The organism is Martinezella rhizogenes (assembly GCF_007002745.1).
In the GTDB taxonomy this organism is placed as follows: domain Bacteria; phylum Pseudomonadota; class Alphaproteobacteria; order Rhizobiales; family Rhizobiaceae; genus Agrobacterium; species Agrobacterium cucumeris.
Genome location: NZ_SGNY01000001.1, coordinates 1 through 113,435 on the forward strand (window position 1 = coordinate 1; position 113,435 = coordinate 113,435).

The 113,435-nt window shown below is 60.1% G+C and carries 108 protein-coding genes (1 of these 108 running past the window's edge); 58 read left to right on the forward strand and 50 right to left on the reverse strand.

The window, feature by feature from the left end:
- Positions 1–390: 390 nt before the first annotated feature.
- Both EXN68_RS00005 and EXN68_RS00010 read left to right on the forward strand, forming a co-directional pair.
- Positions 391–2,715 (forward strand): Tex family protein, encoded by a 2,325-nt coding sequence (locus EXN68_RS00005; RefSeq protein WP_142839134.1) that lies wholly within the window; start codon positions 391–393, stop codon positions 2,713–2,715.
- Positions 2,716–2,883: 168 nt separating this feature from the next.
- On the forward strand, positions 2,884–4,140 hold the full coding sequence (locus EXN68_RS00010; protein WP_142839135.1) for an SAM-dependent methyltransferase: 1,257 nt from the start codon (positions 2,884–2,886) through the stop codon (positions 4,138–4,140).
- Positions 4,141–4,268: 128 nt separating this feature from the next.
- Here EXN68_RS00010 and EXN68_RS00015 read toward each other — a convergent pair whose 3' ends face one another.
- Positions 4,269–5,015, reverse strand: a complete 747-nt coding sequence (locus EXN68_RS00015) for an IS110 family RNA-guided transposase (protein WP_237681339.1) — start codon at positions 5,013–5,015, stop codon at positions 4,269–4,271.
- 482 nt (positions 5,016–5,497) lie between these two features.
- Between EXN68_RS00015 and EXN68_RS00020 the strand changes: the two genes are divergently transcribed.
- The gene (locus EXN68_RS00020) at positions 5,498–6,298 is read left to right on the forward strand and encodes a MipA/OmpV family protein (protein ID WP_035219028.1); all 801 of its coding nucleotides are present in this window, start codon (positions 5,498–5,500) and stop codon (positions 6,296–6,298) included.
- Between the two features lie 217 nt (positions 6,299–6,515).
- On the forward strand, positions 6,516–7,469 hold the full coding sequence (ubiA, locus tag EXN68_RS00025; RefSeq protein WP_142839136.1) for a 4-hydroxybenzoate octaprenyltransferase: 954 nt from the start codon (positions 6,516–6,518) through the stop codon (positions 7,467–7,469).
- Between the two features lie 77 nt (positions 7,470–7,546).
- Here the strand turns inward: ubiA and EXN68_RS00030 are convergent, their stop codons facing one another.
- The gene (locus EXN68_RS00030) at positions 7,547–8,113 is read right to left on the reverse strand and encodes a DUF6101 family protein (protein ID WP_142839137.1); all 567 of its coding nucleotides are present in this window, start codon (positions 8,111–8,113) and stop codon (positions 7,547–7,549) included.
- Between the two features lie 366 nt (positions 8,114–8,479).
- Here EXN68_RS00030 and EXN68_RS00035 point away from each other — a divergent pair, with 366 nt between their 5' ends.
- Positions 8,480–10,918: a DUF1217 domain-containing protein gene (locus EXN68_RS00035; protein ID WP_142839138.1), complete on the forward strand. Its 2,439-nt coding sequence runs from the start codon at positions 8,480–8,482 to the stop codon at positions 10,916–10,918.
- A gap of 67 nt (positions 10,919–10,985) precedes the next feature.
- Here EXN68_RS00035 and EXN68_RS00040 read toward each other — a convergent pair whose 3' ends face one another.
- Entirely contained in the window at positions 10,986–11,936 is a 951-nt protein-coding gene (locus tag EXN68_RS00040) for a LysR substrate-binding domain-containing protein (RefSeq protein ID WP_142839139.1), read from the reverse strand.
- 202 nt (positions 11,937–12,138) lie between these two features.
- On the opposite strand from EXN68_RS00040, the gene EXN68_RS00045 reads away from it, so the two are divergent.
- Positions 12,139–12,432, forward strand: coding sequence for a YjiS-like domain-containing protein (locus EXN68_RS00045; protein ID WP_142839140.1), 294 nt, complete (start codon positions 12,139–12,141; stop codon positions 12,430–12,432).
- Positions 12,433–12,631: 199 nt separating this feature from the next.
- Here the strand turns inward: EXN68_RS00045 and EXN68_RS00050 are convergent, their stop codons facing one another.
- The 7 genes from EXN68_RS00050 to EXN68_RS00080 form a co-directional block, all read right to left on the reverse strand.
- Entirely contained in the window at positions 12,632–14,005 is a 1,374-nt protein-coding gene (locus tag EXN68_RS00050) for a glutamate--cysteine ligase (protein WP_142839141.1), read from the reverse strand.
- 118 nt (positions 14,006–14,123) lie between these two features.
- Entirely contained in the window at positions 14,124–14,861 is a 738-nt protein-coding gene (locus EXN68_RS00055) for a 16S rRNA (uracil(1498)-N(3))-methyltransferase (RefSeq protein ID WP_161991132.1), read from the reverse strand.
- Between the two features lie 17 nt (positions 14,862–14,878).
- Positions 14,879–16,384, reverse strand: a complete 1,506-nt coding sequence (locus EXN68_RS00060; protein WP_142839143.1) for an inorganic phosphate transporter — start codon at positions 16,382–16,384, stop codon at positions 14,879–14,881.
- Between the two features lie 163 nt (positions 16,385–16,547).
- Positions 16,548–16,988, reverse strand: coding sequence for an NUDIX hydrolase (locus tag EXN68_RS00065; protein WP_161991133.1), 441 nt, complete (start codon positions 16,986–16,988; stop codon positions 16,548–16,550).
- 260 nt (positions 16,989–17,248) lie between these two features.
- Positions 17,249–18,019, reverse strand: a complete 771-nt coding sequence (locus EXN68_RS00070; protein WP_142839145.1) for an HAD-IIB family hydrolase — start codon at positions 18,017–18,019, stop codon at positions 17,249–17,251.
- Complete coding sequence (locus EXN68_RS00075) at positions 18,016–19,362, reverse strand: glycosyltransferase family 4 protein (RefSeq protein WP_161991134.1); 1,347 nt, start codon at positions 19,360–19,362, stop codon at positions 18,016–18,018. Before EXN68_RS00075 ends, EXN68_RS00070 begins: the two co-directional genes overlap by 4 nt.
- A gap of 103 nt (positions 19,363–19,465) precedes the next feature.
- Positions 19,466–20,239, reverse strand: a complete 774-nt coding sequence (locus EXN68_RS00080; protein ID WP_142839147.1) for a FadR/GntR family transcriptional regulator — start codon at positions 20,237–20,239, stop codon at positions 19,466–19,468.
- A gap of 297 nt (positions 20,240–20,536) precedes the next feature.
- On the opposite strand from EXN68_RS00080, the gene EXN68_RS00085 reads away from it, so the two are divergent.
- Entirely contained in the window at positions 20,537–21,811 is a 1,275-nt protein-coding gene (locus tag EXN68_RS00085; protein ID WP_080817722.1) for a DUF3422 family protein, read from the forward strand.
- Between the two features lie 179 nt (positions 21,812–21,990).
- Here the strand turns inward: EXN68_RS00085 and EXN68_RS00095 are convergent, their stop codons facing one another.
- Entirely contained in the window at positions 21,991–22,890 is a 900-nt protein-coding gene (locus EXN68_RS00095) for a LysR family transcriptional regulator (RefSeq protein WP_142839148.1), read from the reverse strand.
- Between the two features lie 110 nt (positions 22,891–23,000).
- Here EXN68_RS00095 and EXN68_RS00100 point away from each other — a divergent pair, with 110 nt between their 5' ends.
- From EXN68_RS00100 to glcF, 3 genes are all read left to right on the forward strand, one after another.
- Positions 23,001–24,434: an FAD-linked oxidase C-terminal domain-containing protein gene (locus tag EXN68_RS00100; RefSeq protein ID WP_142839149.1), complete on the forward strand. Its 1,434-nt coding sequence runs from the start codon at positions 23,001–23,003 to the stop codon at positions 24,432–24,434.
- 238 nt (positions 24,435–24,672) lie between these two features.
- The gene (locus EXN68_RS00110; RefSeq protein ID WP_142839151.1) at positions 24,673–25,887 is read left to right on the forward strand and encodes an FAD-binding protein; all 1,215 of its coding nucleotides are present in this window, start codon (positions 24,673–24,675) and stop codon (positions 25,885–25,887) included.
- A 3-nt stretch (positions 25,888–25,890) separates the two neighbouring features.
- Positions 25,891–27,192 (forward strand): glycolate oxidase subunit GlcF, encoded by a 1,302-nt coding sequence (gene glcF / locus EXN68_RS00115; protein WP_142839152.1) that lies wholly within the window; start codon positions 25,891–25,893, stop codon positions 27,190–27,192.
- Positions 27,193–27,398: 206 nt separating this feature from the next.
- Here glcF and EXN68_RS00125 read toward each other — a convergent pair whose 3' ends face one another.
- Together EXN68_RS00125 and EXN68_RS00130 are read right to left on the reverse strand one after the other, a co-directional pair.
- The gene (locus EXN68_RS00125; RefSeq protein ID WP_142839153.1) at positions 27,399–28,058 is read right to left on the reverse strand and encodes an outer membrane beta-barrel protein; all 660 of its coding nucleotides are present in this window, start codon (positions 28,056–28,058) and stop codon (positions 27,399–27,401) included.
- A 264-nt stretch (positions 28,059–28,322) separates the two neighbouring features.
- Positions 28,323–29,099 carry a L,D-transpeptidase gene (locus EXN68_RS00130; protein WP_142839154.1) on the reverse strand — a complete coding sequence of 259 codons (777 nt, stop codon included), beginning with the start codon at positions 29,097–29,099 and terminating at the stop codon, positions 28,323–28,325.
- A 238-nt stretch (positions 29,100–29,337) separates the two neighbouring features.
- Here EXN68_RS00130 and EXN68_RS00135 point away from each other — a divergent pair, with 238 nt between their 5' ends.
- Positions 29,338–29,967 carry a DNA-3-methyladenine glycosylase I gene (locus EXN68_RS00135; protein ID WP_142839155.1) on the forward strand — a complete coding sequence of 210 codons (630 nt, stop codon included), beginning with the start codon at positions 29,338–29,340 and terminating at the stop codon, positions 29,965–29,967.
- Positions 29,964–30,407, forward strand: coding sequence for a hypothetical protein (locus tag EXN68_RS00140; protein WP_142839156.1), 444 nt, complete (start codon positions 29,964–29,966; stop codon positions 30,405–30,407). The genes EXN68_RS00135 and EXN68_RS00140 overlap by 4 nt, the downstream gene beginning before the upstream one ends.
- A gap of 10 nt (positions 30,408–30,417) precedes the next feature.
- On the opposite strand, the gene EXN68_RS00145 is transcribed toward EXN68_RS00140, so the two are convergent.
- A complete protein-coding gene (locus EXN68_RS00145) occupies positions 30,418–31,461 on the reverse strand; it encodes a YeiH family protein (RefSeq protein ID WP_142839157.1) in 1,044 nt (347 codons plus the stop codon).
- Positions 31,462–31,542: 81 nt separating this feature from the next.
- Between EXN68_RS00145 and EXN68_RS00150 the strand changes: the two genes are divergently transcribed.
- Entirely contained in the window at positions 31,543–32,460 is a 918-nt protein-coding gene (locus EXN68_RS00150; protein WP_142839158.1) for a LysR substrate-binding domain-containing protein, read from the forward strand.
- A 133-nt stretch (positions 32,461–32,593) separates the two neighbouring features.
- On the opposite strand, the gene copM is transcribed toward EXN68_RS00150, so the two are convergent.
- From copM to relB, 5 genes are read right to left on the reverse strand one after another with little or no spacing between them, the layout of a single operon-like run.
- Positions 32,594–32,968 carry a CopM family metallochaperone gene (gene copM, locus EXN68_RS00155; RefSeq protein WP_142839159.1) on the reverse strand — a complete coding sequence of 125 codons (375 nt, stop codon included), beginning with the start codon at positions 32,966–32,968 and terminating at the stop codon, positions 32,594–32,596.
- 58 nt (positions 32,969–33,026) lie between these two features.
- Positions 33,027–33,431, reverse strand: coding sequence for a hypothetical protein (locus EXN68_RS00160; protein WP_237681340.1), 405 nt, complete (start codon positions 33,429–33,431; stop codon positions 33,027–33,029).
- 41 nt (positions 33,432–33,472) lie between these two features.
- Complete coding sequence (locus EXN68_RS00165) at positions 33,473–34,237, reverse strand: hypothetical protein (RefSeq protein WP_142839160.1); 765 nt, start codon at positions 34,235–34,237, stop codon at positions 33,473–33,475.
- A gap of 6 nt (positions 34,238–34,243) precedes the next feature.
- Entirely contained in the window at positions 34,244–34,513 is a 270-nt protein-coding gene (locus EXN68_RS00170) for a type II toxin-antitoxin system RelE family toxin (RefSeq protein WP_142839161.1), read from the reverse strand.
- The gene (relB, locus tag EXN68_RS00175) at positions 34,497–34,730 is read right to left on the reverse strand and encodes a type II toxin-antitoxin system RelB family antitoxin (RefSeq protein ID WP_142839162.1); all 234 of its coding nucleotides are present in this window, start codon (positions 34,728–34,730) and stop codon (positions 34,497–34,499) included. Before relB ends, EXN68_RS00170 begins: the two co-directional genes overlap by 17 nt.
- 156 nt (positions 34,731–34,886) lie before the next feature.
- On the opposite strand from relB, the gene hisS reads away from it, so the two are divergent.
- The 3 genes from hisS to hisG are packed head-to-tail and all read left to right on the forward strand — an operon-like array spanning position 34,887 to position 38,284.
- Positions 34,887–36,458, forward strand: coding sequence for a histidine--tRNA ligase (hisS, locus tag EXN68_RS00180; protein ID WP_142839163.1), 1,572 nt, complete (start codon positions 34,887–34,889; stop codon positions 36,456–36,458).
- Between the two features lie 9 nt (positions 36,459–36,467).
- Positions 36,468–37,595 (forward strand): ATP phosphoribosyltransferase regulatory subunit, encoded by a 1,128-nt coding sequence (locus EXN68_RS00185; protein ID WP_142839164.1) that lies wholly within the window; start codon positions 36,468–36,470, stop codon positions 37,593–37,595.
- Complete coding sequence (gene hisG / locus EXN68_RS00190) at positions 37,592–38,284, forward strand: ATP phosphoribosyltransferase (RefSeq protein ID WP_142839165.1); 693 nt, start codon at positions 37,592–37,594, stop codon at positions 38,282–38,284. Before EXN68_RS00185 ends, hisG begins: the two co-directional genes overlap by 4 nt.
- A 64-nt stretch (positions 38,285–38,348) precedes the next feature.
- On the opposite strand, the gene EXN68_RS00195 is transcribed toward hisG, so the two are convergent.
- From EXN68_RS00195 to EXN68_RS28040, 5 genes are all read right to left on the reverse strand, one after another.
- On the reverse strand, positions 38,349–38,795 hold the full coding sequence (locus EXN68_RS00195) for a DoxX family protein (protein WP_142839166.1): 447 nt from the start codon (positions 38,793–38,795) through the stop codon (positions 38,349–38,351).
- A gap of 155 nt (positions 38,796–38,950) precedes the next feature.
- Positions 38,951–39,385 (reverse strand): hypothetical protein, encoded by a 435-nt coding sequence (locus EXN68_RS00200; RefSeq protein ID WP_142839167.1) that lies wholly within the window; start codon positions 39,383–39,385, stop codon positions 38,951–38,953.
- Positions 39,386–40,019: 634 nt separating this feature from the next.
- Complete coding sequence (gene groL, locus EXN68_RS00210) at positions 40,020–41,654, reverse strand: chaperonin GroEL (RefSeq protein ID WP_046800686.1); 1,635 nt, start codon at positions 41,652–41,654, stop codon at positions 40,020–40,022.
- A gap of 73 nt (positions 41,655–41,727) precedes the next feature.
- Positions 41,728–42,024 (reverse strand): co-chaperone GroES, encoded by a 297-nt coding sequence (gene groES, locus EXN68_RS00215; RefSeq protein ID WP_003522946.1) that lies wholly within the window; start codon positions 42,022–42,024, stop codon positions 41,728–41,730.
- Positions 42,025–42,275: 251 nt separating this feature from the next.
- Positions 42,276–42,404 carry a hypothetical protein gene (locus EXN68_RS28040; protein ID WP_271044298.1) on the reverse strand — a complete coding sequence of 43 codons (129 nt, stop codon included), beginning with the start codon at positions 42,402–42,404 and terminating at the stop codon, positions 42,276–42,278.
- On the opposite strand from EXN68_RS28040, the gene EXN68_RS00220 reads away from it, so the two are divergent.
- From EXN68_RS00220 to EXN68_RS00235, 4 genes are all read left to right on the forward strand, one after another.
- On the forward strand, positions 42,396–43,244 hold the full coding sequence (locus EXN68_RS00220; RefSeq protein ID WP_142839168.1) for a TIGR01459 family HAD-type hydrolase: 849 nt from the start codon (positions 42,396–42,398) through the stop codon (positions 43,242–43,244). The genes EXN68_RS28040 and EXN68_RS00220 overlap by 9 nt on opposite strands.
- A 43-nt stretch (positions 43,245–43,287) precedes the next feature.
- Complete coding sequence (locus tag EXN68_RS00225) at positions 43,288–44,268, forward strand: bifunctional riboflavin kinase/FAD synthetase (protein WP_142839169.1); 981 nt, start codon at positions 43,288–43,290, stop codon at positions 44,266–44,268.
- Between the two features lie 280 nt (positions 44,269–44,548).
- Positions 44,549–47,452 (forward strand): isoleucine--tRNA ligase, encoded by a 2,904-nt coding sequence (ileS, locus tag EXN68_RS00230; RefSeq protein ID WP_142839170.1) that lies wholly within the window; start codon positions 44,549–44,551, stop codon positions 47,450–47,452.
- Positions 47,453–47,650: 198 nt separating this feature from the next.
- Positions 47,651–48,295 carry a hypothetical protein gene (locus EXN68_RS00235; RefSeq protein WP_161991135.1) on the forward strand — a complete coding sequence of 215 codons (645 nt, stop codon included), beginning with the start codon at positions 47,651–47,653 and terminating at the stop codon, positions 48,293–48,295.
- Between the two features lie 62 nt (positions 48,296–48,357).
- Here EXN68_RS00235 and EXN68_RS00240 read toward each other — a convergent pair whose 3' ends face one another.
- Positions 48,358–48,816: a nucleoside deaminase gene (locus tag EXN68_RS00240; RefSeq protein ID WP_142839171.1), complete on the reverse strand. Its 459-nt coding sequence runs from the start codon at positions 48,814–48,816 to the stop codon at positions 48,358–48,360.
- Between the two features lie 71 nt (positions 48,817–48,887).
- Between EXN68_RS00240 and EXN68_RS00245 the strand changes: the two genes are divergently transcribed.
- The 3 genes from EXN68_RS00245 (at position 48,888) to EXN68_RS00255 (ending at position 52,442) form a co-directional block, all read left to right on the forward strand.
- Positions 48,888–50,891, forward strand: coding sequence for a pseudouridine synthase (locus EXN68_RS00245; RefSeq protein WP_142839172.1), 2,004 nt, complete (start codon positions 48,888–48,890; stop codon positions 50,889–50,891).
- On the forward strand, positions 50,872–51,429 hold the full coding sequence (gene rsmD / locus EXN68_RS00250) for a 16S rRNA (guanine(966)-N(2))-methyltransferase RsmD (protein WP_142839173.1): 558 nt from the start codon (positions 50,872–50,874) through the stop codon (positions 51,427–51,429). The genes EXN68_RS00245 and rsmD overlap by 20 nt, the downstream gene beginning before the upstream one ends.
- 86 nt (positions 51,430–51,515) lie before the next feature.
- Complete coding sequence (locus EXN68_RS00255; protein WP_142839174.1) at positions 51,516–52,442, forward strand: patatin-like phospholipase family protein; 927 nt, start codon at positions 51,516–51,518, stop codon at positions 52,440–52,442.
- 203 nt (positions 52,443–52,645) lie between these two features.
- Here the strand turns inward: EXN68_RS00255 and EXN68_RS00260 are convergent, their stop codons facing one another.
- Complete coding sequence (locus EXN68_RS00260; RefSeq protein ID WP_142839175.1) at positions 52,646–54,478, reverse strand: monovalent cation:proton antiporter-2 (CPA2) family protein; 1,833 nt, start codon at positions 54,476–54,478, stop codon at positions 52,646–52,648.
- Between the two features lie 116 nt (positions 54,479–54,594).
- Here EXN68_RS00260 and EXN68_RS00265 point away from each other — a divergent pair, with 116 nt between their 5' ends.
- The 6 genes from EXN68_RS00265 (at position 54,595) to lpxK (ending at position 60,683) form a co-directional block, all read left to right on the forward strand.
- Positions 54,595–55,941 (forward strand): TldD/PmbA family protein, encoded by a 1,347-nt coding sequence (locus EXN68_RS00265; RefSeq protein WP_142839176.1) that lies wholly within the window; start codon positions 54,595–54,597, stop codon positions 55,939–55,941.
- 93 nt (positions 55,942–56,034) lie between these two features.
- Positions 56,035–56,841, forward strand: coding sequence for a 3'(2'),5'-bisphosphate nucleotidase CysQ (locus tag EXN68_RS00270; protein WP_142839177.1), 807 nt, complete (start codon positions 56,035–56,037; stop codon positions 56,839–56,841).
- 61 nt (positions 56,842–56,902) lie between these two features.
- The gene (locus EXN68_RS00275; protein ID WP_046800695.1) at positions 56,903–57,142 is read left to right on the forward strand and encodes a DUF4170 domain-containing protein; all 240 of its coding nucleotides are present in this window, start codon (positions 56,903–56,905) and stop codon (positions 57,140–57,142) included.
- A 213-nt stretch (positions 57,143–57,355) separates the two neighbouring features.
- Positions 57,356–58,678, forward strand: a complete 1,323-nt coding sequence (gene waaA / locus EXN68_RS00280) for a lipid IV(A) 3-deoxy-D-manno-octulosonic acid transferase (protein ID WP_110757256.1) — start codon at positions 57,356–57,358, stop codon at positions 58,676–58,678.
- On the forward strand, positions 58,672–59,409 hold the full coding sequence (locus EXN68_RS00285) for an HAD family hydrolase (protein ID WP_142839178.1): 738 nt from the start codon (positions 58,672–58,674) through the stop codon (positions 59,407–59,409). The genes waaA and EXN68_RS00285 overlap by 7 nt, the downstream gene beginning before the upstream one ends.
- 233 nt (positions 59,410–59,642) lie before the next feature.
- A complete protein-coding gene (gene lpxK, locus EXN68_RS00290) occupies positions 59,643–60,683 on the forward strand; it encodes a tetraacyldisaccharide 4'-kinase (protein ID WP_142839179.1) in 1,041 nt (346 codons plus the stop codon).
- Positions 60,684–60,889: 206 nt separating this feature from the next.
- On the opposite strand, the gene EXN68_RS00295 is transcribed toward lpxK, so the two are convergent.
- Positions 60,890–61,111 (reverse strand): DUF2093 domain-containing protein, encoded by a 222-nt coding sequence (locus tag EXN68_RS00295; protein WP_142839180.1) that lies wholly within the window; start codon positions 61,109–61,111, stop codon positions 60,890–60,892.
- A 151-nt stretch (positions 61,112–61,262) separates the two neighbouring features.
- Positions 61,263–63,095, reverse strand: a complete 1,833-nt coding sequence (mutL, locus tag EXN68_RS00300) for a DNA mismatch repair endonuclease MutL (RefSeq protein ID WP_142839906.1) — start codon at positions 63,093–63,095, stop codon at positions 61,263–61,265.
- Positions 63,096–63,501: 406 nt separating this feature from the next.
- Here mutL and EXN68_RS00305 point away from each other — a divergent pair, with 406 nt between their 5' ends.
- Together EXN68_RS00305 and EXN68_RS00310 are read left to right on the forward strand one after the other, a co-directional pair.
- Positions 63,502–65,121: a response regulator gene (locus tag EXN68_RS00305; protein WP_161991206.1), complete on the forward strand. Its 1,620-nt coding sequence runs from the start codon at positions 63,502–63,504 to the stop codon at positions 65,119–65,121.
- Between the two features lie 140 nt (positions 65,122–65,261).
- Positions 65,262–66,614 carry a putative bifunctional diguanylate cyclase/phosphodiesterase gene (locus EXN68_RS00310; RefSeq protein WP_142839182.1) on the forward strand — a complete coding sequence of 451 codons (1,353 nt, stop codon included), beginning with the start codon at positions 65,262–65,264 and terminating at the stop codon, positions 66,612–66,614.
- A 99-nt stretch (positions 66,615–66,713) separates the two neighbouring features.
- Here the strand turns inward: EXN68_RS00310 and EXN68_RS00315 are convergent, their stop codons facing one another.
- From EXN68_RS00315 to EXN68_RS00330, 4 genes are read right to left on the reverse strand one after another with little or no spacing between them, the layout of a single operon-like run.
- Positions 66,714–67,601 (reverse strand): SMP-30/gluconolactonase/LRE family protein, encoded by an 888-nt coding sequence (locus tag EXN68_RS00315; protein WP_142839183.1) that lies wholly within the window; start codon positions 67,599–67,601, stop codon positions 66,714–66,716.
- 4 nt (positions 67,602–67,605) lie between these two features.
- Positions 67,606–68,235, reverse strand: a complete 630-nt coding sequence (locus tag EXN68_RS00320; protein ID WP_142839184.1) for a 2-dehydro-3-deoxy-6-phosphogalactonate aldolase — start codon at positions 68,233–68,235, stop codon at positions 67,606–67,608.
- Between the two features lie 14 nt (positions 68,236–68,249).
- Entirely contained in the window at positions 68,250–69,164 is a 915-nt protein-coding gene (locus tag EXN68_RS00325) for a 2-dehydro-3-deoxygalactonokinase (RefSeq protein ID WP_142839185.1), read from the reverse strand.
- A complete protein-coding gene (locus EXN68_RS00330; protein ID WP_404944512.1) occupies positions 69,164–69,934 on the reverse strand; it encodes an SDR family NAD(P)-dependent oxidoreductase in 771 nt (256 codons plus the stop codon). The genes EXN68_RS00325 and EXN68_RS00330 overlap by 1 nt, the downstream gene beginning before the upstream one ends.
- 82 nt (positions 69,935–70,016) lie before the next feature.
- Between EXN68_RS00330 and EXN68_RS00335 the strand changes: the two genes are divergently transcribed.
- From EXN68_RS00335 to EXN68_RS00395, 13 genes are all read left to right on the forward strand, one after another.
- Positions 70,017–70,886: an IclR family transcriptional regulator gene (locus EXN68_RS00335; RefSeq protein WP_161991136.1), complete on the forward strand. Its 870-nt coding sequence runs from the start codon at positions 70,017–70,019 to the stop codon at positions 70,884–70,886.
- Between the two features lie 209 nt (positions 70,887–71,095).
- Positions 71,096–71,836: a helix-turn-helix transcriptional regulator gene (locus EXN68_RS00340; protein ID WP_142839188.1), complete on the forward strand. Its 741-nt coding sequence runs from the start codon at positions 71,096–71,098 to the stop codon at positions 71,834–71,836.
- A gap of 78 nt (positions 71,837–71,914) precedes the next feature.
- A complete protein-coding gene (locus tag EXN68_RS00345) occupies positions 71,915–73,138 on the forward strand; it encodes a CmpA/NrtA family ABC transporter substrate-binding protein (RefSeq protein ID WP_142839189.1) in 1,224 nt (407 codons plus the stop codon).
- 129 nt (positions 73,139–73,267) lie between these two features.
- The gene (locus tag EXN68_RS00350) at positions 73,268–74,395 is read left to right on the forward strand and encodes an Mrp/NBP35 family ATP-binding protein (RefSeq protein WP_142839190.1); all 1,128 of its coding nucleotides are present in this window, start codon (positions 73,268–73,270) and stop codon (positions 74,393–74,395) included.
- Between the two features lie 338 nt (positions 74,396–74,733).
- Positions 74,734–75,711, forward strand: a complete 978-nt coding sequence (locus EXN68_RS00355) for a magnesium transporter CorA family protein (protein ID WP_161991137.1) — start codon at positions 74,734–74,736, stop codon at positions 75,709–75,711.
- A gap of 15 nt (positions 75,712–75,726) precedes the next feature.
- The gene (locus tag EXN68_RS00360; RefSeq protein ID WP_046800710.1) at positions 75,727–77,646 is read left to right on the forward strand and encodes a potassium transporter Kup; all 1,920 of its coding nucleotides are present in this window, start codon (positions 75,727–75,729) and stop codon (positions 77,644–77,646) included.
- A gap of 366 nt (positions 77,647–78,012) precedes the next feature.
- Entirely contained in the window at positions 78,013–79,176 is a 1,164-nt protein-coding gene (locus tag EXN68_RS00365; RefSeq protein WP_161991138.1) for a cell wall hydrolase, read from the forward strand.
- Between the two features lie 270 nt (positions 79,177–79,446).
- Positions 79,447–79,812 (forward strand): AtpZ/AtpI family protein, encoded by a 366-nt coding sequence (locus EXN68_RS00370; protein WP_142839193.1) that lies wholly within the window; start codon positions 79,447–79,449, stop codon positions 79,810–79,812.
- A 60-nt stretch (positions 79,813–79,872) separates the two neighbouring features.
- A complete protein-coding gene (locus EXN68_RS00375; protein ID WP_003494138.1) occupies positions 79,873–80,622 on the forward strand; it encodes a F0F1 ATP synthase subunit A in 750 nt (249 codons plus the stop codon).
- A gap of 72 nt (positions 80,623–80,694) precedes the next feature.
- Entirely contained in the window at positions 80,695–80,922 is a 228-nt protein-coding gene (locus tag EXN68_RS00380) for a F0F1 ATP synthase subunit C (protein WP_003494147.1), read from the forward strand.
- Between the two features lie 79 nt (positions 80,923–81,001).
- A complete protein-coding gene (locus tag EXN68_RS00385) occupies positions 81,002–81,643 on the forward strand; it encodes a F0F1 ATP synthase subunit B (RefSeq protein ID WP_142839194.1) in 642 nt (213 codons plus the stop codon).
- Position 81,644: 1 nt separating this feature from the next.
- Complete coding sequence (locus EXN68_RS00390) at positions 81,645–82,130, forward strand: F0F1 ATP synthase subunit B (protein WP_004440269.1); 486 nt, start codon at positions 81,645–81,647, stop codon at positions 82,128–82,130.
- A 342-nt stretch (positions 82,131–82,472) separates the two neighbouring features.
- A complete protein-coding gene (locus tag EXN68_RS00395; protein WP_142839195.1) occupies positions 82,473–83,456 on the forward strand; it encodes a phosphotransferase enzyme family protein in 984 nt (327 codons plus the stop codon).
- 172 nt (positions 83,457–83,628) lie between these two features.
- On the opposite strand, the gene EXN68_RS00400 is transcribed toward EXN68_RS00395, so the two are convergent.
- A complete protein-coding gene (locus EXN68_RS00400) occupies positions 83,629–84,282 on the reverse strand; it encodes a ribonuclease HII (RefSeq protein WP_142839907.1) in 654 nt (217 codons plus the stop codon).
- A 338-nt stretch (positions 84,283–84,620) separates the two neighbouring features.
- Positions 84,621–85,778: a PA0069 family radical SAM protein gene (locus EXN68_RS00405; RefSeq protein WP_161991140.1), complete on the reverse strand. Its 1,158-nt coding sequence runs from the start codon at positions 85,776–85,778 to the stop codon at positions 84,621–84,623.
- Positions 85,779–86,063: 285 nt separating this feature from the next.
- Here EXN68_RS00405 and EXN68_RS00410 point away from each other — a divergent pair, with 285 nt between their 5' ends.
- Positions 86,064–86,582, forward strand: a complete 519-nt coding sequence (locus tag EXN68_RS00410; RefSeq protein WP_142839196.1) for a glycosyltransferase family 2 protein — start codon at positions 86,064–86,066, stop codon at positions 86,580–86,582.
- 25 nt (positions 86,583–86,607) lie between these two features.
- Here EXN68_RS00410 and EXN68_RS00415 read toward each other — a convergent pair whose 3' ends face one another.
- The 3 genes from EXN68_RS00415 to EXN68_RS00425 are packed head-to-tail and all read right to left on the reverse strand — an operon-like array spanning position 86,608 to position 89,742.
- Complete coding sequence (locus EXN68_RS00415) at positions 86,608–88,044, reverse strand: FAD-binding oxidoreductase (protein WP_142839197.1); 1,437 nt, start codon at positions 88,042–88,044, stop codon at positions 86,608–86,610.
- Between the two features lie 51 nt (positions 88,045–88,095).
- Entirely contained in the window at positions 88,096–89,073 is a 978-nt protein-coding gene (locus tag EXN68_RS00420; RefSeq protein WP_142839909.1) for an L-threonylcarbamoyladenylate synthase, read from the reverse strand.
- 60 nt (positions 89,074–89,133) lie between these two features.
- Complete coding sequence (locus tag EXN68_RS00425) at positions 89,134–89,742, reverse strand: DUF6656 family protein (protein ID WP_161991141.1); 609 nt, start codon at positions 89,740–89,742, stop codon at positions 89,134–89,136.
- A 332-nt stretch (positions 89,743–90,074) separates the two neighbouring features.
- On the opposite strand from EXN68_RS00425, the gene EXN68_RS00430 reads away from it, so the two are divergent.
- The 4 genes from EXN68_RS00430 to EXN68_RS00445 all read left to right on the forward strand — a co-directional run bounded on the left by EXN68_RS00430 (position 90,075) and on the right by EXN68_RS00445 (position 93,916).
- Positions 90,075–91,319: an aromatic ring-hydroxylating oxygenase subunit alpha gene (locus tag EXN68_RS00430; protein ID WP_142839199.1), complete on the forward strand. Its 1,245-nt coding sequence runs from the start codon at positions 90,075–90,077 to the stop codon at positions 91,317–91,319.
- A gap of 7 nt (positions 91,320–91,326) precedes the next feature.
- Positions 91,327–92,409 carry an FAD-binding oxidoreductase gene (locus EXN68_RS00435; RefSeq protein WP_142839200.1) on the forward strand — a complete coding sequence of 361 codons (1,083 nt, stop codon included), beginning with the start codon at positions 91,327–91,329 and terminating at the stop codon, positions 92,407–92,409.
- A gap of 285 nt (positions 92,410–92,694) precedes the next feature.
- Complete coding sequence (locus EXN68_RS00440) at positions 92,695–93,171, forward strand: BA14K family protein (RefSeq protein WP_142839201.1); 477 nt, start codon at positions 92,695–92,697, stop codon at positions 93,169–93,171.
- Between the two features lie 223 nt (positions 93,172–93,394).
- Positions 93,395–93,916 (forward strand): BA14K family protein, encoded by a 522-nt coding sequence (locus tag EXN68_RS00445; RefSeq protein ID WP_142839202.1) that lies wholly within the window; start codon positions 93,395–93,397, stop codon positions 93,914–93,916.
- Between the two features lie 57 nt (positions 93,917–93,973).
- On the opposite strand, the gene EXN68_RS00450 is transcribed toward EXN68_RS00445, so the two are convergent.
- Positions 93,974–94,969, reverse strand: a complete 996-nt coding sequence (locus EXN68_RS00450; RefSeq protein ID WP_142839203.1) for a transporter — start codon at positions 94,967–94,969, stop codon at positions 93,974–93,976.
- A gap of 224 nt (positions 94,970–95,193) precedes the next feature.
- Between EXN68_RS00450 and EXN68_RS00455 the strand changes: the two genes are divergently transcribed.
- From EXN68_RS00455 to EXN68_RS00465, 3 genes are all read left to right on the forward strand, one after another.
- The gene (locus tag EXN68_RS00455) at positions 95,194–96,978 is read left to right on the forward strand and encodes an acyl-CoA dehydrogenase family protein (RefSeq protein WP_142839204.1); all 1,785 of its coding nucleotides are present in this window, start codon (positions 95,194–95,196) and stop codon (positions 96,976–96,978) included.
- 10 nt (positions 96,979–96,988) lie between these two features.
- Complete coding sequence (locus EXN68_RS00460) at positions 96,989–97,747, forward strand: crotonase/enoyl-CoA hydratase family protein (protein WP_142839205.1); 759 nt, start codon at positions 96,989–96,991, stop codon at positions 97,745–97,747.
- A gap of 291 nt (positions 97,748–98,038) precedes the next feature.
- Positions 98,039–98,353 (forward strand): hypothetical protein, encoded by a 315-nt coding sequence (locus EXN68_RS00465; protein WP_142839206.1) that lies wholly within the window; start codon positions 98,039–98,041, stop codon positions 98,351–98,353.
- A 10-nt stretch (positions 98,354–98,363) separates the two neighbouring features.
- Here the strand turns inward: EXN68_RS00465 and EXN68_RS00470 are convergent, their stop codons facing one another.
- A complete protein-coding gene (locus tag EXN68_RS00470; protein ID WP_142839207.1) occupies positions 98,364–99,614 on the reverse strand; it encodes a class I SAM-dependent RNA methyltransferase in 1,251 nt (416 codons plus the stop codon).
- Positions 99,611–100,363 (reverse strand): TlyA family RNA methyltransferase, encoded by a 753-nt coding sequence (locus tag EXN68_RS00475; protein ID WP_142839208.1) that lies wholly within the window; start codon positions 100,361–100,363, stop codon positions 99,611–99,613. The genes EXN68_RS00470 and EXN68_RS00475 overlap by 4 nt, the downstream gene beginning before the upstream one ends.
- 270 nt (positions 100,364–100,633) lie before the next feature.
- Between EXN68_RS00475 and EXN68_RS00480 the strand changes: the two genes are divergently transcribed.
- On the forward strand, positions 100,634–102,655 hold the full coding sequence (locus tag EXN68_RS00480) for a methyl-accepting chemotaxis protein (protein ID WP_142839209.1): 2,022 nt from the start codon (positions 100,634–100,636) through the stop codon (positions 102,653–102,655).
- Positions 102,656–102,739: 84 nt separating this feature from the next.
- Here EXN68_RS00480 and EXN68_RS00485 read toward each other — a convergent pair whose 3' ends face one another.
- Complete coding sequence (locus EXN68_RS00485; RefSeq protein WP_142839210.1) at positions 102,740–103,702, reverse strand: nucleoside recognition domain-containing protein; 963 nt, start codon at positions 103,700–103,702, stop codon at positions 102,740–102,742.
- A gap of 119 nt (positions 103,703–103,821) precedes the next feature.
- Here EXN68_RS00485 and EXN68_RS00490 point away from each other — a divergent pair, with 119 nt between their 5' ends.
- Genes EXN68_RS00490 through EXN68_RS00500 form a run of 3 tightly spaced genes read left to right on the forward strand, consistent with a single transcriptional unit; the run spans position 103,822 to position 105,088 of the window.
- Positions 103,822–104,274 carry an Lrp/AsnC family transcriptional regulator gene (locus EXN68_RS00490; RefSeq protein ID WP_065115021.1) on the forward strand — a complete coding sequence of 151 codons (453 nt, stop codon included), beginning with the start codon at positions 103,822–103,824 and terminating at the stop codon, positions 104,272–104,274.
- A 27-nt stretch (positions 104,275–104,301) separates the two neighbouring features.
- Positions 104,302–104,685: an ACT domain-containing protein gene (locus EXN68_RS00495; RefSeq protein ID WP_142839211.1), complete on the forward strand. Its 384-nt coding sequence runs from the start codon at positions 104,302–104,304 to the stop codon at positions 104,683–104,685.
- A complete protein-coding gene (locus EXN68_RS00500; protein WP_237681342.1) occupies positions 104,663–105,088 on the forward strand; it encodes a nuclear transport factor 2 family protein in 426 nt (141 codons plus the stop codon). The genes EXN68_RS00495 and EXN68_RS00500 overlap by 23 nt, the downstream gene beginning before the upstream one ends.
- A gap of 113 nt (positions 105,089–105,201) precedes the next feature.
- Here EXN68_RS00500 and EXN68_RS00505 read toward each other — a convergent pair whose 3' ends face one another.
- Positions 105,202–105,510 carry a putative quinol monooxygenase gene (locus tag EXN68_RS00505; RefSeq protein WP_127756267.1) on the reverse strand — a complete coding sequence of 103 codons (309 nt, stop codon included), beginning with the start codon at positions 105,508–105,510 and terminating at the stop codon, positions 105,202–105,204.
- A 5-nt stretch (positions 105,511–105,515) separates the two neighbouring features.
- Positions 105,516–106,310 carry a helix-turn-helix domain-containing protein gene (locus EXN68_RS00510; RefSeq protein ID WP_142839212.1) on the reverse strand — a complete coding sequence of 265 codons (795 nt, stop codon included), beginning with the start codon at positions 106,308–106,310 and terminating at the stop codon, positions 105,516–105,518.
- Positions 106,311–106,417: 107 nt separating this feature from the next.
- On the opposite strand from EXN68_RS00510, the gene EXN68_RS00515 reads away from it, so the two are divergent.
- Complete coding sequence (locus EXN68_RS00515; RefSeq protein ID WP_127756265.1) at positions 106,418–106,780, forward strand: nuclear transport factor 2 family protein; 363 nt, start codon at positions 106,418–106,420, stop codon at positions 106,778–106,780.
- Between the two features lie 42 nt (positions 106,781–106,822).
- On the opposite strand, the gene dxs is transcribed toward EXN68_RS00515, so the two are convergent.
- From dxs to EXN68_RS00550, 7 genes are all read right to left on the reverse strand, one after another.
- Entirely contained in the window at positions 106,823–108,742 is a 1,920-nt protein-coding gene (dxs, locus tag EXN68_RS00520; RefSeq protein ID WP_080817504.1) for a 1-deoxy-D-xylulose-5-phosphate synthase, read from the reverse strand.
- 99 nt (positions 108,743–108,841) lie between these two features.
- Positions 108,842–109,765, reverse strand: coding sequence for a pirin family protein (locus EXN68_RS00525; protein ID WP_065115028.1), 924 nt, complete (start codon positions 109,763–109,765; stop codon positions 108,842–108,844).
- A 299-nt stretch (positions 109,766–110,064) separates the two neighbouring features.
- The gene (locus EXN68_RS00530; protein WP_003503059.1) at positions 110,065–110,319 is read right to left on the reverse strand and encodes an exodeoxyribonuclease VII small subunit; all 255 of its coding nucleotides are present in this window, start codon (positions 110,317–110,319) and stop codon (positions 110,065–110,067) included.
- Positions 110,320–110,321: 2 nt separating this feature from the next.
- Positions 110,322–111,257 carry a histone deacetylase family protein gene (locus EXN68_RS00535; protein WP_142839213.1) on the reverse strand — a complete coding sequence of 312 codons (936 nt, stop codon included), beginning with the start codon at positions 111,255–111,257 and terminating at the stop codon, positions 110,322–110,324.
- A 25-nt stretch (positions 111,258–111,282) separates the two neighbouring features.
- Positions 111,283–111,846 carry a biotin transporter BioY gene (locus EXN68_RS00540; protein WP_080818797.1) on the reverse strand — a complete coding sequence of 188 codons (564 nt, stop codon included), beginning with the start codon at positions 111,844–111,846 and terminating at the stop codon, positions 111,283–111,285.
- 5 nt (positions 111,847–111,851) lie between these two features.
- Positions 111,852–112,484, reverse strand: coding sequence for a CbiQ family ECF transporter T component (locus EXN68_RS00545; RefSeq protein ID WP_142839214.1), 633 nt, complete (start codon positions 112,482–112,484; stop codon positions 111,852–111,854).
- Complete coding sequence (locus tag EXN68_RS00550) at positions 112,481–113,161, reverse strand: energy-coupling factor ABC transporter ATP-binding protein (protein ID WP_142839215.1); 681 nt, start codon at positions 113,159–113,161, stop codon at positions 112,481–112,483. The genes EXN68_RS00545 and EXN68_RS00550 overlap by 4 nt, the downstream gene beginning before the upstream one ends.
- Before the next feature lie 113 nt (positions 113,162–113,274).
- Between EXN68_RS00550 and EXN68_RS00555 the strand changes: the two genes are divergently transcribed.
- Positions 113,275–113,435, forward strand: the beginning of a protein-coding gene (locus EXN68_RS00555; RefSeq protein ID WP_142839216.1) for a winged helix-turn-helix domain-containing protein. Its footprint extends 1,036 nt past the window's final position; only the first 161 of its 1,197 coding nucleotides appear in the window; its start codon is at positions 113,275–113,277; the stop codon falls past the right edge of the window.

The following is a 113,435-nucleotide window of genomic DNA, read 5'->3' on the forward strand; positions in this document are numbered from 1 at the left end:
AGCCGATCCAGAAAACTATCATGGAAACAAGGCTCTAACCGCAGGATACAGGATATTCCCAGCTAATCCCGGAAAAAGGCTCGTCCTGCCATCTGATATTGCGGGTTACACTTGATCCGGCATCCAGCCACGGCGGGTCTGCGCCGTGAAGGGAGTCTTTTGTGATCAACGACTTGATCGCACTGGACCCCGGATCAAGTCCGGGGTGACGGTGTGCGGATGGTGCCGTTCTGCCTCAGAAATCGCTTTTCGAGACGCCGCAATCACTACGAAGAATCGCCTGTCTTTCCCCTGAAGCCAGCCTTTCCTGTGGAATCGTAGATGCCTCTTGTTGTCACGCCACAATCAGACATTATGTTCGCCGCTCCAGACGCCACATCAGAGAACCTCATGACCGCAGATAATGCCCGCCTCGCCACGCTCATCGCCTCCGAAATCAACGCCCGCCCCGATCAGGTGAAGGCGGCGGTGGGCCTGCTGGACGAGGGCGCGACCGTTCCCTTCATCGCCCGTTACCGCAAGGAGGTGACCGGCGGCCTTGATGACACCCAGCTTCGAACGCTGGCGGAACGCCTTGTCTATCTGCGCGAACTGAATGCGCGCCGCGCCTCCATCGTCGAGACCATCAACGGTCAGGGCAAGATGACCGATGCGCTGATGGTCAAGATCATGCAGGCGGGCACCAAGGCGGAACTGGAAGACCTTTATCTGCCCTATAAGCCGAAGCGCCGCACCCGCGCAGAAATCGCTCGCGAACGGGGTCTCGGTCCGCTGGCGCAAGCCATCTGGGATAACCGCGCCAGCGACCCGGCAAAGCTTGCGGAGGCCTATATCAAGGGCGAGGTAGCCGATGTGAAGGCAGCGCTTGAAGGCGCGCGCGACATCGTCGCGGAAACCATGACGGAAAACGCCGATCTCCTCGGTCGGCTGCGCGACTATATGCGCCAGAACGCCATTTTCCGCGCCAAGGTGGTGGATGGCAAGCAGGCGACCGGCGAGAAGTTCTCCGACTATTTCGATCATTTCGAACGCTGGGCAACCGTGCCGGGCCACCGTGCGCTCGCCATGCTGCGCGGCTGGAACGAAGAAGTGCTGACACTGACGATCGATGTCGATGCTGATGATCCGTCGCCGGTCAAGCCGGCTCAGCGCACCGTCGCTTCCGCCTTCGATATCCGCAATGCCGGCCCTGCCGATCAGTGGCTGATGGAAGTGGCGGGCTGGACCTGGCGCGTGAAGCTCTCCATGTCGCTGTCGCTCGATCTCATGCGTGAAGTGCGTGAGCGGGCCGAAGAAGAGGCGATCAATGTTTTCGCCCGCAATCTGAAAGACCTGCTACTGGCGGCACCGGCGGGTTCCCGCGCCACCATGGGTCTCGATCCCGGCATCCGCACCGGCGTCAAGGTGGCCGTGGTGGATGGCACCGGCAAGCTCCTGGAGACCACGACGGTCTATCCATTCCCGCCGAAGAACGATGTGCGCGGCACGCAGGCGGAACTCGCTATGCTCATCCGCAAGCACAATGTCGAGCTGATTGCCATCGGCAATGGCACCGGCAGCCGCGAAACGGAGAAGCTGGTGGCGGATCTTCTGGCGCAGATGCCCGCTTCGGCTTCCGGCACAAAACCCACCAAGGTCATCGTTTCGGAAGCGGGTGCATCGGTCTACTCCGCTTCGGAACGGGCGGCTGCGGAATTCCCCAATCTCGACGTTTCGCTGCGCGGGGCCGTCTCCATTGCCCGCCGCCTTCAGGATCCATTGGCGGAACTGGTGAAGATCGAACCGAAATCCATCGGCGTTGGTCAATATCAGCACGATGTCGATCAGGGCCGCCTCAGCCGCTCGCTTGATGCCGTCGTGGAAGATGCGGTGAATGCCGTCGGCGTCGATCTCAATACGGCCTCGTCGCCGCTTTTGGCGCGGGTGTCCGGCCTTGGCAGTTCGATTGCCGACGCCATCGTCGCCCATCGCGATCAGACAGGCCCCTTTTCAAGCCGTAAGGATTTGCTGAAGGTGCCACGGCTTGGCCAGCGCACCTTCGAACAATGCGCCGGCTTCCTGCGTATTCCGAACGGCAAGGAGCCGTTGGATGCGTCTTCGGTTCACCCGGAAGCCTATGGTGTGGCGAAGAAGATCGTTGCCGCCTGCGGCCGCGATCTGCGCACGTTGATGGGCGACAGCGCCACGCTGAAGGGTCTCGACCCGAAGCGCTTCATCGATGAACAGTTCGGCCTGCCGACCGTCAAGGACATCATCGCCGAGCTGGAAAAACCCGGCCGCGACCCGCGCCCGAGCTTCAAGACCGCGACCTTCGCCGAAGGTGTGGACGAGATCACCGATCTGAAGCCGGGTATGTTGCTGGAAGGCACCGTCACCAACGTTGCTGCGTTCGGTGCTTTCGTGGATATCGGCGTGCATCAGGATGGGCTGGTGCATGTCTCGCAGCTTGCCGACCGTTTCGTGAAAGACCCGCATGAGGTCGTCAAGGCGGGTGATGTCGTTAAGGTGCGAGTCGTTGAAGTGGATGTGAAACGCAAGCGCATCGGTCTCACCATGCGCAAGGATGGCGGTGAGGCAGCGCCTCAGCCGATGCGTGAGAAGGGCAATGCCAGCGCCATGCGCCACGCGACATCCAAGCCGAAAGATCGCAACGAGGGGTCGCAATCCGGTGGTGCTCTTGCCGCCGCCCTGGCTGAGGCAATGAAGCGACGCTGACCTGGGGTTGAAATGATTTTTTACCGAAAAGCCCTGCCGGGTACCCCGGCAGGGCTTTTTATTTGATGAAATCGTTCAATTTTTTTGAAATAAGACTATCTTGAAACTTGTGCCGAAAGGAATACGGTCAGCAAAATTGATAAGTGAGACTTAGCAATTGGGGGTGCCATGGCGTCGTCTCTGCATGTTCTTCTCGAAAAGATAATCAAGATCGGTGATCTTGCCGTCCACAGCCCGCAGGGTAGCCGCACATTTGGCGACGGCACTGGAAACCGGGTTGTTCTGAATTTCACCGACGAAGCCGCCATGCAGGAGATCGCTGCCGATCCTGCATTGAAACTCGCCGAAATTTATATGGAAGGCCGTATGACCATCGCCGAGGGCGATATTTACGACTTTCTGGCACTGGTCAAAGGCAATACGCTGAGCGAAGCCTTGTCCTTCGGCATGGTCTGGCGCGGCATGGCGCGCATCATCGCCGCCCGCATCAAGATGCATCTGCCGGTCAATCACAACAAGAGCAACGTCGCCCATCATTATGATCTGAGCGCCAAGCTGTTTGACCTCTTCCTTGATGAGGACTGGCAATATTCCTGCGCTTATTTCAATCCGCCCGGTATCAGCCTCTATGAAGCGCAGGTTGCCAAAAAACGGCATATCGCTGCCAAGCTGATGACCGAACCGGGCCAGAGCGTGCTGGAGATCGGTTCCGGCTGGGGCGGCATGGCGATGTATGTCGCCGAAAGCGCCGGTGCCGATGTGACGGGCATCACGCTCAGCGAAGAGCAGCTGCGTGTTTCCCGCGACCGGGCGGCAAAACGTGGTATCGCCGGCAATGTCCGCTTCGAATTGCAGGATTACCGTTATCTGCCCGCCTCGAAGAAATATGACCGCATCGTCTCCGTCGGCATGTTCGAACATGTCGGGCCGACGCATTATCGCGATTATTTCGACAAGGTGGCGGAGGTGCTCGATGACAAGGGCGTGATGGTACTGCACTCCATCGGCCAGCCCTATCCGGCACTGGCGACCAACCCCTTCATCGAAAAATATATTTTCCCCGGCGGCTATATCCCTTCGCTTGCCGAGGTGCTGCCGGCGATCCAGAAGTCGGGGCTGCTGGTGAAGGATATCGAAATTCTGCCCATGCATTACGCCCATACGCTGCGGCACTGGCGAGAACGTTTCGTGGCGCGCAAGGCCGAGGCGATCGCACTTTACGACGAGCGTTTCTTTCGCATGTGGGAATTTTATCTGGCGGGGTCGGAAATGGCCTTCACCCATGAAAATTTCCATATTTTCCAGATCCAGCTCGCCAAGGATCGCGATGCCGTGCCGCATAATCGCGATTACATCGCCCGCAACGAGGCGAAGCTGCTGGAGTTTGAAAAGACCCGTCCACCGTTGGAGAAGGTGACGTTCTAGGGCTTGGGCATTCTCCACCGTCATGCCGGACCTGATCCGGCATCCAGCCAGGGGAAGTCCTGGGCTGAAAAGCGTCTTCCCGCCGCGCCGACGCGCGTCGGCTGGCAACTGTATTAATGCATGTTGTTTTAAGCTGCTTCGAATGTGGTTTTATCCCTGAGAATGGCATTTGCAATGACGAGCAGTTTGCGGGCGATGGCGATGATCATGACCTTGAACGGTTTGCCTTTGGCCTGCATGGCTTGAACCATGCGGGCGAAGGGCGACTTTAGCCGGTAGGCCACCAGCGCCGCCATATAGAGGGCATCGCGCACGCGCTTTCGTCCGGCGCGGATATGGCGCTGGCCGCGATGAATGCCGCTATCGGCATTGAAGGGGGCAAGGCCTGCAAGCGCCGCCATGCTGCCTGGCGAACTGTCGCCCAGTTCCGGCATGTGGGCCATCAGGGTGAACGCCGTGATCTGGCCGATGCCGGGGATCGAGCGAAGTCTGGTGCTTTGCTCGTTCAGCGTCACATTTGTCCGTACAAGCAACTGGCACTGTTGTTCGATCGCGGCGATTTCCGTATCGAGCCAGCCGAGGTGGCGCGCGATGCTGTCGCGCTCCGACGGATCGGCCGTATGAAGGCGCGCACGTTCCTGCTGGCGCATGGCAACAAGCTGATCACGCCTTGTATGCAGGCTTTCCAGCTGCTGACGGACCGGGTCGGGTGGTGTCGTAACGGGTGGTGAAAGTGTTTCGCCCATGCGCGCCAAAAGTCGCGCATCGATGGTATCGGTTTTGGCAAGCTGGCCGGTGGCTCTTGCAAAGTCGCGGGCCCTGGCCGGATTGACCCGACAATAGGGCCGCCGCCACCTTTCGAGCGCCGAGCACAACAGCCGGTCATAACGTCCGGTCGCCTCCAGAACGACCTGCGCCTCGCGTCCTCAAGGGTGGCAAGCCATTCATCGATGGCGGTGCCGGTATTGGCGATGCGGACGGCTTTTTGTGTTGCGGCATCGAAAAGATCCAGATGTGCCTTTGAGACGTCGCATCCGATGTAAACAGGGTGTACCATGGCAAGCCTCATCCTGTGCTACGAGGTCCGCGCTCACGGCCTCCATCAACTGTTCAGGTTGGGATTATCAGAGCGGGCGGAGGTCCAAAAGCCAGCAGGCGGTCTCTAACGACCAGGATTCCGACGGCCTTCCGCCCGCACTCTACATAGCACAAATCCAATACACAGGATTCCGGCTCAGGGTCGGAATAACGGAAGAGGTGGTCGCCAGTTTTCTTCCTGCGCTGGTTAATGGAATGGAAAGACAATCCCTCTAATTCTACGGGCACCTGTCTGTATTGCGTTTCTGGGGTTCTTTTCATGTTCAAGCCATCAGCGGCAGTCGCCGCCTGTGTCCTGTCGCTTTTTGCCGTGGGCAACGCCCATGCCGAAGGCTGGTTTTCCGGCGACTGGTATCTGAAGCTCGGCGGTGCGGGTTTCACTGCGCCGAAATATCAGGGCGACAACAAGAACGAATTCGGCTTCTCGCCGATCATTTCGCTCGGACGTCAGGGGCAGGGCGCGCGCTTCACCTCCCGCAACGACAGCGCCTCGATCTCGCTTCTGGACAATGGTCCGATCAGCATGGGTCTTGCCGGCAAGCTGGTTTCTCCGCGTGACGAAGGCGACTCTTCCGATCTGAAAGGCATGACCCGCATCAAGCGCGGTGGCGAGCTTGGCGGTTTCGCCGAAGCCTATCCGACCGACTGGCTGCGCGTTCGTGGTGAAGTCCGTCAGGGCATCCGCAGCCATAGCGGCGTGGTCGGTGATGTTGCCGTTGATGCCTTCACCGATATCGCCCCCGGCATCCAGATTTCCGCCGGCCCGCGCGCCACATGGGTGAGTAGCAAATATAACGAGCGCTATTACGGCGTTAGCGCAGCGCAGACAGCTGCCGGCGCGCCTTCGCCCTATAGCCCGGGCGGTGGCCTTCATTCCGCCGGCATCGGCGCCGCCATCACCTGGAAGGTTACCGAGAACGCCGAAGTCGGTTCGTTTGCGGAATATCGCCGCCTGACGGGCGACGCCGCCGACAGCTCGCTGGTGCGCGAGCGCGGTTCGAAAAACCAGTTCATCATCGGCGTTCAGGCAAGCTACAAATTCAATTTCTCGCTGCCCTGAGGTAGATGAACGCGTTGTTTGGAGATTGAAAACCCGCAGCATTCTGCTGCGGGTTTTTCTATCCAGATAATCGGTGTTATCCTCGGGTCAAGCCCGAGGATGACAGTGGAGAGGTGAGGTGCTTTGCCGGTCGCCTGCGGACAAATCACCAAAAACCGCGCATCTTTGCACTTTGAAAACCGTTCCGATTTTCCCGCCAATGCTGTAGAACCATCCCATGGTTCACCACAGCGATTTATCAGACCGCGTTTCCGACGCGCCATCCAACAACTGGGTCTATCGGATTTTGCCGAGGTCCCTCTGGCCCTATGCGCAGCTCGCAAGATGGGATCGCCCCATCGGCTGGCAATTGTTGATGTGGCCGTGTTTCTGGTCCGCCGCCCTTGCGGCCAATGCTGCGACAGTGAGCGGCGGCTTTTCCTGGGGCACGCTGATCTGGCACCTGGTACTGTTCTTTATCGGATCGGTGGCGATGCGCGGTGCCGGTTGCACCTATAATGATCTGGCCGACCACAAGATCGACATGGCCGTGGCGCGCACCCGTTCCCGGCCGCTGCCATCGGGCCGCGTGACCAGGCTGCAGGCCAAGGTCTTCATCGTGTTGCAGGCGCTTGCCGGCTTTGTGGTGCTCTTGCAGTTCAACAGCTTTGCAATCGCGACAGGCATCTTCTCGCTGATCTTCGTGGCGATCTATCCTTTTGCCAAGCGCTTCACCAACTGGCCGCAATTTTTCCTCGGCCTTGCCTTTTCGTGGGGCGCGCTGATGGGCTGGGCCGGGCAGTTCGGATCGATCGCCTGGCCGGCTGTCCTGCTTTATGTCGGCTCCATCGCCTGGACGATCGGTTATGATACAATCTACGCCCATCAGGACAAGGAAGACGACACGGCAGTCGGCATCGGTTCGACCGCCCTGCTGTTTGGAGAAAACACACATCGCTGGCTGGTTTTTCTTTATGGCACAGCCCTTGCCATGATTGCCCTGTCCTTCTGGGGCGCGGGTGTTAACGTCATTGCCTATAGCGGCCTTGCCGCTGCGGCCATCATGTTGTTCCGCCAGGTCTGGGTGCTGGATATCGACGACGTCGAGCAATGCCTCGTATTGTTCAAATCCAACAACCGTGTCGGCGTGATGATTTTTGCTGGCCTCATCCTGCCGCTTCTGCTGGTGTGAACCACCGGAATAAAGATACGAAAAAAGCCCGGCCGCATTGTTGCGCGCCGGGCTTTTGATTGTCTTGCTGAAGGTTATCAGCTGCGGGCGATGATTTCCTTGCCCTCGATCTTCATGCTCATGCCGAGCGAGCCGGTGGAGCGACGAACGAGGAAGCGCGGGCGGCGATCGGCGAAATAGGAATGGCGGCGGCGCGGGCGGGTATTCTGGGTGCGCACCTTGCCGAGATGTTCTTCCAGCGGGCGGGCAACGCCATCGGCTTCCACCATCAGCATGGGAATGCGGTAGGCTTCAGACCAGCTGCGCCAGTCGGCGGCGATATCACAGAGATCATGGGCGACCAGCAGCGGAACGCAGAGATCCGGATCATCATGGTGAAGTTCCAGCGTCACGGTTACCTGGCCGTCGCCATGGTCGATGGCGCGGGCGGCAACGCCCTTGAAGGCGCGGGCTGGCAGGGCGAAAGACAAAGGCAGGCCGGAAGAGGACAGAACCTTTCTCAGAACGGCGCCCCGTTCATCGAGCGTCACGGCGACGTCGGTCGTGCCGTTACCTTTTCCATAGGTGACCTGTTGCGGAAAACGTGCCGGGTCGAGTCTGAGTGTGGCAACGGCCCAGTCGGGCTTCAGAACGGTCTTGGTCATGTTTAATCTACCCTTGTTTTACCTGAGAGCCGGTTTCCGGTCTTCTCATCGGGACTTTTCGTCCTCTGATGTCAGGAGATTATCCGCCGCATGTTCGAGACTGCTTAAAAATCGCGGTTAAGAAAACTTTGCATTCCCAAATGGTTAGCAAAACCCACTGTGGCATGGTTTCGTTTGCGTAAAGCCGATTGAGACAATGCGGTTTTTATCATCCCTGAAAATGTGCTCTTTCAAGCTCCGGGCAAGCAGCGTCATGCATAGTCCTGCCAAGGCTTGCCGTGCGTCCTGATGGGGCGTGATGGGTGGATTTAAAACCGGAACCTTGATGCTCCCGAAGGGATGCGCGATGTTCCAGAGGACATTCAGATGGTATCGACGTATCTCAGCTACGACCTCATCAACCGCGATATGAAGACGAGCATCTCGCGCGTGGCGCAGCAGGGTCTCATCGAGCGGCAGACGAAATATTACAAGGAAAACATCGGCAATGTGAAAAGCGTTGACGAGTTCCTGAATAATTATCAGCTTTATTCCTACGCCATGGATGCCTTCGGTCTCGGCGAGATGACCTATGCCAAGGCCTTCATGAAGAAGGTTCTGGAAAGCGATCTGAACGACCAGAACAGCTTTGCCAACAAGCTGACCGATGAGCGCTACCGCGAATTTGCCGCAGCCTTCAACTTCACGGCGTCGACGAAGACCGTACAGACGGAGGCCCAGCTCGACAAGATGATCGGGCTTTACGGTACGTCGATATCCGATCTCGATAACAGCCTTTCGGAAGAAACGCGTTATTACAAGGCGATCATCGGCTCGGTCACCAATGTGGATCAGCTGCTGCAGAATGACAGGGCCCGCGCCTATATTTTTCAGGTCTTCAGCATCGATGAGAAGACCTTTACCTATGCCCATATCCGCGGATTGATGACGAGTGACATCGCCGATCCCGATAGCTACCTCAACCAGAAATTCGGTGCCGCCTATAATGACGCGGTCGAGAAGCTGGCGATGAAAGGCAATATCGAACTGCACGGGCAGGTCACTGCCCGCATCACCGCCATCGACACCTCGCTTGCGGGGACAGATCTGACCACCGAGCAGCGCACGGCGCTCGAGGCGGAAAAGGTGACGAGGCAGGATCAACTGACGCAGCTTGAAGCCGTGTTGCCGCCGAAGAGCGAGTGGCAAGCGAAACTCGCCGCAATCACGGCGGAGCAGACGAAGCTGTCGAACACCGTCACGCAATATAACAAGATGGCGCAGCTTGCGGCCGCCTTCGAGTTCAAGAACGACGGCACCGTGGCCGCTGGCGGAGCGCAGAAGGCCGACAACGTCAAAGTGATGACGGATGCCTATATCGCCAGCGCGCCGCGCGTGACGCCGACGGTCGCCACCCTGCACAGGGATTATTTCGAATCAAAGATCGGCTCTATCAAGACGGTCGCCGAACTGACCTCGGATGCCCGCCTTCTCAACTATATAAAGGTTGCTTTCGATCTGAACGACGTGACCATCGTCAAGGCGACGATCGAGAATATTCTGACCAGCGATCTGAGCGACCCGAACAACTACATCGCGACCTTCGGCAAGAACGACAAACGCTACATCGCCATGAGAAATGCGTTCAACTTCCAGGCGGACGGAACGCTTGCCGCCGGCACGACGCCCCAGACGACGTTGCAGACCGCGACCACCACCAACGGCTATATGACCCATTATAACGACAAGGATGACGCGGCCGACGCGAATGCGCTCAAACTGTTCAAGAGCGACATAAAAAGCGTCACATCCGTCAAGGACTTTCTCGACAGCAGCGCGGTCTATAACTACGCGCTGAAGTCGGTCGGTCTCGATCCGGCCAAGGTGAATGTTTCCGATATCCGCAAGGTCCTTACCAGCGACCTGCAGGACAAGAAGAGCTACGTCTATACGCTGAAGGACGAGCGCTACGTCAAGCTGGCGGAGCTTTTCAACTTCAAGTCCGACGGAAGTTTGGGGTCTCCCGTTCTGGCCCAGTCGGAAATCGAAATGCAGACCATGTCGGCTGACTATATCAAGAAGAAGTCGGCTTTCGGCACGGAGAAGGACAAGGAAGCGGCCAAGAAAGAGGCGGCATATTTCACCGCCGAGATGCAGAAGGTCAAGACGCTGAAGGACTTTCTGGCCAATGATCGCCTGACGAAATTTGCGATGGAATCACTGGGCATCGATCCGAAAACCGTGACGAAGGAGCAGTTGGGAAAGATATTCTCGTCCAAGCTGGATGACAGCGAAAGCTACGTCAACAAGGAGATGGATCCGGTCTTCCGCCGTCTCGTCACCGCCTTCAACTTCGATACGGACGGTAATATCCTTCGCGAAGACCGCAGCTTGATCCAGACGCGGCGTGGCCTTTACGAGACGCTGGACAATTACCTGACCCAGACGCTGGAAACGCAGGCGGGTGAAGAGAATGCCGGCGTGCGCCTGGCGCTCTATTTCAAGCGCATGGCGGCAGGAACGACGTCCTATTATTCCATCCTCGCCGACACCGCGATCCAGAATTTCATCAACACCACCTTTGGTATTCCCGATGAACTCGGCAACGCCCCGGTCGATACGCAGGTGTCGATGATGAAGAAATATTTCGACATCGAGGATTTTCAGGATCCGGAAAAGGTCAAGAAACTCGTCGCCCGTTTCACCATCATGTATGACAACGCGCAGAATACCATGGATCCGATCATGATGCTGTTCAATGGCAGCGGCTCGGCGGGTATCAGCGGCGAAACGCTGCTGGCGGTCGCGTCCCTGCGGGCGCGGTAAGGGGAACACGCAAACGCGCAATAGAAAGGCCCGAACTTACCCCGGCCTTCGTATTTGTATTATCCGTTCACCACCCCGGCAGCATATGCCCGGCGCGCAGGCGCGGCATCTTCGGGTAGGTCTTCACGTCACTGTCCATTTCGTCGGCGACGTTCATCGGCGAGATATTGTCGAGGCAGGCGGTGATGTGGTCGGTAATCGCATTCACCAGCGAGGGGGAGAGGCCCGGCCGTTTCATCAGGCCGATCTGCACCGGCGGCAGCGGTGGGAAACCGTCGGCGGCGGTCAGAACCTTCATGCCGGTGCGCAGCGCCGATTCCGGCAGCACCGAGACGGCCATGCCGGCCAGCACGGCGGCGGCCACCACGGTGGAAGACCAGCTGGTGAACAGAACCTGATAATCCCGCCCGTCGGCATCGAGCGCCGAACAGGCAAGCTGCCGCCAGTGGCAGTCGCGCCGCCCGACGGCAAGCGGCACCGGTGCATCATCCTTCAGCGGATGGTTGGCGGAAGCGACCCAGCACAGCGGTTCGGTGCGAACCACATCCGAAGAGCGGGCGCGGGGATTGTGGGTAACCAGCGCAATATCCAGCTCGCCGCGCGCCATTTTTTCGGCAAGGCTGACCGAAGGTTCGCAGACGATGTAAAGCTCGACATTGGGGTGGGTCTTGGCGAAACGGCCGATGATTTCCGGCATGTAACGGTCGGCATAGTCATCGGGCGTGCCGATGCGCAACGTACCTTCGAGCCGGTTGTCGTCAAAGGCGGCGATCGCCTCGTTGTTGAGGCGGATGATACGGCGGGCGTAATTCATCAGCTTTTCGCCCTCCGCCGTCAGGCGGTTGCCACGCCCGTCCTTGGCGAAAAGCTGTTTGCCGATCCGCTCCTCAAGCCGCCGCATCTGCATGGAGACGGCGGATTGTGTCTTGAAAACGCGGTCGGCGGCTTTGGTGAAGCTGCCCGTATCGACGATGGCGATGAAGGTGTGCAGCTGATCTATATCGAGAGGTGCGGACATGGATGGTCATCCATCAGAATGATTGATGTCTTACATTAGAAACATTCGTTGGACTGATCAATAGTCTTGCGACATTTTGACTTCAAGCAAATCAATCTCAACCACGGGCCGGCGAAACGTCAGGCCCCAACCCAAGGCAGCTTCTCGCGCGTGGTGCGTCGGGGGCGGTGCCGCATCGTGCCGTTACGGAAGGATAAGTGTCATGCGCACGGCAGAACGGAGAATGGAACTGGAACTTGCAACCACAAGGCAGAGCGACACCCTGCGTCGCATCGTCTTCGGTGGTGCTTCGGCCGTGAAAACGTTTTTGCAGCGCATTTACAATCGTATCGTCGCCAATGGGCTGACCGAGCTTGACGACCGCCTTCTTGCCGATATCGGGCTGGCGCATTCGGACGTGCGGGACGCGCTTAATACCGGCCTGTTCGAAGATCCGACCGCTCATCTGACCCGCGCCGCACGCAAGCGGGCAGTGACACGGTTCAAGACGCCGTAAATCAAGTTTGCGCAGTTCCAGCGGGCCTCCAGCGGCTGGAACTGCTTCGAACCCAAGAGTTTTCCCCGCAGGGTGATTTGCCAATAGCCCTGCCTTTGCCCGGTGTCAGGCCCCTCGGCCGCGCCGGGCTTTTTTGTGGCTTCGCTTTGCCTGCGTTTACGCGGCTCCCTGACCCTACAATGAGGTTCGCCGGGATATCTTAATACTGATATTCTTCGAACACCGGCAGCACAGAGCCGCCCCAGCGTCCGTTATAGAGCGCCAGCAGGTCTTCGGCGAGCGTGGTCTTCTTGGCCAGCACCTCGTCCAGCGACGAAAGGAACACGGTCTCGTCCTGGCCTTCGCCGTTCAGCCTGTTACGGTTTTTAAGGCCGGTGCGGGAAATATCGACAACCTCGCGGGCGATACCCAGAAGCGGCTTGCCGGCGATCTCGGCGGAAAGGCCCTTGACCGGCACGGCGTCGCGAAGTGCGATCACCTCGTCGAAGCTCCAGCCGGCGGTCAGCGCATCGGCAGCGTCAAGCGCTTCCTGATTATAAAGAAGGCCAACCCAGAAAGCCGGCAGGGCGCAGATGCGCCTCCAAGGGCCGCCATCGGCGCCGCGCATTTCGAGGAAACGCTTCAGGCGCACATCCGGGAAGAGGGTGGAGAGATGGTTTGTCCAGTCACCCATGGTCGGCTGCCAATCGGCGATTTCGCCCTTCAGCGCACCGTTCATGAACTGACGGAAGGTAACATGGGTGCAATCATGATATTTGCTGTCGCGCACGATGAAATACATCGGCACATCAAGCGCCCATTCGACATAGTCCTTGAAGCCGAAATCGTCGTTGAAGGTAAAGGGCAGCACGCCGGAACGCTGATTGTCGGTGTCGCGCCAGATATCGCCGCGCCAGGAGAGAAGGCCGTTCGGCTTGCCTTCGGTAAAGGGCGACGAGGCAAACAGTGCGGTTGCCAGCGATTGCAGCTTCATGGAAACGCGCATCTTCTGGCGCATATCCGCTTCGGAGGAAAAGTCGAGGTTCACCTGGATCGTACAGGTGCGATACATCATGTCGAGACCCTTGGTCCCGACCTTCGGCATATAACGCGTCATGATCGCATAGCGTGATTTGGGCATATGCGGTGTTTCGTCATAGCTCCACAGCGGGCTGCCGCCGATGCCGAGGAAACGGATGCCCATCGGCTCGGCCACTTCGCGAAGGGTCGCCAGATGCTGGTTGGATTCCTTGCAGGTCTGGTGCAGGTTTTCGAGAGGTGCGCCCGATAGTTCGAACTGGCCGCCCGGCTCGATGGAGATGGCCCCCATGCCGTGCTGTTCGCCAAGCCCGATGATGTTCTCACCATCCATGATCGGCTCCCAGCCGAGCTTGGCCTGCATGCCCTTCAGAAGGGCGGAAATGCTGGCCTCGCCGAAATAGGGAACGGGGCTGTTGTCCTCACGGAAGAATGCAAATTTCTCGTGCTCGGTGCCGATGCGGAAATCGGTTTCGGCTTTGTTACCGCCCGCCAGATAGTCTGTAAGCTCCGTGACGGAGGAGAGGGGTGTCTGGTCGGTCGTGTCGCGTGCCATGGCTTACCTTGTTATGACGTCTCTGTTGCGGCGAGGCATATGATTGGCAGATAGAGCCGGATCGCATCCGGAGGCAAATGAATTTCTTTTAAAGATGCATCAAGCGTAATATTCCACCTCAGTTCCAGTCACCGATGGTCGCCTGAATGACCGCCAATGCTGCGACGGCGGCCGTATCGGCCCTCAGGATACGCGGCCCGAGCGGAATGGGGGTAACGAAGGCAAGACTGCGCAGAAGTTCCCGTTCTTCCTCGGAAAAACCGCCTTCCGGGCCAACCAGCAGGGCGATTTTACGTTCCTTGATGGATTGCAGAACCGGCAGCGGGTTTTGCCCCGCATCGCCTTCGTCGCAATAGATGATGCGCCGGTCCTGCGGCCAGCTCTCCAGCATGTCTTTCAGCTTCACCGGCTCGGCGACATCAGGCAGAGACAGAATGCCGCATTGTTCGGCGGCCTCGACGGCGTTGGCGCGCAGTTTCTCGGTATTGTGGATCTTGCCCTGAACATGCTGAGTCATCACCGGCTGCAACAGCCCGGCACCCATCTCAACCGCCTTCTGCACCAGATAATCCATGCGCCCGACCTTCAGCGGCGCAAAGAGATAATGCAGATCCGACGCGTCCGGCTGTGGCCGCGTCTGCTCCAGGGGGACGAGAACGATCTTCTTGCGGCTCGGAAAGGACAGCTTCGCCTTCCACTCGCCGTCGCGGCCGTTGAACAGCAGAATTTCCACGCCATCCGTCATGCGCAGCACATTGGCGAGATAGTTGAACTGTTCGCCCGTCGCCTCCAGTGCCACGTCCGCAGCAAGCGGGGCTTCGATAAACAGACGTTGCATCCGGAAATTTGCGCGCATGGGATTTGGTTTCGGTTTCACAGAAAGAGGAAAGACATCAGCCAGTAGAGCAGCGCCGCAAGGGTGGCGCTTGCGGGAACGGTGACCAGCCAGGCAGCGATGATTGTCATGAAGTGGGAACGACGGACAAGGTAGCGGCGGCGCACCTCGGAAGGATTGTCGGCAAACCGTGCGGTCCGGCGGATATCCCCGGTGCCCGCATTGACGAGTTCCTGCCGCCGGCGCGATGACTGCGTGTACCATTCACGGAAGAAACCGACGCCGAATACCGCGCCGATTGCCGTATGGGTGGTGCTGACCGGCAGGCCGAAGCGTGAGGCGACAAGAACGGTGAGCGCGGTGGCCACGGAAACACAAAAGGCGCGCATCGGGTTAAGCTTGGTGATCTGCTCACCGACAAGGCGGATGAGGCGCGGGCCATAAAGCAGAATACCGAAGGAAAGGCCGAATGCACCGACCAGCATCACCCAGAGCGGTGCGCGGGCGGACGTCTCCACCGCTTCGTTGTGCAATGCCCGCACGATGGCCACCACCGGGCCGATGGCGTTGGACACGTCATTTGCCCCGTGCGCGAAGGACATCAATCCGGCGGCGAGCACGAGCGGCCATTGGAACAGCGTTCGCAGCGACTGGTTGCGGTTCTCCAGCCCTTGCGATTGTTTGCGGATGATCGGCACGCAGAGACGCCAGGCAACGAGGCCGGTCACGAACCCGATGAGGCTGGCATGGCCCAATGACACATGCATGAGCTGCCGCAGCCCGACCCAGATGAGATAGGCGGCAAAAACCCCCGCCATCAGGCCGATAAGAACAGGCACCCACAGCCGCGCGGCTTCGATCTTGTCCTCGCGGTAGATGATGCATTCCTTGATGAAGGCAAGGATGAGGATGGCGATGGCGGCACTGATGAAGGGTGCCAGCACCCATGCGAAGGCAATGCTGCCGAGCGACAGCCAGTCGACTGCACCGATGCCATACGCGGCCATGCCCGCACCCGCAACGCCGCCAACCACCGTATGGGTGGTGGAAATCGGCGCTTTGGTCCAGGTGGAGAGATTGACGAGAAGGCCGGCGGCGAGAAGTGCCGACAGCATCGCCCAGGAAAATGCGGTCCTGTCGGGAATGGTCTGGACGTTGATGATGCCGCTGGAAATGGTTTCGACCACATTGCCGCCGGTGATGAGCGCACCGGCGATCTCGCAGATGGCGGCAATGATGAGTGCTGCGGCGAGCGGCAGGGCCTTGGCGCCAACCGCCGGGCCGACATTGTTCGTTACGTCATTCGCGCCGATATTGATCGCCATATAGGCGCCAATGGCGACCGCCGCGATGATGATGACCGAGCCGTCGGTGCCTGTGACGAAGGCACCGGCAAATATCGCCGCCAGGACAACGAACATGAACCCCGCGCCAAGGCCGGCAAGCTGCTGCGTGACGTGCAGCGTCGCCTCTTCGACACGGGTGATCTTGTCGAGATCCTTGTCGAGCGTCGGTTTCATGTTCGATGGTGGCTTTATTGCCAATTCAGACCTCGTTTGCCAACATTCCCTCTCGTCCGGCAATGTCGCAGGTTGAAGGCAATTTTACAGAAAGACTGTTACATCTCGCACATCTTTCCAAAATGAAAGACGATAAAAGCCATGTTGGAAAAACAAACTGCACATTGCCACGCTTCGGGCGTCGGCGCTATTTCGAATGCGCCATCCGCTTGTCGAAAGCGAGCATCAGCGCCTTCAGTTCCGGCTCATTAACCCGCCTGTTCGCTTCCTGCGGAGTGACCCATTCCAGCTTTCTGGAGTCTCTTTCGGGAAAGCTCTCCTGCATTTCCGAGACTTCGAGCAGATGCACCTGAACCCTGCACGGCACGTTGACGCCGCTGTTCAGTTTTTTCTCATATTCATAAAAGCCGAAGGGGGCCTTCTCCACCGTGCCTTTGACACCGGCTTCCTCATAGGCTTCCTGTTCGGCCACCGCGTGGGCCTTCTTGCCGCCCATCGGCCAGCCTTTGGGAATGACCCATCGTCCGGTATCCCTGCTGGTCAACAGCAGAACTTCCGGCTCCGGATGTTTTTTGGACAATCGATAGCACAGCGCCGCATATTGCTGTCGCGGCGGTCTGCGCAACATCAAGCCAACGTCTGTCGCCAATCGATTCAAAATCTTCAATCCGTATAAATCCTTGTTTGCCGGGCAGTGATAATTGCTAATATAGATACACTGTATGTTCCGCCAATCCCCCTTCATCCATAACCCACTATTGTCTTCATGCTGATGAAGATTAAGGGGCACGGATGGAGGCGAACGGAAGCTTGCCGGGGTTGCCGGTTCAACAGCCGATTGCGGAATTCCGTATCTGTCTGCTTCAGGTCATTCGGAACGCAAACCGCTCAACGGTTGCGGCCGGAATTGCGCTGGCCCGCATCCAGTCCCCAATGCCGGAGACCTTCCATCACACCATCCGCTTCAGTCGCGCCCGAGAGGTAAAACCGGCTATTGCCGTTTGCCAGGGAAACAAGTTCCGGCAAGGCATTGCCAACGATCACACCGCGAACGTCATTTAACTCGAACATCGCTCGATCATTGCCAGTATCGCCCGCAACGACCGATTCGTCGAGACCGATATGCAGTTGTCCACATAACCATGCCAGTGCGGCACCCTTGTCGGCGGCCTTTGGCAATATGTCGAGGTCGCGACCGCTGGAATAAACGATGCGGGCATCGATATCGGCCGCCAGCAGCGCGTTTTCAATATCGGCAAGCGCCTTTTCATCGGCGTCATGCAGGAACCAGCTGGATTTGAGGCCGTGCTGATATTGCTCTTCCTGCATCGTCACATCGGATATGCGGCCCATGACATCGGCAATCCGCTTCGGATCGAAGCCGGTGCCGAGTGAGTGTCTGTAGGCGCTTTCCAGTTCGCTGCGCTGCTTGGCGTGCAGCATCGTTCCAACACCGCCGATGATATAATCGGGCCGCGGCAGCGGTACCTCTTCCAACAGCGCAAGCTGGTCATCGACCAGCCTGCCGCTGTTAAAGACCAGAACCGGACGATGCTCGTCCGGCAATGATTGCCAGAAATCGCGGAACCGGCGCGTGGCATCGTTGTTGCCGACAACGGTTCCGTCGAGATCGGTGGAAAAAAGGCGAAGCGGTCTCAATCGCCGTCATTCCACGGTTCGGCCCAGTCCGCCTCTTCGAGAACCGGCATCATGGTCCTGCCTTCAACAAGCGCCAGCAATTGCTGAGCAATGCCCGTCCAGGTGAACAGGCTGCGCGCCTTGTGCGCGCCCATACGCGAAAGCCGCCCGTAAAGCCGCTCATGCTTGAAGGGTTTCATCATGGTAATGCCGAGGTCTTCCTTGTCGAAAGGATCGGCAAACAATGCATGGCGGCCATAGCTCACAGCGCGGAACAACCCGCCATGGATGGTAACGACGGTCGGCGTGCCGCTGGCCATCGCTTCGATCGCCGTCATGCCGAAAGGTTCGTAACGGCTGGAAAGCACGAAAAGATCGGCGGCGCGGTAGATATCCGGCAGGTCCTCATCCGCGACGTATCCGGAAAACGCCACCTTGTCTTCCAGTCCAAGCGCTTTCACGCGGTCCTTCAGCTGGTTGAGAATGGTGGTTTCCTGTTCGTCCATGTTCTCGCCGCCGACGGCCAGATGCAGGCGGGCTTCCGGTTCGCGCTCGGCAAGGACGGAAAAGCCGTCGATCAAAAGGTCGTAACCCTTGTTGGTGGCCAGCCGCCCCAGCGCCAGCACCACCTTGCCCTCGAAACCGAAACGCTGGCGGATCATCTGCCGCGTCGCATCCGAAACCGGGAAGAAGCGGTTGTCGTCATAACCCGGCGGGATCATGTGGATGTGTTTGCGCTTTTGCCCGTAATCTTCAATCAGCACGTCAAGCTGAACCGGCGTCGTGGCAATCACCATGTCGCAGCTGCGATAGATGATCAGCTCGTGCTGGATGCGCTCCTTGAAATTGAATTCCAGTTCGAACGTATCGGCCTTTTCCGGATAGTCGGTCTCCATCTGGCGTTTCTTCCAGATGCCGAGCGAATGCGGTGTGTGCAGATGCGGGATTTTCAGCGCTTCGGACAGTCGCTGCCCGGCCACGCCCGCATCCCAGTAATGGCTGTTGATGAAGGAGTAATTGAGGTCGTTTTTCTTGATGAAACGCAGTGCGTTTTCGCACCATTCCATCAGGTGGCGATGCAGATATTCCTTGGGAATGAAATCGCGCCCGCCACAGGGAATGCGCACCACACGGACGCGCTCGTCAACCTCGTCGAATTCCGGCTGGTCTTCGAAGCGGCGGGTATAAAGATCGACAGTATAACCGAGCTGGCCGAGTTTGCGTGCAAGCTCAAGCACATAAACCACCTGTCCACCGGTGTCGGCAGCGCCCAGTGGCGGGTGCGCGGCGACATAGCCATGCGTCGATATGAGAGCTATCCGCGGATAGCGTTCAGTTTCGCTCGTGGTTGTCATGGGTCCCATCTTGGTAAATTTTTCCAATTAACCCGATAAAAAGACCAAAGAGCACAAAAGGTTCCATAAAAACCTGAATAAAATAGGTGCCGTATTTCGCCGGATAGCGTTTTCAGACGCTGCGCTGCTGCTGCCTCAAACGGGAAATCCGGTCCCATTCACGCGCCTGATGCGCCCTGGATGTCGTCTCTACGATGAAGTCGATATGAGCCTCTGCCGCAGCCCTTGCCGCCGCCGGATCGCCGCTCGCGATGGCGTCATGGATGGCGATATGCTGTCTCAGCACCTCGTCATGGGCGCCCGCGACGGTGAAGATGAGATGGCGATTGTAAAAGATGTCGTCGCTCAAAAGCCGGTAGCAGGACCGCAACGTGTGCATCAGCACGATATTATGCGCCGCCTCGCCAATGGCGTTGTGAAATTCCACATCGCCGGAAAGCTCGTCATCGAAACGGCCGGCCTCATGGGCTTCCCGCATCCTGTCGACGATGGCGGCGAGGTTGCGCCTGTCCGGCTCTGTCGCCCGTTGCGCTGCAAGTTCGGCGGTCATGCCTTCGATATAACGGCGATATTCGAGAAAATCCCGCGTTGCCCGGCTGTGGCGGGTGATCAGCGCACTCAGGGGGTCGGAAAACACCGGGCCGACAATATCCGCGACGAACGTGCCGCCGCCATGTCTGCTGACGAGAAGGCCACGGGTTTCAAGCTCCTTCAGTGCTTCCCGAAGGATCGGCCGCGAGACGTCCAGCTTTTGCGCCAGTTCACGCTCGCCGGGCAGGCGGTCGCCATCCCGCAATATGCCGTCGAGGATCAGTTCCTCGAAGCGTAGGATCACCTCCTGCGATGTGCGGCTGTGCTCGATGCGCGCAAAAAGCGTTTCATCCATCGCAGAAGTCTCCGGCGAAATCCCGCCCCTGATTTTGATATTGGGCAAATTATCAGCCAAGCATTGCACTGGTCAAATATTCTGTCCAGTTCCGAGCGAGTGGCGTCTTGTGTAGCTGCGGCAACTCGGCATCTGCCTTTCCAAACTGGCTTTTGTTAAAGCAGGCTTGGGGCAGGGTGACGATGGCGGATTTTTGTCGTCAGATGGATCAAAACAATTACATCGGCTTCGATTGCGATGTTTTCATTGTGATCGATGTTTTAGAAATCCGGGATAGGAAGCGGGGACGAAATCGCAATGGCCAAGGGTAGATTTGCTTTCGCAAGCGCGCCGGAAAGATCGCTGGCGCTCGGGGAGGTTCATGCGCGGCCGACGGTGCTTCTCGCACCCTCGCGCATCATCGTCCAGCTCGCCTTCATGATGGATGGCGGTTCGGCCGTGCATCACTCGGTCATCGCGGAAATGTCGCGCAGCCGCGGTGTTGCGCCGCCGGAACGCGATGCCCGCCACCATGCCATGCCCTGGGGGCAGGGGACCTTGCGCTGGGAGCGGCATACCGAATTTTCGACCTGGTTCTGGGATGGCCCCGCGCCGGAAAAATTCGGCGGCGAGATTGCCGGCGATCCCTTCGGCGACGGCTTTTCGCCGCCCGGCTCGCTGATCTCGGGCGTGCGGCTTGAAATCCGTCCGGAAAACGGCGTGGCGTCTCAGGCAGAGACGATCTTCGAGCCGACCAGCCTCTGTCACAGCGACGTGCGCGACGGTCAGGCGGCGATCCTCACCGATTTCCGGCAGGATCGCGACGGGCTGACGCAGATATTGGTGATCGACCGGGGCCTCACCGATTACAGCCGTGGCGCGCTGGTGCAGCGGCTTCTCGATATCGAGACCTATCGCACCCTTGCCATGCTCGGCTTGCCGATGGCGCAGACGCTTTCGCCCGAAATCCGCCGCATCGAGGATGGCCTGACCGGTATCACCCAGCGCATGAAAAACGGCGCGCGCGACGAGGCGGACGCGCTGCTGGCGGAAATGACCCGGCTTGCGGCGGAACTGGAAGCCAATGCCGCGCTCAGCCTCTATCGTTTCGGCGCCAGCCGCGCCTATGACGGCATCGTGCGCGAACGCATCCGGGCGCTTGCGGAAACCCCGGTGCAGGGCCACGAGACCATGGGCAGCTTTCTGGAACGGCGCATGGCGCCGGCCATGCGCACGTGCCAGTCGGTGGAGGAGCGGCAGGCCAATCTGTCGCGCAAGCTCTATCGCGCTACGGCGCTCGTCCGAAGCTGGATCGATGTGGAACTGGAACGGCAGAATACGGTGTTGCTGAACACCATGAACAAGCGCGCCGCTATGCAGCTTCGCCTGCAGCAGACGGTCGAAGGCCTCTCGGTCGCCGCCATTTCCTATTATGTCGTCGGCCTCATCGGTTATCTCACCAAGGCGATCAGCCATGATGTGCTGCCGCTCGACCCCGCCGTGGTCACCGGCATCTCCGTTCCCTTCGCGGTCCTCGGCGTCTGGTGGGTGGTGCGCCGCATCCGCCGCTCCCATGCCGAGGGCGGGCACTGAGGGCCAAGTTTCCCTCATTCCTGTTCCCGGGAACGAGCCCGAGAATGTCACAGGAATCCAGCCGACGCGCGTCCGCGCGGCGGGAAGGACTCCTTTCAGCCCGAGGACTTGGGCTGGCTGGATCCCTGTGACAGGCACAGGGATGAGGGAGGATAGGTGGTGCCGACGCGACGCCTGCCTCAACCCTGCTCCCAATAGGGTGAAGGCCCATAGAGCCCGGCCAGATAGTCGATGAACAGTCGAACCTTCGCAGGCAGGAACTGCCGGCTCGGATAAACCGCCGAGAGAGTGACGTTTCGCGACCCTTCATAGCCAGGGAGAACCTGTACCAGTTTGCCGGCGCGCAATTCATGGCCGATATCCCAGGTGGAACGCAGTGCAATGCCAAGTCCTGAAATCACCGCCTCGCGGATCACCTCGCTGGAATTGGTGACCAGCATGCCTTCCGGGCGAATACTGAGCGCGCCGCCCGGTCCTTCCAGTCGCCATACATCATTATTATGTGCCGGCAGGCAGCGGTGCTTCTTCAGATCCTCGATTGTTGCAGGCATGCCGTGCGCGGCCACATAATTCGCCGAGGCGCAGAGCACCCGGCGCACCGGCGCCAGCCTGCGGGCCACGAGGCTGGAGGAATTCAGATCGGCGATACGGATGGCCAGATCGTAACCACCCTCGATGATGTCGATGAATTCGTCGCTCAGCACTAGATTGACCGAAAGATCAGGATGCCGCTCCATGAAACCCTTCAGATGCGGCGCGATATGCATGCGCCCGAAGGAGGTCGGCGCGGAAACCTTCAGCGTGCCGTTGACCGTATTGGCGCGGCCGGACACGAAATCCTCGGCCTCCTCCAGCCCTTCCAGCACGGCCAGTACACGCTCATAAAAACCCTGCCCCGCTTCGGTCAGCGAGATTTGCCGCGTGGTGCGCTGAAAAAGCCGCGCCCCGAGCTTTTCTTCCAGCCGCTTGATGCGCTTGGAAATGACGGCGGGCGAATAACCAAGCTCCCTTGCGGCCAGCGACATGCTGCCGGAAGCGGCAACGCTTGCGAAGACTTCCAGATCGCCGAGATTCGTCATAGTTGCCCTCGATTGTTTCCAGAATGGAAAAAATCCATAACATTTGATTGCGCCGTTTCAAAGTGGTAAAGAAAGAATACCAGTTGGGAAAATGGCAGGGAGGAGGCGCGGTGACGCAGCCGATCAAGTTTCTGGAGCCGCGCGCGAAAGTCGTCGCCGGCCGCGACCGCATCATAGCGGACCTCAAGGATATTCTGCCGGCGGACTGTCTTGTGCACGAACCGCGCGAACTTGTGCCTTTTGAAACCGACGCCTTCGTCTCCTATCGCCGCCTGCCGCTGGCCGTGGCGTTGCCGAAAACGACGGAGGAGGTGGCGGCGGTGATGAAGTATTGTCACCGCTACGGCATTCCGGTCGTTCCGCGTGGGGCCGGCACCTCGCTCTCCGGCGGCGCGATCCCGCAGGAAGATGCGGTGGTGATCGGCCTTTCGAAGATGGCCTCGATCCTCGAACTGGATTTTTATAACCGTACGGCGCGGGTGCAGGCGGGCGTCACCAATCTTTCCATTTCCGATGCGGCCGGCGCGGAAGGTTTCTTCTATGCGCCGGACCCCAGCTCGCAGCTTGCCTGCACCATCGGCGGCAATATCGGCATGAATTCCGGCGGCGCGCATTGTCTGAAATACGGTGTCACCACCAATAATCTGCTCGGCGTGAAAATGGTGCTGGTGGATGGCACGGTGCTGGAACTGGGCGGCAAGCACCTCGATGCTGCCGGCTACGATCTGCTCGCCCTTGTCTGCGGCTCGGAAGGCCAGCTCGGTATCGTGACGGAAGCGACAGTGCGGCTGATCGCCAGGCCGGCAGGCGCGCGACCGGTGCTGTTCGGCTTCGAGACGTCGGAGGAGGCCGGCTCCTGCGTGGCCGATATTATCGGCGCGGGTATCATCCCGGTCGCCATCGAATTCATGGACAAGCCGGCCATCGAAATCTGCGAGGCCTTCGCCAAAGCGGGTTATCCGCTGGATGTCGGCGCGCTACTGATCGTCGAGGTCGAAGGCTCCGAGGCGGAAATGGACGCCATGCTGGCCGACATCGTGGCGATTGCCCGAAAACATGGCGTGAAGACCGTGAAGGAGTGCCAGTCGGCCATGGAGGCGGCGGCGATCTGGAAAGGCCGCAAATCCGCCTTCGGCGCAACCGGCCGCATCGCGGATTATATCTGCATGGATGGCACCGTGCCGCTCTCCCAGCTTTCTTATGTGCTGAAGAAGACGAGCGAAATCACCGACCGGCTCGGCCTGCGCGTCGCCAATGTCTTCCATGCCGGCGATGGCAACATGCATCCGCTCATCCTGTTCAACGCCAACGATCCGGAGGATGCGGCCCGCGCGGAAGAGGCAGGCAATGAAATATTGAAGCTCTGCGTCGATGCCGGCGGCTGTTTGACCGGCGAACATGGTGTGGGCATCGAAAAACGGGATTTGATGCGCCACCAGTATGGTGAGGCCGATCTTGCCCAGCAGATGGCGGTGCGGGCGGCTTTCGATGAGGGCTGGCTGATGAACCCTTCCAAGGTGTTTCCGCTGGAGGGGAGGGGATGATGGGTGTGAATTTTGTGACGATGGTGGGTGTGGCTTACCCCCCTCTGCCCTCCCGGGCATCTCCCCCTCAAGGGGGGAGATTGGCGAGACGCACCGGCGTCGCTCCATCTCGACCGAAGAAAAACGCGGGACCTTGCCGCGAGTCGATCTCCCCCCTTGAGGGGGAGATGCCCGGCAGGGCAGAGGGGGGTATCCCTCGCGCAAACGTCGCTATCCCATGCCCGGAGCCCGCGACCCCATGCTGACCCCCTACGCAGAAACTCAGGTCGCCGACATCATCCGCGATCACGCCGCGCGTAAAAGCGCGCTGAAAATCATCGGCGGCAACACCCGCTCCGGTTTCGGCAATGCTGTCGCAGCAGATGAAGCACTCTCTTCCCGCGCGATGAACGGCATCGTCTCCTACCTGCCCGCCGAAATGGTCATGACCGTCAAGGCCGGCACCCCGCTCGCCATCGTCGAAGCGGCTCTCGCGGAAAACCGCCAGATGATGGCCTTCGAGCCGATGGATCACCGCCCGATCATGGGCACCGAAGGTGAACCGACCATCGGCGGCGTCTTCGCCGCCAATGTTTCCGGCCCCCGCCGTTATGTAGCCGGTGCGGCCCGCGACAGCCTGCTCGGTATCCGTTTCGTCAACGGCAGCGGGGATGTGATCAAGGCCGGCGGCCGGGTGATGAAGAATGTCACCGGGCTCGATCTGTCGAAATTCCTCGCCGGATCGTTCGGCACGCTCGGTTTCCTCACCGAAGTCACCTTCCGTGTCCTGCCGAAACCGCCTGCGGAAAAAACCGTGGTCGTTTCCGGTCTCGACGATGAAGCGGCGACGCGCATCATGGCGGCGGCAATGGCGATGAGTGTCGAGGTTTCGGGCGCGGCGCATCTGCCGGAAAGCGTTCGTTCCCGTTTCATCGATGGCGGATTGCCGGACGGACCGGCGACCATCCTGCGGCTGGAAGGGCTCTCCGCCTCGGTGGAGGCGCGCACGGCCAAACTCCTCTCCGTCATGGACCGGGTCGGGCCGTGGGTGCTGCTGGAGGGCGAGGAGAGCGGGCTTTTGTGGCGTCAGGTGCGGGATGTCGCGCCATATGTGGGACAGGCAGCGAAGCCCTTGTGGAAAGTATCGGTCGCGCCTTCCGTGGGTCATCAGCTTGTCGCGGCGCTGCGCATGGAAGCGGGCATCGACGCCTTTTACGACTGGCAGGGCGGCCTTGTCTGGATGCAGATGGAGGCGGACCCCGAGGCGAATTTGCTGCGCGGCGCGATCCGGGCGCTCGGCGGCGGCCACGCAACTTTGGTGAGGGCGAGCGATGCGGTGCGCGCCACGGTCGCTGCCTTCGAACCGCGCCCGGCGGCGGAAGCCATCTTGTCGTCGCGTATCAGGGAGAAGCTCGATCCGGCGGGCATCTTCAATCCCGGCAAGATGGCCGTGACGATCGAAAGGGCGGTCTGAACCATGCAAACATCCTTCACGCCCGAACAGCTGGCTGATCCGCATGTGGCGGAATCCGAAAAAATCCTGCGCAAATGTGTGCATTGCGGTTTCTGCACGGCCACCTGTCCCACCTATGTCACGCTCGGCAACGAGCTGGACAGCCCGCGCGGCCGCATCTACCTCATCAAGGACATGCTGGAAAACAGCCGCCCGGCCGACCGCGAGGTCGTCACCCATATCGACCGCTGTCTTTCCTGCCTTGCCTGCACCACCACCTGTCCCTCCGGCGTGGATTACATGCATCTGGTCGATCATGCCCGCGCCCATATCGAACAGACATACAAGCGCCCCTTCATGGATAGGCTGATCCGCAATCTTCTGGTTGCCGTCCTGCCTCATCCAGCCCGTTTCCGGCTGGCCCTGCATCTGGCCCGGCTGGCGCGGCCTTTCTCCGGCCTGCTTGCCAAAGTTCCGGCGCTGAAGCCGCTGCAATCCATGCTCGCTCTCGCTCCCGCCGCCGTGCCCGCGGCCTCCGCGTCAACCCGTCCGGGAGAGCGGCCGGCCGAAGGCGAGAAGCGCGGGCGCGTTGCGATCCTCACCGGCTGCGCCCAGCCGGTGCTCGATCCCGGCATCAACGAGGCGACGTTGCGCCTGCTGGCACGGCTCGGCATCGAGGTCGTGGTGCCGAAAGGGGAGGGCTGTTGCGGTTCGCTGGTGCATCATATGGGCCGGGAGGAAGAGGCGCTCGCCTCGGCAAGGCGCAATGTCGATGTCTGGACGCGTGAGATGGAGAGCGGCGGTCTCGACGCCATCATTATCACCGCTTCCGGCTGCGGCACCACCATCAAGGATTACGGCCACATGCTGCGGCTCGATCCGGCCTATGCCGAAAAAGCCGCGCGGGTCTCGGCCTTGGCGAAGGACATCACCGAATATCTCGCCACGCTCGATCTGCCGCAAGGGCAAAATCAGGGTCTCACGGTCGCTTATCATTCCGCCTGCTCCATGCAGCACGGCCAGAAGATCACGCTCGCCCCGAAACAGCTGCTGAAGGCGGCTGGTTTTACCGTTCGCGATCCGGCGGAAGGGCACCTCTGCTGTGGCTCGGCCGGAACCTACAATATCCTGCAGCCGGAAATTTCCGCCAAGCTCAAGGCGCGCAAGGTGAAGAATATCGAGGCCACGCGCGCGGATGTCATCGCCACCGGCAATATCGGCTGCATCACGCAGATCGGAACCGGTACTGATGTGCCGATCCTGCACACGGTTGAGCTGCTGGACTGGGCCTATGGCGGGCCGAAGCCGGCGAGGCTTTCGGTTTAGATCGTGGTGCGCTCATAGGGCAGTGATCCAGAGCGCCATAACGTGTGCCGCAAAGATTGGATCGTGAGTTTTCTTTGTTCTCCCTCATCCCTGTGCTCGTCACAGGGATCCAGCCAGCCCAAGTCCTTGGGCTGAAAAGGCTTTCCCGCCGCGCAGACGCGCGTCGGCTGGATTCCTGTGACAAGCACAGGAATGAGGGAAGGGAGCTAGAACTTATACGCCACGCCGAAATTCACCGCATTGGTGATGATATCGGTCTTCAGCGACGCGCCATTGTCGATATCGACGTCGATAAAGGAATAGGTGCCCTTATATTCCACGAAGGTCGACCAGTTGTCGGTGATGCGGTAGCTGAGGCCGGCCTGCGCCTGCAGGGTGGCGCCGCCAAACTGGTATTCGAAGGTTTTGCCCGACGGACGGTTCACTTCCACATGCGGCACGTTGATGCCGACGCCAGCGCCCACATAAGGGGTGATCGGCAGGGATTCCAGCGGAAAGCGATAGAGCGCGTTGAGCGTCAAAAGGTTCAGGCCGTCGGTGAATTCGAAATGCGACCAGCCGGAGCGGGCAAGCGTCTGGTCGTCGGCATAAACCTTGTCATGGGTGAAATCGAGCGAGATACCGAAGTTGTTAAGCCGGCCCTCTTCAAACCAGTAGGTGCCGCGCACGCCCCAATAGGGCGGGCTGGAAAACGACTTGCCTTCCCATCCGGCCCGGAAATCCGGTCCGTCGGAAACCGTCACATCGCTGTGCGGGGCGCTTTGCCAGCCGCCATAACCGGAAATTTCGAATTCGCCTGCGAGTGCGGCAGAGAAGGAAACGCCGCTGAGGAGCAGGGCGCAGACAAAAGAAGTGTGGCGCGGCATGGAGAGAATCCAGATTGATATCAGAAATCCACCAAACCGTTTTTTGATAACATTTGAATGACAGAAACGAAAAACGGGCGGTCAGCTGACCACCCGTTTTAAGGCCGTTCCATCATCCCCTGAGAGAGGTCCGGCGCCTGGCGTCCCCCGCCAAGTCTCGTCGAATGCTTCGTTCGATTGAATTGTGCCGCGCAAAGGCGGCAATTCAAGCGGATAGGCGGCCACGCCGGCCATGGAGCGACCGGAATGGCACAACCGTTGCCGTCATATCACAATGACCCGCGTTCCGACGTTTACGCGCTCATAAAGATCGGTGACATCCTCATTGCGCATGCGGATGCAGCCGGACGAATTGTTACTGCCGATCGTCCAGGGCTGGTTGGTGCCGTGAATGCGGTAAAGCGTGGAGCCGAGATACATGGCACGTGCGCCCATCGGATTGGCCGGGCCGCCTTCCATGAAGGCCGGCAGGTAATGTCCCTTGGCCGCCTCGCGGGTGATCATTTCCTTCGGCGGGGTCCAGCTCGGCCATTCTGCCTTGCGGGTCACCTTGTGGGTTCCGGCCCATTCGAAGCCGGGCTTGCCGACGCCTACGCCATAACGCCGCGCCTTGCCGTCGGCTAGCACGAGATAGAGGAAGCGGTTCGGCGTATCGATGACGATGGTGCCGGGTTTTTCATTGGTCTGGTAGGCGACGATCTGCGGCAGGAACTGCGGCGCGATCTGCGTGCGCACCGGTGCGTTGGGTCGCACGGCGGCATTCTGCACCCGCGCCGGGCGCTGCGATGTGACGCCGGAGCTGGGGCGCTGGGGCATGGCGACCTGGCGCTGCTGGAAGAATGGCTGGCGTGCGGCAGGTGCGCGTGGATAAACCACCGGTCGCACATTGCCGCGGCCACCCAGCTGCGTGACCCATGGTGCGGAAAGGTCCGGGCTGACGACGATCGGCGGGCGCTCGCGGTAACGCTCATTGGCCATGGCCGCCGGCACGGCGAGGGTGGAAACGAGGCTCAGTGCCAGAAAAACGGACTTCATCGTCATCGGGTGGACTCTCTCTGCGGTATGCCGCAACAATGGAAATGGCGGGGAATATTGTCCCGCATTGCCGGACACGTTCGCACCTCGACCCCAGCGAATCGTAAATGGCTGTTCATTAAAAAGCCCTTGATTAGGGAAAGCTGGATTTAAGGTTAGCGCCCGGTTTTAAAACATGGTGAATGAGTGGTAAGTGCGCAGCTTCCAACGGTCACGGGCGGGAGCGGAAAAGGGTTGTTGCGGAATGAGCGAAGCGGGACTTGAAACCGGTGCGGATGGCCGCGTGCGGTGTTTCTGGCAGCAGGGGCTGGAGGATTACAGCCGGTATCACGATGAGGAATGGGGTTATCCCGTCACTGACGATCGCCGGCTGTTCGAGAAAATCTGTCTGGAAGGTTTCCAGTCCGGGCTTTCCTGGCTGACGGTTCTGCGCAAACGCGAAGCTTTCCGGCTTGCCTTCGCCAATTTCGAATTCGAAACAGTGGCGGAGTTCGGCGATGCCGATATCGAGCGCTGCGTTGCGGACAAGGCCATCATCCGCCATCGCGGCAAGATCGTTTCGACCATCAACAATGCACGCCGCGCTCTGGAACTGCGGGACGAATTCGGCTCGCTTGCCCGATATTTCTGGGGTTTCGAACCCGCCGCCGCAGAAAGGCCGCAAAGGCTGGACTATGCGACTTTAAGGGCCAACCCCACCAGTGCCGCCTCCATCCGCCTTTCCAGGGATTTGAAGAAGCGGGGCTGGAGTTTCGTCGGCCCGACGACCGTCTATGCATTCATGCAGGCCATGGGTATGGTCAACGACCATATCGAAGGCTGCCATTGCCGCCAGCCGATCGAGGCCCTGCGGCGGGAGTTCATACGTCCATGAAGGCAACGTCCCTTCTTCTGGCTTTCACCATGACTGTGGCCGCCGTGCCGCATCCGTCATTCGCGGAAAGCCGCAATGTCGATGGCATCTGGCTGGATGATGGCGAAAGGCTGAAGGAAGTGGCCATGCCGCCGTCCGGACCACTGACGCTGGATGGCTGGACCCGGCGCGGGCGTGGTGATGTCTACCGCCTGAAGGTGAAGGCCGGGCAGACGGTGAAGATCGAGCTCGCCGCCTCCAGTGAATTCGTCCTGATGGCGGTCTTCGATTTTTCGACGCCGGATGAGGATGCGATCTTCTTCAGCGATTCCGGCGGCAAGATCGCCACGCTGACGCCGAAGGCGGATACCGAATGGTTGATCCGCCCGACACTCATTCTGGGATCGCCGCGCCGTGGCCTCGGCGCGCATTACACGTTGACGGTCAGCACCGGGACATAACGGCGCGCCCTCAGGCCGCCTGTGTCAGTACGATCAGGCCGAAACTGAGAACACCCAGCAGCACCAGCGACAGGCTGGCGGCGAGAATGACCTTGCCACCGGCATGGCGAAGGCTGCGAATATCGACCGAAAGACCCAGCGCCGCCATCGACATGATGGTGAGGATGTTGGAGAGCGAGGCGACGGGGGAAAGCAGAACTTCGGGGATGAGGCCGAAGGAACGGGCCATGATCATCAGCACAAAGCCGATGATGAACCACGGAACCATCTGCTGCAATTTCAGGCGTCCCTTGCCGGACTGGCCATGGATGACGGAAAGCGTGGCGATGACGGGCCCCAGCATCAGCACGCGGATGAGCTTGACGATGGTGCCGGTTTGTACGGCCACGGCTCCAAGCGGCGCGGTGGCGGCCAGAACCTGCGGCACGGCATAAACAGTTAGACCAGCGAAGATGCCATATTGGGTGGCATCGAGGCCGAGGAGCTGCGGCAGGAACGGCATCAAAAGCACGGCGGCGACGCCGAGAACCGCAGTGAAGGCAATCGATGCGGCGACATCTTCCGGCTTCGCACCAATGGCGGGCGCGGCGGCGGCGATGGCGGAATTGCCGCAGATGGAATTACCGCAGGCGATCAGCGTTGCGAGCTTGGGCGGCAGGCCAAGCATTCGCCCGGCGACATAGCTGACGATCAGCGACAGCGCGACGATCAGCGCGATGCCGCCGATCAGCAGCCCGCCGGCACCCTTGAGGATGGCAAGGCTGAGGGACGCACCGAGAAGCGCCACGGCGATTTCGAGCAGGGTCTTGGCACTGAATTTGATGCCGGCAGAAGCGACCGCCGGCAGTGACACCAGCGACCGCAGAAGCGTGCCGATCAGAATTGCCAGCACCAGATCGCCAAGCCATACATGGCCGGCCAGCCGCACCTGAAAACGCTCGGCCAGAATGGCGGCGCAGCTGACGGCGGCGCAGAGCAGGATGCCCGGCAGAAGCGGGGTGAGCCAACGAAGGGAAAACTGGAAAGGATGGGTGAGGGTGCGATGCTGTGCCATGGCCAGACAATGCCGTAGCCGCCTGTTTTATTCTATCAAATAATATGGCATATATTATTCGATAAAATCGAATGAAAAGCCATGACCTTCGAACAACTCCGCATCTTCATCGCCGTCGCCGAACGGGAACATCTGACGAGGGCCGCAGAAGCCATCGGCCTGACAGCTTCCGCCGTCAGTTCCGCCATCAAGAATCTCGAGGCGTTTTATAATGTCGAGCTGTTTCATCGCGTTGGCCGCAACATCGAACTGACCGAAAGCGGCCGGGTGTTTCTGGGCGAAGCAAAGGCGACGCTGGCCCGCGTGCGCAATGCCGAATTGATTCTCTCGGAAATGGGCGGCCTGACGCGCGGCGAAATCACCGTCTGCGCCAGCCAGACCATTGCAAGCTACTGGCTGCCGCCGATCCTGATGCAATTCAAGAAGCTCTATCCTGGCGTGACCGTCCGGCTCGATATCGGCAATACCAAGACTGTCACGCAGGCGGTGCTGGATGGTCTGGCGGAGGTCGGTTTCATCGAAGGCAGGATCGACGAGCCGGCATTGATGGTGCAGCCCGTCGTGTCGGACAAGCTGCTGGTCGTCACCGGTTCGGCCCACCCCTTCGCCGATGGCCGTTATCTCACGTCACTCGATATGCTCTATGGAACCTCATGGGTGTTGCGTGAGCAGGGCTCCGGCACCCGCTCCGCCTTTGAGGCGGCGGTGCGGCAGATGGGCGTCGATCCCGGCGAGCTTTCCGTCATGCTGGAACTGCCGTCCAACGAGGCGGTGGTGATGGCGGCGCGCTCCGGCGGGGCCGCGACGGCAGTTTCCGCCTCGGTCGCGTCACTGTTTTTGCGGCAGGGTTTGCTGGTCCGTTCGGGCATCGATCTGCCCGCCCGCAACTTTGCCCTTTTGCGCCACAAGGAACGCCACACCAGCCGGGCGGCCATGGAGCTGGAGCGCCTCAGCCGGGCGGCATCGGAGGACTACAAGGCCGGTCTTGCGGGGTTGTAATGGAGTGTCGCAGCCGGGCAGGGCGGCGTTCACAGGTTGTCGTTGGATAGGAAGGCTGCCACTTATTTCTCCTCCCCGCCGGGGAGAAGAAAAAGCGGAGCGCCGCAGCCGGCGCTCCGTTCGGTTGCAGCAATCACTTGCCCTTGGATTTCAGCCAGGCCTTCATCATGGCGATTTCGCCTTCCTGCGCCTTGATGACCTCTTCTGCCAGCTTGCGGATTTCCGGGTCCTTGCCATATTCGAGCTGGACCTTGGCCATATCGATTGCGCCCTGATGATGCGGGATCATGCCGCGCACGAAATCGACATCGGCATCGCCGCTGTAATCGATGGCCATATCGCCATGCATCTTCTTGCTGGCTTCCATGAAAGCCTTGGTGGAATCGGTTTCGCTTGCGGCAGCCTTGGACATGGTGTGGCCGGCATGGCCGCCCGCTTCCTGTGCGAAAACGGGCATGGCGAAGACGACCGCGAAAGCGGCAGCGAGGGAGATGGTCTTGATAGACATGGATTATCCTTCCTGTGTCTGACGGATTTTTCGATGGATTGACTGGAAAAATCTGGTGTCAGGCGCGGGGAGGCGGCAGCGGCGGCGCGAAAGCCTTGCCATTAAAGAGAATGCCACGCTGCGGCTTGGGATACGCGAAGGTCATCCGGCCAGCATCGGCAAAGATCGTTTGCGGAACCACGATCAGGCAGGCAGCACAGGATCCGGGATGCGCAGCGTCATCGCCATGTGGGCAGCAATCGCCCATGCCGGATTTATGGGCTTTGGATATGTCCTGCCCATGGGTCTCGGCATTGATGTCCTGATTTCCGGCATGGTTTGAATGGCCATTGTCACGGCTCATCGCGGGTTGCGACGAAACGGCCATGCCGGCGCCCACCGGCATGCTCATCGCCATCTGCGCCGGCATTGCACCGTAAAGCAGGCAGGCAAGAAACATCAAAGTGCGGATCATCAGGCGCATGGGGCCAATTTACCGCGAAAATTGTGGAATAAGCATGACGGTCAGGTGAGTTCACGCGCGATGACGTGATGCATGATGCGGTAATCCCTGCTTTCCTCGCCGAAGGGGGCAAGCGGCCATTCCCACGCGGCAGCGGGTGAGGGAACATCGATGCCATGCAGCAAATCCTCGTGCTGCTGTAGGCTGCCATCCCTGCCGATGACATCGAAGGATGTGTCCGTTACCAGGCAGGCCTTGCAGGGAAGCCCGGCCAGCGCATCGAGATGTGTCTGAATGAGTTTCGCCAGCAAATCATCCGGCGCATTCGTGATCTTCTCCCGCTCCAGCCGGTGGTGCGCGCCGGTGCCGATCTGCGACAGGAGATTGGCTGAAACGACGAGATCGAGATAGGGCACCCGTCGCAGGAAATCGAGCGGTTCCGGCTGTCGGCCGGCGAGAACATCGTCAAAACCGGAAAGATCGCGGTTGGCGATGCGGACGTTCTTTTTGGCATTGAGGCGCAGTTTTGCCTGCACGCTGGCGAGATGCACCAGATCAACCAGAACGACGGTATCGAACATCGCCACCAGCGCGCCATAGGGCACATCGCGCAGCAGGCCCGATCCCAGCACCACTGCCGTCCGCTTTTGCCGCAGCTTTCGGGCGGATTGCAGCACGAATTGCCGGCTGTTGTCCTCATGCTCCGCCCATGCCTTGGCGCAGCGGTTGGCGCGTGCCCACAGGTTGACGGAATAGCGGATATGCGGCCGGAATTCTTTCGGCGTAACCGCGCGGGTGGCGGCATATTGCAGGGCTTCGAGGATCATGGATGCCTAACGGTAGATTTCACGGCGATGACCGATTTCGACCACCAGCACGACGAGCTTGTGATCTTGTATATCGCAGATGATGCGATAATCGCCTACCCGGTAACGCCAATAATTGCCGAGTTCGGAGCCTTGCAGGGCGGTGCCTGTCCTGCGAGGATTTTCATCTTGGACCACTCGATCTGCGAGAAACGAAACGATGCGGTTCGCATCTTGCTTGGACAGCTTTGCAAGCTGCTTGACGGCGCGGTGCTGAAACTCAATTTTCCAGGTCAAGATTGCGCATCACTTCTTCCAGAGTATAGGTGCGCTCATTGTTTGCAATCTGCCGCCGCGTCGCCTCTTCGGCGAGATAAAGATCTTCCATATCCTCGATATGCTTCTCGATCGCCTCGCGGATATAATAGGCGGAGGTGCGGCCGGTGCGCTCCGAAAGCGCTTTCAGCCGCTCATAGGTCTCATCCGGCAGGCGAATAGCCGTCTGTTTGCTCATTGCTCGCGTCCTTTCCGACCAAAATGGGATACATGCATCCCATATAGCATCGCTTGCCCTGCGCTGCCAGTAAAACCAAAGCCTTTGCGGCTTGCCGCACCGGGCTTCATCCTCTAATACACCGGCATAATTTCAGGAAAATATCGGATCGGCATCATGAGCGAAAAAGCAAAAAAGCCTCAGAAACTGAAAGCCCGCCTGCCGCGTGGCTTCGTGGACCGCTCGGCTGCCGATATCCATGCCACCAATGAGATGATCGAGAAGATCCGCAGGGTATACGAGCTTTACGGGTTCGATCCGATCGAAACGCCGCAGTTCGAATATACCGATGCGCTCGGCAAGTTCCTGCCGGACAGCGACCGTCCGAATGAAGGCGTTTTTTCGCTGCAGGATGATGACGACCAGTGGATGAGCCTGCGCTACGATCTGACCGCGCCGCTAGCCCGTCATGTCGCGGAAAACTTCAACGAAATCCAGCTGCCATACCGCACCTATCGCGCCGGTTACGTCTTCCGCAATGAAAAGCCCGGCCCCGGTCGCTTCCGGCAGTTCATGCAGTTCGATGCCGATACGGTGGGCGCCGCCGGCGTGCAGGCGGATGCCGAAATGTGCATGATGATGTCCGATACGCTGGAAGCACTGGGCATTGCGCGGGGTGACTATGTCATTCGCGTCAATAACCGCAAGGTGCTCGATGGCGTCATGGAAGCCATCGGTCTCGGTGGCGAAGACAATGCCGGCCGCCGCCTCAACGTGCTGCGCGCCATAGACAAGCTCGACAAGTTCGGCCCTGAGGGTGTGAAGCTGCTACTCGGCCCCGGCCGCAAGGACGAGTCCGGCGATTTTACCAAGGGTGCAGGTCTTGGCGACGAACAGATCGAAAAAGTGCTGTTTTTCGTCGGCATCAAGGATTACGCGGCAAACGCCGACGATCTGGCGAAACTCGTGGCGGGCACCTCGAAAGGCGAGGAAGGCGTTGATGAGCTGAACGTCATTGGCGCCTTGGTCACCAGTGCCGGTTACGATGCGACGCGCATCAAGATCGACCCCTCCGTCGTGCGTGGTCTCGAATATTACACCGGCCCGGTCTATGAGGCCGAACTGACCTTCGATGTCACCAATGAAAAGGGCGAAAAGGTCGTGTTCGGCTCGGTCGGCGGTGGCGGCCGTTATGATGGCCTCGTTTCGCGCTTCATGGGCCAGCCTGTACCGGCCACGGGCTTCTCCATCGGCGTCTCGCGCCTGATGACGGCGCTGAAGAACCTCGGCAAGCTCGGTCAGGTCAAGCCGCTTGCACCGGTTCTCATCACCGTCATGGATGGCGATGTGGAAAGCATGGGCCGTTACCAGCGCTTCACCCAGGCGCTACGCGCCGAGGGCATTCGCGCCGAAATGTACCAGGGCAACTGGAAGAAATTCGGCAACCAGCTGAAATATGCCGATCGCCTCGGCTCCCCCATCGCCATCATCCAGGGCGGTGACGAGCGTGCCGAAGGTGTGGTCCAGATCAAGGATCTGATCGAAGGCAAGCGTCTGTCCGGCGAAATCGAGGACAATGCCAGCTGGCGCGAGGCGCGTGTGGCGCAGGTCAGCGTACCGGAAGCTGAAGTGGTGGCGAAGGTCCGCGAGATTCTTGAGCATCAGGCAGAGGACGTTCGCCGCGCCGCCGGAAATTTCGAACGCCCCTACGATCCCACGCAAAGCGGCGATCGTGATGATAATATCTGAGGGTTGACGATGCCCCTGATCGACATGCCGGAATTTTCCGGAGAGCTACTGGAAGAATTCGCCGCGCGCCGCACAAGCCGTGTGAACACGCCGGTCATCCAGCCCGCCGAACCGTTTCTGGATATGGCCGGCGAGGATCTGCGCCGCCGTATCTTCATGACGGAGAGCGAAACGGGTGAGAGCCTGTGCCTGCGCCCCGAATTCACCATTCCGGTCTGCCTTCGTCATATCGAGACGGCGACCGGCACGCCGAAGCGTTATTCCTATCTCGGTGAAGTCTTCCGCCAGCGCCGTGAGGGAGCCAACGAGTTTTATCAGGCCGGTATCGAGGATCTCGGCGATACCGATATCGCCGCCGCCGATGCCCGTGCCGTCATCGATGCGACAGGCATTCTGCAGCGCCTGCTGCCGGGCCGGTCGCTGGCCGTCACGCTGGGCGACCAGCAGGTATTCGAGGCGGTGGTTGCTGCCCTCGGTCTGCCGCTCGGCTGGCAAAAGCGGCTGGTGCAGGCCTTTGGTGACATGGCGCAGCTGGACGCGCTGCTGGAAAGCCTCGTGCATCCCAAGCCCATGACGGGGCTTGACGCCCGCGTCGCCGGCCTGCTGGCGACGGGTGACGAGACTGTGCTGGTCGATTATCTCGATACGGTGATGCAGGAGACGGGTTATTCCACCAATGCCAGCCGCTCGCCGCAGGAAATCGCCCGCCGTCTGCGGGAGAAACTGGCGCTCGCGGCCACGCGGCTGCCGGATGAGAGTTTCGAGCTGCTAAAACAGTTCCTGGCCCTTCAGGCACCCTTGCCGCAGGCCTCGCAGGTCCTTGGCGATTTTGCCGCAAAGGCGAAGCTGAAGCTCGACGGTGCGCTCTCCGCTTTCGACAAACGTGTCGCGGCGCTCGCCAATGCCGGCGTTGATCTCCAAACCGTCACCTATGGCGCGGCCTTCGGTCGTCCACTCGATTATTATACCGGCCTTGTCTTCGAGGTGGTGGAAGCGGGCGGCGATAGCGTGCTGGCCGGTGGTGGCCGTTTCGACCGGTTGCTGACCCTGCTCGGCGCGCAGGAAAAAATCCCGGCCGTGGGCTTTTCGCTCTGGCTGGATCGCATCGAAGTGGTGCGCGGGAGCGATAAGCCATGATCACCATCGCATTGCCCTCCAAGGGCCGGATGAAAGAAGATGCCTCTGCCGTTCTGGAACGCGCCGGGTTGAAAGTCGCGCCTGTCGGCAATGACCGCTCCTATCGCGGCCGCATCGAAGGACGCGATGATATCGAGATCGCCTATCTGTCGGCCTCGGAGATCGCCCGCGAAATCGGCGCTGGCACGGTGGATTTCGGTGTCACGGGTGAGGACCTTGTGCGCGAGGGGCTGACCAACGCCGATGCGCAGGTGGAATTCTGCGCCCGCCTCGGTTTCGGCCATGCCGACGTCGTGGTCGCGGTGCCGGAAATCTGGCTGGATGTGGACAGCATGGCCGATCTTGGCGATGTGGCGTCTGAGTTCCGCGCCCGGCATGGCCGGAGACTGGCGATCGCCACCAAATATTGGCGGCTGACGCAGCAGTTCTTTTCGCGCCAGCATGGCATCCAGCTTTACCGCATCGTCGAAAGTCTCGGCGCCACCGAAGGCGCGCCGGCCGCAGGCCAGGCGGATATCATTGTCGATATCACCTCCACCGGCTCGACACTCAAGGCCAACCACCTGAAAATCCTCTCGGACGGCATCATCGTTCGCTCGGAAGCCTGTTTCGTCCGCGCCCGTAAACCGGAGCATGAGAATGATGCGGCGGTTCACGAGATTGCCTCGCGCATAAAAGCGGCGCTCTGAGATTGAAAACAAAAAAAGCCGCCGGATCGCTCCGGCGGCTTTTTTGTTGGTTGTTTTATTCGGCTCAGGCGTGGGCCAAAGCCGCGCCGCGCTTGGCGTCGACGGAATAGGCGCCCGGGCCGAAGGCGGCGAGCAGGATGTAAGCGCCGGCAAGGGTGATGTTCTTCATCAGCATGATGCCGTTCAGTGCATTGATCCAGCCGAGAGCCGGGTCAGGCCAGCCGGGAACGGCAACGGTGCCGCTGTGGAAAACCAGGCCGGTGAAGACGCAGAAGGCGGCAAGCGCCCAGGCGGCGATCTTCGTCTGGAAGCCGGCGAGGATGGCAAGGCCGGCTAGGAGTTCGAAGAGACCTGCGAGATAGGCTAGTATTGCGGCGGCGGGCAGGCCTGCACCGGCAATCATGCCGGCGGTGCTGGAGGCATCGGTAAGCTTGCCGAAGCCGGAATAGATGAAAATGAAGGAAAGCAGAATGCGGGCGATGAGAACGAGAACGTTCTGGCTGCTGGTCATGGATATCTCCGGTAGATGATCGGCGTTTCGCCGGTTAGCTGCAAGGCAATGTCTGGAAATATCAATGGCCGAAATTCATCCGCCCATAAAGATGAACAATAGAAGACAAATTGTCTTCATTTTGTGAACGAAGCTCAGTCGCGTGATGTTACTGTTTAGGCGGCGAAGCGAATATCTTCGAAACGCGGAAACAGGAACAGCCCGGAAATCCGGCCCTGCTGACCCTCTTCGAAACCGGAGGATTCGCCCATGCAGATGACCGGCTGCCGCATTGTGGGCAGGATGGAGACGCCGGTCGAAAAACAGAAACGCGAGGCTGCGGTGGAAGCCTGCTCGAAAAGCTCCAGCACACGGGCATGGTCGCCGCGATCATAACAGCGGATCAGACTGAGCAGACCACATTCGCCCGGCGGCAGGCCGTGCATGAAAGACGCGTGTTCACCAAGCCGGAGGACGCCGCTCGAAAGATCACTGTTCCATTCCTCTGAAATGAAGAAATGCGACAGGGTTCGCGGATCGGGCATGGTCGCCGCGGCCATAGGCAGAGCATCGTTGCGTCTTGATATTTCGAACAAATCGCGCCCCCGCATGAACATCGTGCCGGCGCCGCTGTTTCCAAGCTTCGCCGCCAGGTCGAATTTTCACCGCCATCCGCAGTCGGACGTTTTGCCAGGCATTGAAACCCCTTCAATGCTTGCATCCAGTCGCGGCACCCTTATGGGGGGTGACTTATAGTTTATTTTCTTCCACCTACAACAACCGCTTAGTGAGAAAATCAAAAATATTATGTATTCCTTCATCGTAATCGCGAAATATATGAAAAAAGACAACTAATCGTCGCACTTATAGGCTTGATGAAGCGGAAATTCGGTCTGCCAGCGATGGTGATTCGCCTTTCTTGATGGCCGATTATTGCATGGGTCATCGAAAACAAGTCGGCTAAATTAGCCGCTGTCTCAAAAAGAGACAATATTTTGAGCCAGTGCCGGTCATCCCGCGCGAGAAGATATTATACCATCCCGCATGACAGTCTTTCCTATGAAATTTTAAGGGAAGAGAGCGATCCGAAGGCCGCCCTTTCCTCATTCCGGTGACAGGACTGATTGGAAGTCCATGCCGCCCGTCCGGTGCGTTCGCGACGCCGGACTTTTTAAAAAGGCATGGGCGGCAACGAAAAAGGGCGATCCGAAGACCGCCCTTTCTTAATTTCAGTGACAGGACTGATTAGAAGTCCATGCCGCCCATGCCGCCGCCCGGCATTGCCGGCATCGCAGCTTCCTTCTTCGGAAGTTCAGCGATCATGGCTTCGGTGGTGATCAGCAGGGAAGCAACCGAAGCTGCGTTCTGCAGAGCCGTGCGAACAACCTTGACCGGGTCGACGATGCCGAGCTGGATCAGGTCGCCATATTCGCCGGTCTGGGCGTTGTAGCCGTAGTTGTCTTCGTTCTTGTCAAGGATCTTGCCAACAACGATGGAAGCTTCGTCACCGGCGTTTTCTGCGATCTGGCGAACCAGAGCCTGCAGAGCCTTGCGCACGATGTTGATGCCGGCTTCCTGGTCGTCGTTCTCGCCCTTGGCGGAGATCTTCGTGGAAGAACGCAGCAGAGCTACGCCGCCGCCCGGTACGATGCCTTCCTGAACGGCAGCGCGCGTCGCGTTGAGAGCGTCGTCGATGCGGTCCTTCTTTTCCTTCACTTCGACTTCCGTCGAACCGCCAACGCGGATAACGGCAACGCCACCAGCGAGCTTGGCAAGACGTTCCTGCAGCTTCTCGCGGTCGTAGTCGGAAGTGGTTTCTTCGATCTGTGCCTTGATCTGGGCAACACGACCTTCGATGTCGGACTTCTGGCCGGCGCCGTCAACGATCGTGGTGTTTTCCTTGGAGATCGAAACCTTCTTCGACTTGCCGAGCATGTCGAGGGTAACGTTTTCGAGCTTGATGCCGAGGTCTTCGGAAATGACGGTACCACCGGTCAGGATGGCGATGTCTTCCAGCATGGCCTTGCGGCGGTCGCCGAAGCCCGGAGCCTTGACGGCAGCGATCTTGAGGCCGCCACGCAGCTTGTTGACGACGAGCGTTGCAAGAGCTTCGCCTTCGACGTCTTCAGCGATGATGACGAGCGGCTTGCCGGTCTGAACGACAGCTTCGAGAACCGGCAGCATGGCCTGAAGGTTCGAGAGCTTCTTTTCGTGCAGGAGGATGTAGGCGTCTTCGAGGTCCGCAACCATCTTTTCCGGGTTGGTCACGAAGTAGGGCGACAGGTAGCCGCGGTCGAACTGCATGCCTTCGACGACTTCGAGTTCGGTTTCAGCGGTCTTGGCTTCTTCGACGGTGATGACGCCTTCGTTGCCAACCTTCTGCATTGCTTCAGCAATGTCGAGGCCGATCTGGCGCTCGCCGTTTGCAGAGATCGTGCCGACCTGTGCAACTTCTTCCGAGGTGTTGATCTTCTTGGCCTTGGCCTGAAGGTCCTTGACGACTTCAGCAACGGCGAGATCGATGCCGCGCTTCAGGTCCATCGGGTTCATGCCGGCAGCAACTGCCTTTGCACCTTCGCGAACGATGGCCTGGGCCAGAACCGTTGCGGTGGTGGTGCCGTCACCGGCGATGTCGTTGGTCTTGGAGGCAACTTCGCGAACGAGCTGTGCGCCCATGTTCTCGAACTTGTCTTCCAGTTCGATTTCCTTGGCGACGGAAACGCCATCCTTGGTGATGCGCGGAGCGCCGAAGGACTTGTCGATAACGACGTTACGACCCTTCGGGCCGAGGGTTACCTTCACTGCATCAGCAAGAACGTCGACGCCCTTGAGCATCTTTTCGCGCGCTGTGCGGCCGAATTTTACTTCTTTGGCTGCCATGTTCAAAACTCCTGGTTTCGAATGGCCGGAACGGGTCCGGCTTGAAATTTAAGGAAGGACGGGTTCGGCCAGATCAGCCGATGATGCCCATGATGTCGGCTTCCTTCATGATCAGAAGGTCTTCGCCGTTGAGCTTGACTTCGGTGCCCGACCACTTGCCGAACAGAACGCGGTCGCCAGCCTTGACGTCGAGAGCGACGACCTTGCCAGACTCATCGCGTGCGCCGGAACCGACGGCGACGATTTCGCCTTCCTGCGGCTTTTCCTTGGCGGTATCGGGAATGATGATGCCGCCCTTGGTCTTGGCTTCGGATTCAACGCGACGAACGACGACGCGATCGTGAAGCGGGCGGAAATTGGTGCTTGTCATTGCCTAATCCCTCGATCAAATGACTTCACGAACCTTCAGAGGCTCGCGTGATGGGTGTTAGCACTCTTCTTGTTTGAGTGCCAGCGAAGCCGAGATAAGGAGGCCTTCTGCCTGAGTCAAGAACGGCCTGTCGGAAAAATTTCATGGCTTATGGTTATCAGCGTTCCATGACAGAAATTTCCCAGGCGCTGACCGGCGGGTGAAAACCAACCCTTTTGCCAACGCCTCATCGTTTCGGGCCTAACTGGGTTTTATGTCCGCACGGTGGCGGGTGGATTGCAGGCAGGCTCGACACCGCTTTTTTCCTTGCCATCGGCGTCCTGCTTTGCCATGTCACGCACACCCTTTTCTCGCATCCGGAAAGCATTCTTATGGCCCATCGCATTCTCACCCTCGGCGAAATCACTGATGGGTTCGACGTTATTCTCTCGGATGTCTGGGGCGTGCTGCACAATGGCGTCAACGCGTTCCCGGATGCCGCAGTTGCGCTTCAGGACGCGCGCAAGGCCGGCAAGACGGTGGTGCTCATCACCAATTCCCCGCGCCCGGCTCCCGGTGTCATCGCCCAGCTGCGTGTTCTCGGCGTGCCGGATGAAGCCTATGACCGCATCATCACCTCCGGCGATGTCACCCGCGGACTGATTGCGGAAGGCCCGAAAAAAGTCTTCCTGCTTGGCCCGGAGCGGGACATGCCCTTGCTGGAAGGCCTCGATGTCGAACGGGTTGGCGAGACGGAGGCACAATCCGTTGTCTGCACCGGTTTCTTCGATGACGAGACGGAAACGCCCGAGGATTATACCGAAATGCTGAAGGGCTTCATTGCCCGTAAAGCCCCGATGATCTGCGCCAATCCCGATCTGGTGGTGGAGCGCGGCGAGCGCATCATTCCCTGCGCTGGCGCCATGGCCGCTTATTATGAACAGCTCGGTGGCGAAGTCCGCATTGCCGGCAAGCCGCACACGCCGATCTATGAAGCCTGCCTTGCTGCGGCCAGGGAAGTTCGCGGCACCTTCGCCAAGGATCGCGTGCTCGCTATCGGTGACGGCATGCCGACAGATGTGAAGGGCGCGATTGCGAGCGGTCTCAACCTTCTTTATATCAGCGGCGGCATTCACGCCGCCGAATATACGCTGAACGGCCAGACGGACGAGGCGCTGCTGAATGCCTATCTCAAGGGGCAGGGCGCCGCTCCCGGCTGGTGGATGCCCCGCCTTGCCTGAGAAACATCTGGCCTAAGCTGGCGAAAACAATGGATCGAATGCCATGACCGTCTTTCATCGCAATGAAAAAAAGGAGCCGCTGCCGGACAATCTTCGCGGCGGCGTCATCGCGATCGGCAATTTCGACGGCGTGCATCGCGGCCACCGCGCCGTGTTGGACCGGGCACTGGAACTGGCGGAAGCCCGTGGCGTGCCCGCGCTGGTGCTGACCTTTGAACCACACCCGCGTTCCGTCTTCCGTCCTGACGTGCCGGTCTTCCGCCTCACGCCCGCGCCTTTGAAGGCGCGCATTCTCGAGGCCATCGGCTTCCGCTCCGTCATCGAATATCCGTTCGACCGGGAATTTTCGCAGCGTTCGGCAGAAGAATTCGTTCAATCCATTCTGGTCGACTGGCTGGGCGCCAGCGCTGTCGTCACCGGTTTCGATTTCCATTTCGGCAAGGGCCGCGAAGGTGGTCCGGCATTTCTGATGGCTGCCGGCAAGCGCCACGATTTCGACGTGACGCTGGTGGACGCATTCCGCGACGAGGGGGCCGATGTCGTCTCCTCCAGCCGTATCCGCTCGCTTCTGTGCGAGGGCGATGTGGCGGGCGCTGCCGGACTGCTTGGCTATCGTTTCACCGTGGAAAGTGAAGTCATAGACGGCAAGAAGCTCGGGCGCACGCTGGGTTATCCCACCGCCAACATGGCGCTGGCACCGGAGACGGAACTGAAGGCGGGCATCTATGCCGTGCGGTTTCGCCGTCCCGATGGTTCGATCCGTGATGGCGTCGCAAGCTTCGGTTACCGCCCGACCGTCACGGAAAACGGCGCGGCCCTGCTTGAAACATTCGTCTTCGATTTTTCGGGAGATCTCTACGGCGAAGTCTGTTCGGTATCCTTCTTCGGCCATCTGCGCGACGAGCTGAAATTTGACGGTCTCGAACCGCTGGTGGCGCAGATCAGGCGCGACGAGGAAGAGGCAAGGGCGATGCTGTCGGGCGTGCGGCCGCTGAGCGAACTGGACGCCAAGATCGCCTTTTGAGCTGAAAGGGTCGACAGACCCTTATTCCGGCCCCGATTGCTGTCGCTTTTCTCTTCCTTTTTACTGGAAAACCGCATAAACAATCCGCCATGTCCCAATACCGGTTGATGTTTAAAACTCAGATTGGCCGAATTATTGGCCCGGCTTTCCGCCCGCTCTGACGAGCCGGAAGGTCCGGGATTTTGGCGCTTGTCATGACATTTGTCATGGCGCTTTCCGTATTTGCCCTGTTTTGAATTGAGACGGCGCGACCGACACGGCGCGCAACAACGGTACGATTATGAGCGACACCGCAGAAAAACTCGACTATTCCGCCACCCTCTATCTGCCGCAGACGGATTTTCCGATGCGCGCCGGCCTGCCGCAAAAAGAACCGGAAACGGTGAAGCGCTGGCAGGAGATGGGCCTTTACAAGCGCCTGCGCGCCTCCGCCGCCGGCCGCGAAAAATTCGTGCTGCATGACGGCCCGCCCTATGCCAACGGCAACATCCACATCGGCCACGCGCTGAACAAGATCCTGAAAGACGTCATCACCCGCTCGTTCCAGATGCGCGGTTACGACGCCAATTACGTGCCGGGCTGGGATTGCCACGGCCTGCCGATCGAATGGAAGATCGAGGAAGCCTATCGCGCCAAGGGCAAGAACAAGGACGAGGTTCCGGTCAACGAATTCCGCAAGGAGTGCCGTGAGTTTGCGGCCGGCTGGATCAAGGTGCAGTCGGAAGAGTTCAAGCGTCTCGGCATCGAGGGCGACTTCGAAAACCCCTACACGACGATGAACTTTCACGCCGAAGCGCGCATCGCCGGCGAGTTGCTGAAAATCGCCCGCACCGGCCAGCTCTATCGTGGCTCGAAGCCGATCATGTGGTCGGTGGTTGAACGCACGGCGCTGGCGGAAGCCGAAGTCGAATATGCGGATGTCGAGAGCGACATGATCTGGGTGAAATTCCCGGTCAAGGATGCGGTTCCCGGTCTTTCCGACGTATCCGTCGTCATCTGGACAACGACGCCGTGGACCATCCCCGGCAACCGCGCCATCGCGTTTTCTTCGCGGGTCGAATACGGCCTGTTCGAAGTCGAAAGCGCGCAGAACGATTTTGGCCCGCAGCCGGGTGAAAAGCTGATCTTCGCCAAGAAGCTTGCCGATGAGGCAGCGGCCAAGGCGAAGCTGACCTTCAAGCTTGTTCGCGATGTGAAAACCGAAGAACTGGCCGCCATCACCTGTGCCCATCCTCTGGCGTCGCTCGGCTACGATTTCCCGGTTCCGCTTCTCGATGGCGATCACGTCACCGATGATGCCGGTACGGGTTTCGTTCACACCGCGCCGAGCCATGGCCGTGAGGACTTTGATGTCTGGACCGCGCATCACCGCGAGCTGGAAGCGCGTGGCGTTTCGTCGGCCATCCCGTTCCCGGTTGGCGATGACGGTTTCTACACCGAAGACGCTCCCGGTTTCGGCCCGTCCGCCGAGGGAGGCGCTGCCCGCGTCATGGATGATAACGGCAAGAAGGGCGATGCCAACGACCGCGTCATCAAGGCGCTGATCGCTGCCAATAACCTGTTTGCCCGTGGCCGTCTGAAGCACAGCTATCCGCATAGCTGGCGCTCCAAGAAGCCGGTCATCTTCCGCAACACGCCGCAATGGTTCGTCTATATGGACAAGGAACTGGGCGACGGCACGACGCTGCGTTCGCGTTCGCTTGACGCCATCGACCAGACCCGCTTCGTTCCGGCCTCCGGTCAGAACCGCCTGCGCGCCATGATCGAAGGTCGTCCCGACTGGGTTCTGTCGCGCCAGCGCAGCTGGGGCGTGCCGATCGCCGTTTTCGCCGACGAAAAGGGTGAAGTTCTGGTCGATGAAGCCGTCAATGCCCGCATCCTCGAGGCCTTCGAGGCCGAGGGCGCTGACGCCTGGTTCGCTGAAGGCGCCAAGCAACGGTTCCTCGGTAATGACCACGACCACGACAAGTGGCTGCAGGTCATGGATATCCTCGACGTGTGGTTCGATAGCGGCTGCACCCACACCTTCACGCTGGAAGACCGCCCGGACATGAAGTGGCCGGCGGACGTCTATCTCGAAGGCTCCGACCAGCATCGCGGCTGGTTCCATTCGTCGCTGCTGGAAAGCTGCGCGACACGCGGCCGTGCGCCTTACAACGCCGTTGTCACCCATGGTTTCACCATGGATGAGAAGGGCGAGAAGATGTCGAAGTCCAAGGGCAACGTGGTCTCGCCGCAGGAAGTCATGAAGGACGCCGGCGCCGATATCCTGCGCCTGTGGGTCATGACAACGGACTACTGGGATGACCAGCGCCTCGGCAAGGCCATCATCCAGACAAATGTCGATGCCTATCGCAAGCTGCGCAACACCATCCGCTGGATGCTCGGCACGCTCGCCCATTATGAGGGCGAGGAGGTCGCCTATGACGATCTGCCGGAGTTGGAAAAGCTGGTGCTGCACCGCCTGTCCGATCTGGATAAGGTCGTGCGCGAAGGTTATGACGGTTTCGAATTCAAGAAGATCGCCCGCGCATTGGTCGATTTCTCGAATGTCGAGCTTTCGGCCTTCTATTTCGACATCCGCAAGGACACGCTTTATTGCGACGCGCCGTCGTCGCTGAAGCGCCGGGCCTCGCTGTCCGTCATCGCCAAGCTGTTCGACTGCCTCGTGTCCTGGCTGGCGCCCATGCTGCCCTTCACGACGGAAGAAGCGTGGCTGTCGCGTTATCCGGATGCGGAATCGGTGCATCTCGTCCAGTTCCCGGCAATCCCGGCGGAATGGAAGAACGAAGCTCTTGAAGCCAAGTGGGACAAGATCCGCAAGGTTCGCACGGTCGTGACCGGCGCCCTGGAAGTCGAGCGCCGTGAAAAGCGCATCGGCTCTTCGCTCGAGGCTGCTCCCGTCGTGCACATCGCCGATGCCGATCTTCTGGCGGCGCTGAAGGGGCAGGATTTCGCCGAAATCTGCATCACCTCGGCCATCTCGGTGGTGGGCGATGAAGGCCCGGCCGATGGCTTCCGTCTGCCGGAAGTGGCGAAGGTCGTTGTCGAACAGAAGCTGGCGGAAGGTGCAAAATGCGCCCGCTCCTGGCGCATCACCACCGATGTCGGTTCTGATCCGCAATATCCTGACGTATCGGCCCGCGATGCCGCGGCGCTGCGCGAGCTTGCCGCCCTGGCATGATTTCAAGCTGCGCATCGTTCTTTTCGAAACCGATTTCGGTTTCGGGCCGATGCGCGAGGAAAATAACCGGATGAATTGCGCTTTGCCTCTTCATCCGGTACACCTGCCTGAAAATGGCCGGATTTGCACGGCAATGCGGGCTGCTGCCTGCCGAAAGACGATGTCTGGCAAAGTGGGACGGACGGCTGGAAGGGTTCGATGAATATGATGCAGGGTAATGCGCAGGGTTTGGGCATGTTTCGCACGGTTGTTGGCATCACCGCTATAGGCGTGTTGCTCGGCGCCTGCACCAGCCCGACCTACGGTACAGGTAAGACGGCGGCGGAACAGCTTGTCGACGATCTCGGCAACGCGACCTCGATCACCGGCAACGACCAGGAAAAGCGCAACCTTAAATACAGCCCGCGCCCCGGCCTCGTTGTTCCGGCCCAGTCCCGTGCCGAACAGCTGGCCTCGCCGCAGCAGAACATGGCCAACCGCGAATCCAATCCGCAATGGGTCGAATCGCCGGAAGAAACCCGCGAACGCCTGCGCGACGAAGCGGATGCCAACAAGAACAACCCGCATTACCGCTCGCCACTGCTTGCCGGCAACGGCACGGCCGGTCAGATGACCGAAAGCCAGAAGTGGGAAGCCTTCCGCAAGGCCAAGGCCGACGCTCAGGGTGGCTCTGTCGTCAACGCCCAGCGCCGGTTCCTCACCGATCCGCCGGCTGAATATCGCAGTGTTCCGCAGGATCAGCTGACCGATCTTGGCGAGCCGGAACAGAAGAAGGAAAAGCGCCGCAAGAAAGAAGCGGCCGTGGCAAACACCGGCAAGAGCTGGTGGAACCCTTTCCAGTAAAAACTGGCCAGTAAAAAAACGGCTGATGGCTGGCGGGGAGTTTTGTCTTTCCCGCTCGCCGCTTACTCCTCGAGACGTTTGTCGCGAAAGAACTGCCGCAGAATGTCAGCACTTTCGCTTTCCGCCAGTCCCGAATAAACATCCGGCGCATGGTGGCATGTCGGCTGGCTGAAGAAGCGCACGCCACTCTCCACCGCGCCGCCCTTCGGGTCCTGCGCGCCGTAATAGAGACGGCGAATGCGAGCAAATGAGATCGCCGCCGCGCACATGGTGCAGGGCTCCAGCGTTACGTAAAGATCGGCACCGGGCAGGCGTTCCTGTCCCAGCGCCTCGCATGCCATGCGGATCACGGCGATTTCGGCGTGCGCCGTCACATCGTTCAATTCACGGGTGCGATTGCCGGAACTGGCAATGACCCGGCCGTCCAGAACCAGTACGGCACCGATCGGAACCTCCTGCCGCTCAGCCGCGGCACGGGCTTCCGAAAGCGCCAGTTCCATGAAATGCGTCCTTTCGGCCATTGCGTTTCAATTTCCTCTTAACCCTTGTGCTTGGACCTGATAGGACAGCCCAAACAACAGGCAAACAGCAAATGACTTTTAAAGACAAGCCGAAGCGTGACGGCGGCAAGACATTTAGCCGCGACAACAAGCCGAAAGGCCCCGGCAAACCCGCTGCAGAGCGCGAAAAGAAACCGGCGGAAGCCAAGGCTGCGCCGGCGCAGGAAGCCGTCCTCGGCACCAAGCCCGAGCGTATTTCCAAGATCATGGCGCGCGCTGGCGTTGCTTCGCGCCGCGATGTTGAGCGCATGATCATGGAAGGCCGCGTGTCGCTGAACGGCGTCAAGCTGGATAGCCCGGTGGTCAACGCCACGCTTTCGGACAAGATCGAAGTGGACGGCATGCCGATTCGCGGTGCCGAGCGCACGCGCCTGTGGCTTTACCACAAGCCCGCCGGCCTGGTGACGACCAACTCCGACCCAGAAGGTCGCCCGACCGTTTTCGACAATCTGCCGGGTGAATTGCCGCGCGTGCTCTCCATCGGCCGTCTCGATATCAACACCGAAGGCCTGCTGCTGCTGACCAATGACGGCGGCCTTTCCCGGGTGCTGGAATTGCCGACCACCGGCTGGCTGCGCCGTTACCGCGTGCGCGCCCATGGTGAGGTCGATCAGGCCGCACTCGACAAGCTGAAGGACGGCATCGCCGTCGACGGTGTGCTTTATGGCGCGATCGACGCGACGCTCGACCGTACCCAGGGCCACAATGTCTGGATCACCATGGGTCTGCGCGAAGGCAAGAACCGCGAAATCAAGAACGTGCTCGGCGCGCTTGGTCTCGAGGTCAACCGCCTGATCCGTATCTCCTATGGTCCGTTCCAGCTTGGTGATCTGCCCGAGGGCAAGGTGCTGGAAGTGCGCGGACGCATGCTGCGCGATCAGCTCGGCCCGCGCCTGATCGAAGAGGCCGGTGCCAATTTCGACGCGCCGATCTACAATACATCCGCTGATGACGAGGACGAAGCTCCGGCCAAACGCGCCAAGTCCGAATGGGCAAAGAGCGATGCGCCGGAAGGCAGGCCGCGTTTCGACAAGGCAGCCGGAAAGCCGGAAGACCGCCGCGAAAAGGCGCTCGGACGTCTGGACACCAAACGTGGCGACAAGCCTGCGGGCAAGTTCGGCGCAAAGCCTGCCGGGAAATTCGGTGGCAAGGGCCGCAACGAGGATGATGGCGAAGAGCGCCGCAGCCCCCGCCAGCCGGCGGGCACGAACCGGACGGCCAATGTCTGGATGGCGCCCGGCGCAAGGCCAACGCGTGACGGCAAGGAGCGCAAGTCGTCCGCCCGTGCCGAAGCCGAAAACCTGTTCAAGAAGCCGTCCGCCCAGGAAGAGGCGCGTCGCAGCGTCGTGCGCCATGCCGACGACGAAGGTGAATGGATCCGCTCCGAACCCACCCGTGAGGATGATCGTGGCCACGGCCGCGGCGAACGCCCGGCACGCGGTGAAAAGAGCTTTGGCGATCGCGGTGGACGCGGCGGCAAACCCTTTGGTGGTAAACCATCCGGCGACCGGCCTTTCCGGGATCGCCCCCGCGAAGATGGCGACCGCCCGCGTGGCGAGCGCCCGGCGCGCAGCGGCGCAAAGAGCTTCGGTGATCGTCCCGCGCGCGGCGACAAGCCCTTCGGTGACCGTCCGTTCCGCGACCGGCCCCGCGAAGATGGTGATCGCCCACGCAGCGACCGTCCGCGTGGCGAGAAGAGTTTTGGTGATCGTACGGCGCGTGGTGAAAAGCCATTCAGCGAACGTCCGTTCCGTGACAAGCCGCGCGAAGAGGGGGATCGTTCCGGCAGCGATCGTCCACGCGGCGAGCGACCTTTCGGCGACAAGCCGCGTGGCGGAAAGCCGGGCGGCAGGCCCGCATCGGGCAAGCCGTCCTTCGGCAAATCGGGCGAGCGTGGCGAACGTTCGGGTTTTTCGGGTAAAGGTAAAGGCCCCGGTGGTAATGGCCCCGGCGGCGGCAAGCCGGGTGGCAAAGGCCCGGGTGGCAAACCTTCTGGTGGCAGGGGAATGACACGTAATGCGGATCGTAGGCGGTGAGTTCCGCGGCCGGAATCTGGCCGCGCCGAAAACAAATTCCATTCGTCCGACCATCGACAGGACGCGGGAAAGCCTCTTCAACATTCTGAGCCATGCCTATCCGGAAAGTCTTGACGGTACGCGCGTTCTGGATGTTTTCGCCGGAACCGGGGCGGTTGGGCTGGAAGCCCTGTCGCGCGGCTGTCGTGTGGCGCTCTTCGTCGAAAATGGCGTCGAGGGCAGGGGGCTGCTCTGGGAGAACATCGATGCGCTGGGGCTGCACGGCCGTGCCCGCATCCTGCGGCGTGACGCCACCAAGCTGGGCGGCGTCAACAATATCGAGCCCTTCGATCTGCTCTTCGCCGATCCGCCCTATGGGCAGGGCCATGGCGAAAAGGCTTTTGCCGCAGCCCACGCCGGCGGCTGGCTGACACCCGGCGCGCTCGCCATTCTGGAAGAGCGCGGCGATGTTGCAATAACCGTCGATGCGGCGTTCAAACTGCTCGAAAGCCGTATCTTCGGCGACACGAAAATGCATTTCTACCGCTACGAACCCTGACGGGAAGGCCTTCCCGTCACGCCACGGTCTTGTCTTGTTTGCGCAATAGGCAGGATTTTTTCTGCGAAAAGAATTTGGGTATTCGCATGGAGCAGGGTGTAAACGAAAGCGTCACGATCGTGCGTGCCGGGGAAGATGTCCTAGAAGGCGCCGGCGCGGGTGGCCATGAGCCGACATTCGGACTGGCGCTCGGCGGCGGTGGCGCGCGCGGTATCTGCCACATCAACGTCGTCGAGGCCTTCGACGAACTCGGCATCCAGCCGGTAGCACTCTCCGGCTCCTCCATCGGCTCCATCATCGGCGCGGGCATGGCGGCCGGTATGAGCGGCCGGGAAATCCGCGAATACACCCTCGAACTCATGGGGCGCAAAGGCTCGGTGGCAAACCGTCTCTGGAGCCTCGGCCCGGCATCGATGCGCCATGCGGTCGATGGTTTTCGCCTCGGGCAGTTCAATCTCGAACTCATTCTGCACGCCTTGATGCCGCAGGCCCTGCCGAAGGACTTTTCGGAGCTTGCCATCCCGCTGAAGGTGATAACGACAGATTATTACGCCCAGACCGAAGTGGTGGTGGAAACCGGCGAGATCATTCAGGCGCTGGCGGCTTCCGCCGCTATTCCGGCGTTGTTCATGCCGGTGCGTATCGATGGCCGCATCATGATCGATGGCGGCATCTTCAATCCTGTCCCCTATGAACATCTGCTGGATAAGGCCGATATCGTCATCGGCGTCGATGTGGTTGGCGGCCCGGAAGGAGACGGCACCACCATGCCGAACCGTCTGGACAGCCTGTTCGGCGCCAGCCAGTTGATGATGCAGGCGGCGATTGCCTTGAAACTCAGATTACGCCCACCCCACATCTTCCTGCGTCCGCCCGTCCACCGTTTCGGCGTGCTGGATTTCCTGAAGTCCGAAGAGGTTCTGAATGCCTCCGCCAGCATCAAGGACGATCTGAAACGGCAGATCGAAATGCAGGTGGAGCTGTTTCATCGCGGGCAGGGCGTGGAGGCCTGAGCGCTACGCCGTGAGTATTCGGGAGCGAGCGGGTGCCACGTATTTCTTCTCCCCGCCGGGGAGAAGGTGGCCCGAAGGGTCGGATGAGGGGGGCTAGCTCGCCGAATATCTCGACCCTTGCCCCTCATCCCGCTGCCGCGGTCTTCTCCCCGGCGGGGAGAAGAAACAAGCGGCGCGCTCCCCGTCACTGGCTTGAAGCGGAATCACAGCGACACTTCCGTCTCGCTGTCCTCCAAATCCTCTTCTTCCTCTTCGCGTTTCTCCGCCTTGTTCTTCGGCTTCATCAGCGGCTCCGGTTTCACCTCGCGCACCGGCTTGTTGTGCAGCATCTGCCGGCCGGCAGCGAGGCCCTCCACGGCTTGAAGCTGCAGCCGCTCCTCGTCACGTTCGCGAATATCGTCGGAGATCGCCAGCGCCCGCTCGCCGTCCATATCCAGCCCCTCCAGAATACGCCGCCCGAATAGCAGGCCGGATTCCAGCGTCTCGCGCAGTTCATATTCCACGCCCTTTTTCCTGAGATCGAGGGAGTGCACGCGATCATAAGAGCGGGCATAGATGCGCACGCTTGGAAATTCCGACTGGATCATGTCGATGATGCGGTCGGTCACTTCCTTCTTGTGGGTGCAGACTGCCACCAGATCGGCCCGTTCGATGCCGGCGGCGATCAGCACATCCTTGCGGGTGCCGTCGCCGAAAAAGATGCGGAAACCGAAACGTGCGGCCTGACGCACGCGATCGGCGGAACTGTCGATGACCGTGACGTCGCGCCCGCCGGCGAGAAGGATCTGCGAGGCGATCTGGCCGAAGCGTGAAAAGCCGATCATCAGCACATCCGCGCCAGCCCCGTCGAAATCTTCGTCCAGCGTGTCTTCGGCGGCGTCCTCCGCCGTCAACCGGCGCGATATCACCGCCAGAAGCGGCGTCAGCGCCATGGAAAGCGTGACGACGGCGACGAGGATCGAGGCGGTCGCCTGTGGAAACAGTCCGGAAGCCGCGGCCGTGGTGAAGAGCACGAAACCGAATTCGCCGCCCTGCGCCAAAAGCAGTGCGATACGGCTCGATGCGTAACGCGAAGAGCCGGCAATGCGGCAAAGGCTGTAGATCACCGCCGCCTTGACCGCCATCATTGCCGGCACGGCGATCAGGATGAGGACAATATGCTCATAGACGATGTTGACATGCAGCGACATGCCGACTGCCATGAAGAACAGCGCCAGCAACAGCCCGCGAAACGGCTCGATATCGGCTTCCAGCTCATGCCGGTAGGAGGATTCCGACAGCATCAGTCCCGCCAGCAGCGCCCCCATGCCCATGGAAAGCCCGACAGCTTCCATGATGGCGGCAGCGCCGATGACAACGAAGAGCGCCGCCGCGATCATCACTTCGCGCGCACCCGTGCGGGCGATGATCTGGAACATCGGTGTCAGCAGGAAGCGCCCCGCCAGCACCATGCCGGCCACCGCAACGACCGAGGCGACGAGATCGTAAACCATCGAGTCCGACGCGACATCCGGCCGGTTGGAAAGAATGGTGACGAGGGCGAGAAGCGGCACGATGGCGAGATCCTGAAACAGCAGGATCGAAAACGAGCGGTTGCCGTGCCGCGTGTTCATGTCGCCGTCGTCTTCGAGGATTTGCAGCGCAAAGGCGGTGGAGGAAAGCGCAAGGCCGAAACCGGCGACAAGGCTGCCGCGCGCATCGATCAGCCCCGCCCACCAGGCAATCGCCGCCAGCACGCTGCCCGTCACCAGCACCTGCGCCAGCCCGAGGCCTAAAATATCGCGGCGCATCTGCCAGATACGCGATGGTTTCAGTTCCAGACCGATGATGAACAGCAGGAAAACCACGCCCAGTTCCGAGACATTGAAGATGTCCTTCGCATCCGTGACGAGATGCAGGAACGGTCCGATGATGATGCCGGCCACCAGATAGCCGAGCACGGTGCCAAGGCCGAGCTTGCGGAAAATCGAGGCCGCGATGACCGCTCCGGCCAGAAGCAGCAAGGGTTCGGAAAAGAGAGCGTCGTGCTCGGTCATGCGGGCGGACTTTCGAATATGGTGGCGACAGAGCCTTGCCGATGGAGAAAGCGGCGTTTCGCCCTTGATGCGGGGTTGCTGGCACAATAAATGGAACAGGAATGAAAGGCCAACTCATGTCCTCAGAAATAGATTCTTCCAAACTTCTCGATCGCGCCAGCGAACTTGTCGATCTTGCCCGTGCCGCCGGCGCGGATGAGGCGGATGCCGTTGTCGTGCGCTCCCGCTCGCAATCGGTCGGTGTGCGGCTTGGCAAGGTGGAAAGCACCGAATCGTCCGAAAGCGACGATTTTTCCCTGCGCGTCTTTGTCGGCCGCCGGGTGGCGAGCGTTTCGGCCAATCCGGGCTTTGATCTGAAGACACTGGCCGAGCGGGCGGTGGCGATGGCCAAGGTCTCGCCGGAAGACCCCTTTGCCTGCCTTGCGGACAAGGAACGGCTGGCGACTTCCTATGACGATCTCGAACTTTTTGACGCCACTGAGGTGTCGTCCGATCAGTTGCGCGAGGCGGCACTTGCTTCGGAAGAGGCAGCACTTGCCGTCAAGGGTGTCAGCAATTCCTCCGGCGCCGGCGCATCAAGCGGCATGGGCGGTCTCGTGCTTGCCACATCGCACGGTTTTTCCGGCAGCTATATGGGCAGCCGTTTCAGCCGCTCCGTCAGCGTCATCGCCGGCGAAGGCACGAAGATGGAGCGCGACTACGATTTCGACAGCCGCCTTTATTATGCCGATCTGGATGCAGCCGAAGAAATCGGCCGCCGTGCCGGTGAAAAAGTCGTGCGGCGCATCGGCCCGCGTCAGGTCGATACCGGCAGCAACATCACGGTGGTGTTCGATCCCCGTATCGCCCGCGGTTTCGTCGGCGCCATCGCCGGTGCGATCAACGGCGCCTCGGTTGCCCGCAAGACCAGCTTCCTGCGCGACAAGATGGGCCAGCAGGTTCTGAAAAAGGGTCTTTATCTGACCGACGATCCGCAGATCGTTCGCGGCCCATCCTCGCGTCCCTTCGATGGTGAAGGAGTAAGGGGCGAGAAGATGACGATGATCGAGGACGGCGTGCTGAAGCACTGGTTCCTGTCCACCTCGGCGGCGCGGGAACTTGGCCTTGAAACCAATGGCCGCGGCGTGCGCGGTGGCACCTCCGTCTCGCCGGCCTCCACCAATCTGGCGCTGGAACCGGGCGATATTTCGCCGGAGGATTTGCTGAAACAGGTCGGGTCAGGCTTTTACGTCACCGAACTGATTGGCCACGGCGCCAACATGATAACGGGTGAATATAGCTGCGGCGCGAGCGGTTTCTGGATCGAGAACGGCGAAAAGACCTTTGCGGTTTCCGAGGTGACGATCGCCTCGAACCTGAAGGACATGTTCATGCGGGTCACGCCGGCCAATGATATCGACCGCAAATATGGCGTCGCCGCATCGACGCTGGCGATAGAAGGCATGACGATCGCAGGCAAGTAACCCAGCCTGCGGGTTGTTTTCGCCGGCACTTTATGTGCAAGTGCGAAGAGAAAAACAGGCGCGCCGTTTGAGGCGCGCGGAAAAGACGGCAAAATGAACGATATGGCTGAGGCCCGCTGGGCCTCTGATTTGCGGCTGGTGCTTGAAGCCGCGCGCAAGGCTGGCGAGACGGCTCTCGGTTTCTTCCGCAAGGACCCCGAGGTCTGGTGGAAGAATGGCGGGCTTTCGCCGGTCAGCGCGGCCGACTACGCCGCCAACGAAATTCTCGAAACCATCCTGCGTTCCGCCCGGCCGGATTATGGCTGGCTTTCGGAAGAAACGGATGATGATGCCGACAGGCTGTCCCGCTCCACCGTTTTCGTGGTTGATCCGATCGACGGGACCCGCGCCTTCATTGGCGGCCGGGATACCTGGTGTGTCAGTGTCGCGGTGGTGCATGAGGGGCGTCCGGTCGTCGCGGTCCTTGTTGCCCCGGCGCTTGCCGAGGAATTCACGGCGATTGAAGGCGGCCAGGCGCTGAAGAACGGCCAGGCCATTTCCGTCGCGCGCGGAAATGCCGGCATCTTCCACCTGGCGGCGCCCGAAGATGTGATCGCTTATCTGCCGGAGGAGGTGCGCGCCGGCGTCAAGCGCATTCCGCATGTGCCGTCGCTCGCCTACCGGCTGGCCATGGTGGCGGATGGCCGTATCGACGGGACGCTGGTCAAGGCCAATTCCCACGAGTGGGATTTGGCGGCTGCCGACCTCATTCTGGAAAGGGCAGGCGGGCAGCTTGTCGGCCTCGATGGAAAACCTCTGATGTATAATCGCCGTGAGGTGAACCACCCCGCATTGTGCGCCGCAGCAGATTATGCGCTGCCCGCACTTTTGAAAGCGTTTTCACACGTTTCCGACGGTTGACGTTTGCCCGGAAATCCCGCAGATGAAGGCCTCTCTCAGCGTTTAAGAAAGAGATAAAGACATGACGGAATCCGGCAAACCGAAACAGCTGCTGCACCTCGTCTTCGGCGGCGAACTTGAAAACCTTCAGGATGTTCAGTTCCGGGATTTGAATGCGCTCGATATCGTCGGCATCTATCCGGACTATGCTTCTGCCCTTACGGCATGGAAGTCCAAGGCGCAGATGACGGTCGATAATGCCCATATGCGTTATTTTATCGTGCATATGCACCGTCTTCTCAATCCCGACGACAAAAATTGAGTCCTTTTGCCCTTGCGTTGTAATACTATTGGGTGAAGGCGAGCTTTTCCGTGATTCCTGCCGTTCAACGCAGGCCGGTAGCTCCGGCACGAGAAAATGTGATCGCGCTTTCGTTTCCGATGATAAAAAATGACGCAATTTAAGAAGAAGTAGGCGGCGACAACAACAAGAACAGGGGCAGGCTTTGCGCGGAATGATCAAGGGCAGAATGTCATGAGCAGCCGTATCGCACGTTTCGCTCTTTCGGGTTACCGGATCGCCGGTATCGCCGCCTATCCTTTTGCCCGACCCTATCTTTCCTATCGGGCTGCGAAGGGCAAGGAAGACAAGCGCCGCCGCTTCGAACGTTTCGGTTATGCCAGCGCCGAGCGCCCGCGTGGGCCGCTCGTCTGGTTCCATGCCGCAAGCGTGGGCGAAACACTTGCCCTCATTCCGCTGATCCGCGAAATCCGCAAACGCGATATTTTCGTGCTGCTGACCACCGGCACCGTTACCTCGGCCGAACTGACCCGTACGCGGCTTGGCGACGATGTGATCCACCAATATGTGCCGCTCGACATCAAGATCGCGGTCAACCGCTTCCTCACCTATTGGGCGCCGGATGCTGCCATAACAGCTGAATCGGAAATCTGGCCGGTGACGATGATGGAGCTTGAGCGCCGGCATATTCCGCAGATCCGGGTCAATGCCCGTCTGTCCGACCGTTCCTTCGACCGCTGGAAAAACCGTCACGATATTGCGGAATCGCTGTTTTCCAAGCTGGCGCTGGTGGTTGCGCAATCTGATCTGGATGCCGAACGCTTCCGCGATCTCGGCTCCTGGCCGGTGGTGATATCGGGTAATCTCAAGGGTGATACCGACCCGCCGCCCTGTGACGAGGCGCTGCTGGAGACCTATCGCAAGCAGGTCGGCAATCGCAAGACCTGGGCGGCGATCTCCACCTTCGACGGCGAAGAAAAGGCCGCCGCCACCGTGCATGCGGCGATCAAGTCGCGTAACGGCCAGTTGACCATCATCGTGCCGCGCCATCCCGAGCGTGGCGATGATGTGGAAGCCATGCTGAAGGGCATGGGACTGACGGTGGCGCGCCGTAGCCGCAACGACGTGATCACGCCGGAAACCGATATTTTCCTTGGCGATTCCATCGGCGAAATGGGGCTTTACCTGCGGCTGACCGAGCTTGCCTTTGTCGGCCGGTCGCTCACGGCGGAAGGCGGGCAAAACCCGCTGGAGCCGGCCATGCTCGGCTGCGCCGTATTGTCGGGCGCGCATGTGCAGAATTTCCGCGAGGCCTATCAGAAGCTCATCCGCGCCGGCGGCGGTCGTATCATCCGTGATGTGGAGATGCTGGCCAAGGCGGTGCATTATCTGCTGGTCAACGACAATGAGCGTTACAAGATGATCGATGCCGGCAACCGGGTCATTCAGGATATGCGCGGCGCGCTGTCCTCCACCGTCAAGGCGCTGGAACCCTATATCAACCCGCTTACCGTTTCGGCCAAGCTGCAACCGCGGAGTGCCATCGGTTCATGGTAGCGGATATCGAAGTTGATGCGACGCCGTCGATCGCCGCTGTGCTTTTCGACAAGGACGGAACCCTTTTAGGTTATGACGCCAGCTGGGGACCGGTGAACCGCGAACTTGCGGCGATTGCTGCCAAGGGCGACGCGGCACTTGCCGACCGGCTTCTCATCGCTTGCGGCATGGACCCGATCACCGGCCACGTGGTGCCGGACAGCCTGCTCGCCGCCGGCAACACGGCGGAAATCGCCGCCGGTCTGGTCGCCGCCGGCTCGCCCTGCGATGTTGTCGAACTGACGCAGCGCCTCGACCGGCTCTTCACCGAGGCCGCCGATAAATCCGTGCCCGTCACCGATCTCAAGGCGTTTTTCGCAAGGCTGAAGGCACGCGGCTACAAGCTCGGCATCGCCTCCAGCGACAATGAAAATTCCATCCGCCAGACGGCCATCCGCTTCGGTTTCGAGAGCGATGTCGATTTCGTCGCGGGTTATGACAGCGGTTACGGCACCAAGCCGCAGCCCGGCATGGTTCTCGGTTTCTGCGAGGCGATCGGATTTCCGCCGGAACGTGTGGCTGTTGTCGGCGACAATAACCACGATCTGCATATGGCGAAAAATGCGGGGGCGGGCCTGCGCATCGCCGTTCTGACGGGAACCGGTTCACGCGAAAGCCTCGGTGCGGATGCGCATTATTGCTTTGATGACATTACCGGGCTTGAGGCGCTGCTGCCGGAACGGGTTGTTTAAGAAGGCCCCCCATCTCTTCCGTCATTCCGGCCTCGAGCGGGAATCCAGACAGCCCAAGTCCTTGGGCTGAAAAAAGACTCTTCCCGCCGCGCAGACGCGCGCCGGATGGATTTCGGCTCGAGGCCGGAATGACGGAGAGCTTTTTTGCAATTTACGGTTTTTTCTGGCAAACAACCCCTGACGTATAACATCCGAACGAATGCCGTGGGCGACGCGGCCGGGAGCGGGCATAGATGGTTTCTGAAGCGCCGCCATTCTGGTGGCAGAAAGCGGGCTGGCAGGCATGGCTCCTGTCGCCTTTCTCGCTTCTCTACGGCAAGATCGCCGGACGGCGGATGCGGACGGCAAAGCGGGCAAGCGTGTCCGTTCCAGTGATCTGCATCGGCAATTTCACTGTCGGCGGAGCGGGCAAGACACCGACAGCGATGGCAATCGCCCGGGCTGCTACCGCTAAAGGCCTCAAACCCGGTTTCCTCAGCCGCGGTTATGGCGGCACGCTTGATGTCACAACCCTCGTTGATCCGCAGCACCATCGCTCCGCCGATGTCGGCGATGAGCCGCTGCTTCTGGCGCGCGAGGCGGTGACGGTGATTTCGCGCCGCCGCGTGGAAGGGGCTCACCGGCTGGTGAAAGAGGGTGTCGATCTCATCATCATGGATGACGGTTTTCAGAGCGCCCGCCTGACACTGGACTATGCGCTCGTTGTCATTGATACGATGCGTGGCATCGGCAATGGCCATCTTGTGCCAGGCGGCCCGGTGCGTGCGCCGCTTGTCGAACAGATGCGGCAGATGACCGGCCTTTTGAAGGTAGGCAACGGCCATGCGGCCGATCCACTGATAAGACAGGCGGCAAAGGCTGCCAAACCCGTCTTCGTTGCAGCGATTACACCGCAGGAGCCGCAGGATTTCAGGGGAAAGCGCGTGCTGGCCTATGCCGGCATCGCCGATCCGGCCAAGTTTTATCGCACCGTCGAGGCGCTTGGCGGCGACATCGTGCAGCAGCGCTCCTTCCCGGACCATCACCATTTCAGCGACGACGAGGTGGCGGATCTCCTGCAGGATGCGGGCAAGGAGAACTTGCAACTGGTGACGACGGCCAAGGATGCCGTGCGTCTCAATGGGCATCACGGTCGGGCAGAGGAACTGCTGTGGAACAGCCAGGTTATCGAGATCGACATGGTGTTCGATGACCCTAATGCGGCCTCAACGATCATCGACACCGCGATCCAGCATTGCCGCGCCCGCCTGCTGCGGGAAAATGCGCGGTCGTAATTTAGAGGTTGTCGGCAAGGTCCGGAAACCTCTCCTCCGTCATGCTCGGGCCTGTCCCGGGCATCTGCAACCTATCGACTTATGAGACATCAGCAGATCCTCGGCACAAGGCCGAGGATGACGTCGAGTGAGGGTGTCAGCCGTCTCTGCAACTGCTCCTGAGAAAGCCGCTTAACATGGAAACGCGTCAGCACGCCGTTTCCGGCTCATGCCGGCAGATTGCCGGCCTTCTGCTCAGCCGCGAGCGAAGCGGCCGCGTCCACATAGGCTTCCTGCCGCGCCACGCTCCAGTAGCGCAATTCGTCGAGCGGAATGGTCTGGGCGGTGATGGCGCAGACGACATGCGAGCCGGTTTGCACGATCCGGAAGTCTCCGTCGAGATATTCGATGACGGCGAGGCGGTTGCCGCCTCCTTCAAATCTGTTCATCCGTTTTCGTCTCCTGCTCTGTCCTGTCAGGGCACCCAGTCCGAAACGGCGTAGCGTTTTCCTGAACAATCCGGATGCTCCAATGTCCTAGATTTATATCGTTCGGCGCGGCACAAGGCCAGCCCCGGCCGCTTGCGACTGGGTGAAGATGTCAGCTTCGGCCGAAGAGCCGTTCTATATCGGAAAGTTTCAGTTCGATATAGGTCGGGCGGCCGTGATTGCACTGTCCCGAACCCGGCGTATTTTCCATCTGCCGCAGAAGCGCGTTCATTTCCTCCGGCCGCATGCGCCGGCCGGAGCGCACGGAACCGTGGCAGGCCATGGTGGCCGCGACATATTCCAGCTTGTTGGCAAGCGTGGAGGCGGCGTCCCATTCGGCTATCTCGTCGGCAAGCTGGCGCACCAGCCCCTGCACATTGACCTCGCCCAGCATGGCCGGCGTTTCCCGAACCGCAACAGCGCCCGGCCCGAACCGCTCGATGACAAGCCCCAGCGCGTCGAACCCGGCCGCATGATCCATCAGCCGGTCGCAGTCTTCCTCGGGCAGATCGATGATTTCAGGGATCAGCAGCACCTGCGACGGCGGACGCCGGGAATGCAGGGCATTGCGCATTTCCTCGAATACCAGCCGTTCATGTGCGGCATGCTGATCGACGATGACGAGGCCGTTTTCCGTTTGCGCGATGATGTAGTTCTCGTGTAGCTGCGCCCGCGCGGCTCCGAGCGGATACAGTACCGGCTCCGGTGAAGGGCTTGCGGAAGGCTCATAGGTCTCACGCGGTTCGGCCCGCGCCGTCGGCATGGTGATGTCGGAAAAGCGCGATTGCACTGCTTCTGCAAATTGCATGTCCCCGGAAACGGCGAGCGGCCTCGACGGGGATGTGGCGGCAGACCATGGCGCGGAAGCCGGCATGGAAGGCGAGGGCCGCAGGCCGGACGGGCTGTAGCCGGGACGAAAGGCGTTCATCATCTGGCTCGCGCCGGTCGTCGCTGCCCTGTCACCGTCACGCGTTAGCGCCTGGCGGATCGCGCCGACGATCAGCCCGCGAATGAGGCCGGGATCGCGGAAACGCACGTCGGATTTGGCCGGATGCACATTGACATCCACAAAGGCAGGGTCGAGCGTGATGGACAGCACCGCAACCGGGTATCGTCCATGCGGCACGGTTTCGGCATAGGCACCGCGAATGGCGGATAAAAGCAGCTTGTCCTGCACCGGGCGGCCGTTGACGAAGACATATTGATGCGCCGAGTTGCCGCGGTTGAAGGTCGGCACGCCGGCAAAGCCTGACAGCGTCACGTCCTCGCGCCCGGCATCGATCTCGATGGCGTTGTCCTTGAACTCGGCACCGAGAATCTGCGCCATGCGGGCGAGATGATCATCGCCGGTCGAGGGGATTTCGAGCGTCGAGCGGTCGGTGCCTGACAGCACGAAGCGGATATGCGGAAAGGCGATCGCCATCCGCTTGACGACCTCGGTAATGGCGGCCGCCTCCGCCCGTTCCGTCTTCAGGAATTTCAGCCGCGCGGGTGTGGCGAAGAACAGGTCGCGCACCTCGACGATGGTGCCGGCATTCGAGGCGGCGGGCCGCACCTCCGAAACCTTGCCGCCCGTCACCGAAATCACCGAACCCTGTTCCGCGCCCTGTTGACGGCTGGTGATCGAAAGCTTGGCGACCGAGCCGATGGAGGGCAGCGCCTCGCCGCGAAAACCGAGCGTGCGGATATCATCCAGCGTCGTGGATATTTTCGAGGTGCAATGACGCCTCACCGCAAGCTCCAGATCGGTGGGTGACATGCCGGAGCCGTTGTCGGTAATGCGCACCAGCCCCTTGCCACCGCCCGCCGTGGCGATCTCGATCCGGGTCGCGCCGGCGTCGATGGCATTTTCCACCAGTTCCTTCGTGGCGCTGGACGGTCTTTCGATGACCTCGCCGGCGGCGATCTGGTTGATGAGGGTTTCTGAAAGCTGCTTGATGGCCATGATCGTCATTTTCGCGGATTCGCCATGGCTTCGAAAGCAAAAAACGCCAATTGCGGCAATTTGCACATGTTTTGTGGACTTCCACGCATTTGATCATTTCCGTCAACATCTGGGTAAGCGTTAATCCGCTTTTAATCGGCCTTGATTATGGTGGGGCGGCTTGAAATGACCGCAGGCAAGAGGCCCCCCTTTCCGGGTGGTGTGTGACGTCGACTTTGGGTGAACGTCATCTTCTCCTCAAGACTGCTTCAAGTGGCGAACCCTGATGTCTCTTTATCGGAATTTGTCGTTTCATCCCGGCATCTGCCCAGAACGATTCCAATAGAAACATAAGCCTGACCCATTAACAGGCGGGAGTTTGCAGTTGAGTGATTTGGCGTCCTCTGGCGCGGGCGTTCATACGGTGATGCTTGATGCCCTTTGCGACGCGCTTGGCGCGGCGATCGTCGTTTACGACCGTAACGATCACATTATTTTCGCAAGCCGGAAACTGTTGAATTTTTTCCCGTTGGAAGAGGCCGTTGTCGGTCCCGGTGCGCGGCTGCGCGACTATCTGAGCGCGCTTTACGATTGTTATCTGCTGGAGACGGAAAACCTCGCCGCCAATGCCCGCCAGCTCGGGCGGGACGAATGGATCGGCGAGCGGCTGGCGCTGCACTGGAAGGAAAGGTCGGAAAAGACCGAACGGCTGAAGGGGGAGCGCTTTCTGCGTTTCGTCATGAATCGCCTGCCTTCCGGGCTTGGCATCAGCGTCGTCGCCGATATTTCCGAACAGAAGAAAAGGGAAGAACAGTGGCGCATCGACCTTGAACGGGTGCAGCTGATCGAGGACATCCTCGACAATCTGCCATTCCCCGTTTTGGTCAAGGACCGCAACATGGCCTATGCGGCCGTGAACAAATCCGCCTGCACCATGGTTGAAACCAGTGCGGAGAGCATTCTCGGCAAGACGGTTTTCGATCTGCATTCACGCAAGGTCGCCGCGCAGATCGATGCGGCTGACCGGGCGGTGATGGACAGCGGCACGCCGAGCCTCATTCCCGAAAGAGTGAGACGCATAAACGGCGAGGAAGTGCTGACGATTACCCGCAAGCAACGTGTGGGTCGCCCGGGCCGGCATTTTCTGGTGACGACGATGGAGGATGTCACCGCACTTGCCACCGTCGATGCAAGCGGCAGGCCCATTATCCCCTCGCTCGAACATGTCGCCTTCGTCGCCTCCACTTACGGAAAGGACGAGGAGGACGCGCCGGCCAAAGACCTGCTGAAAAGCAAGGCGGTGCTGGTCGTCTCCGAAAGCGGGCGTTTCGCCGAAGCCGCCGGCCGCCGGTTGACCGCGGGCGGCATGGATCATGCGGCGGTGACGAGCGAGGAAGAACAGCAGGCATTCATCGATATCGCCACCTCCGCCGGCGTGGGCATCGATGTCGTCGTCGTCGATGCCCAGATGAGCGTCACATGTCTCGATATCGCCGCTGCGCATGACCTGCCGTTCGTCACCATCGAGGAAGAGGAAATCGACGCATCGCTGCTGCATTACGTTGCTGTCGGTCTCAGATCGTCTCCCGGCGAGAAATCGACGGAGGAAGACTGGGAAATCATGACCGAAGACCTGCCCAGGGTCCTCAAGACGGGCGGCGTCGGCGAGATACTTCTCGTTGAGGACAACCGGGTCAACCAGATCGTCTTTTCGCAGATACTCGAAGGCCTTGGGCTTTCCTGGCGGCTTGCCACCTCGGGTGAGGAAGCCTTGCAGCTGTTTGCGGAGCAGGCGCCCTCCGTCGTCCTGCTCGACACGACACTCGCCGATATCGACGGTTTCGAGGTTGCCCGCCGCATGCGGCAACTGGCCGGCGACGAGAACATTCCCATCGTCGGGGTCATCACCCACGCCTTCGAGGGCGATCTCGACAAATGCATGGCGTCCGGAATGAACGACATGCTGCTGAAACCCGTCAGCCCTGACATGGTCGAGGCGGTTTTCCTGCGTCTTTTCGGCACGGATGCGGTGCGGCTGCAGGCCTGAAAGCCCAACAAACGGGCCGTTTTTCCCGAACGGCAGGCTTTCCGAAAATGCCGCCGCATTTTTGGTTCGCGGCTCTATGGTTTTTTTAATACTTGCCCTGCATTGTGAGCGCGTTCACACAGGATTAACGAGATGCAGGAATGAAACGGGCAGAACCGCAATCGTTGCAGGTCAGCCAGAACGAGCTGCAGGCCATGGCTTACAGCGACCCTCTGACGGGGCTCGGCAACCGTTACCGTCTGCGGGACAAGATCCGTATGCTGGCAAGCGAACGCTCCAGCGACCCCGCGCCGTTCACCGTCGGCATCGCCAATATAGACGGTTTCAAACCCATCAACGATCTTTTCGGTGTTCAGGCGGGCGATGAAATCCTGTGTCAGGTCGCGCACCGGCTGAAGGCCTGCATTCCCGATGGCGCGGTCGTGACGCGCCATGATGGCGACGAATTCGCCTTCGTGCTGCCGTTGGTGTTTGAGCGCACCGGTGCGGAGCGCATCGGCAACATGATCAAGGACGTGCTCTCGGCCCCTTACGATCTCGGCGATCGTAACGTCCGGCTTTCCTCCTCCTTCGGTTTTGCCATCTATCCCTTTGCCGGCGATGACTTCGAGGATCTGCTGAAGAGCGCCGAGACGGCGCTTTATCGCTCCAAGCGGCGCGGACGTGGTCAGATAACGGTCTATTCGCGCGAGATCGCGCAGGAAATGAAGCGCGCCACCCAGCTGGAACAGGCCTTGCGAAACGCCATCATCACCGATGCGATCGATGTGCATTTCCAGCCCATCGTCCGGTTGGAAGAGGCGAAGGTCATCGGCTTCGAGGCGCTGGCCCGCTGGAACGATCCCGATCTCGGCTTTGTTTCACCCGCCGTCTTCGTGCCGCTCGCCGAAGAACGGGGTTTCATCGACGCGCTGTCGGAAGCCCTGTTGCGAAAGGCGGCGGAAGCCGCCCTGTTCTGGCCGCGTGAGCTGTTTCTGTCCTTCAACCTGTCTTCCGCGCAATTGATGGATCCGAGCACGGCGGACAATATTCTCTCCATTCTGGCCCGTGTCGGCCTCGACCCGCACCGGCTGGAGCTTGAAATCACCGAAACGGCCGTCATGACGTCCGCCGATACCGCGCAGCGCATCATCAGCGAATTGCAGAGTGCCGGTGTTCGCATTTCGCTCGACGATTTCGGCACCGGCCAGTCGAGCCTTGGCCGCCTGCGCGATTTCACCTTCGACAAGGTGAAAATCGACCGCGCCTTCGTCTCGCGCATCAGCAGCGACCGCCCTTCGGAACACATCATCAAGGCCATCGTCGCCATGTGTGACGGACTTGATCTTGAAGTGGTGGCCGAAGGCATCGAGGAGCAGGTGGAAGAGGAAAAGCTGCGCGCGCTTGGCTGCGCCATGGGGCAGGGTTATTTCTACGGCCGTCCCGCCGATGCCGCCGCGACCCAGCGATATCTGCACGAAAATTATCGCGAAATCCTGTCGGATATTCCCTGAAAAGCAGGACGACGGTGAATGTGAAGGGCGCGCGCATCCCACACCCACTCATTCCTGTGACAGGCACAGGAATGAGGAGAGGGCGGCATGCGCCTCGCTTCACAACCGGTAAAGCGGCTCGAACCTGCCTTTGACGTCGATACCGAGATCGAAGGTCAGGCCATGCTGCGGATTGGCGGCAAGGGCGTCCGCGTCCAGATTTTCCCGTGCGGAGGTGACGAGAAGGCGCGATGCGTCGGGGCCGATGAAGGCCGGGCAGGTCGTCTGGCCCGCTGGTACTTCATATCGGGCGAGGTGATTGCCGTCCGTATCGTAGCGATCGACAGCGCCGATGCCCCAGCGGGCATTCCAGATATGCCCCTCGGCATCGCAGACCGACCCGTCAATACCACCTTCGACGCCGGCGGAATCGATGAACACCTCGGCCTTGCCAGTGGGAAGGCCGGTCTCAGCGTCGAGCGGCACCCGCATCAGCTTGTTCACCTTGGTATCGACGTAATATCCCGTCGCGCCATCGGGTGAAAAGCAGATCGAGTTGGGGATGCTGACCTCGGCAAACAGTTTCGTCACGATACCTTTAGCAACGTGATAGATGCTGCCGGCGCCTGTCTCCGCCTTCCGGCCCATGGTGCCGATCCAGAGCGCGCCGCAGGGGTGCATGCGCCCGTCATTGGAACGGTTGCCGGGCAGGTCCTTTTCCAGTTCCGCATGCAATGTCAGCACGCCGGTTGCCGTATCGCGCAGGAAAAGCCCGTCATCGGAGGCGATCAACTGTTTATGTTCGCTGACCTTGGCCAGCGCGCTGCCCATGAAGGGCAGGGCGTACACCGTCTTGCGGCCGGAAGCGAAATGCAGCTCGTGCAACTCGCGCTCGACGATGTTGAACCACCAGGCGGTGCCGGTCGCAGGGTCGAAGGTCGGGCCTTCGCCAAGCATCATCGGCGTTTCGTCAAGCACATGTCCGGCAAAGGGAAAAACAGTTGCCAAGCTCTTATCCTCCGATGGCTGCATCATAGGCCGATAGCGTGACGGTAGCGCGCTCGCGCACCTCGGCCGCCGTCATGCCCGGCTTGTAGAGGCTGGTTCCAAGCCCGAAGGCGGTAATGCCGGCCGAGGTATATTCGGCGAAATTTTTGTCGGAAACGCCACCGACGGCGGCAATGATGAGGTCCTTCGGCAGGATCGTCCTGATAGCATTGATGCCGGCCGGGCCGATGATGCTGGCGGGAAAGAATTTCAGCCCCGTCGCCCCGGCCTTTGCGGCCACCAGCGCTTCGGTGGGCGTGAGAACGCCGGGCATCGTCACCATGCCCTTGACGCGTGCGGCGATGATCACTTCGGCATCGGCATTGGGGCTGACCATCAGCTTGCCGCCGGCGGCATCCAGTGCCTCCACGTCTTCTACGCTCAGCACCGTGCCCGCGCCGATCAGGCAATCGGCAGGCGCCATCTTCGCGGCGATTTCGATCGAGCGGAACGGATCGGGCGAATTGAGCGGGATTTCGATGGCGCGGAAGCCGGTCTCGATCAGTGCGCCGACGACGCCTTCGGTTTCCTCGGGTTTCAGACCGCGCAGAATGGCGATCAGCGGATATTTCATGGCAGGGAAGGGGATACGCATGGTGGGTCTTTCTTTTATGACCAGATGGTATTGGCGGCGGCCAGCAATCCGCGCCGCACGGCCTCGTCTGCATCGATGACCGTATATTGGATATCAAGGGCCGTGAAGGCGCCTTCGTAAAGCGCACCGAGCGCGCCGGAGCCGATCAGCACGACAGGCGTGTCCCGCCGCGCATTGGAATGCGCGCCGGCAATTTCCAGCCCGATCATGATGCCGGAAAGCTTGGCCTTGGCATCGGTCGCGGTGAGGCCATGCAGCAATTGCCCGGAGCGCAGGGTAAACAGCCGGTTGGTGGCGAGTTGCGGATTGGCGTAGATGTCGCGCACGGCGGCCCTGAAAGTCTCGTGTTCACCGGTGAAGGCATCAGCTTCGGCCACCGCATGCGAAAGGATCGTCTGCCTGGAGATGACTTCGAACAGTTCGCCGGTCATGAAGGTGGCAAAGCCGGTCACGTCACCGCCTTTGACCGTCACCCATTTGGAATGCGTGCCCGGCATGCAGACCAGCTTTTCACCGGCATCAGCGGAGGCGAGTGCGCCGAGCAACTGTGTTTCTTCACCGCGCATCACGTCGGGTGCATTTTTATCCCGTTGCGCCAACCCCGGCAGAATGCGGACATCCCGCGCCTGACCCGGCACGCGGACCGCGCCGTCAAGAACCGCTGAAAGCGATGCCGGCACGTCGATGTAACCCGCCTCGACCCAGCCTTGCCGAGCCCCCGCCATGCCGCAGACCAGAACCGGCAGATTGTCAGGTGCGCCGATGGCATCGAGATGCGATTGCAGCACCTCGGCAAAGCCGGTGCGCATGGCGGTCGTCATGCCTTCCGCGCTTCTGCGCTCAGCCAGAACAGCGCCAGAACGGCTCAGAAGCCAGAGCCGGAAACTGGTCGTGCCCCAGTCGACGGCGATAAAAGCGGGTTCGGACATTATAGAAGGCCTCCGTCTACGATGATGGATTGCGCCGTGATGGCGCTTGATGCTGAGGATGCGAGAAACAGGCTCGGCCCGGCCAGATCGGCGGCGACGAGCGTGCGCTTGAGACATTGTCGCGCCGTGGTTGCGGCGATGCCGTCGTCGGTCAGCCACAGGTCTTTCTGCCGCTCCGTGACGATCATGCCGGGCAGCAGCGTGTTGACGCGGATATTGTCAGGTCCCAGTCTGCCGGCAAGGCTCTTCGTCAGTCCGATAATGCCGGCCTTGGCCGCCGCATAGGAGGGTAGTTCACCCATGTTCAGCAGAAATGAGATGGATGAAAAATTGACGATGGATGCGTTCTTCGCCTGTCTGAGATGGGGCAGCGCGGCCTGAACGGTGAAGAACATCTGCTTGAGATTGACGGCCTGATTGGCGTCCCAATAGGCTTCCGTCACCGTGTCGATGTCGTGGCGGTCATCCCAGGCGGCATTGTTGACCAAAACCTTGATGCCGCCGGTAGCGGAGGCCGCCGCATCCACCGTCCGCCCGATTGCGGGAATGTCGCTCAAGTCGGTCTTGAAAAAATGCACCGGATGGGGAGCCGCCCCTGCGAGCCGCTGGACAAGTGCGGCGCTGGGCTCCTCGGCGATGTCTATGAAGGCGACCTTCGCCCCCTGCATCGCGAAGGCTTCCACCAGCGATGCCCCAATGCCGGAGCCGCCACCGGTAATGAGCACGCCCGCATCCTTGAGGTCGGGAAATTGGGCTTGCGTCATCGACATCGTCTCATCCATAAGGGCTTGATTGTTCCAATATATGGAACTAGATTTTACTAAATGGAATTATTCTCTTGGCGTCACACTTATGTCAAGGCAGATGACGGTGGATGTTGCCATGCCCGATAATAAAACCCCCAATGCCCAACAGCATGAGACTGTTCCCGGTCGCGCCCGAAAAACAGAAAGCGAGACCGGCACGCTCGGGAAGGCCGTCTCGCTTCTGGAGCTTATCGCCTTTGCGGAAAAACCGATGCGTTTTACCGATGTGGTCGAGGCGAGTGGCCAGCCGCGCGGCACGGTCCACCGTCAGCTCGCCCATCTTCTCGCCGAAGGCCTGATCGACCATGCCAACGACCAGACCTATGCTGTCGGCCTGAGATTATTGCAATTTGCGGCCAAAGCCTGGAGCGGCAATGATCTTCGCAGCGTTGCCGCGCCGCATCTGGCGGCGTTGCAGGAGGTGACGCAGGAATCCGTGCATCTCGCCATTCTGAATGGCGGGCAGGTCACCTATCTCGACAAGATCGAGGGTAGACACACCCTGCGCATGCATTCGCAGGTCGGCAAGACTTCGCCGGCCTATTGCACGGGCGTTGGCAAGGCGGCGCTCTCCCTGCTGTCTGCTGATGCGCTCGCAAACCTCGCTGCCGGATTGGAGTTCCAACGCTTTACGGAAAACACGATCGTAACGCCGCAGGCGTTGGTAACGGATGTGTCGGCCATCCGCGTGAATGGTTACGGTTTCGACCTTCAGGAACACGAGATCGGCATTCATTGCGCCGCCGCGCCGGTCCATGCGCCGGGACGCAATTTCCTTGCGGCGATTTCCGTCACCGGCCCCGCCTACAGGGTGGATGTGGAACAGCTTTACAAATGGGCGCCGCTGGTGCGCGAAACCGCTGATAAAATTTCAGCGGAGCTTGCCTGCCGATTATCGCCGGTTGCCGATGGTTGAGGAAAAAAGTGGCGCTGCTCTGTCGATTTTCGCGACCTGGTAGACGGGTCTGGCGTCAAATTGCGTGAGTTAAATCTTATTTTCGACTATTCTGAATTAAGTTTTCAACTTTTGTTTGCATGAATCATTTTGGTGAGTAACATCCCCGGCAATTTCCGGGCAAAGGTGGCCTTTGCGGCGGTATTTCTCATTCTCGAAGAACAGCTTTTATGCAGAAAACAGAGACGGCCGCCGTTCAGGCGATTGGTGTTGATTGCGTTCGCGAGATCGCCGGCCTGAACACGCAATTCGACATATTCCGGTTCTTGAAACGGTTGACGGAGGCCTGGGAGTTCAGGGCCTTCATGGTGCTTGACCTGTCATCCGAACTGGCGAGCGAGCTGTCGCAATATACCATCATCACCAGCTGGCCGGCCGAGCTTCTGCAGCGTTACGACGAAGAGGGCATGCTGCAGAACAGCAAGGTGATGGCGCAGCTTAAAAAATCGACGGTACCCTTCTCCGTTGCCATGGATTTCCTGGATGAAGGCAACGAACCGATCGCCAAAAAGAACGTGATCGGCCTGTTCGAGCGATTTGAGATGATCAACTCCGTATGGTTTCCCGTTCACGATATCACCACCACCCGGGGCGCGGTGTCTTTCTCCGGCAACAAGACGATCTTGCCGGCAAGCCGGCTGGCGGAGCTGTTTTACATTTCCAGCCATGTCTTTGCCCGGCTATCGGAAATCCGTCGTCTTGATCTCAGGGTTCCCGAAACATTGAGCGAGCGCGAGATCGACTGTCTGAACTGGACGGCGGCCGGCAAGACCAGCGCCGAAATCGCTGAAATCATGATGTTGTCGGAACATACGATCAATCATTACCTCAACCGCGCGACGAAAAAACTCGACACGGTCAACCGCACCCAGGCCGTCGCCAAGGCGCTGCGGGTCGGTTTGATAAAATAGCGAAATCGTAATTTTATCATTGTGATAAACCCTTTCCTGGGCGATCCTTCTTTCGAATCACCGGAAAGGAGAAATCGTTTGCCGGAGCGGCATAAGGTAAAAGCGGGATTTTCTCCGACTGTCGATTGCGCCGTGCTGATAGTCGCTGCCGAAAAAGGCTTTGCTGCCGATGAAGGCATAGAACTGCAACTCGTCCGAAAACAATCCGCACGCGCTGCCTTGACGGCGCTGGCCGAGGATGAGGTTCACATCGCCCATTTGCCCGCTCCGGTGCCGGTCGGTTCCGCAGTTGGCCTTGATGAGCTGCCGGCCGATATTATCGGCGTTTTCACACTTTCCCTCGGCGGATCGGCAACCACCGTTTCGCACGAATTTTACGACGAGCTTTACCGGGAAGGCCTGAAGCTTCCGGACCCCGCGGCCTTCGGGCGGGCCATGGCCCGCGTCTGCGCGGCGCGCCGTGCTGCAGGTAAAAACCCGCCGGTCTTTGCGGTCGAGGATATCGTGTCCACACCGTTTTATATGTTGCGTTATCTGCTTGGAAGCTGCGGTGTGCTGCTCGGCCGGGACATGGAAATTGTCGAAGCCCTGCCGAAAGCCATGCCCGGCCTGCTGGAAAACGGCAAGGTCGATGCGCTCTGTACCGCCGAACCGGCGGGCAGCGCCGTGGTGCTGGGCGGCGCCGGGCGAATTGTCACGACCGGGGCGCTGATCTGGCAAAATGCGCCGGAAAAGATACTGGCCGGGAAGCGGCAGTGGACTGAGGAAAACGCCACCCTGCTGGAAGGGCTGCTGCGCGCGCTCTACCGCGCCGGCGAATGGTGCGCCAATTCCGCCAATATCGAGGAACTGACGGGCATCCTCGCCGCCCCTCATTATATGGACGAGAACGGCGAGTTCCTGCTGCCGGCGCTGACGGGCTATATTTCCACTTCGCAGAGGGACATGCGGCGTTTTCAGGAGTTTTTCGTGACCAGCGCCAAGGCCGCAAATTTTCCGTGGCAGAGCCAGGCGTTGTGGTTCTTCAGCCAGATGTTGCGTTGGGGCGAAGTTCCCGCCGAATGTCGGTTCGACGCGGCCGTGGTGGAGGCCGCGCGCAACGCTTATCGGCCGGATATTTTCCGCAAGGCGATGAAGCCGCTTTTCGTGCCGGTGCCGGGCGCCAACCTGAAACTCGAAGGCACGCTCAGGGAGCCGTTGCATGTCGGCGCGTCGCGCACGGGCCTCGTCCTCGGCCCGGACTGTTTTTTCGACGGCCGGGTCTTTGATCCTGAAACGCTCGATATGGACGACGAAATCTGAAATGGCAGCAGTTAATCGTCGCTAATCTCTCCTGTTTGCGCTTTGGCATTGGCGAAGCGCTCCCGCTTGTCTATGGATGGCGCGGAAGAGTGCCCATATCCAGCCGGACCACGTTTACGGAGTAAGACAATGGCAGACGTCAGCAAGAACCAGGTGGAAAAGGCTCTGGAAGCCGTCATCTATCCTGGCAGCGGCAAAAGCATCGTGGCGCTCGGCATGGTCTCGGAAATCTTCATCGCCGATGCGAAAGCCTATTTTTCGATTACCGTTCCCTCCGACAAGGCGCAGGAGATGGAGCCGTTGCGACTTGCCGCTGAAAAGGCGGCCAGGGGCGTTCCGGGCATTATCGGCGCCGTGGTCGCGCTGACGGCGGATCGCAAGCCCGGCCAGCAGCAACAGCCGCCGCGCCCCGCCGCCGCAACCGGCCGCCCGGCTGCGCAGCCGCGCTCCTCCAAGGTGGGCGTGCCGGGTGTTGGCGCCATCATCGCCGTCGCCTCGGGCAAGGGCGGGGTCGGCAAGTCCACGACATCAGTCAATCTGGCGCTTGGTCTTCAGGCGCTCGGCCTCAAGGTCGGTATGCTCGATGCCGATATTTACGGTCCTTCTATTCCCAAACTCCTGAAGATTTCCGGCCGCCCGCAGCAGCAGGAAGACCGCATCATCCTTCCCATGGAAAATTACGGGCTGAAGGTCATGTCCATGGGCTTCCTGGTGGATGAGGAAGCGGCGATGATCTGGCGCGGACCGATGGTGCAGTCCGCCCTGATGCAGATGCTGCGCGAAGTTGCCTGGGGCGAACTCGACGTGCTGGTGCTGGACATGCCGCCCGGCACGGGCGACGCACAGCTGACCATCGCCCAGCAGGTGCCGCTTGCCGGCGCCGTCATCGTCTCCACGCCGCAGGATCTGGCGCTGATCGATGCGCGCAAGGGCATCACCATGTTCCGTAAGGTGGAAGTGCCGCTGCTCGGCGTCATCGAGAACATGAGCTACTTCATCGCCCCGGATACCGGCGCGCGCTACGATATTTTCGGCCATGGCGGCGCGAAGGCCGAAGCCGAGCGGATCGGCGTGCCGTTCCTCGGCGAAGTGCCGCTCACCATCTCCATCCGTGAAATGTCGGATGCCGGCACGCCTGTTGTCGTCGCCGAGCCGGATGGCCCGCAGGCCGCGATCTATCGCGATATCGCCGAAAAAGTCTGGGCGCGCATCGGTGCGGGTGAGAGAAAAGCCGCGCCGAAGATCGTTTTCGAATAACGCAACGGGTTTCGGCATAAACCGAAAAAGCGTTTCTCGGTATTGAATAGTCTTTTTAAAACAGAAGATTAATCGTCAGTATCAGGCAAGTTTTCTGGATGTGAACACCGAGAAATGCTTCGCCTGCAATGCTGTCGAGAAAAAATATTGCTTGATTGCATCTCGCTTTGGGCGCATACGCCTGCGCCGTTTGGCTCTTGGTCCATCGGGCTGGCGAGATATGAAATCCCGCTCGTTCCGGCGTGCCCTGAAGTGTCGTCCAAAGGTTTGCCGACCGCAAACAGGATATGTTAAGCAGCATTGCGGCTGAAGCTTGCGATGTGGACCGGAGAAGCGGATTGATAAAAGCCTATCGCGCCAATTGCGAGGCGATCAGCCTGTCGCCAGACGACGGCTCCGGACAGATTCCCGACGACATCGTCTGGATCGACATCGTCAATCCCGACAGGGCGGAAGAGCAGCATGTGGAAAAACTGCTGGGGCTCGATCTGCCCACCCGTGAGGATCTGAAGGATATCGAACCCTCCAGCCGCCTGTATATGGAAGACGGCAATGTCTTCATGACCGCCTCTCTGGTGTGGAAGGCGGATTCTGACGATCCGCGCCTCACCGATGTCGCCTTCATTCTTGCCGGCAAGCGCCTTGTGACGATCCGTTATGCCGAGCCGAAATCCTTCCACCTTTTCATCGCCGCCATCACCCGCGTGCCGCACGAAATGCGCAGCGGCACGGCCCTGCTTCTGAAGCTCTTGGAAACCATCGTCGACCGCACGGCGGAAATTCTCGAAAATTCGGTCACCGGCATCGACAATCTCGCCGCCGACATTCTTGGCAGCCAGGCACGTTCCAAACGCAAGGCGCCGCGTTATCTCGAAGACCGTCTTACCAACATCGCCGCCTATCACCGGCTGATCTCCAAGGTCCGCGTCAGCCTCGCATCGCTGGCGCGGCTGCAGACCTTCCTCTCCACCAGCGATCAGGCGCGCGGGGACAAGGAAGCGCGGGAACAGGGCAAGTCGATCGGCCGCGATATCCAGTCGCTGAACGAACATGCCGCCTTCGTTTCCGGCAATCTGACGTTTCTACTCGACGCCTCTCTCGGCATCATCAATATCGAGCAGAACGGCATCATCAAGATTTTCTCCATCGCTTCGGTGGTGTTCCTGCCGCCGACGCTGGTGGCCTCGGTTTATGGAATGAACTTTCAGCTCATGCCGGAGTTGAACTGGACATTTGGTTATCCACTCGCGCTCGTCATCATGCTGATGTCCGCAATCATTCCGTTTCTCTTTTTTCGTTGGAAGGGCTGGCTCTAAGGAGCCAGGATCATCATGTCTCAAATCGTCGATAAGGACGTTGCCGAGAAACCGGACGCGGATGACAAACATCAGAACAAGGGGCTTTACGCCGCGATCCTTGGTTCGATCGGTGTCGTTTATGGCGATATCGGTACCAGCCCGCTTTACGCCTTCCGCGAAGCCCTGCGGCCGATCGCCTATGATGGCGTGACGCGGGAAGAGGTCATCGGCCTGACCTCGCTGATGATCTGGGCCCTGACGATCATCGTGACGTTCAAATATATCACGCTGCTGCTGCGCGCCGACAATGACGGCGAAGGCGGCACGCTGTCGCTGCTGGCGCTGCTGATGAAGACGGCAGGCACCCATCGCGGCGTTCTCATCGTGCTCGGCCTCATCGGCGCTGCCCTGTTCCTGGGCGATGCGATGATCACGCCGGCGCTGTCGGTGCTCTCGGCGGTGGAAGGTCTGAAACTCGTCACGCCGGCCATGGACGACTTTATTATTCCGATTTCCGTCTGCATTCTCATCGGCCTGTTCGCCATCCAGTCGCACGGCACGGGAACGGTGGCGAAATTCTTCGGGCCGATCACGGCGGTCTGGTTCCTCGTCATGGGTCTCGCCGGCCTCATTCACATCGCCGATGATTTCGGTATTCTCTTTGCCTTCAACCCGTGGCATGCGGTGGAGTTTCTGGCCAATGAAGGTTTTTACGGCATCGTCGTGCTCGGCGCCGTATTCCTGACGATTACCGGTGCCGAAGCGCTTTATGCCGATCTTGGCCATTTTGGCCGCCGCCCCATCCAGTGGGCATGGTTCTGTCTGGTTTTCCCGGCTTTGACGCTGAATTATCTAGGCCAGGGGGCGCTGGTGCTCAAAGACCCGGCGGCGATGTCCAATCCGTTTTATCTGATGTTCCCGCAATGGGCGATCCTGCCGGCCGTCATTCTGGCCACCGCCGCCACCATCATCGCCAGCCAGGCGGTCATCACAGGCGCGTTTTCGCTGGTGCGTCAGGCCATCCATCTCGGCTACCTGCCGCGCATGGAAATCCTCTTCACGTCTGAAACCAATACCGGGCAGATCTATCTGCCTGCCGTCAACACCATCCTGCTGTTCGGCGTCGTCGCTTTGGTGCTCACCTTCAAGAGTTCCGATGCGCTGGCCACCGCCTATGGTATTTCCGTCACCGGCGCGATGGTCGTCACCAGCCTGATGTTCTTTGAATTCGTGCGCAAACGCTGGCAATGGTCGGTCTGGCTGGCGCTTGCCGTTCTGGCGCCGCTTCTATTGCTGGAGCTGATCTTCCTTGGCGCGAACCTGCTGAAGATCCATGATGGCGGCTACGTGCCGGTGCTGCTGGCAATCGCCTTCACCATCATCATGACCACCTGGCAGCGCGGCTCGAGAATCCTCTTCGCCAAGACCCGCCGCAGCGACGTGCCGCTGAAGGCGTTCGTCGCCTCGGTGGAAAAGGAAAGCGCCCATGCGCCGGTGCGTGTGCCCGGCACGGCGATTTTCCTCACCGGCGATCCGGAGGCGGCGCCAGCGGCCCTGCTGCACAATCTCAAGCATAACCACGTCCTGCATGACAAGAACGTCATCCTGACGATCCGGACCGAGGATCAGCCGCGCGTTCGCCCGGAAAACAGGTACACGCTGACAAAACTCAGTGACCGTTTCGCGGTGGTGGAACTGCATTTCGGCTTCATGGAAACCCAGAACGTCACCCAGGCGCTGGGTTATCTGAGACGCACCGGCTACAAGTTCGACATCATGTCGACCTCATTTTACCTTGGCCGCCGCAAGCTGGTGCCGGATCCGAAGTCCGGCATGCCGGGCTGGCAGAACCGCCTGTTCATCGCCCTTGCCGAAACCGCCGCCGACCCGTCGGACTATTTCCGCCTTCCGGCCAACCGCGTGGTGGAACTGGGTTCTCACGTCGTCGTGTGATGACGCGGGTATGCCTTCAGGTAGCTGAGCGGCCTCCTTCTTTCCGTCATACCGGCCTCGAGCCGGTATCCAGCCAGCCCAATTCCCTGGGCTGAAAGGGGGCTTTACACCGCGCCGGCGCGCTTCGGCTGGATTCCGGCTCGAGGCCGGTATGAAGGATGTGGAGATGGCCTGCGGGACAGTTATGATCGGCACATGCGAACTCGACTCCACGCCATGCGCATTAGAAGGCGCGCACACATTAACGTGAAGCCACGTCCGCTCGCCGCGTTAACCAAGCATCAAGGTTAATAAGAGATTCTTCAACACCTGTAGCAAATATGGTTGTCGGTGTTCGGAGTGCTGGTTTTGCGTTCGAAAAGTGTAATGCGTCGTCGGTCCTCCGCGTCCCTTCAGGCATGGACCTCCAGATGGGCCTCACCCGTCGTTTTCGGCCTTGCCGCCTGGCTCGTCTTTCCTTCTCTCGCCGCGCGTGCGGATCTGGCCTCGCTCTTGGCCGGGTTGGACAATGGCGGCGAACAATGGCGCATGGTGCTGACGGCCTCTCCGGCGGGTTCGGTGCACAATGCCTCGCTCACTTTTAATGATGCGGCAGGCGAGGCGGCGCTGCATGGCAGCGGCATGACCCTGCCGAATGGCAGCAAGGTCGCCTTCGTCACCAACAAGAAGGGCGAGCCCACGACGCCGGACAGCGAGCGTGTCAACCGCGCCGCCAAGAAGGGCCGCATCGTCGCCACCGAAATCATGCAGCCACCAAAGGCTTTCACCGCCGGCTCCGTCCTCCAACGCACCAGCATGCTGGATATAGAGCCGCTGAAGCGCAAGGACCGCACGGCTTTCGTGAAGCCGAAGCGCGGCAAGGATGTTGAACTCGCCTCCTTCTATTTCCGCCGCGATGAAAAGAAGGCGGACAAGAGTGTGTCGCCGATGCTGGCGGAACTCATCACCAACCGTACCCCGGATATTCTCGCCACGGCTTACGCACCGGCCGCGCCTGATTTTGCCCGCGAATCGCCCTTCGACGCCATTCTCAAAAAACCGGAGGCTGGCCGCTTCGTGCCGCAGATCAGCCCGGAAGACCATGCCTGGGCGGCGACCCCGCTGCCGGCCGAGGTGTTTTCCGCAGCCGAACAGCAGTGCCTGGCATCCGGCATCTACTTCGAAGCGCGCGGAGAATCGGTCAAGGGACAGGCAGCGGTGGCGCAGGTCATCCTCAACCGCGTGCGTAACCCCGCTTATCCGAAAACCATCTGCGGCGTGGTCTATCAAAACAAGGACTGGCGCAACCGCTGCCAGTTTTCCTTCGCCTGCGACAATATCAAGGACCGCGTGAATTCCGAACGCCATTGGAAGATGGCGCGCGAAGTGGCCATGGCCACCACCGCCGGCAAGATCTGGCTGAACGAGGTGGGTTCCGCCACGCATTATCACGCCGTTTATGTTCGCCCGGCCTGGGGCAAGTCCATGAAGAAGGTCGGCCGCATCGGTCTGCACGTGTTTTACCGTACCTATGGTGGCGGCTGGAGCTGATACCACCGCCAATTCGTCGCATTTTGCGTGTCAAAAATGCCGATTCCCTCGCGAAACATCGCCGCCAAACGGTGATTTGGCATCAAGCTATTGTTTTTCAATGATTAATTTGTGCTGAAACAAGCTGCCTCAGTGCCTTGACTAGAGAAGCCCCTAAAACTATGTTGCGCGCGACTTCAGAGCGGGCTGGAACAGGCTTAATCCGTCACCGTTTACAACTCCAAAGGGTTCTGGCATGGCTGGAACGGAGAAAATGGGTGGGATTTTAAGATGACTGGCAACCGTGACGATAGTCTGGACGAGCGTCGCAAACGCCTTGCTGATGAGTTGGCAAAGGTGAAAGCGGAGGATGAGGCGGAAGTGAGGGCGGAGACCAACGCTGCGGAAAACCGGAAAGGTTTTGCGATGGCGGTCAAGCTCTCATCGGAGTTCATTTCGGCCATCGTGGTCGGCGCTATGCTGGGTTATCTTCTGGACTATTTTGCCGGCACGACGCCGTGGGGGATGATCGTTCTTCTCCTTCTCGGTTTCTGCGCAGGCGTATTGAATGTGTTGCGCTCGACGGGCGCGGTGGCCAAGCCGCCGTTGCTGGAGAAGGCGGACAGGCGAGACGAGGGTGGAAAAGACGGCGTTTAAGCTGTTTTTTCTTGCAGTTGAGATGCCGCCAAGCGCGGCGACAGGTAAAGAGGGCAGCCGGTGGCAAACGATCCGACCCATCAGTTCTTGGTGCAGCCGATCATTCCGATCGAAATTGGCGGCGTCGATTTTTCCTTCACCAATGCGTCGCTTTTCATGGTTGCGACCGTGGCCGCCGCTTCCGGTTTCCTTTATTTTGCAACGTCGAACCGCGGTCTGATCCCGACCCGCATGCAGTCCGTTGCTGAAATGTCCTATGAGTTCATCGCCTCCATGCTGCGCGAAGGCGCCGGCAAAAAAGGCATGGTATTCTTCCCCTTCGTCTTTTCGCTGTTCATGTTCGTGCTGACGGCAAACCTTCTCGGCATGTTCCCGTATTTCTTCACGGTCACCAGCCAGATCATCGTCACCTTCGCGCTTGCCTGCCTCGTCATCGGCACGGTCGTCGTTTACGGTTTCTACAAGCACGGTCTGCATTTCTTCGGCATCTTTGCCCCCTCGGGCGTTCCCAAGGCGCTTTTGCCGCTTGTGGCGTCGATTGAAATGATTTCGTTCCTGTCGCGTCCGATCAGCCTTTCCGTTCGTCTCTTTGCGAACATGCTGGCCGGCCACATCACGCTCAAGGTTTTCGCAGGCTTCGTCGCCTCCATGGGCGCGCTCGGCGCGCTTGGCATCGGTGGCGCCGTTCTGCCTCTCATCATGACGGTCGCAATGACCGCTCTCGAATTTCTCGTTGCCTTCCTGCAGGCTTATGTGTTCGCGGTACTGACTTGCATGTACCTGAACGACGCCGTGCATGGTGGTCACTGAGAAGTAAAGTCGCTGGCCCCGGAAACGGGCGTCAAGAATAGCCGCAACAACCAATATCTCAAGGAGTCTCACATGGAAGCGGAAGCAGCAAAGTACATCGGCGCAGGTCTCGCATGCCTCGGCATGGCTGGTACGTCCCTCGCACTCGGCCGTATCTTCGGTGATTACCTGTCCGGCGCACTGCGCAACCCCTCTGCTGCCGACAGCCAGTTCGGCCGTCTGGTATTCGGCTTCGCCGTTACGGAAGCTCTGGGCATCTTCTCGCTGCTCGTTGCTCTCCTTCTCCTGTTCGCTGTCTGATAACGGCATCAGGTCTGGATCACGGCCCGCGAATGGCGTGCCGTGATCCTTCGCATTTGCAGTCCCCCTGGAGGTGAGCATGTTCGTGACCGAGGCTTATGCCCAGTCAGCACCGACCGTAGGTGAAACGCATACGGAAACTCCGGCCGTTGGCCAGCCGCAACCGGAAGCCACGCACACGGAAACCGGTGTAGCGCATGGTGCCGAACACGGTGCTTCCGGCGTTTTCCCGCCGTTCGACCAGTCTACTTATGCATCGCAGGTCCTTTGGCTGGCGATCACGTTTGGCCTTTTTTATCTGCTCATGCAGAAGGTCATCGTTCCGCGCGTCGGCGGCATTCTCGAAAACCGTCACGGACGCATCGCACAGGATCTCGACGAAGCGGCACGGCTGAAAACCGAAGCTGACGCAGCCGTCGAAACCTATGAAAAAGAACTCGCGGCAGCCCGCGCCAAGGCAAGCTCGATCGGCTCCGCGGCACGTGACGCCGCCAAGGCCAAGGCTGACGCCGACCGCGCCGCCATCGAGGCAGGACTTGCTGAAAAGCTCGCCGCCGCCGAAAAGCGCATTGCCGGCATCCGGGACCAGGCTTTCGCCGATGTCGGCGCCATTGCCGAGGAAACCGCGACCGCGATCGTCGACCAACTGGTTGGCGCCAAGGTCAAGGACACCGACGTCAAGGCCGCCATTGCCGCCGCTTCTAGCGTAAAGGGAGCCTGACATGGCATTTGATGCATCATTTTTCGCTCTTGTCGGTCTCGTCCTTTTCTTTGTCCTGATCGCCTATCTCAAGGTTCCGGGCATGCTCTCCAAGTCTCTGGACGAACGCGCCCAGAACATTCAGGACGAGCTGGCCGAAGCCAAGCGCCTGCGTGAAGAGGCCCAGCACCTGCTGGCCGAATATCAGCGCAAGCGCAAGGAAGCCGAAGCAGAAGCCGCCGGCATCGTTGCCGCCGCTGAACGCGAAGCCGCTGCCCTGACGGAAGAAGCCAAGCAGAAGACGGAAGAATTCGTCGCCCGCCGCACGGCTCTGTCGGAACAGAAGATCAAGCAGGCCGAAGAAGACGCCATCGGCGCCGTCCGCGCCGCCGCCGTTGACATCGCCATTGCCGCTTCCGAGAAGCTGCTGGCCGAAAAGACCACGGCTGCCGCAAAGGCCAAGCTTTTCACCGCCACGATCGGCGAAGTGAAGTCGAAGCTGAACTGAGATTTATCTCGGTATTGTTCAAAACCCCTCCGGCGCGAGCCGTGAGGGGTTTTTTCGTCTGGGCCCCAGGGATTGGTTAGAAATATGGCACCGACAGGCCTGTCGAAATGCTGTTCTTTTAGTGGGCCACCCATACAAACGGTCAGCTTGCGGGGGGCAGGTTAAAGGGACGGGTATTGGCAAACTTTGGGGTTTGGCTTTCTGGACCCTAAATATTCGATGGCGCGTCCGCGTTCACCAGCAACGATTATTGCCGCAGCAGCAGATTTCCCTATTCTACGGAGCAAGCGACTAGGTCGCGATGCTGAGACAGCCTCATGAAGCTCCGCAGGACATAGCCAAATGATCGACTTTTATCCGCTGTATTCTACCCCACAGAGTGAAGCGATCGAAGATTTTATCAATCGGCACTACGAACTAAAACAACCTGTATCCTGTAAGCTGCTTCAGCGTGGATTTAACGACGTTTATCTCGTCACCGTGAACGACAGCGAGCGTTATGTGTTTCGGCTTTCCCACCGTCGTTCCCGTGGCGCAGCCGACGTCAAAAGCGAAACTGCATTTCTGTCCCATCTCTCGAAATCAGGAGTTCCAGTTGCCGGGCCAGTTCCGACACGTGACGGCGCTTTCTTCGTCCGAGGCCAGGCGCTGGAAGGTGCGCGCGAGGGCGTGCTTTTTGACGCGCTTGGTGGGCGTGAAGTGCATGCCGCTGATGCTGGTGATGCTCGGGCTAACGGAAAGACCCTCGCTCTCGTGCACAACGCGGCAGAGACATTTTCCATTGGCGAAACGCTATATCGGCTTGATCTCGAACATTTGTTGCATCGGCCTCTCGCACGAATACGCGACAGCGGAATTGTGGATGATGCGCAGGTTCTCGTTGATCTTCAAGACATCGCCAAGCGCGCAGCAACGGCGATCGAAGCGGCCGGTGATCTGACTTGGACATATTGTCATGGAGATTGTCACGGTTTCAATTCGCGTATCAATGAGGCTGGTGAAGCTGTATTCTTCGACTTTGATGATGGAGGTCCGGGGTATCTCGCTTATGATCTCGCTGTCTTCCTCTGGGCTCAAATCTCCTTTGGCCGGGAACAGATTACCGTCTGGCACGCCTTCGTGGATGGGTATCGGGCAATTCGGCCGATATCGCCTGACGACTTCGAAGCGGCGCTGAGGTTTGTGACGGTTCGTCACCTATGGCTTATGGGTGAACACGCAAGCCGAACCCACGAATGGGGAAGCAACTCTGTCGAATGGATTCCGAGGCAGGTCAATTTTCTCACCCAGTGGGAGATCGATCGATTTTCCGATCGTCTGTTCTGAGGCTGACGCCATCATGCCATGCTGAAAAGACTGGCTGCTCTCTGTTTCAGACAAAGTGGCGTCCTGACTTGCACCCGCTTCCGGGCTTTATCCGTGTCGATGTATTTTGCATTGCGAAGGTGCTGATCGAACAAATTTATCTGAATCACGAGTTGCGTCCGTCGCGCCACGATCAATCCCGCTTCAGCGGCCTGAAACTCATCCTGTGCAGCGGGCAGGGCCCATGGCTTTCGATGGCGCGAAGATGGGCCGGTGTGCCGTAACCGGCATGGCCCTCAAAGCCGTAGGACGAATGCACCAAACCGGCGCGCTCCATCATCCGGTCACGGGTCACCTTGGCGATGATCGAGGCGGCGGCGATGGAGAGGGAGCGGGAATCGCCCTTGATAACGGCCTTGGCTTCGCAGGTGATGCCCGGCGGCCTGTCGCGGCCATCGGCCAGCACGAGGGCGGGGGAGGTTTCGAGGCCGAGTACGGCGCGGCGCATGGCGTCGAGGCTGGCGCGCAGGATATTCATGCTGTCGATCAGGCCTGGGCCGGAGGAGGCGACCGATACGATCGATGTTTCCATGATCTGGACAAAGAGGCTTTCCCGTTTCAGCTTCGTCAGCTTCTTGGAATCGTCCATACCCTCAGGAATATTGTCCGGATCGAGGATGACGGCTGCTGCAACCACCGGGCCGGCGAGCGGCCCGCGGCCTGCCTCATCCGTACCCGCCACGGGCCAGAGCCCCTTCTTTTTTGCTTCAAGTTCGAAGGAGAAATCCGGGCCGGTATCGGCGAGATCGAAGAGGACAGGAGAATCGGGTGGTGCGCGGCGTTTCATGCGGCGAAACTTGCACACACACCCGATCTTCTGCAAGCCCCCGGAGGCGGGCGATGACAGGCAGGGTAAGCCGGGTCGAGGGGGCGTGGCTCACTATGCCCTTCAGGTCATCATGACCTTTGATCCTCCAACGGGGCGGCGGAGGAAAAACGATCGCACGCGAGGCGGCGGTTCCGGGGGGCAATGTCCGGCTGGCCAGGGAAAACCCGCCGGGCATTTCGTGGAGAGCGTGGCCGCCCGAGGGGAAGAGGCCAGCGCTCCTTGTCGTGTTCCATCTGATATCGTCGCACCCGCTGTGTGGCGCTTCGATCAGGCAGGATATTTTCAGCGTCCGTTTTTTAAAGCAGCGACAATTGCACTCCTGCGCCGCCCGGCGGCACGAAGAGATCATCGCGCAGATGAATGCCGCGGCGGATGAGGCCAAGCCGTTTCGTTGCCATTTCGAAACGCCTGCCAATCTGCCAGGCGTAAGGGCCGGCGCCCTTCATGCGTTTCCCGAACTCCGCATCATAATCCTTGCCGTCGCGCATGGAGCGCACCAGTGACATGACGTGACGATAGCGGTCCGGATAGTTGCGCAGCAGCCAGTCGCGGAAGAGCGGGCTCACCTCCAGCGGTAGGCGCAGCAACACGTAAGATGCTTCGCTCGCACCGGCGGCCTTGCCGGCTTCCAGAATCCGTTCGATCTCATGATCGTTGAGTGCCGGAATGACGGGTGCCATCATCACGGCAACCGGAATGCCCGCCTCCGTCAGCGCCTTGACCGCTTCCAGCCGCTTTTCCGGGGTGGCGGCGCGTGGCTCCATGTTGCGCGAGAGCTTACGGTCCAGCGTCGTCACGGAAATGCCGACCTTGGCGAGACCCTTTTTGGCCATGGGGGCCAGAATGTCGATATCCCGCTTGATCAGCGCCGATTTGGTGACGATGGCGACGGGATGGTCGGCCTTGGCCAGCACTTCCAGTATCTGCCGCATGATGCGCCATTCGCGCTCGATTGGCTGATAAGGATCGGTATTGGTGCCGATGGCGATCACCCGCGGCTTGTAACCCGGTTTTGCCAGTTCTCTTTCCAGAAGCTTCGCCGCATCCGGCTTGGCAAACAGCTTCGATTCGAAATCCAGCCCGGCCGAAAGACCCATATAGCTGTGCGTAGGCCTTGCGAAACAATAGATGCAGCCATGTTCGCAGCCGCGATAGGGGTTGATGGAGCGATCGAACGGAATATCGGGCGATTCGTTGCGGGTGATGATGCTGCGCGGTTTTTCCACCTGCACCTCGGTGCGGAATTCCGGCATGTCTTCGAGTGTCTGCCAGCCATCGTCGAAAACTTCGCGCTGCAGGGCCTCGAAGCGGCCATCCGGATTGATCCCGGCGCCACGGCCGCGACGACGGTCGATCTCGACCCGCAGGCCCGATGAATCGGCCAGCGCATTGGCAATATCTGGCATATGGCTCGGCTGGAAGGCAGCCTGCCCCGAAAGCGTATGGTTTCTCATCTGGATGCTCCCGGGCGCCGCGCGCCTGAAGGCCCGCCAAACACCCTAAACCGTTTCCGTTCGAACAGGCTTTCTTCCCCTCTTCGATGATTAAATTCCTAACGCAAAAATGAGAACAATACAAGAACAAAAATGCAGAACCGATATTTGTCCACATCCCGGCAGGGAAAGGTTGGGGGAGTGATTTCGCCGCGGGGCGGGGGTGCCGATCCGCACCGGGAATGGCGGATTTTACCACGATGGGAATAGTGGCAATTTATTGTGCGATGCGTTAGAGCTATGCATATGTTGACAGTCATAATGGAATGCCGGGATCAGGAACCGGAGCTGGCGCATACCTTGTCTGCGCTTGTAACCGGTGCCGTGGAAGGGCTTGTAAGCGATGTGGTGATCCTTGATCACGGTTCGCGCGATGGATCGTCGCGTGTCGCCGATGCCGCCGGTTGCCGCTTTTATGGGCAATGGGACATTGAAGATGTCATGCGCTCTGCGCGCGGACAGTGGATATTGCTGGTGGAGCCGGGTGCGCGGCCGCAAAGCGGCTGGATTGAGGAAATACTGGAATATGTGACGGTGTGTGCGGAGCCGGCGCGTTTTTCGCCGTCCCGTTACCACAAGCGCCCATTCTTCAGCCGAATCATGCGTCGTCCGCCGCCACTGGAACATGGCTATCTGATGCCGAAGAAACATGCGGTGGCGATTGCGAAATCCGGCATGGGCCTGACGCAGTTCGTCCATGCGCAAAAGCCGCGTCGCCTGAATGCGGAACTGGTTCCTGCCTGGACCACGCGACCTTCAAACTAAGCTCGAGAATGATGCTCGCTCCCGTTTAGCCGGCGGCAAGCACCTTGCCGGGGTTCATGATGCCGGCGGGGTCGAATGCGTGCTTGATACGGCGCATCAGGTCCATTTCGATGCCGTGCCGAATGGCGGCCAACTCGTCGCGTTTCAGCTGGCCAATGCCATGTTCGGCGGAAATGGAGCCGCCGAGCGACAGAACGATGCCGTGGACGATCTCGTTCATGTCCCGCCAGCGGCCGAGGAATTCGGCTTTGTCGGCACCCACCGGCTGGGAAATATTGTAATGGATGTTGCCGTCGCCAAGATGGCCGAAGGCGCAGACGCGGGCGCCGGGAATAGCGGCGATAACCGCCTTTTCCGCCGTCGCCATGAATTCCGGTATTTTCGAGACCGGCACGGAAACGTCATGCTTGATCGAGCCACCTTCCGGCTTCTGCGCATCCGACATGCTTTCGCGCATGTGCCACAGCGCCTGCCGCTGGGCTTCTGACGCGGCAATCACCGCATCCGCAACCAGCCCGGCCTCAAAACCGCGCTCCAGCAGCGATTGCATCATCGTCTCGGCCGTCTCCGCCGAATCGGAGGTGGAGATATCGATGAGCGCGTACCAGTCATGCGGCGTCTGCAGCGGGTCGCGCACGCCGGGAATATGTTTCGTGGTGAATTCGACGCCGATGCGCGGCATCAGTTCGAAGCCGGTCAGCGCCGTGCCGCAGAGGTTCGAGGCCATTTCGAACAGCTTCAATGCGTCTTCGGTGGAACCGAGCCCGGCAAACGCCACCTGATGACCGAGCGGCTTCGGGAACAGCTTCAGCACCGCGCCGGTGATGATGCCGAGCGTGCCTTCCGAACCGATGAAGAGGTCGCGCAGGTCGTAACCCGTATTGTCTTTTTTCAGCCGGCGCAGCCCGTTCCAGATCTCACCGGTCGGCAGGACGACTTCAAGCCCGAGGCAGAGCTGGCGCATATTGCCATAGGCAAGCACCGCCGTGCCGCCGGCATTGGTGGCGAGATTGCCGCCGATGCGGCAGGAACCTTGTGAGCCGAGCGACAGCGGGAACATCCGCTCCACTGTCTTCGCTGCCTTATGGATGTCATCAAGAATGCAGCCGGCATCGGCGACTATGACATTGGCGACCGGATCGATATCGCGGATACGATTCATGCGCTCCAGCGACAGGATGATGTCGGTGCCTTCGGACCGGGGCGTCTGGCCGCCGACAAGCCCGGTATTGCCGGTCTGCGGCACGATGGGGGTGCCGGTCTCGCTGGCGAGCTTCAGGATGGCGGCAACCTCTTCAACCGAACCGGGCTTGATGAGCAGCGGCGAGGCGCCACGATAAAGCCCGCGATTTTCCACCAGACGCAGCGCCATTTCCGCCGGGTCGCGCACCGCATTTTTATCACCGACAATGGCGGTGAAGCGGTCGAGGATGTCGGAGGAGGGAATGGCGGTGGTCGTCATGGGCGGCGTCTCGCTGTCGTTTGAAACATGGGCGAAAGGGGTTAAGTGGCGTCAGCCTCTCGGTGCGGCGGCGCGGGAAAGGCGGTCATTGATCGCCTCTCCGAGACCATGCGTGGGAATGGCGGTGATGGCGATGGTCTTTGCGCCGGTCGCATCGGCGGCTTTCAGATAATCGAACAGATTGGCGGCGGCCTCGGCAAGATTGCCGGTGGGGCTGAGATCGAAAACGGCGCGGGCCGCTTCTTCTCCTTTTGTGGCGACGCTGCCGAAACGGATCAGCGCTTCGCCCGGTAAAACAGATGTGGCGTCGAGGCGCACGGACGCACCGGGCGCATAATGCGACGCCAGCATTCCGGGCGCTTCAATGGCGGCAGAGGCTTTTTCGGGTCGCTCCAGCCGCAGACCGGCAACGTGCTCTATGTCCTCGGTGACGATGCCGCCGGGGCGAAGCAGCCGGACGCGGCCATCCTCTTCCACCTTGACGATGGTGGATTCGACGCCGACCGAAGCGGCCCCGCCATCAAGAATAAGACTGATCTTCTGGCCGAGATCGGCCTCCACATGGGCGGCACTTGTCGGGCTGATCTTGCCGGAACTATTGGCGCTGGGGGCGGCCAGCGGCCTGTCGAACCGGCGGATCAGGTCGCCGGCGAACCCCTGCGGCACCCGGATGCCGACCGTATCAAGCCCGGCCGTCGCCAGCGAATGAATGCCGCTTTCCGGTTTCAGCGGCAGAACCAGCGTCAGCGGGCCGGGCCAGAAGGCCTGCGCAAGCTTCAGCGAAATGGGGTCGAAGACCGCATAACGCTCCGCCATGGCAATGTCGGCCATATGGCAGATCAACGGATTGAACTGCGGCCGGCCTTTCGTCTGGTAAATGCGGGTGATGGCCGCCGGATTGGTGGCGTCGGCGGCAAGGCCATAGACGGTTTCCGTCGGCAGGGCGATGGGCTGGCCGTCCGCAAGCTCCGCCACGGCTGCCTGCAACGCGGTTTCCCGCTCGTTTTCGATGTTGATATGACGCGCCATGATGCTGCCTTTCAGCGCGCTCAATAGCGTATTTCTGGCCGGGATGGAAAGCGCTATCGTTTATATCGCCTTGATGATCCTGCGCATCTCTTCCGAGCGCGCGCCGAGCAGCAGCACATTTTTCAACGCCACGCGTGGATCATGGGTCTGGAACAGCAGGCCACCGCGATGGAAGGAGGTATCGACGGCGAATTCCTTATCGGGAAGCGCATTGATGGCGACGGCAAAATACATCCGCGAATAACGCGCATCGATATTTTCGAAGAAGTTTTCGGCACCGCTCAGCTCGGCGAAAAAATTCGCGAAATAGAAGGACCAGAGCACGTGGCGTTCCGCGTCGAAGCTGGTTTTCGCTGCCGTGACATGACAATAGCCGAGATGTGGCCGGTCGTTGAGCAGATGGTGGGAGACCATCTTGGGAAAACGGATGGACTGGTGAAAGGTGTTGAGGCGGTTATGGGTGGCATCGGCGGCGGCTTCCAGCTTGCGCCCGGTCATCGCCGCCACCTCCTCGTGGCTGTAATAGACACGCTCCCTCGGCAACCAGCGTTCTTCATAACGGCTGATCCGGCCGGTGCGCAGGAAATCCGAATGCGCGGTCTTCGACCGTATCGGCATGATCGAATGTCTGGCCGCATCGAAATAACGTATGCGTGTCGCCTTCTCCACCAGGAACGCCCTCGTTGCTGTCGATGCGGCAAGATAATTTAGTTCGCGTTAATACTCCGTTGCGTCGCACCCCCTGTTTTCTGACGGGTGGACAGGCAATCGCGCTGTATCATGCGTCATATTGCGACGTGGTTTTTCTCACCGAGTAGCTGCCGGATTTCGCAGCGGAATGGGCTGTGACAGGCATTTGCGGATGTCGCAATTTGTCGCCAATGCGGAAGCCGATGTCGCTGTCTGTGCTGCTGCAAATGACCGCCGGTGTTTAGATGTGATCATGCTTCCGCAGCCCGGTAAATGGTGCCGGGCAGGGCGGTTTGATCGAGGATTTGGCCATGGAATTGCGTGATACCGTATTGCGCCAGCTGAAGAACCGCCGCGAAGGCTTCAGCCTGGAACAGCCCTTCTACACGGACCAGGATTATTTCAAGCTGGATATGGAAACCATCTGGTATCGCGACTGGCTGTTTGTCGGCCATGATTGCGAAGTGCCCAAATCCGGCAATTATTTCACCGTGCAGGTCGGCTCCTATTCCGTCGTCATCGTCCGTGGACGCGACGGTGAGATACGTGCCCTTCACAATTCCTGTCGCCACCGCGGCTCCCGCGTCTGCTCCGCCCACAAGGGCCAGTCCGCTCGTCTCGTCTGTCCCTATCACCAGTGGACCTACGATCTCGACGGCAAGCTGCTATTCGCGCGTCATATGGGCGAGGAGTTCGACAAGGCGGAATTCGGCCTGAAGCCGGTCGCCTGCGAGACCGTTGCCGGTTACGTCTTCATCTGCCTTGCCGACCAGCCGGCGGATTTCGCGCCCATGCGGGCCGAAGTCGAAAGCTACATGGCCCCGCACCGCATCTGGGAAGCCAAGGTCGCGCATGAAAGCACCATCATCGAAAAGGGCAACTGGAAGCTCGTCTGGGAAAACAACCGCGAGTGCTACCACTGCGCCGCCAACCACCCGGAACTCTGCCGCACCTATCCTGAAAACCCGAGCGTGACGGGAACGGATGGCGGTGCCAGCGACCCCGAAATCGGCGGCCACTGGGCGCGCTGCGAGGCCGCCGGCCTGCCAAGCCGTTTCAAGATCGATCCGCAGGGCCAGTTCCGTGTCGCCCGCATGCCGCTGATCGGCGAAGCGGAAAGCTACACCATGTCGGGCAAGCGCGCCGTGCGCCGGCCGCTGTCGGAAGATGTCAGCATCAGCCATATCGGCGCGTTGCTGCTGTTCCATTATCCGACGACCTGGAACCACTTCCTTGGCGACCACACCATTTCCTTCCGGGTGCTGCCGCTCAATGCCAATGAGACCATGGTCACCACCAAATGGCTGGTGCACAAGGATGCGGTGGAAGGCGTGGATTACGATCTGGAAGACCTGACCCACGTCTGGAACGAAACCAACGATCAGGACCGCCGCATCGTCGAGGAAAATGCCTTCGGCATCCGTTCGCCTGCGTACCAGCCCGGCCCCTATTCCATGGAAGACGAGGGCGGTGTGATGCAGTTCGTCAACTGGTATTCCGATTTCATGATCGACCGGCTTTCCGGCGACAAGGCCCGGCTTTCGGCAGTAGCGTGATGCGAAGATGAATATGGTTGTGACCTACAAGCACATAGACGAGATGAAGCCGTGGAGCGACAAGCTCCAGCTGCTGGAGTGCATTTCGGTGACACCCGAAACGCAGGATGTGATGACGTTCCTGTTCCGCTCCGAAGACCAGAACTGGTTCCGGTATCTGCCGGGTCAGTTCGTCACGCTGGAACTGCCGGTGGGCAAGGAGCCGCTCTATCGCACCTATACACTCTCCTCCAGCCCGTCACGGCCCTATGCGCTTTCGGTCACGGTAAAGGCGCAGGCCAACAGCATCGGCACGCGCTGGATGTTCGACAATCTGAAGCCCGGCATGAAAATCCGGGCGCTCGGACCGCTCGGCGATTTCTCCTATGTGCGGCACCCCGGTGACAAATATCTGTTCATCTCGGCAGGATCCGGCGTCACGCCGATGATGTCGATGGTGCGCGACATGAGCGACCGTGCGCCGCAAAGCGACATCGCTTTCATCAACTGCTCGCGCTCGCCGTCCGATATCGTCTTCCGCCACGAGCTGGAATATCTCGCCCGCTTCATGCCAAACCTGTCTCTCGGCTTTATTGTCGAGAAATGCGGTCGCACCGATCTGTGGTCCGGGCTCAAAGGCATGGTCGACAAGGCCAAGATCGCGCTGCTCGCGCATGACTTCATGGAGCGCACCGTCTTCTGCTGCGGGCCGGAGCCGTTCATGGCCGCCGTCCGCTCCATGCTCGATGCGTCCGGCTTCGACATGAGCCGTTACCATCAGGAAAGCTTTTCGCCCGCCGCCCCGGTCACGGTCGGCGAGAGCGTTCTCACCGATGTGGACGGCGAAGCGCTGTCGATGGTGGGCTTTACGCTGTCCGGAAAAGAAATGGCCTGCCAGCCCGGCCAGACGGTACTGATGACGGCGCGTGCTGCCGGTGTGCGCATCGGGGCCGCCTGCGAATCGGGTATCTGCGGCACCTGCCGGGTGCTGAAGCTGTCCGGCGAGGTGGAGATGAACCACAATGGCGGCATTCTCGATGACGAGATCGAGGAGGGCTATATTCTCGCCTGCTGTTCGCGGCCTTTGACCGATGTGAAGGTGGAAGCCTGACGAAGGCATTCCCTGGGAGTGCCGTTGGTTTCGGGGAAAAAGGTCTGCTTAAAAACAAATATCTAGGTCGTTCTGGCGCGTCGCGGAAAAGCTAGGGCGATCTGGCGGACGCGTCGTCCTTGCCATCTTCTCCGGATGGTTGTCATGGAACCAAATCTTCCTAAACTCGTTTGCACGTCATCGAATTCTTTTCGGGTGTAGAAACGGGGGCTTACCCTTATCTCCGACAAGAGCGCGTGGGTGAAAAGGCGCGGTCCAACGCGCTGAAGCAAACGGAGGAAGATCATGATGAATTTCCGGACAACGAGCGTCGCAACGGCGATGATCGTGTTCCTCACAAGCTTTACGCCGTCGCAGGCGTTCCAGGTGCCTGTTCCGATGCCGAAGCCGGTGGTTTCGACTGACAATGTCGTGCCGGTTCAGTATCGTGAATGGGACCGCAGATATGACCGTCGTTATGACCGCAGGCACGGCGACCGTATGTATCGCCCGCGCCCGCCGCGCGACGGTTATTATAACGGTCACCGCGGTTATCGTGATCGCCGTCCGGGCTACCGATACCATAATGGCTACTGGTTCCCGCTGGCAGCCTTTGCGGCCGGTGCGATCATCGGCGGTGCCGTTCAGCAGCCGCGCCCGGCCTATGGCGGCAGCCATGTCTCCTGGTGCCAGAACCGCTGGCGTTCGTATCGCGCTTACGACAACACCTATCAGCCGAACAGCGGTCCGCGCCGCATATGCGTATCGCCTTACAGCCGCTGACAGGATTTTCGAAAGCCCGGATTTTTATCCGGGCTTTTGTTTTCCGGGCCGCCGGATTGGGTAAACGAAGCGTGATTGTGTCGTTAATGCTGGGTTCAGGCGAAACCACCTAGCCTGCAACCTGAAATGTTTAAGCCAGACTGAAAACTGGCCGAGTGAGAAGAAAAAACTGCTATTATTCACGTAGAGCGGCCTGTTGACCGTCGTGAATGGAGGAAGTCAGATGAGAAACTATATGAAGAATATCTTGGCTGTCGGTCTTTCTGCGATCGTGGTTGCAGGGGCGATCGTTCCCGCAGAAGCGGCAATGCCGTTGCCGATGGCACCGAAAAGTGTCGAGGCTACAGGCAATGACGCCGGCAATATCGTCAATGTGCAATATTGGCGTGATCGTGACGGTCGTGGCTGGGGCGGCGAACGTCGCGGCTGGTATGGCGGCCATCGCGGTTATCGCGATTATCGCCCGGGCTATCGTCACCATGACGGTTACTGGTTCCCGCTCGCAGCCTTTGCGACGGGCGCAATCATCGGCGGCGCCCTGTCGCAGCCGCGTGAAGTCTACCGTCCGGTGCCCGAATATCGTCCGCGTCCGGTCTATCGCGAATATCGCCCGGTCCGCCGTGGCGGCATGAGCCAGGCGCATGTGAACTGGTGCTATGGCCGTTATCGTTCCTACGATGCCTATAGCAACACGTTCCAGCCTTACCATGGTCCGCGCCAGCCCTGCTATTCGCCTTACAGCTGATAGAATGCCAGGCTGAAATTGACAGAGCCGTCCGGTCATCACCGGGCGGCTTTTTTATTACAAGATCCGTGCCCGTTTGAGCACGAACCAGGCAAGCACGACCGAAATCACGATAAAGACGCCGGCCGACAACGTGCCGCCGGTGCCGACTGTAAACGGCAGCTCATCCGTATTCATGCCGAAAAAGCCTGTCACCAGCGATGGCGGCAGCAGGAAGGCCGTCATCAGCGACAGTATGTAAAGATGACGGTTGGTTTCGGACGAAAGTTTGGAATCGATTTCTTCGTGCAGCAGCCTTGCGCGTTCCTGCAGGGCATAGACGTCGTGATCCACCGCTTCGAGGCGACCCATCAGGCGTGAGGCGACATCTTCGAAACCGTCAGGCATCTCGTCCTCATCGACGGCCGAAGCGCGTCGCATCAGCGTAAGAACGGTGCGCAGATGCCGGTGCAGACGAACCACCGTGCGGCGCAGTGGCGCAAGCCGCCGCCGCTCGTCACGGTTTTCGCTGTCATAGACCAGATCTTCGATGGCGTTCAGTTCTTCCGTCGTCTCCATCACCAGATTGATGAGCGAGCGCTGGAATTCCGCCACCAGCCCCTCGAACACATGCGATGGCGTGAGATAGCGGTTGGAATTCTTGTCGACCGCCGCTTTCAGCCGATCCACCGAATGCAGCGGCTGCAGGCGGGTGGTGATGATGAAACGGTCGCTTACCGCAAAATGCAGCCAGCCGAAATCCCGTGTTTCCTTGTCGAATTCCCGCTGGAAATCGACCAGCGTGCCATAGAGCGATTTTTCGTCGACCACGATGGAAGGATGCGTCTCATGGGTGGTGAGGCTTGCCCGCGCCGCCGGGTCGAGACCGTCGATGGTTTCGAGAAAAGCCGCTACGCGCTGGTCGGCGAGATTGAGATGCAGCCAGAAGAAACCTTCGCACTCGGCCACCTCGTGAAAGCGCGCATCGGCCGCCAGCCGCCGGCACGGGGCTGTGCCGGGGTGGAACTGATAGGCCCAGACAAGGCCGGGAATATTGGGCGTTATGAGATCCATCGTGGCAGTCCTGACCGGCTGGATGGGAGGAGGGAAGGCGTCTGTCGTTCTGGTGCGGGAGCGGCAGTGGCGGCACGGCGCCTTTCAGCGCATGCTGAGCAAATTCATATGACAGTTTTATAGCAATCCCGCTGAAATGGCGGGAATTTTCAAATTGACGTTTACGTAAAAATCATTTAGCCCGAAGGCAGTAGCAGGATACAAAAGCTTCGGGAGGAGGCAGCATGTATAGCGCGCCGGTGGATGATATCGCCTTCACACTCAAACATGTAGCGGGTCTTGAAGAGGCGCTGGCAAAGGGTGTGCTGGGTGATCTCGGTGAAGATCTGGTGGATGCCATTCTGCAGGAAGCCGGCCGTTTCGCCACGGAACAGGTCGCCCCGCTCGCCGATATTGGTGATCGCCAGGGCGCGAAGCTTGCCGACGGCAAGGTCACGACGCCGGATGGCTGGGCCGATCTTTACCGCCGCTGGGCGGAAGCTGGCTGGAACAGCCTGACGGCGCCTGAGGAGTTCGGTGGTCAGAACTTGCCGCATATGCTGAATGTCGCAGCCCTCGAAATGTGGAACTCCGGCTCCATGGCGTTCGCGCTGGCGCCAACGCTGACCATGGGCGCGGTGGAAGCGATCGTCACCCACGGCAGCAATGATCTGAAACGCACCTATCTTCCCAAGCTCGTTTCCGGCGAATGGACCGGCACCATGAACCTGACCGAACCGCATGCGGGATCGGACCTTGGCGTGTTGAAGAGCCGGGCCGAGCGCAATGGTGACGGCACCTACCGCATCTTCGGGCAGAAGATTTTCATCACCTGGGGTGAACACGACGCGGCTGATAATATCATCCACCTCGTTCTTGCCCGCCTGCCGGATGCGCCGGCCGGAACGCGCGGCATTTCGCTTTTCCTCGTGCCGAAATTCCTGCCCGACGAAAACGGCGCGCCGGGCAGCCGCAACGACCTTTTCTGCCATTCACTGGAACACAAGCTCGGCATTCACGGCTCGCCCACCTGCACGATGATCTTCGGAGACGGCAGGTTTGGTGATGAAAAAGGCGCTCTGGGCTGGCTGATCGGCGAGGAGAACAAGGGCCTAGCCTGCATGTTCACAATGATGAACAATGCCCGCCTCGCTGTCGGCATGCAGGGCGTGGCGATCTGCGAAGCGGCGACCCAGAAGGCGATCGAATACGCCAGGGAGCGCACGCAGGGCAAGGCGCCCGGCTGGCAGGGTTCCGGCATGAGCCCGATCATCGAACATCCTGACATCGCCAGAACGCTTTTGACGATGAAGGCGCTGACTCAAGGGTCGCGGGCGATTTCCTTCAGCTGCGCCCATGCCATCGACATGGCGCATGCCAGCGAAGACGCCCGGCAGCGCTCTCACTGGCAGGAGCGCGCTGCCCTTTTGACGCCGATCGCCAAGTCCTTCTCCACCGATGCCGGTGTGGATGTTGCCTCCATGGGCATTCAGGTGCATGGCGGCATGGGCTTCATCGAAGAGACGGGCGCGGCGCGTTATCTGCGGGATGCCCGCATCGCTCCGATCTATGAGGGCACCAACGGCATACAGGCCATCGATCTGGTGCTGCGCAAGCTGCCGCTTTCCGATGGCGCGCAGGTGCGCGGTTTCATCGGCGAATTGCGCGAGATCGCTGCCCGGACAGCCGCTTCGAACCGTGATGATCTGGGCGAGACCGCCGGTTATCTCGATGCTAGCCTCAACGATCTGGAAACGACAACCGACTGGCTGCTGGATCGCATCAAGGCCGGCGAAACCGAAACCGCACTCGCCGGCGCGACACCCTATCAACGTCTCTTCGGTCTGGCGCTGACAGGCGCCTATCTCGCCAAGGGCGCATTGGTTTCCGTCGATGATGGCAGGGGCGCACATCGCGCCGCACTTTGCCGTTTTGCGGCGGAAAACCTGCTGGCGGAAACGGCGGCGCTGAAGGATCGCGTTATATCGGGCGCGGCAAGCCTTGCCGCAGCCCGCACCGTATTGGCCTGAGGAGGTTCAGATGTCGGACGATCATATTCTTGTCGAGCGGGTCGGCCATGCGCCTGACGTTCTGACCATCCGCTTCAACCGGCCGGAAAAGAAAAACGCCATCACCGATGCGATGTATCTGCGCATGGCACAGGCGCTGCAGGCCGCCAATGACGACCCGGAGATTCGCGTCGTTGCCTTTCTCGGCACGGAAGGCTGCTTCTCTGCCGGCAACGACATGGCCGATTTTCTCGCCTTCGCCATGTCGGGCGGGAAGGGCAAGCTCGCCGCACTCGAGTTTCTCAAAGCACTCGTCGCCTTCGACAAACCGCTGGTATCCGGTGTGGACGGGCTTGCCATCGGCATCGGCACGACACTGAACCTGCATTGTGATCTGACGGTCGCCTCCACACGCAGCCTGTTCAAGACCCCGTTCGTGGATCTGGCACTGGTGCCGGAAGCGGCCTCCAGCCTGCTCGTGCCGAAGCTTGTCGGTCACCAGCGCGCCTTTGCGCTGCTTGCCATGGGTGAGGGATTCTCGGCTGAGCAGGCAGTGCAGGCTGGCCTGATCTGGAAAGTCGTCGCCCCCGAGCATGTGGAGAGCGAAACGCTGGCGCTTGCCACCCGGCTTGCGGCCAAACCGCAGCAGGCGCTGAAGATCGCCCGCGATCTGGTTCGCGGCAACCCGGCCGATATTCTCGCCCGCATCGAAGAGGAAGGCCGCCATTTCATCGCGCAGCTGCAGAGTGCCGAAGCCCGCGCCGCCTTCGAGGCATTCATGCGCCGCTAGTCGTTTCGGGGGACTAGGGACGGTTGCTCACCGTCTGGGAGCGCGCCACTTGTTTCTTCTCCCCGCCGGGGAGAAGTCCGCGGCAGCGGGATGAGGGGGCGGGGGTAGAGATATTCGGAGAGCTAGCCCCCTCATCCGACCCTTCGGGCCACCTTCTCCCCGGCGGGGAGAAGAAACTCGCGGCATCGTCGGAGTTTGGAAGCCTCTGTGCTTTTGAATACGGATTATATATCGTCCATCAAATCGGTCCGGAAAACGGATCGCACCGACTCTCCGTCCGAAGGCACCCGCATGCGTCACCTTGTTTTCGCCCTGTCCGTCTTTCTTTCCGCCGCAACCGTTGCAGAGGCAGCAGCGATCACACGCTTGCCGGTTTCGGGCAGCAACATCATTCTGGTGCAGTCAAGCGATGACGACAGCCCGGACTATAATTCCGGCAACAGCCGCAGTCACCAGCGCCGCGCGCGCTTCGTCTGCGTCATCACCCCGCCGGAAAGCGCCAATCGCCGCCGCCCGTATATCTGCCCGATCGAGCAGGGCCGGGTTGGCGGTGCCTGCCGCTGCTCGGGCGTGGTCGGCAACGGCACCGTCGATACCGCCTGGTGATTATTCCTGATTATTTCTCCAGCACCGCCACCGCTTCCACATGCGGCGACCAGAGGAACTGGTCAACAGGTGTGACGCGGGTAACGCGATAGCCGCCCTCGACCAGTAGCGCCAGATCGCGCGCCAGCGTCAGTGGATTGCAGCTGACGGCAACGATTTTCTTCACCGTGCTGCGGGCCAGTTCCTTGCACTGGACTTCCGCCCCGGCGCGCGGTGGATCGAACACGACGGCGTCGTAATTCTTCAATTCGCTGGTCATCAACGGCCGGCGGAAAAGATCGCGTTTTTCGACGCTGACCGGTTTCAGGCCCTGCGTGTTGCGGGCGGCGAAATCCAATGCCTTCAGCGCCTTGTCTTCGGCTTCCACCGCATGCACCTTGCCTATGCGCGCCAGTCTGAGCGCAAATGTACCGGAACCGCAGAAGAGATCGGCAATGCGTTTGGATTTGCCGATATGGGCAAGCACCAGTTCCGCCATGGCGTCTTCGGCCTGTTTCGTCGCCTGCGTGAAACCGCCGGCGGGCGGTGAGACTGGAACGCCGCCGAATTCGATGATCGGTTTTTGCGGTTCGATCAGGATTTCACCCGACAGCGAGACACGCGCGATGCCGCGCATGGCAAGCACCGTTTCCGTCAGCGTCCGCCGCTGCTTGTCGTTGACCGACTTGATACCCTCGACGGAAATATCCAGACCGGAAAGCGTTTCAAGAACGGTCATGCGGAACGGCTCGGCATTCGCCGTCATCGAAAGCCCGATGGCTCTGATAGCATCGAGGCGCGAGACGATGCCGGGCGAGGTGACGGGACATTCCTCGATGGCGACGATGTGGTGGCTGCTCGCCTGGCTGAAACCCAGCAGCAGACCCTTTTCCGTCCTGCGGGCGGCAAACACCGCGCGGCGGCGCTCGCCGGGGCGACAGATGACGAGATCATCCACATCAGGTGTCAGGCCCTTCGATTTCAGTGCCGAAACCACCAGCTCCCGCTTGAAGGCGTGGTAGGGCTGGTCGGCCAGATGTTGCAGCGAACAGCCGCCGCAGGTGCCGTTGACGCCTTCAGGGCCGAAGTGACGACAGACGGGTTCGCGGCGGTCCGCCGAAGCTTCCGCAATCGACATCACAGTGCCGTGGTCCTTCACTTTGGCGATGGCCACCGTCTCGCCGGGTAGGGCGAAGGGCACATAGACCGGGCCGTCGGGACAGTGCGCGATACCGTCGCCCTGTGCACCAAGGCTCTTGATGGTGACGGTCTGTGTGCTCATGGCTTTTCGCCTCCGAGAAGAAATTCGATATTGCCGTCGCCGCCGGAAATCGGCGAAGGAATAAGCCCGAGGCTTTTCCAGCCCATGTCTTCGACGAGCCAGCGTTCCAGTTCGGCGGCAACTGCGGGCGCGGTTTCCGGCTCCTTCAGAAGCCCGGCCTTGCTGATGGCATCACGCCCCGCCTCGAATTGTGGCTTGACCAACAGGATAGCCAGAGCACCCGGCTCCGCAAGCTCAAGTGCCGGGGCAAGCGCAAGCTTCAGCGAAATGAAGGAGACGTCGGAAACGATGAAGCCGATGGGCCGGTCATCGATATCGTCAGTGGTGAGGAACCGCGCATTCAGCCCTTCCAGGCTGGTGACGCGAGGATCGTTCTCAATCCTTGGATGGATCTGCCCGTGGCCGACATCGATGGCGACGACATGTTCCGCGCCGCGATGAAGCAGAACCTCGGTGAAACCGCCGGTGGATGCGCCGACATCGAGGCACTCAAGGCCCTTCGGATCGAGCTTGAAATGATCGAGCGCGGCCGCAAGTTTGAGGGCAGCGCGGGAGACGTAAGCCTGCGCCGGATCGGTAATCGTGATCTTGACGTTTGCAGCGACGGTCTGGCTCGGTTTGGTGACGATTTTGCCGTTCACGCTCACGGTGCCGCGCGAAACCGCGTCGCGCGCACGCGAGCGGCTGGCAAAGTGGCCGAGCGACACAAGAAGCTGGTCAAGCCGTTCATTTTCAGATGTTTTGGACATGGTCCCGTTCAATGACCGCCAAACCCCGCCGATGCAAGCGATTTATCACGGAAACGGCCCTGAATGCCGCTGCTCCCGGCCATGTTTGTGTTGCACCGCAAAGTCAGAATGTTCGATTAATCCAATATAAAGGCTTGTATTGCACTTTGTGCCCAAGGCCCGTGCGGCCACCGGAACCTGCCATGACGGCATCTCCTCCTATCCACAAAATTGCGACCGTTGCAGCGCAGACGCTTGCTCCGAGGCATCGGGTCGCCGAGAGAGTTTGCGATGTCGCTGAAAAATCTCCCTATCAACCTGAAGCTCATAGCCACCTTCTGTGCCTTGATGAGCGTGTGCCTGCTCGCCTCCGCGGTCGTATTCTGGCAGACGCTGGGGAGCGAGCGTGTCACAATCGACAACAACCGGACCAAGGATATCATCCAGGCGGTGGACGGCGCGACGGCCGCCATGCTGGAGCAGGCCGTCAACCAGCGCGGCTTCCTGCTGTTTCGCAGCGACAGCACCTATAATGATGTTTTCGCCCAGCGCGACCTGATGCTGAAGAAGCTTGACGAAGCCCGCGCGCTTGCCGCCGGCCAGCCGGATATCCTCAACTCCATCGACGACATGCAAAAATCCGCCACCGTCTTCTTCAAGGAACTGGCGGAACCGCAGATCGCTGCCCGCAAGACGACGGAAGCGCCGATTTCCGAAATCATCGAGATCGGCCGCAATCAGGCCAAGGGCCAGCTCGACGGCTTCCGCGCCGCCGCCGCCAAGATCAAGGAACAGCTGAACGGCCTGTCCACGGCCTATGCCGCTGAACAGCAGGCAGCGGCGCTGAACCTGAAATATGCGCTTCTGGGTGGCGGTGCCGTTGCCGGTCTTCTGGCCGTTGCCCTCATCTGGGCGCTGTCACGCTCGATCGTCACGCCGATCGTCGGCATGACTGCGGCAATGAGCCGGCTTGCCGATGGCAATCTGGACACGGAAGTTCCGGCCACGGATCGTGGAGACGAAGTCGGCAAGATGGCGAAGGCCGTTCTGGTCTTCAAGGAAGCCGGGCTGGAAAAATCCCGCCTCGCCGGTGAGACCGATCGCATGCGTTCCGCGACGGAGACTGAACGCCGCCGCAATGAGGAGGAACGGGCCAAGGACGAAGCCGCCAGCGCTTTTGCCAGCGCCGAGCTTGGCAAGGGCCTTGCCGCTCTCGCGGATGGCGATCTTTCCTATCGCATTGAAACGCCTTTTGCGCCCGCCATTGATCCGGTTCGCGTGAATTTCAACAGCGCCGTCGAAAAACTCCAGCAGGCCCTGCGCACGGTCGGCGAGAACGCTGCCGCGATCAATGCCGGCGCTTCGGAAATGCTGTCGGCCGCCGACGACCTGTCGCGCCGCACCGAACAGCAGGCTGCCTCCATCGAAGAAACCGCTGCCGCACTGGAAGAAGTCACCACCACGGTGCGTGACAGTGCCCGCGGCGCGGAAGATGCCGGCAATCTGGTCCAGCGTGCGCGCACCGGTGCAGAAAAATCAGGCACCGTGGTCCGCAAGGCGGTCGCCGCCATGCGTGAGATCGAAAAGTCCTCGGGTGAAATCGGCAACATCATCGGTGTCATCGACGATATCGCCTTCCAGACCAACCTGCTGGCGCTGAACGCCGGCGTGGAGGCCGCCCGCGCCGGTGATGCCGGCAAGGGATTTGCGGTCGTCGCGCAGGAAGTCCGCGAACTCGCCCAGCGTTCCGCCAACGCCGCCAAGGAAATCAAGACGCTGATCAGCGCTTCCAGCCGGCAGGTGGAAAACGGTGTAAGCCTCGTGGATGAGACCGGCAAGGCGCTGGAACTCATCGTTTCGGAAGTCGAAGAGATCAACGCCCATGTCAGTGCCATCGTCGTCGCGTCACGCGAACAGGCGACCGGCCTGCAGGAAATCAACACGGCCGTAAACACCATGGATCAGGGCACGCAGCAGAATGCCGCCATGGTGGAGCAGCAGACCGCCGCCAGCCATTCGCTTGCCCGCGAAGCGGAAGCGCTGAACAGCCTGCTTGGCCAGTTCCGGGTGGGCGGCGCACGTGCTGCCGTTGCGAGTGCCGGTGGATATTCTGCACCGCGCCAGTCTTCGGCCAAGTCTGCCTTCCAGCCGGCACCTGCCGCACCGGTCCGCAAGGCTCCGGTAAAATCGGCCTCCGCAACGGCAAGACCGGTGGCTTCGCCGGCCCGGGCGCTTGGCCAGAGCCTCGCCCGCGCCTTCGGTGGCGCTGCGGAAGCACCGGCTGCGAAAGATCAGGACTGGACCGAGTTCTGAGCCGGATTTTCCGGATTGGATGCAAAAAATCGGGGGCCGTGAGGCCCCCTTTTTGCATCAGCTTTTTCAGATGGGTAGCGCCGCCTAGGTGCCCTGTAGCCTGAACATTCGCTGGAAAAACACCTCGTCGGACAGGCGGTGAAGCAGGGCGGCGATGACGGCAGTTGCGGCAATGGCGAAAACCAGCCGTCCGACCAGAACGCCGTAAACATCGGCCCCCAGCGACATCACCACAAGTGTGTCTTCGATCACGCTATGGGCAAAACCCATGAACACGCAGGATAGAAACACCTGGCGTGGTGAGATCGCTCCTGATTGCGCTTCGCGGATCAGGAAACCCGCGCCGTAGGAAATTCCCAGAAACAAGCCGATGGCGGTGAGATGTTCGGCCTCGCCGCGAATGCCGGCAAGCCGCAAAAGGGGCGAAAGCGCCTTCATCATCAGTGCCAGAAGCCCGGTCAGCCTGAGGATTTCGAGGCCGAGGGACAGCACGAGAAGGATGACGAACATCCAGATCATGGTTTTACCGAGACCCAGGAGATAGTCCGCCCAATCCGGCGTGGCGCTCATGGCAATCCAGGCAGGGTTCACCGGCCCAGACAACCACCCCGTCACCTCCAGAACCTGATGCAGGAGAAGGGCATAAAGCAATCCGCCGCCGATGCGCAGCGCCGTTGTGACGAGCATGCCGGGTCCTGCTTTTTCAATGATCTTCTGCTCGATGGGCAGGCCGTGCGCGAAGAGGATAAGCGCCGAAAAGACCGTGATATCCGCGCCACTGAGCGAGGAGGCGGGAACGAGTGTGAAGATAAGCGGCACGGCGCCCCAGATGCCGACCAGCATCGCTGTCAGCCAGGCGAGACCAAGCTCCGGCGGCAGCCCGACGAGGTTCATGACAGGCGCGAAGGCCGGCGCCACCGCCTCGATCGCGCCCATCCTCGACAACAGCTCGGTCAGGATGGCAATCGGAACGGTGATCCGCACCAGCACCCAGTAGATATCAAGCGTTTCCTGGGTTTTCTGCCAGATGGTGACGAAAATGGGCATGTGAGGCTCCTCGAAGGTTGTCCTCATCCTCTAGGCCGAACCCATTCGCATTTGTGGTCAAAGATTGCAACTTCATGCAATTTTATTGCAAATCCATCCGCAAGAGATATGCTGACGGCATGGATCGGATCGACCGGAAACTTCTGAACCTTTTGCAGGGCGATGCATCGCGTACCAATGTGGATATGGCCGATGAGGTGGGGCTGTCTCCTTCCAGCTGCCTGCGCCGCCTGCAACGGCTGCGCAAATCGGGGGTGATCGACCGTATCGTCGCGATCCTCAACCCCGCAAAGGCCGGGCGCGTGATCAAGGCGCTGGTGACGGTGGAGCTGAAACTGCACGGCGAGCAGCATATGCGCCGCTTTCTGGATATTGCCATTGCCGAGGAGGCCGTGTCGCATGCCTATGCCGTGACAGGTGCAAGCGATGTCGTGCTGATGCTGCGCCTGCGCGACATGGAGGAATTCGATGCCCTGTGCGACAGGCTGTTCCGGGACCAGCACAATGTCGCACGCTTCTTCACAATGGTCGTCATCAAGACGGCGAAAGAGGAAACGGCCATCAGGCTTTGAGCGATTTTCAGGAAAGGTAATGTCCACATGGCGCCGCGCGTTAAATTGCAGGTTTTGGATGGCTCATACGGGGTGGCGCGGCTTCAGGCGTCTGATCCCATTCCGGCGTGGGCCGACGGCGGTGGGTTTGTCAGCATCAGCCGAACCGATGACGAACTTTCCATCGTTTGCCGGGAAGATCGCATACCGCAGGATGTGCGGGTCGATGCGGGCTGGTCGTGTTTCAAGTTTCAGGGGCCATTTGCATTTGATGAGACGGGCATCGTCCTGTCCGTCATCGCGCCTTTGTCGACCAACGGTATTGGAATATTTGTGGTTTCGACGTTTGATGGAGACCACCTGCTGGTGAAATCGCACGATCTCGAACAAACACGCGGTCTGCTGGCGGATGCAGGACATTCGCTCATTTAAAAACCCATGTCGCCACAATGATTTTCTGAAGAGGTACGTTTTGAAGAGTGAAATTGAACTGCCGGTGCAAAAGCAGCTCGAGGCTTATAACGCCCGCGACATCGATGCATTCATGGGCTGGTGGGCGGATGATTGTCAGTATTACGCCTTTCCGGCGACGCTTCTGGCAGGAAGTGCTGCAGAGATCAGGGCGCGCCACATCGAGCGCTTCAAGGAGCCTGATCTGCATGGAAAATTGCTGACACGCATTACCGTCGGGAATGTCGTCATCGACCACGAAACGGTTACGCGGAACTTCCCCGAAGGCAGGGGAGAGATTGACGTTGTCTGCATCTATGAAGTTGAAAACGGAAAGATTGCCAAGGCGTGGTTCAAATTGAGCGAACCGCGGATATTGTCTTGAAAACTCAGGCGTTCCGGAAATAAACGCTCGCTGCGATGGATTGGGACCATAAGGAGGTCTGAACCGGACTTTTGACCCCGCGCCGTCTGCGCGGGGCTTGTCTGTTCCTCTACCTATGCAGCGTGATCGGCCCGCATGGGATGCCAGACGGAAATATCCCGTGGGGCTTCCAGAAGCTCGGGCAGGGCATCATGCCACGCCTGACGATAGGGGCGATGAATCTGGACATCGAGCACGTCCTGATGGTCGCTCCAGGTCTCATGCAGCAGGAAGCGGTTCTCGTCTTCAACGTCCCGATGCAGGGTGGCATTCACGAAGGTCTTTTCGTGCCGCATGGCGTCGAGAAGCGCATTCAGCAATTCAAGAAAGCGCTCGCGCTGGCCGTCGCGGACCTGGAAGCCGATGAGATAGGTGGTGTGCACGGGTCTTACTCCTTTGCGCCTGGCATCAGGGCGGCGCGGGTTGCCGCATCGGCGGGGTAGAAACATTCCAGCACCAGTTCGGACAGCGTGACATCGGTTGCGGTTCCGAAAACCGTGGTGGTGGAGATGAAGCTCAAAACGGCGCCCGAGACCGGATCGCGCAGTTGCAGCGGTATGGCCAGTGGATCGGCCCCGGCGGCATGGGGTGAGGCCTTCGGCGCGGGATAGGCCGAAAGCTCCGCATGCAAGTGGCAAAGCATCTCGTCTCCCGTTTCCTCGACCTGACGGCGCAGGCGCTCCAGCAGGTGATGCCGCCATTCGGCGAGGTTGACGATGCGCGAACTCAAACCCTGCGGGTGCAGGCTAAGCCTCAGGGCGTTGAGCGGCGGGCGAAGCAACTCTTCGGAAACACCGGCCAGAAGTGACGTGATCGCCTCATTGGCGAGAACAACGTTCCAATGCCGGTCGACGGCAAGGGCGGGGAAGGGCATGTGGCCCTGGACCACGGTTTCGACGGCCTGCCGGGCCGCCGCCATGTCGGGCGCGTCCAGCGAGCGTTCGGAATGAACAGGCGCATAACCCGCCGCCAGCATCAGCCGGTTGGCGGCGCGGGCGGGCATGGAAAGCTGCTCCGCCAGTTTCGCGAGCATCTCGCGGCTGGGGGATGAACGCCCGCTTTCCACAAAGCTCAGATGCCGCGCCGATATGTCCGCCTCTATCGCCAGATCGAGCTGGCTCAACCTGCGGCGGGCACGCCATTCCTTCAGCACCTGGCCGACATGTTCTCGATGATGTGTCATGCCCCGCAGCCTAGCAGAACATATCAGCAATGCGATTACCTCCGAGGTAATTGTTCCGCTTCCCGACCGCCGGCATGTTTGGGCCGTCAACCAGAAGGAGCGCAATCATGACGCAACATCTCACAATCGCCCAGACCTATCTCGCAGCCTGGAACGAAGAGGACAATGAACGCCGCAGGCATCTCGTCGGTCAGGCATGGGCAGAAAATACGCGCTACGTCGATCCGCTGATGCAGGGCGAAGGCCAGCAGGGGATTGCCGCGATGATCGAGGCGGCGCGGCAGAAATTTCCGGGATATCGCTTCGTTCTTGCCGGCACCCCGGATGGTCACGGCAACTTCACCCGTTTCTCATGGCGTCTCATTTCGCCTGATGGGGATGATATTGCGGGTGGTACCGATGTCGTCAGCCTGAATGCCGAGGGACGGATCGAAAATGTCGTCGGTTTTCTCGATGGCGCGGCATCCTGAGAAAGAGGCGGGATGGTCCGGCCTCCTGTCCCGGCAATCTTGTCAGCCGGCGAAACCGACGCCGGCCTGACGCTGGCCGAGTGCATTAAACACCGTGGAAACGATGCCGGCCCGGTCAAGGCCGGCATTGGCATACATGGTTTCGGGCTTGGCCTGCTCCACCCACTGGTCGGGCAGGGTCAGGGTCCGGACCTTCGGGCCATGGTCAAGCAGGCCGGCGCTGGCCATGAAATGCAGCACATGCGCGCCGAAACCGCCGACGGAGCCTTCTTCGATGGTCACCAGAACCTCGTGATGGCTGGCCAGCTGGCGGATAAGGTCGAGATCGAGCGGCTTGGCGAAGCGCGCATCGGCAACCGTGGTGGAAAGGCCGGCCGCTTCAAGGTCTTCCGCCGCCGCCAGGCATTCAGCCAGCCGCGTGCCGAAGGAGAGCAGCGCAACCTTGGTGCCTTCCTTGATGATGCGGCCCTTGCCTATCTGGAGAATCTCACCACGCGCGGGCATCTCGACACCCACGCCTTCACCGCGCGGGTAACGGAAGGAAATCGGGCCTTCATCATAGGCCGCTGCCGTGCGCACCATATGTTTCAGCTCTGCCTCATCCGAGGCCGCCATCACCACCATGCCGGGCAGGGTGGCGAGGAAAGTCGTGTCGAACGAACCGGCATGGGTCGGCCCGTCAGCACCGACAAAACCGGCGCGGTCGATGGGGAAACGCACGGGCAGGCTCTGGATGGCCACATCATGCACCAGCTGGTCGTAACCGCGTTGCAGGAAGGTGGAATAAAGCGCGCAGAACGGCTTGTAACCATCAGCCGCAAGCCCCGCCGCAAAGGTGACGGCATGCTGCTCGGCAATGCCGACATCGAAGGTGCGAGACGGGAAAAGCTCGGCCATCTTGTCGAGGCCCGTGCCATTCGGCATGGCGGCCGTCACACCAATGATCTTCTCGTCGAGCGTCGCTTCCTGGATCAGGGCTTCGGCAAAGACGCTGGTATAGCTCGGCGCATTCGGCTTGGCTTTCGCCTGCGCGCCGGTGATGACGTCGAACTTGTTGACGCCGTGATATTTGTCGGCTGCGGCTTCAGCCGGCGCATAACCCTTGCCCTTCTGCGTCACCACATGGATGAGGACGGGGCCTTTCTGGTTGTCGCGCACATTGCGCAGCACCGGCAAAAGGTGATCGAAGGAATGACCGTCGATCGGGCCGATGTGATAGAAGCCAAGCTCTTCGAACAGCGTGCCGCCGGTCACATAACCGCGCGCATGGGTCACGGCGCGGGTAATGGCGCGGTCGATGGTCTTGCCGAGATAGGCCGTCAGTTTCTTGCCGAAATCGCGGAAGCCCATATAGGTGCGGCCGGAGGCGAGGCGTGCCAGATAAGCGCTCATCGCGCCCGTCGGCGGCGCAATCGACATATCGTTGTCGTTGAGGATGACGATCAGCCGCGCATCGAGCGCGCCGGCATTGTTCAATGCCTCAAACGCCATGCCCGCCGACATCGAGCCGTCGCCGATGATGGCTACGACCTTGCGGTCGCTGCCATCAAGCCCCGCCGCCACCGCCATGCCGAGGCCGGCGGAAATGGAGGTGGAGGAATGGCCGGCGCCGAAATCATCATATTCGCTTTCGGCCCGCCGGGTGAAACCGGAAAGCCCGTCTTCCTGCCGCAGCGTGCGGATGCGATCCCGTCGGCCGGTCAGAATCTTGTGCGGATAACATTGATGGCCGACATCGAAGATCAGCCGGTCTTCGGGCGTGTTGAACACCTTGTGGATGGCAATCGTCAGTTCCACCACGCCAAGGCCGGCACCCAGATGGCCACCGGTCTTCGACACGGCGTCAATCATCTCGTCGCGCAGTTCCCGTGCCAGTTCCGGCAGGTCGCGATCGTCGATCTCCTTGAGATCGGAGGGAAAATTCACCCGGTCGAGCAATGGTGTCTGTGGCATTCCGGTCAATCGTTCGGCCTTTTCTTGTCGTCAGCAGGGCGTGCCAGAGCGTCTTTCATGTCGAAAGCCGACGGTGCAGCCCTGCATGTCGTACACTTCTATAGAATTTCAACCTTCCGGCAAAGGGACAAACTCTTCTTCGTCGCCGGGAACGATGTCGAAGCGTCCGGTTCTCCACTCCTGTTTGGCCTGCTCTATGCGTTCTTTTGATGACGAAACGAAGTTCCACCAGATGTAACGGCGCTCATTCAGCGCCGCCCCGCCAAAGATCATGATGTGACAGCCATTGCTGCCGGCCTGCAGCGTGATGTCGTCGCCGGGCCGGAAGACGAGCAGCTGGTCGGCGGCGAAGATATCACCGGCAACATCCAGCGAACCGGACAGAATATAGATCGCCCGCTCCTCATGATCGGCGGAGAAGGGGAATTTTACCCCCGGCTCCAGCGACAGGTCGACATAAAGCGTATCTGTAAAGGACGAAACCGGGGAGGTGAGGCCTTCGAATTCGCCGATTACCACCCGGCCGGTCGCGCCCTTGAGGTCGATCAGCGGCATGTCTTCCTTCGCCGTGTGGGCAAAGGCGGGGGCGATTTCTTCCATATGGTCTGGCAGGGCAAGCCAGGTCTGCAGGCCGGACATGGAAAGCGGATGGCCACGCAGATTTTCCGGCGTGCGTTCCGAATGCACGATGCCGCGCCCGGCCGTCATCAGGTTGATGTCGCCGGGGCGGATGACAAGCTCGGTGCCGAGACTGTCCCGGTGCTTGATTTCGCCGTCGAACAGATAGGTAACGGTGGAAAGCCCGATATGCGGATGCGGCTTGACGTCGAGCGCCTCACCCGCCTTCAGGATCGCCGGGCCCATGCGATCGAAAAAGATGAACGGCCCCACAAGCCGCCGCTGCCGGGTCGGCAGGGCGCGGCGCACGGCAAAGCCGCCAATATCGCTGGTGCGGGGAATGATCAGGTTCTCGATGGCATCGCAGGCAAAAGCATCACCCGCGACGGGATCGTTGCCGGGAAAGAAGGACATCGCAAGCTCCTCGTATCGTCTGGCGGGAGTTTAGCACAACCGAGCGAGAGGGGAGCATCGCGATATCGAACGCAGCGTCAACGATCCTAGTTAACACGACATTGTGAGAACACCTTACGGCCGGGGAAAGTTTTCAAACCTCTCCTCCGTCATCCTCGGGCTTGTCCCGAGGATCTAAACACGTCAAGAAAATCAATGCATTGCCGATCCTCGGGACCAGCCCGAGGATGACGTCGAGTGTTTGAATCGGGAGGTGGCTACCTTATCGAATCACGTCCAAACGCTCCCGCTAAACGCAGTCATTCCCCATCGAGCGGTTCCACACCCTGCGGCTTGCCCGCACGATCGAGACGGATTTTTTCGATTCGTTTTTCGGCAGCGTTCAACAGCGTCTCGCAGTGTTTCTTCAGGGCTTCGCCGCGCTCATAGATGGCGATTGATTCGTCCAGCGCCACGTCTCCGCGTTCCAGGCGTGCGACAATGCTTTCCAGCTCGGCGACGGCCTTTTCGAAGGAATAACCGCTGACATCGGCTGTGTTGGCATTTTCCGTCATGTTCAACCCTTCATCATTCTCAAAATATGCATGGCTGCCGATTCCGCCAGCCCTTCCAGATCATAACCACCTTCAAGCAGGCTGACGACCCGGTTCGATGCGTATTTGTCGGCCATTTCCAGAAGCCGGCCCGTAGCCCAGTCGAAATCCTCTCCCATCAGATTGATCTGCGCCAGCGGATCGCGGTGATGCGCGTCGAAACCGGCGGAGATGAGGATGAGATCAGGCGAAAAATCGGCAATCGCCGGCAGCACGCGGGATTTGAACGCCTCGCGAAAATGGTCGCTGCCGGTGTTGGGCGAAAGCGGTGCGTTGACGATATTGTTCTTCGCGCCGGTTTCGTTTTTATCGCCGCTCCACGGGTAAAGCGGCATCTGGTGGGTGGAACAGAACAGCACGGAAGTGTCGTTCCAGAAGATATCCTGCGTGCCGTTGCCGTGATGCACGTCCCAGTCGATGATGGCGATGCGCTCTGCGCCATGTTTTTTCTGGGCATGGCGGGCGGCAATCGCCACATTGTTGAAAAGACAGAAGCCCATGGCCTTGGCGGTTTCCGCATGGTGGCCGGGCGGACGGGCGGCGACGAAGACATTGTCGGCAGCACCGGTAAACACGTCATCCACCGCAGCCATTGCCGCACCGATGCCGGTCAGCGCCGCCTGCAGGCTTTTCGGCGAGGCATAGGTATCCGCCTCAATGCGGTTGATCTCGCCATCCTCTTGCGGGATCTGCCGCATGACGGCAAGCAGATGCTCTTCCGGATGCGCCAGCAGCACTGCATCCTCATTGGCCTGAGGCGCTTCCTTCCGTTCCAGCCGCTCGAAATTCGGATGTTCGAGTGCGATGTTCAGCGACCGCAGGCGGTCCGGCCGCTCGGGGTGGCCGGGAGGCGTGATATGCTCCAGGAAGATCGGGTGTTCGTATAAACGCGTCGCCATGCTTTTCCTCCCGAAGAAAGTCTGTTCAGGCGCGCTGCGGCAGAAGCGGATAACCGGCCATCACGGCACGGCCGGCCAGTGCGGCAAGAACGGCCTTCAGCGCATCGCCGGGAATGAAGGCGAGCGAACCCATGAAGGCCTTCTCGAAACCAAGCCCGACGACCAGCGCCAGATAGGTGATGCCGAAGGCATAAAGCACGACCACGCCGCCGATGAGGCTGGCGACGAAGAAGCCAATGCCCTGCGTCAGAGCGGACTGGCTGCGATTGACGAGTTTTTCCGAGAGCGTGCCGGTGACGAAGACAGCTGCGATCCAGCCGATCAGGAAGCCCGTCGTCGGCGTGGTGAAGATGGAAAGACCACCGCGTCCGCCCGACAGGACCGGCAGGCCGATGGCGGCAATCAGGATCGTCAGCAGAACCGCGAGCGTGCCGCGCTTCGCACCCAGCACGACGCCCGCCAGCATGACGCCGAGCGACTGCGCGGTGATCGGCACGGGAACGAAACCGAGCGTGATCGGCGGCAGAAGCCCAAGTGCGATGATGATGGCGGAAAACAGCGAAATCAGCACAAGGTCGCGGGTCGTCATGGCGCTCAAAACTCCGGATGGTTATCTGGCGCCAAGCTTTGGCCTCTGAAACCTCGCGCGTCAATGGCGTCGGCAATGGCATCGGCATCCTTCAACGTCATAATGACGAGTGGCACGATGATGGTCGCCATGCGCACGGGCAGGCCGCGAGCCCGGTGTGCGTCACGCACCGCATGATACCGGTTGACGATCTCGGGCACGAACCGCACGACGAGCCCGACCGCAAGCCCGATATCGGCAGCCTTGACCAGCCCCAGCCTTTCGAGAGGGGCGGCGGCAAGCGTGATCTCATCCATGAACTGCGAGATGCTGACGGTGATGGTGACGGCGGTCGCAAGCAGCGCCAGCGCCGTCAGCCGCAAAAGATTGACTGTCGCATCATGGGCCGGGAGCAAAAGATAGCTGAAGGCCGCGACGAGGAAAATGGTCAGCATCACCGGCCGCAGCCGCAGGCCGATCTCCCGGAAGGACAGCCGCGTCTCGCGCAGGATAGCGGCGGCGAGAACCACGGCGAATCCCAGCAACAACAGATCGCGGGTAAGGAACAGTGCGATGCTGAAGCCCATCAGCGTCAGGAGCTTGAGGCGCGGCGAGACGCGGTAGAGCCAGCCCGTGCCTTCAACGTGCAGCGATTTCATCGCGCCACCGCCGCGAGATATTGCGCCACTGCCTCGTCAGGCGCGGCGTCCGCAATCAACGCGCCGCCGTGAAAAACCAGCACACGGTCGAAGCCTTCAAGCAGCGGCAGATCATGGGTGATGACGATGAGCGACTGCGACAGCGTCGCCATGGTCTTTTCCACGACAGCCCGGTTTTTGAGATCAAGCTGGTTGGTCGGCTCGTCGAGAATAAGGATGTGCGGTTCGGTAACCAGAAGCGCGGCCAGCGCCGCAAGCTGCAGCTCCCCGCCGGAAAGCTCATGCGCGCGTCTCTCCTCAAGATGGGAAATGCCGAGCCGGGCAAGAACGGCCTTCACCCGGGTTTCGGTTTCCGCCTTGCCGAGACCGAGCCGTTTCAGCCCGAAGGCGACATCGTCGCGCACGATCGGCAGGATGATCTGGTTCTGCGGATTCTGGAAGATGAAACCGACCGTCTGCAAGACCGCCTTGGCGTCCGTCACGGTGTCGAGACCGTTCACCGCAACCTTGCCCTCGCTCGGCTTGTTCAGCCCGTTGATCAGCCGGGCAAAGGTGGTCTTGCCGGAACCATTGAGGCCGATCACGCCGATACGCCGTTCCGTCAATGTCAGAGACAGGGGCTGCAGGGCCTGCCGGCCCTCGAAAGCGACACCGGCGGCGTCGAAACGGATTTCCAAGCTTACATCCTCGCGCTCGTTTTCCGGTTCTATACCCCGTCATCAACAGAAGTGAAACAAGGAACAAAAAAAGAACATTGCAATCCTGAAAAAGCCGTCATACCTTCTGCTCCATGGTGATCAAGGTTTCAAACGAAGCGGCAAGACGAATTTTTCTGGCGCGGCAGGGGCTTTCCTCGCCGCCCGGCAAGGCGCTTTCCAAGAGCGACCTGCTGCAGCTGATAACCGATATCGGTTTTGTGCAGGTGGACAGCATCGGCACGGTGGAGCGCGC

Excerpts from the sequence above, each read along its gene's own strand:
- EXN68_RS00370 (WP_142839193.1), top strand. The coding sequence starts at position 79,447 with ATGACTGGCAACCGTGACGATAGTCTGGACGAGCGTCGCAAACGCCTT.
- EXN68_RS00360 (WP_046800710.1), top strand. The coding sequence starts at position 75,727 with ATGTCTCAAATCGTCGATAAGGACGTTGCCGAGAAACCGGACGCGGAT.
- ubiA (WP_142839136.1), top strand. The coding sequence starts at position 6,516 with ATGGTTCACCACAGCGATTTATCAGACCGCGTTTCCGACGCGCCATCC.
- rsmD (WP_142839173.1), top strand. The coding sequence starts at position 50,872 with ATGCGGATCGTAGGCGGTGAGTTCCGCGGCCGGAATCTGGCCGCGCCG.
- EXN68_RS00545 (WP_142839214.1), bottom strand. The coding sequence starts at position 112,484 with ATGAAATCGCTGCACGTTGAAGGCACGGGCTGGCTCTACCGCGTCTCG.
- hisS (WP_142839163.1), top strand. The coding sequence starts at position 34,887 with ATGAGCGAAAAAGCAAAAAAGCCTCAGAAACTGAAAGCCCGCCTGCCG.
- EXN68_RS00085 (WP_080817722.1), top strand. The coding sequence starts at position 20,537 with ATGGCCAAGGGTAGATTTGCTTTCGCAAGCGCGCCGGAAAGATCGCTG.
- EXN68_RS00410 (WP_142839196.1), top strand. The coding sequence starts at position 86,064 with ATGTTGACAGTCATAATGGAATGCCGGGATCAGGAACCGGAGCTGGCG.
- EXN68_RS00490 (WP_065115021.1), top strand. The coding sequence starts at position 103,822 with ATGGATCGGATCGACCGGAAACTTCTGAACCTTTTGCAGGGCGATGCA.
- EXN68_RS00220 (WP_142839168.1), top strand. The coding sequence starts at position 42,396 with ATGGCCCATCGCATTCTCACCCTCGGCGAAATCACTGATGGGTTCGAC.
- EXN68_RS00240 (WP_142839171.1), bottom strand. The coding sequence starts at position 48,816 with ATGGCCGAAAGGACGCATTTCATGGAACTGGCGCTTTCGGAAGCCCGT.
- EXN68_RS00310 (WP_142839182.1), top strand. The coding sequence starts at position 65,262 with ATGAAACGGGCAGAACCGCAATCGTTGCAGGTCAGCCAGAACGAGCTG.
- EXN68_RS00010 (WP_142839135.1), top strand. The coding sequence starts at position 2,884 with ATGGCGTCGTCTCTGCATGTTCTTCTCGAAAAGATAATCAAGATCGGT.
- EXN68_RS00235 (WP_161991135.1), top strand. The coding sequence starts at position 47,651 with ATGAATATGATGCAGGGTAATGCGCAGGGTTTGGGCATGTTTCGCACG.
- EXN68_RS00440 (WP_142839201.1), top strand. The coding sequence starts at position 92,695 with ATGATGAATTTCCGGACAACGAGCGTCGCAACGGCGATGATCGTGTTC.
- EXN68_RS00455 (WP_142839204.1), top strand. The coding sequence starts at position 95,194 with ATGTATAGCGCGCCGGTGGATGATATCGCCTTCACACTCAAACATGTA.
- EXN68_RS00480 (WP_142839209.1), top strand. The coding sequence starts at position 100,634 with ATGTCGCTGAAAAATCTCCCTATCAACCTGAAGCTCATAGCCACCTTC.
- EXN68_RS00475 (WP_142839208.1), bottom strand. The coding sequence starts at position 100,363 with ATGTCCAAAACATCTGAAAATGAACGGCTTGACCAGCTTCTTGTGTCG.
- relB (WP_142839162.1), bottom strand. The coding sequence starts at position 34,730 with ATGAGCAAACAGACGGCTATTCGCCTGCCGGATGAGACCTATGAGCGG.
- EXN68_RS00510 (WP_142839212.1), bottom strand. The coding sequence starts at position 106,310 with ATGACACATCATCGAGAACATGTCGGCCAGGTGCTGAAGGAATGGCGT.
- EXN68_RS00325 (WP_142839185.1), bottom strand. The coding sequence starts at position 69,164 with ATGTCCGAACCCGCTTTTATCGCCGTCGACTGGGGCACGACCAGTTTC.
- EXN68_RS00145 (WP_142839157.1), bottom strand. The coding sequence starts at position 31,461 with ATGGCACAGCATCGCACCCTCACCCATCCTTTCCAGTTTTCCCTTCGT.
- EXN68_RS00065 (WP_161991133.1), bottom strand. The coding sequence starts at position 16,988 with ATGTTGCGCAGACCGCCGCGACAGCAATATGCGGCGCTGTGCTATCGA.
- EXN68_RS00330 (WP_404944512.1), bottom strand. The coding sequence starts at position 69,934 with ATGTCGATGACGCAAGCCCAATTTCCCGACCTCAAGGATGCGGGCGTG.
- EXN68_RS00075 (WP_161991134.1), bottom strand. The coding sequence starts at position 19,362 with ATGGGACCCATGACAACCACGAGCGAAACTGAACGCTATCCGCGGATA.
- EXN68_RS00130 (WP_142839154.1), bottom strand. The coding sequence starts at position 29,099 with ATGACGATGAAGTCCGTTTTTCTGGCACTGAGCCTCGTTTCCACCCTC.
- EXN68_RS00080 (WP_142839147.1), bottom strand. The coding sequence starts at position 20,239 with ATGGATGAAACGCTTTTTGCGCGCATCGAGCACAGCCGCACATCGCAG.
- EXN68_RS00530 (WP_003503059.1), bottom strand. The coding sequence starts at position 110,319 with ATGACGGAAAATGCCAACACAGCCGATGTCAGCGGTTATTCCTTCGAA.
- EXN68_RS00160 (WP_237681340.1), bottom strand. The coding sequence starts at position 33,431 with ATGCGCCTGATGATCCGCACTTTGATGTTTCTTGCCTGCCTGCTTTAC.
- EXN68_RS28040 (WP_271044298.1), bottom strand. The coding sequence starts at position 42,404 with ATGGGCCATAAGAATGCTTTCCGGATGCGAGAAAAGGGTGTGCGTGAC.
- EXN68_RS00400 (WP_142839907.1), bottom strand. The coding sequence starts at position 84,282 with ATGAAACGCCGCGCACCACCCGATTCTCCTGTCCTCTTCGATCTCGCC.
- EXN68_RS00045 (WP_142839140.1), top strand. The coding sequence starts at position 12,139 with ATGCGCACGGCAGAACGGAGAATGGAACTGGAACTTGCAACCACAAGG.
- EXN68_RS00515 (WP_127756265.1), top strand. The coding sequence starts at position 106,418 with ATGACGCAACATCTCACAATCGCCCAGACCTATCTCGCAGCCTGGAAC.
- EXN68_RS00275 (WP_046800695.1), top strand. The coding sequence starts at position 56,903 with ATGACGGAATCCGGCAAACCGAAACAGCTGCTGCACCTCGTCTTCGGC.
- EXN68_RS00535 (WP_142839213.1), bottom strand. The coding sequence starts at position 111,257 with ATGGCGACGCGTTTATACGAACACCCGATCTTCCTGGAGCATATCACG.
- EXN68_RS00395 (WP_142839195.1), top strand. The coding sequence starts at position 82,473 with ATGATCGACTTTTATCCGCTGTATTCTACCCCACAGAGTGAAGCGATC.
- EXN68_RS00445 (WP_142839202.1), top strand. The coding sequence starts at position 93,395 with ATGAGAAACTATATGAAGAATATCTTGGCTGTCGGTCTTTCTGCGATC.
- EXN68_RS00450 (WP_142839203.1), bottom strand. The coding sequence starts at position 94,969 with ATGGATCTCATAACGCCCAATATTCCCGGCCTTGTCTGGGCCTATCAG.
- EXN68_RS00320 (WP_142839184.1), bottom strand. The coding sequence starts at position 68,235 with ATGCGTATCCCCTTCCCTGCCATGAAATATCCGCTGATCGCCATTCTG.
- EXN68_RS00460 (WP_142839205.1), top strand. The coding sequence starts at position 96,989 with ATGTCGGACGATCATATTCTTGTCGAGCGGGTCGGCCATGCGCCTGAC.
- EXN68_RS00005 (WP_142839134.1), top strand. The coding sequence starts at position 391 with ATGACCGCAGATAATGCCCGCCTCGCCACGCTCATCGCCTCCGAAATC.
- EXN68_RS00040 (WP_142839139.1), bottom strand. The coding sequence starts at position 11,936 with ATGTCCGCACCTCTCGATATAGATCAGCTGCACACCTTCATCGCCATC.
- EXN68_RS00055 (WP_161991132.1), bottom strand. The coding sequence starts at position 14,861 with ATGCGCGCAAATTTCCGGATGCAACGTCTGTTTATCGAAGCCCCGCTT.
- EXN68_RS00260 (WP_142839175.1), bottom strand. The coding sequence starts at position 54,478 with ATGACCGAGCACGACGCTCTCTTTTCCGAACCCTTGCTGCTTCTGGCC.
- hisG (WP_142839165.1), top strand. The coding sequence starts at position 37,592 with ATGATCACCATCGCATTGCCCTCCAAGGGCCGGATGAAAGAAGATGCC.
- lpxK (WP_142839179.1), top strand. The coding sequence starts at position 59,643 with ATGGTTTCTGAAGCGCCGCCATTCTGGTGGCAGAAAGCGGGCTGGCAG.
- waaA (WP_110757256.1), top strand. The coding sequence starts at position 57,356 with ATGAGCAGCCGTATCGCACGTTTCGCTCTTTCGGGTTACCGGATCGCC.
- EXN68_RS00435 (WP_142839200.1), top strand. The coding sequence starts at position 91,327 with ATGAATATGGTTGTGACCTACAAGCACATAGACGAGATGAAGCCGTGG.
- EXN68_RS00365 (WP_161991138.1), top strand. The coding sequence starts at position 78,013 with ATGCGTCGTCGGTCCTCCGCGTCCCTTCAGGCATGGACCTCCAGATGG.
- EXN68_RS00270 (WP_142839177.1), top strand. The coding sequence starts at position 56,035 with ATGAACGATATGGCTGAGGCCCGCTGGGCCTCTGATTTGCGGCTGGTG.
- glcF (WP_142839152.1), top strand. The coding sequence starts at position 25,891 with ATGCAAACATCCTTCACGCCCGAACAGCTGGCTGATCCGCATGTGGCG.
- EXN68_RS00430 (WP_142839199.1), top strand. The coding sequence starts at position 90,075 with ATGGAATTGCGTGATACCGTATTGCGCCAGCTGAAGAACCGCCGCGAA.
- EXN68_RS00305 (WP_161991206.1), top strand. The coding sequence starts at position 63,502 with ATGCTTGATGCCCTTTGCGACGCGCTTGGCGCGGCGATCGTCGTTTAC.
- EXN68_RS00165 (WP_142839160.1), bottom strand. The coding sequence starts at position 34,237 with ATGATCCTCGAAGCCCTGCAATATGCCGCCACCCGCGCGGTTACGCCG.
- EXN68_RS00470 (WP_142839207.1), bottom strand. The coding sequence starts at position 99,614 with ATGAGCACACAGACCGTCACCATCAAGAGCCTTGGTGCACAGGGCGAC.
- EXN68_RS00485 (WP_142839210.1), bottom strand. The coding sequence starts at position 103,702 with ATGCCCATTTTCGTCACCATCTGGCAGAAAACCCAGGAAACGCTTGAT.
- EXN68_RS00110 (WP_142839151.1), top strand. The coding sequence starts at position 24,673 with ATGCTGACCCCCTACGCAGAAACTCAGGTCGCCGACATCATCCGCGAT.
- EXN68_RS00340 (WP_142839188.1), top strand. The coding sequence starts at position 71,096 with ATGCAGAAAACAGAGACGGCCGCCGTTCAGGCGATTGGTGTTGATTGC.
- groES (WP_003522946.1), bottom strand. The coding sequence starts at position 42,024 with ATGACAAGCACCAATTTCCGCCCGCTTCACGATCGCGTCGTCGTTCGT.
- EXN68_RS00295 (WP_142839180.1), bottom strand. The coding sequence starts at position 61,111 with ATGAACAGATTTGAAGGAGGCGGCAACCGCCTCGCCGTCATCGAATAT.
- EXN68_RS00125 (WP_142839153.1), bottom strand. The coding sequence starts at position 28,058 with ATGCCGCGCCACACTTCTTTTGTCTGCGCCCTGCTCCTCAGCGGCGTT.
- EXN68_RS00285 (WP_142839178.1), top strand. The coding sequence starts at position 58,672 with ATGGTAGCGGATATCGAAGTTGATGCGACGCCGTCGATCGCCGCTGTG.
- EXN68_RS00525 (WP_065115028.1), bottom strand. The coding sequence starts at position 109,765 with ATGTCCTTCTTTCCCGGCAACGATCCCGTCGCGGGTGATGCTTTTGCC.
- EXN68_RS00185 (WP_142839164.1), top strand. The coding sequence starts at position 36,468 with ATGCCCCTGATCGACATGCCGGAATTTTCCGGAGAGCTACTGGAAGAA.
- EXN68_RS00380 (WP_003494147.1), top strand. The coding sequence starts at position 80,695 with ATGGAAGCGGAAGCAGCAAAGTACATCGGCGCAGGTCTCGCATGCCTC.
- EXN68_RS00245 (WP_142839172.1), top strand. The coding sequence starts at position 48,888 with ATGACTTTTAAAGACAAGCCGAAGCGTGACGGCGGCAAGACATTTAGC.
- EXN68_RS00225 (WP_142839169.1), top strand. The coding sequence starts at position 43,288 with ATGACCGTCTTTCATCGCAATGAAAAAAAGGAGCCGCTGCCGGACAAT.
- EXN68_RS00500 (WP_237681342.1), top strand. The coding sequence starts at position 104,663 with ATGCAGGACATTCGCTCATTTAAAAACCCATGTCGCCACAATGATTTT.
- EXN68_RS00465 (WP_142839206.1), top strand. The coding sequence starts at position 98,039 with ATGCGTCACCTTGTTTTCGCCCTGTCCGTCTTTCTTTCCGCCGCAACC.
- mutL (WP_142839906.1), bottom strand. The coding sequence starts at position 63,095 with ATGGCCATCAAGCAGCTTTCAGAAACCCTCATCAACCAGATCGCCGCC.
- EXN68_RS00030 (WP_142839137.1), bottom strand. The coding sequence starts at position 8,113 with ATGACCAAGACCGTTCTGAAGCCCGACTGGGCCGTTGCCACACTCAGA.
- EXN68_RS00335 (WP_161991136.1), top strand. The coding sequence starts at position 70,017 with ATGTCAAGGCAGATGACGGTGGATGTTGCCATGCCCGATAATAAAACC.
- EXN68_RS00420 (WP_142839909.1), bottom strand. The coding sequence starts at position 89,073 with ATGGCGCGTCATATCAACATCGAAAACGAGCGGGAAACCGCGTTGCAG.
- EXN68_RS00150 (WP_142839158.1), top strand. The coding sequence starts at position 31,543 with ATGACCTTCGAACAACTCCGCATCTTCATCGCCGTCGCCGAACGGGAA.
- EXN68_RS00095 (WP_142839148.1), bottom strand. The coding sequence starts at position 22,890 with ATGACGAATCTCGGCGATCTGGAAGTCTTCGCAAGCGTTGCCGCTTCC.
- EXN68_RS00140 (WP_142839156.1), top strand. The coding sequence starts at position 29,964 with ATGAAGGCAACGTCCCTTCTTCTGGCTTTCACCATGACTGTGGCCGCC.
- EXN68_RS00385 (WP_142839194.1), top strand. The coding sequence starts at position 81,002 with ATGTTCGTGACCGAGGCTTATGCCCAGTCAGCACCGACCGTAGGTGAA.
- EXN68_RS00495 (WP_142839211.1), top strand. The coding sequence starts at position 104,302 with ATGGCGCCGCGCGTTAAATTGCAGGTTTTGGATGGCTCATACGGGGTG.
- EXN68_RS00255 (WP_142839174.1), top strand. The coding sequence starts at position 51,516 with ATGGAGCAGGGTGTAAACGAAAGCGTCACGATCGTGCGTGCCGGGGAA.
- EXN68_RS00540 (WP_080818797.1), bottom strand. The coding sequence starts at position 111,846 with ATGACGACCCGCGACCTTGTGCTGATTTCGCTGTTTTCCGCCATCATC.
- EXN68_RS00265 (WP_142839176.1), top strand. The coding sequence starts at position 54,595 with ATGTCCTCAGAAATAGATTCTTCCAAACTTCTCGATCGCGCCAGCGAA.
- EXN68_RS00195 (WP_142839166.1), bottom strand. The coding sequence starts at position 38,795 with ATGACCAGCAGCCAGAACGTTCTCGTTCTCATCGCCCGCATTCTGCTT.
- ileS (WP_142839170.1), top strand. The coding sequence starts at position 44,549 with ATGAGCGACACCGCAGAAAAACTCGACTATTCCGCCACCCTCTATCTG.
- groL (WP_046800686.1), bottom strand. The coding sequence starts at position 41,654 with ATGGCAGCCAAAGAAGTAAAATTCGGCCGCACAGCGCGCGAAAAGATG.
- copM (WP_142839159.1), bottom strand. The coding sequence starts at position 32,968 with ATGTCTATCAAGACCATCTCCCTCGCTGCCGCTTTCGCGGTCGTCTTC.
- EXN68_RS00035 (WP_142839138.1), top strand. The coding sequence starts at position 8,480 with ATGGTATCGACGTATCTCAGCTACGACCTCATCAACCGCGATATGAAG.
- EXN68_RS00415 (WP_142839197.1), bottom strand. The coding sequence starts at position 88,044 with ATGACGACCACCGCCATTCCCTCCTCCGACATCCTCGACCGCTTCACC.
- EXN68_RS00135 (WP_142839155.1), top strand. The coding sequence starts at position 29,338 with ATGAGCGAAGCGGGACTTGAAACCGGTGCGGATGGCCGCGTGCGGTGT.
- EXN68_RS00020 (WP_035219028.1), top strand. The coding sequence starts at position 5,498 with ATGTTCAAGCCATCAGCGGCAGTCGCCGCCTGTGTCCTGTCGCTTTTT.
- EXN68_RS00200 (WP_142839167.1), bottom strand. The coding sequence starts at position 39,385 with ATGCGGGGGCGCGATTTGTTCGAAATATCAAGACGCAACGATGCTCTG.
- EXN68_RS00350 (WP_142839190.1), top strand. The coding sequence starts at position 73,268 with ATGGCAGACGTCAGCAAGAACCAGGTGGAAAAGGCTCTGGAAGCCGTC.
- EXN68_RS00390 (WP_004440269.1), top strand. The coding sequence starts at position 81,645 with ATGGCATTTGATGCATCATTTTTCGCTCTTGTCGGTCTCGTCCTTTTC.
- EXN68_RS00050 (WP_142839141.1), bottom strand. The coding sequence starts at position 14,005 with ATGGCACGCGACACGACCGACCAGACACCCCTCTCCTCCGTCACGGAG.
- EXN68_RS00405 (WP_161991140.1), bottom strand. The coding sequence starts at position 85,778 with ATGAGAAACCATACGCTTTCGGGGCAGGCTGCCTTCCAGCCGAGCCAT.